The 114622-nt window shown below is 62.2% G+C and carries 100 protein-coding genes (2 of these 100 running past the window's edge); 40 read left to right on the top strand and 60 right to left on the bottom strand.

Features of this window, described 5'->3' with window-relative positions; translation table 11 throughout:
• From CCC_RS21980 to CCC_RS01145, 3 genes are all read left to right on the top strand, one after another.
• On the top strand, positions 1-11280 hold the 3' portion of the coding sequence (locus tag CCC_RS21980) for a LamG-like jellyroll fold domain-containing protein (RefSeq protein WP_041039270.1). Its footprint begins 25521 nt before the window's first position; 11280 of the gene's 36801 nt are visible here — the last part of the coding sequence; the start codon falls outside the window, past its left edge; it ends in the stop codon at positions 11278-11280.
• A gap of 296 nt (positions 11281-11576) precedes the next feature.
• The gene (locus tag CCC_RS01150) at positions 11577-13136 is read left to right on the top strand and encodes an alginate export family protein (RefSeq protein WP_009870352.1); all 1560 of its coding nucleotides are present in this window, start codon (positions 11577-11579) and stop codon (positions 13134-13136) included.
• A 131-nt stretch (positions 13137-13267) separates the two neighbouring features.
• Positions 13268-13690, top strand: coding sequence for a PilZ domain-containing protein (locus CCC_RS01145; RefSeq protein WP_052472854.1), 423 nt, complete (start codon positions 13268-13270; stop codon positions 13688-13690).
• Here the strand turns inward: CCC_RS01145 and CCC_RS01140 are convergent.
• Positions 13674-14102 carry a hemerythrin gene (locus CCC_RS01140; RefSeq protein ID WP_009870354.1) on the bottom strand — a complete coding sequence of 143 codons (429 nt, stop codon included), beginning with the start codon at positions 14100-14102 and terminating at the stop codon, positions 13674-13676. The two genes, CCC_RS01145 and CCC_RS01140, sit on opposite strands and share 17 nt — an antisense overlap.
• Before the next feature lie 256 nt (positions 14103-14358).
• On the opposite strand from CCC_RS01140, the gene CCC_RS01135 reads away from it, so the two are divergent.
• From CCC_RS01135 to CCC_RS01110, 6 genes are all read left to right on the top strand, one after another.
• Positions 14359-16713 (top strand): Tex family protein, encoded by a 2355-nt coding sequence (locus tag CCC_RS01135; RefSeq protein WP_009870355.1) that lies wholly within the window; start codon positions 14359-14361, stop codon positions 16711-16713.
• A gap of 132 nt (positions 16714-16845) precedes the next feature.
• Entirely contained in the window at positions 16846-17373 is a 528-nt protein-coding gene (locus CCC_RS01130; RefSeq protein ID WP_009870356.1) for a TetR/AcrR family transcriptional regulator, read from the top strand.
• A gap of 13 nt (positions 17374-17386) precedes the next feature.
• Positions 17387-18511: an efflux RND transporter periplasmic adaptor subunit gene (locus tag CCC_RS01125; protein ID WP_041039266.1), complete on the top strand. Its 1125-nt coding sequence runs from the start codon at positions 17387-17389 to the stop codon at positions 18509-18511.
• Positions 18511-21573: an efflux RND transporter permease subunit gene (locus tag CCC_RS01120; protein WP_041039263.1), complete on the top strand. Its 3063-nt coding sequence runs from the start codon at positions 18511-18513 to the stop codon at positions 21571-21573. The genes CCC_RS01125 and CCC_RS01120 overlap by 1 nt, the downstream gene beginning before the upstream one ends.
• Positions 21570-22253 carry an RluA family pseudouridine synthase gene (locus CCC_RS01115; RefSeq protein ID WP_009867225.1) on the top strand — a complete coding sequence of 228 codons (684 nt, stop codon included), beginning with the start codon at positions 21570-21572 and terminating at the stop codon, positions 22251-22253. Before CCC_RS01120 ends, CCC_RS01115 begins: the two co-directional genes overlap by 4 nt.
• Before the next feature lie 108 nt (positions 22254-22361).
• Positions 22362-23171, top strand: a complete 810-nt coding sequence (locus tag CCC_RS01110; RefSeq protein ID WP_009867224.1) for a universal stress protein — start codon at positions 22362-22364, stop codon at positions 23169-23171.
• 503 nt (positions 23172-23674) lie between these two features.
• On the opposite strand, the gene CCC_RS01105 is transcribed toward CCC_RS01110, so the two are convergent.
• The 4 genes from CCC_RS01105 to crcB form a co-directional block, all read right to left on the bottom strand.
• Positions 23675-24511 (bottom strand): OmpA family protein, encoded by an 837-nt coding sequence (locus CCC_RS01105; protein WP_009867223.1) that lies wholly within the window; start codon positions 24509-24511, stop codon positions 23675-23677.
• Between the two features lie 43 nt (positions 24512-24554).
• Positions 24555-26561 (bottom strand): AsmA family protein, encoded by a 2007-nt coding sequence (locus CCC_RS01100; protein WP_041039381.1) that lies wholly within the window; start codon positions 26559-26561, stop codon positions 24555-24557.
• Positions 26562-26721: 160 nt separating this feature from the next.
• Positions 26722-27066 carry a DUF190 domain-containing protein gene (locus CCC_RS01095; protein WP_009868410.1) on the bottom strand — a complete coding sequence of 115 codons (345 nt, stop codon included), beginning with the start codon at positions 27064-27066 and terminating at the stop codon, positions 26722-26724.
• A 10-nt stretch (positions 27067-27076) separates the two neighbouring features.
• Entirely contained in the window at positions 27077-27463 is a 387-nt protein-coding gene (gene crcB, locus CCC_RS01090; protein WP_009868411.1) for a fluoride efflux transporter CrcB, read from the bottom strand.
• Positions 27464-27691: 228 nt separating this feature from the next.
• On the opposite strand from crcB, the gene CCC_RS01085 reads away from it, so the two are divergent.
• Genes CCC_RS01085 through CCC_RS01070 form a run of 4 tightly spaced genes read left to right on the top strand, consistent with a single transcriptional unit; the run spans position 27692 to position 31317 of the window.
• On the top strand, positions 27692-28966 hold the full coding sequence (locus CCC_RS01085; RefSeq protein ID WP_041039260.1) for a diguanylate cyclase domain-containing protein: 1275 nt from the start codon (positions 27692-27694) through the stop codon (positions 28964-28966).
• 44 nt (positions 28967-29010) lie between these two features.
• Complete coding sequence (gene modB / locus CCC_RS01080) at positions 29011-29703, top strand: molybdate ABC transporter permease subunit (RefSeq protein ID WP_009868413.1); 693 nt, start codon at positions 29011-29013, stop codon at positions 29701-29703.
• A 7-nt stretch (positions 29704-29710) separates the two neighbouring features.
• A complete protein-coding gene (gene modC, locus CCC_RS01075) occupies positions 29711-30802 on the top strand; it encodes a molybdenum ABC transporter ATP-binding protein (RefSeq protein WP_009868414.1) in 1092 nt (363 codons plus the stop codon).
• Positions 30803-30807: 5 nt separating this feature from the next.
• A complete protein-coding gene (locus tag CCC_RS01070) occupies positions 30808-31317 on the top strand; it encodes a response regulator transcription factor (protein ID WP_052472852.1) in 510 nt (169 codons plus the stop codon).
• Here CCC_RS01070 and CCC_RS01065 read toward each other — a convergent pair.
• The 7 genes from CCC_RS01065 to CCC_RS01035 all read right to left on the bottom strand — a co-directional run bounded on the left by CCC_RS01065 (position 31305) and on the right by CCC_RS01035 (position 37414).
• Positions 31305-31610, bottom strand: a complete 306-nt coding sequence (locus CCC_RS01065) for a hypothetical protein (protein WP_009868416.1) — start codon at positions 31608-31610, stop codon at positions 31305-31307. The two genes, CCC_RS01070 and CCC_RS01065, sit on opposite strands and share 13 nt — an antisense overlap.
• Positions 31611-31635: 25 nt before the next feature.
• Positions 31636-32157: a hypothetical protein gene (locus CCC_RS01060; RefSeq protein ID WP_009868417.1), complete on the bottom strand. Its 522-nt coding sequence runs from the start codon at positions 32155-32157 to the stop codon at positions 31636-31638.
• Between the two features lie 96 nt (positions 32158-32253).
• Positions 32254-32721, bottom strand: a complete 468-nt coding sequence (locus tag CCC_RS01055) for a hydrogenase maturation protease (RefSeq protein ID WP_009868418.1) — start codon at positions 32719-32721, stop codon at positions 32254-32256.
• On the bottom strand, positions 32718-34205 hold the full coding sequence (locus tag CCC_RS01050) for a Ni/Fe hydrogenase subunit alpha (RefSeq protein ID WP_009868419.1): 1488 nt from the start codon (positions 34203-34205) through the stop codon (positions 32718-32720). The genes CCC_RS01055 and CCC_RS01050 overlap by 4 nt, the downstream gene beginning before the upstream one ends.
• A 31-nt stretch (positions 34206-34236) precedes the next feature.
• Positions 34237-34788 (bottom strand): NADH-quinone oxidoreductase subunit B family protein, encoded by a 552-nt coding sequence (locus CCC_RS01045; protein WP_009868420.1) that lies wholly within the window; start codon positions 34786-34788, stop codon positions 34237-34239.
• Positions 34788-35558: a 2Fe-2S iron-sulfur cluster-binding protein gene (locus tag CCC_RS01040; RefSeq protein ID WP_009868421.1), complete on the bottom strand. Its 771-nt coding sequence runs from the start codon at positions 35556-35558 to the stop codon at positions 34788-34790. Before CCC_RS01040 ends, CCC_RS01045 begins: the two co-directional genes overlap by 1 nt.
• Positions 35555-37414 carry an NAD(P)H-dependent oxidoreductase subunit E gene (locus CCC_RS01035; RefSeq protein WP_052472850.1) on the bottom strand — a complete coding sequence of 620 codons (1860 nt, stop codon included), beginning with the start codon at positions 37412-37414 and terminating at the stop codon, positions 35555-35557. The genes CCC_RS01040 and CCC_RS01035 overlap by 4 nt, the downstream gene beginning before the upstream one ends.
• 248 nt (positions 37415-37662) lie before the next feature.
• Here CCC_RS01035 and CCC_RS01030 point away from each other — a divergent pair, with 248 nt between their 5' ends.
• Both CCC_RS01030 and CCC_RS01025 read left to right on the top strand, forming a co-directional pair.
• Positions 37663-38166: a GNAT family N-acetyltransferase gene (locus CCC_RS01030; protein ID WP_041039255.1), complete on the top strand. Its 504-nt coding sequence runs from the start codon at positions 37663-37665 to the stop codon at positions 38164-38166.
• Complete coding sequence (locus CCC_RS01025) at positions 38166-38576, top strand: Rrf2 family transcriptional regulator (protein ID WP_008616912.1); 411 nt, start codon at positions 38166-38168, stop codon at positions 38574-38576. Before CCC_RS01030 ends, CCC_RS01025 begins: the two co-directional genes overlap by 1 nt.
• Before the next feature lie 384 nt (positions 38577-38960).
• Here the strand turns inward: CCC_RS01025 and CCC_RS01020 are convergent, their stop codons facing one another.
• Genes CCC_RS01020 through thrC form a run of 3 tightly spaced genes read right to left on the bottom strand, consistent with a single transcriptional unit; the run spans position 38961 to position 42957 of the window.
• Complete coding sequence (locus tag CCC_RS01020) at positions 38961-40292, bottom strand: ABC transporter substrate-binding protein (RefSeq protein WP_009869241.1); 1332 nt, start codon at positions 40290-40292, stop codon at positions 38961-38963.
• Positions 40292-41557, bottom strand: coding sequence for a M16 family metallopeptidase (locus tag CCC_RS01015; protein ID WP_009869242.1), 1266 nt, complete (start codon positions 41555-41557; stop codon positions 40292-40294). The genes CCC_RS01020 and CCC_RS01015 overlap by 1 nt, the downstream gene beginning before the upstream one ends.
• Positions 41554-42957 carry a threonine synthase gene (thrC, locus tag CCC_RS01010; RefSeq protein WP_041039252.1) on the bottom strand — a complete coding sequence of 468 codons (1404 nt, stop codon included), beginning with the start codon at positions 42955-42957 and terminating at the stop codon, positions 41554-41556. Before thrC ends, CCC_RS01015 begins: the two co-directional genes overlap by 4 nt.
• Before the next feature lie 283 nt (positions 42958-43240).
• Between thrC and CCC_RS01005 the strand changes: the two genes are divergently transcribed.
• Complete coding sequence (locus CCC_RS01005; RefSeq protein WP_236686259.1) at positions 43241-44608, top strand: sensor histidine kinase; 1368 nt, start codon at positions 43241-43243, stop codon at positions 44606-44608.
• A 142-nt stretch (positions 44609-44750) separates the two neighbouring features.
• Here the strand turns inward: CCC_RS01005 and CCC_RS01000 are convergent, their stop codons facing one another.
• Together CCC_RS01000 and CCC_RS00995 are read right to left on the bottom strand one after the other, a co-directional pair.
• Positions 44751-45050: a phasin family protein gene (locus CCC_RS01000; protein WP_041039250.1), complete on the bottom strand. Its 300-nt coding sequence runs from the start codon at positions 45048-45050 to the stop codon at positions 44751-44753.
• Positions 45051-45129: 79 nt separating this feature from the next.
• Complete coding sequence (locus CCC_RS00995) at positions 45130-46971, bottom strand: ABCB family ABC transporter ATP-binding protein/permease (RefSeq protein WP_041039248.1); 1842 nt, start codon at positions 46969-46971, stop codon at positions 45130-45132.
• A 113-nt stretch (positions 46972-47084) separates the two neighbouring features.
• On the opposite strand from CCC_RS00995, the gene CCC_RS00990 reads away from it, so the two are divergent.
• Positions 47085-48653: a pentapeptide repeat-containing protein gene (locus tag CCC_RS00990; RefSeq protein ID WP_009869247.1), complete on the top strand. Its 1569-nt coding sequence runs from the start codon at positions 47085-47087 to the stop codon at positions 48651-48653.
• 88 nt (positions 48654-48741) lie between these two features.
• Positions 48742-49164, top strand: a complete 423-nt coding sequence (locus CCC_RS00985) for a response regulator (RefSeq protein ID WP_052472849.1) — start codon at positions 48742-48744, stop codon at positions 49162-49164.
• A gap of 23 nt (positions 49165-49187) precedes the next feature.
• Here CCC_RS00985 and CCC_RS00980 read toward each other — a convergent pair whose 3' ends face one another.
• Entirely contained in the window at positions 49188-51272 is a 2085-nt protein-coding gene (locus CCC_RS00980) for a protein-disulfide reductase DsbD family protein (RefSeq protein ID WP_041039245.1), read from the bottom strand.
• A 150-nt stretch (positions 51273-51422) separates the two neighbouring features.
• Here CCC_RS00980 and CCC_RS00975 point away from each other — a divergent pair, with 150 nt between their 5' ends.
• A complete protein-coding gene (locus CCC_RS00975; protein ID WP_052472848.1) occupies positions 51423-53630 on the top strand; it encodes an SLC26A/SulP transporter family protein in 2208 nt (735 codons plus the stop codon).
• A 51-nt stretch (positions 53631-53681) separates the two neighbouring features.
• On the opposite strand, the gene CCC_RS00970 is transcribed toward CCC_RS00975, so the two are convergent.
• From CCC_RS00970 to dsrA, 13 genes are all read right to left on the bottom strand, one after another.
• Positions 53682-54962, bottom strand: a complete 1281-nt coding sequence (locus CCC_RS00970) for a hypothetical protein (RefSeq protein ID WP_041039243.1) — start codon at positions 54960-54962, stop codon at positions 53682-53684.
• Positions 54963-55088: 126 nt separating this feature from the next.
• Positions 55089-56306 carry an NrfD/PsrC family molybdoenzyme membrane anchor subunit gene (gene nrfD / locus CCC_RS00965; protein WP_041039241.1) on the bottom strand — a complete coding sequence of 406 codons (1218 nt, stop codon included), beginning with the start codon at positions 56304-56306 and terminating at the stop codon, positions 55089-55091.
• 3 nt (positions 56307-56309) lie between these two features.
• Positions 56310-57011: a sulfate reduction electron transfer complex DsrMKJOP subunit DsrO gene (dsrO, locus tag CCC_RS00960; RefSeq protein ID WP_009869254.1), complete on the bottom strand. Its 702-nt coding sequence runs from the start codon at positions 57009-57011 to the stop codon at positions 56310-56312.
• Positions 57008-57382, bottom strand: coding sequence for a cytochrome c3 family protein (locus tag CCC_RS00955; protein WP_009869255.1), 375 nt, complete (start codon positions 57380-57382; stop codon positions 57008-57010). The genes dsrO and CCC_RS00955 overlap by 4 nt, the downstream gene beginning before the upstream one ends.
• Positions 57383-57384: 2 nt before the next feature.
• Positions 57385-59340 (bottom strand): NAD(P)-binding protein, encoded by a 1956-nt coding sequence (locus CCC_RS00950; RefSeq protein WP_009869256.1) that lies wholly within the window; start codon positions 59338-59340, stop codon positions 57385-57387.
• Positions 59341-59362: 22 nt separating this feature from the next.
• Entirely contained in the window at positions 59363-60865 is a 1503-nt protein-coding gene (dsrK, locus tag CCC_RS00945) for a sulfate reduction electron transfer complex DsrMKJOP subunit DsrK (RefSeq protein ID WP_041039239.1), read from the bottom strand.
• A 4-nt stretch (positions 60866-60869) separates the two neighbouring features.
• Positions 60870-61595, bottom strand: a complete 726-nt coding sequence (locus CCC_RS00940) for a respiratory nitrate reductase subunit gamma (protein WP_041039237.1) — start codon at positions 61593-61595, stop codon at positions 60870-60872.
• Positions 61596-61685: 90 nt separating this feature from the next.
• Complete coding sequence (locus CCC_RS00935) at positions 61686-62018, bottom strand: TusE/DsrC/DsvC family sulfur relay protein (protein ID WP_009867034.1); 333 nt, start codon at positions 62016-62018, stop codon at positions 61686-61688.
• Positions 62019-62056: 38 nt separating this feature from the next.
• The gene (gene tusB / locus CCC_RS00930; RefSeq protein ID WP_009867033.1) at positions 62057-62365 is read right to left on the bottom strand and encodes a sulfurtransferase complex subunit TusB; all 309 of its coding nucleotides are present in this window, start codon (positions 62363-62365) and stop codon (positions 62057-62059) included.
• 15 nt (positions 62366-62380) lie between these two features.
• The gene (gene tusC, locus CCC_RS00925) at positions 62381-62761 is read right to left on the bottom strand and encodes a sulfurtransferase complex subunit TusC (RefSeq protein WP_041039234.1); all 381 of its coding nucleotides are present in this window, start codon (positions 62759-62761) and stop codon (positions 62381-62383) included.
• Between the two features lie 4 nt (positions 62762-62765).
• Positions 62766-63125, bottom strand: coding sequence for a sulfurtransferase complex subunit TusD (gene tusD, locus CCC_RS00920; RefSeq protein WP_009867538.1), 360 nt, complete (start codon positions 63123-63125; stop codon positions 62766-62768).
• Positions 63126-63136: 11 nt separating this feature from the next.
• Positions 63137-64207 carry a dissimilatory-type sulfite reductase subunit beta gene (dsrB, locus tag CCC_RS00915; RefSeq protein WP_009867537.1) on the bottom strand — a complete coding sequence of 357 codons (1071 nt, stop codon included), beginning with the start codon at positions 64205-64207 and terminating at the stop codon, positions 63137-63139.
• A gap of 12 nt (positions 64208-64219) precedes the next feature.
• The gene (dsrA, locus tag CCC_RS00910; protein WP_009867536.1) at positions 64220-65470 is read right to left on the bottom strand and encodes a dissimilatory-type sulfite reductase subunit alpha; all 1251 of its coding nucleotides are present in this window, start codon (positions 65468-65470) and stop codon (positions 64220-64222) included.
• Positions 65471-65708: 238 nt separating this feature from the next.
• On the opposite strand from dsrA, the gene CCC_RS00905 reads away from it, so the two are divergent.
• Positions 65709-66575 carry a TauD/TfdA family dioxygenase gene (locus CCC_RS00905; protein ID WP_009867535.1) on the top strand — a complete coding sequence of 289 codons (867 nt, stop codon included), beginning with the start codon at positions 65709-65711 and terminating at the stop codon, positions 66573-66575.
• Positions 66572-66805 (top strand): DUF6967 family protein, encoded by a 234-nt coding sequence (locus CCC_RS00900; RefSeq protein ID WP_009867534.1) that lies wholly within the window; start codon positions 66572-66574, stop codon positions 66803-66805. The genes CCC_RS00905 and CCC_RS00900 overlap by 4 nt, the downstream gene beginning before the upstream one ends.
• Here CCC_RS00900 and CCC_RS00895 read toward each other — a convergent pair.
• Entirely contained in the window at positions 66789-67547 is a 759-nt protein-coding gene (locus tag CCC_RS00895) for a CbiX/SirB N-terminal domain-containing protein (protein ID WP_009867533.1), read from the bottom strand. The genes CCC_RS00900 and CCC_RS00895 overlap by 17 nt on opposite strands.
• Positions 67540-68313: a uroporphyrinogen-III C-methyltransferase gene (cobA, locus tag CCC_RS00890; protein ID WP_041039232.1), complete on the bottom strand. Its 774-nt coding sequence runs from the start codon at positions 68311-68313 to the stop codon at positions 67540-67542. The genes CCC_RS00895 and cobA overlap by 8 nt, the downstream gene beginning before the upstream one ends.
• A 239-nt stretch (positions 68314-68552) precedes the next feature.
• Here cobA and CCC_RS00885 point away from each other — a divergent pair, with 239 nt between their 5' ends.
• The gene (locus CCC_RS00885) at positions 68553-69506 is read left to right on the top strand and encodes an ion transporter (RefSeq protein ID WP_236686258.1); all 954 of its coding nucleotides are present in this window, start codon (positions 68553-68555) and stop codon (positions 69504-69506) included.
• Positions 69507-69692: 186 nt separating this feature from the next.
• Here CCC_RS00885 and CCC_RS00880 read toward each other — a convergent pair whose 3' ends face one another.
• Positions 69693-71396 (bottom strand): hypothetical protein, encoded by a 1704-nt coding sequence (locus tag CCC_RS00880; RefSeq protein ID WP_009869615.1) that lies wholly within the window; start codon positions 71394-71396, stop codon positions 69693-69695.
• A 207-nt stretch (positions 71397-71603) separates the two neighbouring features.
• Here CCC_RS00880 and CCC_RS00875 point away from each other — a divergent pair, with 207 nt between their 5' ends.
• The 6 genes from CCC_RS00875 to CCC_RS00850 all read left to right on the top strand — a co-directional run bounded on the left by CCC_RS00875 (position 71604) and on the right by CCC_RS00850 (position 75526).
• Complete coding sequence (locus tag CCC_RS00875; protein ID WP_009869616.1) at positions 71604-71939, top strand: hypothetical protein; 336 nt, start codon at positions 71604-71606, stop codon at positions 71937-71939.
• 91 nt (positions 71940-72030) lie between these two features.
• On the top strand, positions 72031-73434 hold the full coding sequence (locus tag CCC_RS00870; protein ID WP_236686257.1) for a sensor domain-containing diguanylate cyclase: 1404 nt from the start codon (positions 72031-72033) through the stop codon (positions 73432-73434).
• A gap of 135 nt (positions 73435-73569) precedes the next feature.
• Entirely contained in the window at positions 73570-73929 is a 360-nt protein-coding gene (locus CCC_RS00865; protein WP_009869618.1) for a carboxymuconolactone decarboxylase family protein, read from the top strand.
• 17 nt (positions 73930-73946) lie between these two features.
• Complete coding sequence (locus CCC_RS00860) at positions 73947-74342, top strand: YeeE/YedE family protein (RefSeq protein ID WP_407668812.1); 396 nt, start codon at positions 73947-73949, stop codon at positions 74340-74342.
• Entirely contained in the window at positions 74342-74758 is a 417-nt protein-coding gene (locus CCC_RS00855; protein ID WP_009869620.1) for a DUF6691 family protein, read from the top strand. Before CCC_RS00860 ends, CCC_RS00855 begins: the two co-directional genes overlap by 1 nt.
• A gap of 72 nt (positions 74759-74830) precedes the next feature.
• Positions 74831-75526, top strand: coding sequence for a Crp/Fnr family transcriptional regulator (locus CCC_RS00850; RefSeq protein ID WP_009869621.1), 696 nt, complete (start codon positions 74831-74833; stop codon positions 75524-75526).
• On the opposite strand, the gene ccoG is transcribed toward CCC_RS00850, so the two are convergent.
• From ccoG to CCC_RS22530, 4 genes are all read right to left on the bottom strand, one after another.
• On the bottom strand, positions 75527-76972 hold the full coding sequence (gene ccoG / locus CCC_RS00845) for a cytochrome c oxidase accessory protein CcoG (RefSeq protein WP_009869622.1): 1446 nt from the start codon (positions 76970-76972) through the stop codon (positions 75527-75529). It abuts the gene before it with no gap.
• Positions 76973-77226: 254 nt separating this feature from the next.
• Entirely contained in the window at positions 77227-77415 is a 189-nt protein-coding gene (locus CCC_RS00840) for a YgaP family membrane protein (protein ID WP_041039227.1), read from the bottom strand.
• 80 nt (positions 77416-77495) lie between these two features.
• The gene (locus CCC_RS00835; RefSeq protein ID WP_009869624.1) at positions 77496-78167 is read right to left on the bottom strand and encodes a Crp/Fnr family transcriptional regulator; all 672 of its coding nucleotides are present in this window, start codon (positions 78165-78167) and stop codon (positions 77496-77498) included.
• A gap of 5 nt (positions 78168-78172) precedes the next feature.
• Positions 78173-78346: a hypothetical protein gene (locus CCC_RS22530; RefSeq protein WP_009869625.1), complete on the bottom strand. Its 174-nt coding sequence runs from the start codon at positions 78344-78346 to the stop codon at positions 78173-78175.
• A gap of 338 nt (positions 78347-78684) precedes the next feature.
• Here CCC_RS22530 and CCC_RS00830 point away from each other — a divergent pair, with 338 nt between their 5' ends.
• Entirely contained in the window at positions 78685-78969 is a 285-nt protein-coding gene (locus CCC_RS00830) for a hypothetical protein (RefSeq protein WP_009869626.1), read from the top strand.
• Between the two features lie 11 nt (positions 78970-78980).
• Positions 78981-79118, top strand: coding sequence for a hypothetical protein (locus tag CCC_RS22350; RefSeq protein WP_160295493.1), 138 nt, complete (start codon positions 78981-78983; stop codon positions 79116-79118).
• Between the two features lie 70 nt (positions 79119-79188).
• On the opposite strand, the gene CCC_RS00825 is transcribed toward CCC_RS22350, so the two are convergent.
• The 3 genes from CCC_RS00825 to CCC_RS00815 all read right to left on the bottom strand — a co-directional run bounded on the left by CCC_RS00825 (position 79189) and on the right by CCC_RS00815 (position 83290).
• On the bottom strand, positions 79189-80382 hold the full coding sequence (locus tag CCC_RS00825; protein WP_082036449.1) for a sensor histidine kinase: 1194 nt from the start codon (positions 80380-80382) through the stop codon (positions 79189-79191).
• Positions 80379-81443 (bottom strand): cobalamin B12-binding domain-containing protein, encoded by a 1065-nt coding sequence (locus tag CCC_RS20950; protein ID WP_009869629.1) that lies wholly within the window; start codon positions 81441-81443, stop codon positions 80379-80381. Before CCC_RS20950 ends, CCC_RS00825 begins: the two co-directional genes overlap by 4 nt.
• A gap of 134 nt (positions 81444-81577) precedes the next feature.
• Positions 81578-83290, bottom strand: a complete 1713-nt coding sequence (locus CCC_RS00815) for a putative bifunctional diguanylate cyclase/phosphodiesterase (protein ID WP_160295492.1) — start codon at positions 83288-83290, stop codon at positions 81578-81580.
• Positions 83291-83483: 193 nt separating this feature from the next.
• Here CCC_RS00815 and CCC_RS00810 point away from each other — a divergent pair, with 193 nt between their 5' ends.
• Positions 83484-84170, top strand: coding sequence for a response regulator transcription factor (locus tag CCC_RS00810; RefSeq protein ID WP_041039225.1), 687 nt, complete (start codon positions 83484-83486; stop codon positions 84168-84170).
• Here the strand turns inward: CCC_RS00810 and CCC_RS00805 are convergent.
• Both CCC_RS00805 and CCC_RS22345 read right to left on the bottom strand, forming a co-directional pair.
• A complete protein-coding gene (locus CCC_RS00805; RefSeq protein ID WP_041039223.1) occupies positions 84160-85545 on the bottom strand; it encodes a response regulator in 1386 nt (461 codons plus the stop codon). The two genes, CCC_RS00810 and CCC_RS00805, sit on opposite strands and share 11 nt — an antisense overlap.
• Complete coding sequence (locus tag CCC_RS22345; RefSeq protein ID WP_009869633.1) at positions 85538-85738, bottom strand: hypothetical protein; 201 nt, start codon at positions 85736-85738, stop codon at positions 85538-85540. The genes CCC_RS00805 and CCC_RS22345 overlap by 8 nt, the downstream gene beginning before the upstream one ends.
• 226 nt (positions 85739-85964) lie before the next feature.
• On the opposite strand from CCC_RS22345, the gene CCC_RS00795 reads away from it, so the two are divergent.
• On the top strand, positions 85965-86399 hold the full coding sequence (locus CCC_RS00795; RefSeq protein ID WP_041039221.1) for a bacteriohemerythrin: 435 nt from the start codon (positions 85965-85967) through the stop codon (positions 86397-86399).
• Positions 86400-86462: 63 nt separating this feature from the next.
• On the opposite strand, the gene CCC_RS00790 is transcribed toward CCC_RS00795, so the two are convergent.
• A complete protein-coding gene (locus tag CCC_RS00790; protein ID WP_009869635.1) occupies positions 86463-87395 on the bottom strand; it encodes a MerR family transcriptional regulator in 933 nt (310 codons plus the stop codon).
• 227 nt (positions 87396-87622) lie between these two features.
• The gene (locus CCC_RS22340) at positions 87623-87766 is read right to left on the bottom strand and encodes a hypothetical protein (protein WP_160295490.1); all 144 of its coding nucleotides are present in this window, start codon (positions 87764-87766) and stop codon (positions 87623-87625) included.
• Positions 87767-88089: 323 nt separating this feature from the next.
• Between CCC_RS22340 and CCC_RS00785 the strand changes: the two genes are divergently transcribed.
• The gene (locus tag CCC_RS00785; protein ID WP_160295489.1) at positions 88090-88662 is read left to right on the top strand and encodes a biliverdin-producing heme oxygenase; all 573 of its coding nucleotides are present in this window, start codon (positions 88090-88092) and stop codon (positions 88660-88662) included.
• Positions 88663-88997: 335 nt separating this feature from the next.
• On the opposite strand, the gene CCC_RS00780 is transcribed toward CCC_RS00785, so the two are convergent.
• The 3 genes from CCC_RS00780 to CCC_RS00770 are packed head-to-tail and all read right to left on the bottom strand — an operon-like array spanning position 88998 to position 92349.
• Positions 88998-89888: a plasmid partitioning protein RepB C-terminal domain-containing protein gene (locus tag CCC_RS00780; RefSeq protein WP_009869637.1), complete on the bottom strand. Its 891-nt coding sequence runs from the start codon at positions 89886-89888 to the stop codon at positions 88998-89000.
• 2 nt (positions 89889-89890) lie between these two features.
• On the bottom strand, positions 89891-90769 hold the full coding sequence (locus CCC_RS00775; RefSeq protein WP_041039362.1) for a plasmid partitioning protein RepB C-terminal domain-containing protein: 879 nt from the start codon (positions 90767-90769) through the stop codon (positions 89891-89893).
• Positions 90766-92349 carry a recombinase family protein gene (locus tag CCC_RS00770; protein WP_082036445.1) on the bottom strand — a complete coding sequence of 528 codons (1584 nt, stop codon included), beginning with the start codon at positions 92347-92349 and terminating at the stop codon, positions 90766-90768. The genes CCC_RS00775 and CCC_RS00770 overlap by 4 nt, the downstream gene beginning before the upstream one ends.
• A 79-nt stretch (positions 92350-92428) precedes the next feature.
• Here CCC_RS00770 and CCC_RS00765 point away from each other — a divergent pair, with 79 nt between their 5' ends.
• Positions 92429-92815, top strand: coding sequence for a hypothetical protein (locus tag CCC_RS00765; protein WP_041039218.1), 387 nt, complete (start codon positions 92429-92431; stop codon positions 92813-92815).
• A gap of 189 nt (positions 92816-93004) precedes the next feature.
• Positions 93005-93391: a hypothetical protein gene (locus CCC_RS21975; RefSeq protein WP_152619660.1), complete on the top strand. Its 387-nt coding sequence runs from the start codon at positions 93005-93007 to the stop codon at positions 93389-93391.
• A 199-nt stretch (positions 93392-93590) separates the two neighbouring features.
• Here the strand turns inward: CCC_RS21975 and CCC_RS00760 are convergent, their stop codons facing one another.
• From CCC_RS00760 to CCC_RS00735, 6 genes are read right to left on the bottom strand one after another with little or no spacing between them, the layout of a single operon-like run.
• A complete protein-coding gene (locus CCC_RS00760; RefSeq protein WP_009869640.1) occupies positions 93591-93824 on the bottom strand; it encodes a hypothetical protein in 234 nt (77 codons plus the stop codon).
• The gene (locus CCC_RS00755; protein ID WP_009869641.1) at positions 93817-94038 is read right to left on the bottom strand and encodes a hypothetical protein; all 222 of its coding nucleotides are present in this window, start codon (positions 94036-94038) and stop codon (positions 93817-93819) included. Before CCC_RS00755 ends, CCC_RS00760 begins: the two co-directional genes overlap by 8 nt.
• A gap of 13 nt (positions 94039-94051) precedes the next feature.
• Positions 94052-95956, bottom strand: coding sequence for a TniQ family protein (locus tag CCC_RS00750; RefSeq protein WP_082036444.1), 1905 nt, complete (start codon positions 95954-95956; stop codon positions 94052-94054).
• A 13-nt stretch (positions 95957-95969) separates the two neighbouring features.
• Entirely contained in the window at positions 95970-96980 is a 1011-nt protein-coding gene (locus tag CCC_RS20945; protein ID WP_052472844.1) for a TniB family NTP-binding protein, read from the bottom strand.
• Positions 96977-98950: a DDE-type integrase/transposase/recombinase gene (locus tag CCC_RS21490; RefSeq protein ID WP_082036443.1), complete on the bottom strand. Its 1974-nt coding sequence runs from the start codon at positions 98948-98950 to the stop codon at positions 96977-96979. Before CCC_RS21490 ends, CCC_RS20945 begins: the two co-directional genes overlap by 4 nt.
• On the bottom strand, positions 98947-99432 hold the full coding sequence (locus CCC_RS00735; RefSeq protein WP_160295488.1) for a TnsA endonuclease N-terminal domain-containing protein: 486 nt from the start codon (positions 99430-99432) through the stop codon (positions 98947-98949). The genes CCC_RS21490 and CCC_RS00735 overlap by 4 nt, the downstream gene beginning before the upstream one ends.
• 1032 nt (positions 99433-100464) lie before the next feature.
• Between CCC_RS00735 and CCC_RS00730 the strand changes: the two genes are divergently transcribed.
• The 3 genes from CCC_RS00730 to CCC_RS00720 are packed head-to-tail and all read left to right on the top strand — an operon-like array spanning position 100465 to position 104895.
• Entirely contained in the window at positions 100465-101424 is a 960-nt protein-coding gene (locus CCC_RS00730; RefSeq protein WP_160295487.1) for a DNA adenine methylase, read from the top strand.
• 21 nt (positions 101425-101445) lie between these two features.
• Positions 101446-103524 carry an ATP-binding protein gene (locus tag CCC_RS00725; protein ID WP_201773273.1) on the top strand — a complete coding sequence of 693 codons (2079 nt, stop codon included), beginning with the start codon at positions 101446-101448 and terminating at the stop codon, positions 103522-103524.
• A gap of 9 nt (positions 103525-103533) precedes the next feature.
• Positions 103534-104895 (top strand): DNA double-strand break repair nuclease NurA, encoded by a 1362-nt coding sequence (locus tag CCC_RS00720; protein WP_041039208.1) that lies wholly within the window; start codon positions 103534-103536, stop codon positions 104893-104895.
• Between the two features lie 348 nt (positions 104896-105243).
• On the opposite strand, the gene CCC_RS21970 is transcribed toward CCC_RS00720, so the two are convergent.
• The 3 genes from CCC_RS21970 to parE all read right to left on the bottom strand — a co-directional run bounded on the left by CCC_RS21970 (position 105244) and on the right by parE (position 109294).
• On the bottom strand, positions 105244-105888 hold the full coding sequence (locus CCC_RS21970) for a hypothetical protein (protein WP_152619658.1): 645 nt from the start codon (positions 105886-105888) through the stop codon (positions 105244-105246).
• Complete coding sequence (locus CCC_RS00715) at positions 105869-106756, bottom strand: DUF4747 family protein (protein ID WP_041039206.1); 888 nt, start codon at positions 106754-106756, stop codon at positions 105869-105871. The genes CCC_RS21970 and CCC_RS00715 overlap by 20 nt, the downstream gene beginning before the upstream one ends.
• Positions 106757-107302: 546 nt before the next feature.
• Positions 107303-109294 carry a DNA topoisomerase IV subunit B gene (gene parE, locus CCC_RS00710; protein WP_201773272.1) on the bottom strand — a complete coding sequence of 664 codons (1992 nt, stop codon included), beginning with the start codon at positions 109292-109294 and terminating at the stop codon, positions 107303-107305.
• 92 nt (positions 109295-109386) lie between these two features.
• On the opposite strand from parE, the gene CCC_RS00705 reads away from it, so the two are divergent.
• Entirely contained in the window at positions 109387-109806 is a 420-nt protein-coding gene (locus CCC_RS00705; protein WP_009868947.1) for an acyl-CoA thioesterase, read from the top strand.
• A gap of 223 nt (positions 109807-110029) precedes the next feature.
• Here the strand turns inward: CCC_RS00705 and ssb are convergent, their stop codons facing one another.
• From ssb to CCC_RS00690, 3 genes are all read right to left on the bottom strand, one after another.
• On the bottom strand, positions 110030-110533 hold the full coding sequence (ssb, locus tag CCC_RS00700; protein ID WP_009868948.1) for a single-stranded DNA-binding protein: 504 nt from the start codon (positions 110531-110533) through the stop codon (positions 110030-110032).
• 204 nt (positions 110534-110737) lie between these two features.
• A complete protein-coding gene (locus CCC_RS00695) occupies positions 110738-111142 on the bottom strand; it encodes a hypothetical protein (RefSeq protein ID WP_009868949.1) in 405 nt (134 codons plus the stop codon).
• A 162-nt stretch (positions 111143-111304) separates the two neighbouring features.
• Positions 111305-111505 (bottom strand): lipoprotein, encoded by a 201-nt coding sequence (locus tag CCC_RS00690; protein ID WP_009868950.1) that lies wholly within the window; start codon positions 111503-111505, stop codon positions 111305-111307.
• A 180-nt stretch (positions 111506-111685) separates the two neighbouring features.
• On the opposite strand from CCC_RS00690, the gene CCC_RS00685 reads away from it, so the two are divergent.
• Positions 111686-114622 carry the 5' portion of an adenylate/guanylate cyclase domain-containing protein gene (locus CCC_RS00685; RefSeq protein ID WP_009868951.1) on the top strand. 729 nt of this gene lie beyond the right edge of the window, so only the first 2937 of its 3666 coding nucleotides appear in the window; it begins with the start codon at positions 111686-111688; its stop codon lies off the right edge, out of view.

The raw sequence follows: 114622 nt of genomic DNA, 5'->3' as shown, positions 1-114622 counted from the left end.
AATACCGGGATGTCCCTCTATGTCGCCGCCAATGGCAAGCTGGGGGTCGGGCAGTCTCAGAACGGGGCCATCACCCTCAGCACCGCCAGTGTCGCCGATGGGCAGTGGCACCATGTGGCCGCGAGTGTAACCAGCGGCGGGGCCGTCGCCTATTATGTTGATGGACAGGCGGCGGGCACCGCCACCATCAACTCTTATGCGCTCAACGGCCCGGTCTATTTGGGCAATTCGGCGGCCCCTGGCACCGCCGCCCAGAACTTCGTCGGCGAGATCGCCGATGTGCGGGTGTGGAGCAGCGCGCGCAGTGCCGCGAGTGTCCAGGCCGATATGGCGCCCGCGTCCTACGGGACCCAGGCGGGTCTCCTGGGCGCCTGGACCATGAGCGGCGGCGAGGTGACCAATCTGGTCGGCCCGGCCGCCACGGCCACCGGCAACGTCACCGCCGTCGAAGGTCCCTATGGCTCCGCTCCGGTGGGCAGCGATCATATCAGCACCTATGCCGGGCATGAGGTTTCCGGCTTGGTCTCGGCGGTGGATCAGGATGGCGGCACCCTCGTCCTGTCCCAGACCGGCACCGCGCCCGCCCATGGCACGTTGAACTTTGGCGCCAACGGCGCCTTTACCTATACGCCGACCACCGGCTATGTGGGCTCCGACACCTTCACCCTGTCGCTGACCGACGGCACGGCGACCACCACCAAGTCCTATACCGTTGACGTGGCCAATCCGGTCGTGGTGGTGGGCGCCACCGAGCGCAGCGCCGTGCTGGTCACCAACGGCACGTCGAAGGCGGCGACCATCGGTCTGCCGGGCGCGGAATTCGCCACCAAGCAACTGAGTGTCGAGTTCGACGTCAACCTGACCACCGGCACCCTGGCCCAGACCCTGTTCAGCCTGGGCGTCGGCACCATGTCCATGTTGAAGGCCATGGTGAGCGCCACAGGACAAGTGGGCCTTTACGTGGACCAGGACGCCTCGGGCGCCAGTTTCTCCCAGTTCGCGGGGGTGTCCACCATAACCGCCTCGTCCTGGCATCATGTGGCGGTCAGCTATGACGGCAGCACGGCCAAGGTCTATCTGGACGGCTCGCTGTCGGCCTCGGTGACGGACACCACTGGCACGAACAGCATCATGTCCTCGCTGAACTCCCTGACCGTCGGCGCCGAGTTGAACAATACCAGCTTCACCAAGGGCATGTTCGATAACGTCAAGGTCTGGAACACCACGCTGAGCGCGGCCCAGATCGAGGCCGGAAGCGTTGACGGCATTGGGTCCGGGACCGGTACCGGGCTGATCGGCAACTGGACCTTCGACGGCAACAACGGAACCAACAACGACACCGATTACGACACCTGGATGAATATTGGCAGTGGCGCCCATGTGGCCACGCCGCCCATGTCGGCCGCCCATTTCAATGCGACCCAAAGGGTGAATCTTGGCAACGATTCCGCCCTTGCCGTCGCCGCCAGCCACGCCTTCACCTATGCGGCCTGGGTGAAGACCACCAGCACCTCGGATCTTACCCTGTTCAATGTCGGTGACAGCGGTAACACCATCGCCCTCTATATGCTGGGCGGTGGCGCGGTGCGGATGGATACCTCCACGCAGACGGGCGCCTCGGCGTCGTCCGGCCCGGTGGTGAATGACGGGCTTTGGCATCATGTGGCGGTAAGCTTCGACGGCGCAGGCACGGCCACTTATTACATCGACGGGACCTCGGCCGGGACCTCCACCGGCTACACCAACGTCCATACCAACGGAAACACCTCGTATCTCGGGGCGACCTCGGTCAATTCCGGCGACCTGGCCGAAGCCGCCATCTGGTCGAAGGCGCTGGGTGCATCCGACATCCAGGAGATGATGAACCAGGGACTGAGCGGCCACGAGGATGGGCTGGCCGGTTACTGGAAGCTGGACGAGGGTCAGGGAATTGTCGCCCACGATCTGACCGGCCATCATGATGGCAGCTATGCCATGACCGGTTCCGGCGTGGCCACCCTTGACGGATCGAATGGTCAGATCTCGGTGACCGGCATCGATGTGTCGAACCAGTCGTTCACGGTCGAGTTCTGGGCCAAGCGCAGTACGGATACCAGTGACGATTTCGTCTTCACGCAGACGGACAATCCCGCCAGCGTCGGCACGGATCACGGCCTGTTCTTCGCCTTCCTGCAAAATGGCGGGAGCAGCACCGGAAACCAGGTCCGATTCGGCTTCTGGGGCGGGGATGATCTCACGTACACCGATGCCAGCGGCTACAATCATACGGGCCAGTGGGTCCATTGGGCGGCCACCTACGACGCCACCACCAATGTCCAGACCCTGTACATGAACGGCCATGCGGTGGCTTCGCGCACCACGACCGGCGACTATGCCGCCACCGGCACTTTCGACATCGGGACGATCTTCGGCGCCGCCAACGATGCCGCCAATTTCGGCGGCAGCCTGGACGACTTCAAGATCTGGAGCGGAGCCCGCGACGCCACCCAGATCAGCGCCGATTACAACGGCATCACCACCTCCACCACCGGGCTGCTGGCCAGCTACAACTTCAACGGCGGCACGGCGGCGGATAGCAGTGGAAACGGCCATACCGGCACGCTGTCGGGCAGCGGTGTGACCATGTCCACGCAGACCTCCTCGTGGACCGCCACCGACCATGCCGATATCACGGCCAGTGTCCAGCAGACCCAGGCCTTCGCCTTCAACGGCACGTCCAAGTATCTGTCGGCGGGCGATGTTCTCGATCCGGGGGCGGGTGACTTCACCCTGGAAGCCTGGGTCAATGCCAGCGATCTCAGCGGCGACCATATGGTCCTGGCCAAGGAAGGGGCGAGTTCGACCGGTTCGGGTCTGGCGCTTTATCTCCATAACGGTGCGCTGACCCTGCGTCTCAACGGCGTGGACGTCATACAGGGCGGTACCGTCTCGCTGAACACCTGGAGCCATGTGGCGGTGACCCGTGGTGGTGATCACTACACCCTGTATGTGGACGGCGTGGCGATCAATAGCATCTCGGCCCTGGATGCTGGCGTGAACAATGCCTACGGCCTGACCATCGGCGCGCGCAGCAATCTGGCCGGAACCGGCATGGATTCCGCCACCGCCTTCGCCGGTCAGATCGCCGATGTGCGGGTCTGGGATGTCGAGCGCAGTGCCCAGGACGTCTATGACAGCATGCCCGGCAACAGCACCGACCATCACGGATTGTTGGCCTCCTGGCTGGGGACCAGCCTTGCCGATGCGACGGGCCACGGCTACACCCTGACCCTGCCCAGCGGCGTCACCAATGTGGTGCAAACCGCCACCGCCGGTCTGCAGGTCTATAACGACGGCATCAATGTGCCCTATGACGGCCAATATCACGGCGTGCTGGTGGCCCATGACCAGACCGGGGCCACGCTCAGCTATGGCGTGGGGACGGCACCGGCCAACGGAACCGTGGTGATCAGCGCGGATGGCAGCTTCGTCTACACTCCGAACACCGGCTTTGAGGGGCTGGACAGCTTCACCCTGACCGCCTCCGCCAACGGCGTGTCGTCCAGCAAGACCATCGCGGTGCGCATCGACGATCCCACCGAGATCCTGGGCGCCACCCAGCATATGGGCCAGTTGATCCTCGACGGCAGTTCCCATGCCGTGGTGACCAATGAGGGCTCGTTGTCCGGCCTGGGCGGCAATGACTTCACCATGGAAGCCTGGATCGATCCCACCGCCGCCGCCATCGCGGCCAACGAAGCGGTGATCCTGTCCAAGCAGTTCGGTCAGGGCGCGAACACCGCCCAGTTGCGGCTGGTGCTGAACAACGGCCATCTGGCCTTCATGATCACCGACAATACGGCCGATACCGGTCTGTGGACTGGCAACGCCTATGCCCTGAAGAATCCGGGCTTGTTGACGGCGGACCAGTGGGCCCATGTGGGGGTCACCCGGTCAGGTGACGTCTTCACCCTGTATGTGGATGGCGAGGCCGTTTCTTCGGTTACCCATCACTTTACAAGCTATCCCTCAAACAATGCCGATCTGTGGATCGGGCAGTCGCAGGTCTCGGGCTCCGCGACCAACGGCTTTACCGGCGCCATCAGCGATGTGCGGCTGTGGAGCTATGGCCGCAATGCCTCGGACATGGCGTCAAGCTATGATCAGGTGCTGGACGGCTCGGAAAACGGTCTGATCGCCTATTGGAACGGAATCGGCGGTACCAGTGATCTGACGGGCAACGGCCATGACATGGCTTTGCCGTCCAAGGGCGCGGTCATGGGCAATGTCCCCGAGACGGCCGTGCATTTCGATGGCAGTTCCTATGTATCGCTGGGAACCGGCATCACCCAGGGCACAAATCCCTTCACCGTCGAGGCGTGGATCAGGACCTCCATGCCTCCCGCCAGTACCTGGCCAGCCTTCTTCAGCCTGGGCGATGGTAGCGCAAGTGGGACCGGGCTGTTCTTCGGTCTCAGCCCCGATGGCAAGCTGACCGGCGGTATCGGCTATGTCCAAGGTTTTGACGGTGCGGCCTCTACCGTGGTCGCCGATGGACAGTGGCACCATGTGGCGCTCAGCATCGATAGCAGCAATCATGGCCAATTCTATGTAGATGGCGTTGCTGATGGCTCGACCTTCTCCGCCGCCTCCTACAATCTGCACAGCGGAGCCGTGATCGGTGCCGCCTATTACGATTCTCTCATCAACAAGTGGACTGGCGACATTGCCGAGGTAAAGCTCTGGCAGGGCGCGCTCAACGCCTCCCAGATCGCCCAGACCATGAATTCCGGGCAGACAGGCAGCGAAAGTGGGCTGACCGGATACTGGCGCCTGGACGACATCTCGGCCGGTTCCGTGGTGCAGGACGCCACGTCCGGCCACCATAACGGCACCCTGCACGGCGCCGATACGGTGACCGGCACGCTGACCTCGGTATCGACTGGTTTGGCGGCGGGCGAGCCGCAGACCGGCCTGCATTTCAGCGGATCGTCCTACGTCACCAGCGCCCATGCTATCGCGCTGACCAGCCATTCGGTCAGCGCCTGGGTCAAGGTTCCGTCGGGGGTGAACGATTGGACCGGCCTATTCTCAAACCAGAACGGTGGCGACAACAACGCGCCGTGGATCCAGATGGTGGTGACCAACGGCAAGCTGCATGTTCAGGCGGTGGCGACCGCCTGGGGTAATGGCGCCGCCACCGTCAAGGATTACGAGGGCAATACCACCATCGCCGACGGAAGCTGGCACAACGTGGCCTATACCCTGGACACGGCCAGCAATTCCCTGAAGCTTTACGTGGATGGCGTCTTACAAACGGTCACTGCCAATTCCGATGGGTCGCTCGCCAATTTCAGCATCAACACGCATATGGTGATCGGTAACAACCGCGAAAGCGGCAATGCCCTCAACAATGGCGACATCGCCGGGGTGCAGTTGTGGGGAACCGCTCTTACCGGCAGCCAGGTGAGCGCGGTGATGACCAGCCAGCCGAGCGGAGTCGAGCCCGACCTGCTGGCCCTGTGGCGGCTCGACGAAACCGGCACGTTCTCCACCGTCGTCAATTCGGCGGTGCTCGAGACCAACGACGCGCCCATCTATGACGGTGTGATCGATGCCGGTTTCGGCTCGCCCTATCACGGCACGTTAGGCGCCAGCGCGCCCGACAGCGCGGGCGGCGCGGTCACCTGGACCACGTCGGGCCTGACGTCCTCCACTTTGACGGCGCACGGTACTTTGCTGCTGAGTTCGGACGGCACCTTCACCTATACGCCCAATTCCGGCTGGCACGGCATCGACAGCTTCAACGTGGTCGCTACCGCGACCGACGGCAACACCACCACCAAGATGCTGTCCATCCGCACCGAAAGCCCGGTGGAAGTGGTTGGTTCCGGGGCAGCCGCCGGTGCCTTGCAGTTCGACGGCACCGGTTATGCCACCTCCACCAACCCCGTGATCCTGACCAACAAGTCGTTCACTTGGGAGTTCTGGGCCAACAAGACGGCGGGAATGACCAATGGCCAGACCATTCTGAGCCAGGGGACCAGCGGGGTCGGGGCAGGGGCGCTGTTCGTCGGCTTCGATGCGGGCGGCACCTTGCGCTTCTCGTTGGACGGCAGCAGCGGCGGCGTGGCGGTCAACGATCCCAGCGGGCCGAACCCGGGAACCTGGACCCATTGGGCGGGAACCTATGATGCGACCTCCAACACCCTGACGCTGTACCGTGATGGTCTGGCGGTCGGCACCGCCACGGCGCCCTACGACTACGCGGGAACCGGTACGTTTTATGTAGGCGGTACGCCGACGACAAGCACCTCGCCGACGGCGGGCGGTCGCTTCTCGGGTCAGTTGGATCAGGTCCGTCTATTTGATGACGCCCGCACGCCAGCCGAGATCTTTAGCGACCTGCACCGGACGGATTCCGTCTCCACCGATCATCTGATCGCCCAGTGGAGCATGGACCGGATTTATTCGGCCAATTCGTCCAGCGTGGTTCTGGACGATTCGGGCTTTGGCCACGACCTGACCCTGGCGACTGATACCTCACTGGTGGATGTCAGCGGCCACGGACACACCCTGACCCCGGTCTTGGGGGCGACCCTGACCGTGGCGGGAAGCCGGAACGCCGTTCATCTGAGCGGCACGAGCGGCGGAGGCCTCACGGTCGACAACCAATCCACTCTGGTCACCGGGACCGGGGCATTCACCTATGCGGCCTGGATTCGCACGACCAGTAGCGCGCGCGGCGAGATTTTCGACAACGGCGCCCTTTCCATTAGCCAGAGCGCGCTTTTCTTCGTCGAGAACGGCCAACTTCACATGGACGGTGAAAGCCGCGCTGGAGCGGTGCAGGCCACCGGCACGGTGAACGACGGCAACTGGCACTATGTGGCCGCCACTTATGACGGTGCTGGCCATATCGCCTTGTATGTGGACGGCACGGCCAATGGGACGGGCACCTTGGCCGACAATCTCAACATCACAAGCGGCATCGCTGAGATCGGCAATATCAACTATCAGTGGACCCAGCTTCCCTTCCTCGGCGACATCTCGGACATGGCGGTGTGGAAGACCGCGCTAAGTCAGTCCGAAATCCAGGCGGCGGCCAGCGGGGGTGCGGCCACGGTCAGTACGGCCAATCTGGCCGCTGAGTGGACCTTCGGCACCGGCACTCTTCCGGTGGGTGTCAACACCACCGGCAAGGTGGCCGATTTCAACGGCTCGACCAGCGCCATCCATGTGGGTACCACCACCAAGATGGACTATTCCGGCAACTTTACCCTGGAAGCCTGGATCCGTCCGGATACGGCCTCGGCCCATCAAACCATCATGTCGGCGACATCGTTGGTCGGCGCCAATCCCGCCAATCTATTCAATCTGGAAGTCGCCAATGGCCGTTTGACGTTCTCCATGCAGGGCGATAACGGATCCGGCGGACTTTCGGCGGGGCTCACCCTTACGGGGGCTGCGGTCAGCCTCGGCCAGTGGAGTCATGTGGCGGTCGCGGTGAACAACGGCGTGGCGACCCTTTACGTCAACGGCCAGAGCGTGGGCTCGTCCTCGGCCTTTGTCGGCACCCGTCTGTCTTCCATCAGTTCCTTTGATATCGGCCATGACGTCAATGTGGCGAACAGCGGTTTCGATGGCCTGATGTCCGATGTCCGGGTGTGGAACGATATGCGGACCTCGGGCGAGATCAGCTCGTATATGGGATCGAGGATAAGCGCCCAGGAAGACGGTCTGGTGGGCAATTGGCGCCTTGATAACCTCTCGGGGACCAGCGCCCCCGACACCACCAGCAATGGGAATGGCACCGCCACCGCGGTCGCCGCGGCCGGGGCCAAGGCCTCCCTGTACAACGACGCGGCCATTACCCGCGAGGATACGGAACTGCGGTCCGGGCTGTTCGATCCGGATTACGCCAGCACCACCGCCAGCGTCAATGTCAGGATCGTCCAGGGGCCGCAGCACGGCACCGTGCTCCTGACCAATGGAACCACCGTTCTTGGGGCCGGGGCGTCGACCACTTCCGGAACGGGGCAGACCCCCGGCTCCGCCGGTTACGTCTACACGCCCGATGCCAATTTCTTCGGCTCGGACTATTTCGTGGTCGGCGTCACCGATCCCGGCGGCAATCTGACCTATGGCACGATCGGCATCGGAGTGCGTTCGGTGCACGACGAACCGACCCTATCCGGCCTCTCCGATTTCAGTGTGGCCGAGAACGGCAGTCAGACGTTGAATGTCCAGGTGAGCGACGATATCGGCGCGCTGGGCGGCGATAGGTTCTCGGCGACCATCACCGCGTCCCATGGTGGCGTGACGCTGCACACTTTGGGTGGGGTCACCATCACGTCGGGAAGCAATGGCGGTCACAGCCTAGTGTTCACCGGCACCCTTGATCGCATCAACGCCGCCCTGAACGGAGCCGTCTACCAGTCGGATTCCATGTGGACTGGTGGCGACAGCGTTAATTTCCAGGTGACCGACATTTCCAATGGTTCCCTGACCGGTTCGGGCAGCATGGCGGTCAGCCTTTCGGGCGCCAACAATCTGGCGCCGGTGATCATGCCCGTACGCGGCTTTGCCGCCCTGGGCGGCGTCAGTGCCCACATTTCGACGTCGGGGGTTGTGACCAATTCGATTGCCAATGTCACCATGGAGGCGTGGATCCGCGAAACGTCCGCGTCCAGTGGCAATCAGGCGATCATGGCCAATGGCGATACCGGAACAAGTGGTTACGGCCTGTTCATCGAGGGCGGCACCAACAAGCTTATGATCGTGGTCGGCGGGCAGGCGTCCCATGCCTTTAATACCACCCTCACTCTTGGTGCCTGGCATCATGTGGCGGCAGTGATGCAGGGGAGCAGCACCTGGAATCTTTATGTGGACGGAACTCTGGCCGAGACGTGGAACAGTGCGCCGACTGCCACGGCTCCGGCCGGTAGCTTCTATATCGGCAGTGATGTCAGCACGACCAACGCCCTGCATGGGTTCATCTCCGATGTGCGGGTGTGGAACACGGCGCGCAGCGATTCTCAGATCTCTGGTTCCATGGGAACCTATCTCACCGGTGGCGAGAGCGGTCTGGCCGGATGGTGGAATTTCGAGAATGGCACGACCACTGCTCCCAATCTGGCCGCGCAAGTGATTACGGGCGGGGCGGCCCTGAGTAATGCGGTCATTGCGGTCGGTGCAAATCCGCAGGCCATCGCTGGCGCCGCCGCGACCTCGGGTACTGTGGCATCAGCCCTGGATCCTGAAGGGTCAAGCCTGACCTACCACCTGAGCGGTACCAAAACTGTGTCCGGCAATACCGAGACTCTGGTTACCTCCAGCGGAACCATCGCACTCGACACCACCACGGGCGTCTACGGCTATACCGCCACTGCGGGACAGGCGGCCCTGGATATCATCACCTACACGGTGACCGACACCACTGGACACGTCTCCACACGGACGATCCGGGCTGCTGAATACGACCACTCGCGGTCGTGGGGTGGCGGCATGGGCGCATGGGAGACCGCCGCCAATTGGACCGGATCGCTGGCCCCCGATTCCTTGGCGCTGGCGACGATTACCAACGGGACCGTCAGCCATGCCAGCGGCAGCGACACCATGGGTGGCCTGAAGCTGACCGGCTCCAGTTTGTCGTTGAGCGGTGGGACAGTCGCCTTGACCGTTACCGGTGGCGCCGATAATAATTCTGCAATAAATATAAACGGTGGCACCCTTGCCTTGAGCAATAGTTCCATGCTGTATAAGGATTTTGGCGCTCTAAACTTTACTTCCGGAGCCATGACTGGCGGCGGCACCTTCATTGCCTTTGGTACGACAAATTTGGCGGTCGCGAGCTCGACCGACCAATTGGATGCCAAGCTTATGCTGACCAAGGGCGGCAGCCTGTCCGGCGGCACCATGACAGGGGCGGGGACCCTGAATCTTGCTGGTGGCAACCTGTTCGTGACCGGTGCTGGCAACGATATCGGCGTCGCCTTCCAGAATGCGGCGGCGACCATGTTGTTGCTCGAAGGGACCAATGCAGGTGCCAATACCACCCTGACTCTTGAACATGCTTTTGACAATCTGGGGGTTGTCGACATGTTTGGGTTCAGTGGTGCTTCGGGGGCGCTTTCGCTGAACGTCCTTGGCGCGCTGACCAATGACGGCTCTATCGTCGCCGAGACAAGCGCTGGTTCGGCCTATCAGGTTTCTGCGACCAATTTTGATAATTACGGCGTGGTCCAGATAGCGCGCAACCTGGGATTGACGGTGGGAACCTTCGACAACCACGCTACGCTGACCCTGGCCGGTACCCAAATGCTGACTGTCAGCGACAATGTTGCCGCGACCCACGCTCATTTCTACAATCACGGCAAGATCGAAGGCGCTGGCACCCTGAACGTCACCGATGCCGATTTCGTCAATCACGGCTATCTCACCCCCGGCGATTCGTCGTCTGCGGGGACCCTGGCGGTCACCGGAAGTCTGACCTTGGCCAGTGATTCCCATCTGGTGCTGGATTACTGGAGCGGGACCGGCTTTGATCGCTTGAACGTCAGCGACAGCCTGACGCTTGATGGGACTCTGGATATCTACAGCCACGGCGCCCCGACCAATGGAGCCTCCGCCACCTTGCTGTCCTGGGGGGGCACCAGCGGCCTGTCGGGCTCCTTCGAGGTCATTCACGGTATCGACAGCAATACGGGCTATATCTGGGATCCCACGCTGAGCGGCACCAGTCTGTCGGTGACCGCCCATGCGGTGACCAGCACCATCTACAGCAACAGCGAATATAACGGCACTTCCGGTGCCGACTACGTGGTTGGCTATGGCGCCAACGAGGTGGTGCATCTGGGCGGCGGCGCGGACGTCTATGCCGGTCACGGCAATTACAACACCGTCGGCGTCTCGGACTTGAACTTCCACTTCCTGGACGGCGGTGCGGGCGGCGGCAATACCCTGCAGTGGGAGAACCAGACCAACCAGACCTTCGATCTGTCGGCGCTGTGGAACAACGCGGTGCAGAACTTCGATGTCCTGGACCTCGGCCATGCCAGCAACAACAATGCCGTTCTGGACCTTGCCCATCTCCATTCCATTGTCAACGGCACCAATGCCGTCACCGGCACGAGCAATGCCCTGGTGGTGATCGGCGGCAACAGCGTCACCCTGGCGGGAAGCGGTTGGCGGGCCGACGCCACGGCCGAACTGACCGTCAACGGCCAGCACGACAGCTATACGCAGTATTCCAACGGCGACACCCACGTCTACGTACAGAACCACACGCATGTGGGTTGAGGACATGCGCCGCCCGGCTTGAACTCCGGGCGGCGCATCCTTTTATCCCGGTATGGTCGCGAATCCGACAAGCGTTGCTTTTTGGCAACGGTGCTGCGTATTGCACACGGCCTTGGCTGGAATCGCTCGAAATGGGTTGCCTGCTCAATAATCACTCATGTATGACGGTGTTGCTTACGAATGCGGCACGGGGCTGGCGCGGAAATCGCGAATGTCGTTCGTTTCGAGCAAAAATGTTTTGGCATGGGGGTTGCTTTGTACCCGGCAACTCTGACAGATCACCAAGGGGGTCAAATATGTTTGGACACGATCTTCGCAGCCGTTCCCTGATTTCGGGCGCGATTCTCTCCGCGGTTCTGGGCCTGGCGGCCGCGCCGGCCTCCGCCGATGTCTCGCTGTATGAGCAGGGTGGCCTGAAGATTGACGGCGCTTTCACCGGCGGCGTTACCCTGTTCACCAGCCCGGGCGCCCAATTCGGCGCCGGTTCGTGGAACAATAATGTCGGTGTGCCGGGCAAGCGCGTCACCGGGCACAGCAACTGGTCCGAGACCTTCCTGCATCCCGAGTTGAAGGCCTCCTACGAGACCGAGGAATACGGCACTTTCTACGGTGACGTCAGCGGCCAGTTCACCATGACCGGCGGCCATGGCGATCCCTCGCTGATCTCCACCACCTACGGCCGTCCCTGGATGGTCGAGCTGGAAAATCTGTATGGCGGCTGGAAGTCGGGCAAGACCCTGGTGGGCCTGGGCCTGGACGAAAACGGCCTGGATCTGTCGGGTGGTCGTCAGAGCTTCCGCGTTGCCGACGGCTTCCTGATCAGCAATGGCACCGCCAACCAGGGCAAGCGCGGCATGTACTGGACCCAGTCCCGTACCGCCTTCGCCCAGACCGGCGTCGCCAAGCTGTCGTCGGACAATCTCCGCGGCGACCTGTTCTATCTGCAGAACAACTCCCAGAACAGCGTGATGCAGCCGGGTCTGTTCGATAACGCCAAGACCAGGGTCATCGGCGGCAATATCGAAATCTTCGGCAATGTGGACAAGGTCGAGGGCAAGCCCGCTCCCGATGGCGCGTCCAACTACGCTGACCGCAAGTGGTACGGCGGCATGACCGTCTTCCGGGTTGCCTCGGCCGACAGCAACGGCGTCTATGGCTATAACGGCACCCAGACCAACTATACCGTCACCAACACCCCGTCTTCGGCCCGTGACGGCATGACCGTGTTCTCGTTCCACATCGGCGGCAATCCGCTGCCCACGCTGCCGGACTTCTCCATCTACGGTAACGCCGTGAAGGAGAACAACAACACCCGCAACGCCAAGGTGGACGCCAACGCCTACTACATCGAGCCGGGCTATCAGCTGTCGGACGTGTTGTGGACGCCCAAGCTGTCCTACCGCTATGCCCACTTCTCGGGCGATAAGAACCCCAATGACGACAAGAAGGAGGCCTATGACCCCTTCTTCTACAACGCCATCACCCGCGGCTTCGGCACCTGGTTCATCGGCGAGATCGTCGGCAACTATGTGATCGGTAATTCGAACGTCAACATTCACCAGCTGACCTTCAGCGTGAATCCTCTCGATACCGTCAAGCTGAGCGTCCTGGCCTACAACTACCAGTACGCCGCCAAGACCCAGCTGACCGGCGTGCGGTCCGCCGATCTGGCCCGCGAAATCGACTTCGCCGCCGAGTGGACCATCAGCGACAACGTCGCCCTGTCGGCCGCTTTCGGTGCCGCCAAGGCCGGTCGCGGCTACAAGCAGAACGTCAGCACCAACTCGTCGCCGGCCGGTCTGCCCATGGACAAGACTTGGCTGCTGGGCGAGACCTCGCTGGTTGTGAAGTTCTAAATCTTATCTGACCAAACAGGCCCCCGGTTTCCTTCCCGAGCGGAAGGAGGCCGGGGGCTTTGTTTGTGGAAACTTCATCAAGCCTGCGCCATAATCTCCATACTCTATTAAGTATGGTCGGGAGGGACGCCATGGCCGCGGATGACAATCCAGCCGATGGCAATAACCGTCAGTTTCCAAGACAGCGTTGCGGTACGGACTGTACCTTCGTGCTCGACGGCATGGAGAGCCGCGCCCATTTGCTGGACGCGTCGCGTGGTGGCTTCAAGCTGAGATTCGATCAGGCCGAGGCCGCCATGGCCGCCATGGTGCCGTTGCCGCGCGACATGACGCTGGCCGATCAGTATTCAAAGATGCATGCGACCGTCATGTGGGCGAGCGGCGGTCTGGCCGGATGCCGCTTTTATCAGCACCTGTCCCTGGATGACGTGGTGCGCGTGATGACCGGCCATTTCCGGCTGCAACTTGTGCCACTGGTGGATCCGAATTCGGATTCGCCCCAGGGTGACCAGGACGAGCCGCAAGACGACGTGGCGATCAGCCCGCCTTCTTGATCTGAGCCCGCACCAGATCCCGGTAATTGCCCACTTCCTTGGTGATGTGGTGGAAGATGGCGTCGTCCACCAATTGATAAATCTCCAGGCAAACCTGCTGCGCTTGCTTGTGGTTCTTGATCTTGGGAATCAGCTTGCGGCACAGATCGATGAAGGCCGCCGATAAGGCGGCGTGGTTGGCCTGGTGCTTTTCCTGGTCGGGGGCTTCGCGCTCGGCAAGATAGGCGTTCTCGGCGGCGAAGGCCGTCTTCATGGCGTTGAAGATCGCGCCTGTCCGGGCCGCCAAAATCTGCTGGTTCAAGGCGGGGTCATCCATGCCCTGAAAGAAATCCGCCATGGCGGCCAGCACGCGCTTGCGGCCTTGATCCACGGTCTCGATGCCTGTTTCCATGGACATATTCCACAGGAACATGGGGCCCTCCTCACAAGACTCGGGGTTTCCTGACTAAGAGATAATGATAGGGCAGGCGTCTTTCAAAGGGTTGAAACAACTTGTCTTTTCTTTCTGCAATCAGTCGCGTTTACGTCAAGATCCGTTACCATAATCCTCTAAAACGCATCCGGTATAACCCGTATATCCCGTAGGGGTTGCCTGTGATCTGGCTTCGTGACAGCGGTCCGAAATTTGGCTACACCCCATCTTCCCGTCGTAACCGCGTGCGAGTGTCATGACCTCCTCTCTTCCCGTCGCCACCCTGGCCGCCATCACCAACCGCATTGCCCTTGAGCTGGGCGTCAAAGCCACGCAGGTGGCGGCGACGGTGCAGATGCTGGACGAGGGCGCCACGGTGCCCTTCATCGCTCGTTACCGTAAGGAAGCGACGGACGGACTGGACGACACCCAGTTGCGTAATCTGGAAGAGCGCCTGGGCTATCTGCGCGAATTGGAAGACCGCCGTGCCGCCATCCTGCGCTCCATCGAGGAGCAGGGGAAACTGACCCCGGACCTGGCGGGCCAGATCAATGAGGCCGACAGCAAGGCGCGGCTGGAAGACCTTTATCTTCCCTACAAGCCCAAGCGCCGCACCAAGGCCCAGATCGCCCGCGAGGCGGGGCTGGAACCCTTGGCCGATGCGCTGCTGGCTGATCCATCGCTGGTGCCCGAGGCGGCGGCCGAGCCCTATGTGGATGCCGAGAAGGGCGTGGCCGACGTCAAGGCAGCCCTGGACGGGGCGCGCCAGATCCTCATGGAACGCTTTGCCGAGGATGCCGAACTGCTGGGCAATCTGCGCGACGCCCTATGGGATGGCGGCGTTCTGGTTTCCACATTGGCCGAGGGCAAGGCCGAGGCGGGCGCCAAGTTCTCCGACTATTTCGACTACCGCGAGGCCATCAAGGCCATTCCGTCCCATCGGGCCTTGGCACTGTTCCGGGGGCGCAACGAAAACGTTTTGAACCTGAAACTTCTGACGCCCGACGAGGCGGCTCGGCCGGAAGGCACGGTTTTTCAAGGCCCTGGCGAATTCGAGGCGCGCATTGCACGGCGCTTTTCCATCCGTGACCTGAAGCGCGCCGCCGATTCCTGGCTGTCCGAGACGGTGCGCTGGGCCTGGCGCATCAAGATTCATCTGCATTTGGAGTTAGAGCTGATGAGCCGCCTGCGCGAGGCGGCCGAAGCCGAGGCCATCAACGTCTTCGCCCGCAACCTGCGCGCCCTTCTGCTGCAGGCGCCTGCCGGGGCCAGGAACTGTATCGGCCTTGATCCCGGCATCCGCACCGGCGTCAAGGTGGCGGTGACCGACGCCACCGGCAAGGTGGTGGAGACAGCCACCATCTATCCCCACCAGCCCCGGAACGACTGGCAGGGCTCGGTAGCCGCCATTGCCCATCTGGCGCGCAAGCACGGCATCAAGCTGGTGGCCATCGGCAACGGCACCGCATCGCGCGAAACCGACCGTCTGGTCATCGACGTGATGAAGCGCCATCCCGATCTGGGACTGGAAAAGCTGGTGGTCAGCGAGGCCGGAGCCTCGGTCTATTCGGCCTCCGAACTGGCGGCCAAGGAATTCCCCGACCTGGACGTCAGCTTGCGTGGTGCCGTCTCCATCGCCCGGCGCCTCCAGGATCCCCTGGCCGAATTGGTCAAGATCGACCCCAAGGCCATCGGCGTCGGCCAGTACCAGCATGATGTGGATCAGGTGCGCCTCGGCCGTTCCCTGGACGCCGTGGTGGAAGACTGCGTGAATGCCGTGGGCGTGGAGGTCAACACGGCCTCGGCCCCGCTATTGGCCCGCGTGGCCGGGCTGTCTCCCACCGTGGCCCGCAATGTGGTGGAATTCCGCGACCGCTTCGGCCCCTTCGCAAGCCGCGAGGCCTTGAAGCAGGTGGAACGCCTGGGCGCCAAGGCCTTCGAGCAGGCGGCGGGCTTCCTGCGCGTGGTGGGCGGCGTCAATCCCCTGGATGCCTCCGCCGTCCATCCCGAGGCCTATCCGGTGGTCGAACGCATCGTCAAGACCACGGGACGTCCGGTCAAGGCCCTGATCGGGGATGCCTCCTTCATCCGCTCCCTCGATCCCAAGGAGTTTACCGACGAGCGCTTTGGCGAGCCCACGGTGAAGGACATCCTGCGGGAACTGGAAAAGCCGGGCCGCGATCCGCGCCCCGAATTCAAGACCGCGTCCTTCAAGGAGGGCGTCGAGACCTTGAACGACCTCAAGCCCGGCATGATCCTGGAAGGCGTGGTGACCAATGTCACCAATTTCGGCGCCTTCGTGGATATCGGTGTGCACCAGGACGGTCTGGTCCATATCTCGGTCCTGGCCGACCGCTTCGTCAAAGACCCTCATGAGGTGGTCAAGCCCGGCGATCTGGTCAAGGTCAAGGTGTTGGAAGTGGACTTGAAGCGCCAACGCATCGCTCTGTCCATGCGCATGGACGCCCAGCCCGCTCCGGCCAGGAAGGACGAACCGCGTCGCGAGGATCGTCGCCCGGCGTCGCCGCCCCAGCGGCAGAGCGCTTCCAAGCCCGACGATAGCGGCGGAGCCTTCGCCGCCGCCTTCGCCAAGGCCAAGCAGAAGAAGTAGGCGGGCGGGGCGCCCGTATTTCCACAATTCCCAAACGGAATAATCGGGGCTGCATCCCCCCTATGCGTCCGTACAACTAGACTCACCGGTTCAGTTTGCTATACCGTCCAGTCGGTACAGTAAGAGGGCCGCATGAGCACCCGTGAGAAAATCATCGATTCCGCCATGGCCATCGTCCGCGATCAGGGCGTGGCCAAGCTGACGCTCGACGAGGCCGCCAAAGTGGCGGGTATCAGCAAGGGCGGCGTGCTCTATCATTTCAAGAGCAAGGACGACCTGATCCGCGGCATGGTCCAGCGCCTGATCGATCAGTGCGACCAGTTGAACCATGAATATTACGAGCGCGAGGTCGATGGGCCCTATCGCTGGGCGCGGGCCCATGTGCATGCCACCTTCGATGCCAGCGGCCCGGCTTTTGATCCGGTGGGTGGCGCGCTGCTGGCTGCCGTCACCGTCAATCCCGATCTGGTCGCCCCCATCCAGGTCATGTACGACCGCTGGATGGAGCGTATCAAGAGCGACAGCCCCGACCTGGAACGGGCCGGGCTGATCTGCACCGCCATGGACGGCGTCTTTTTCCAGCGCCTGATGGGAATCAATATCAGCAACGCCGAGGGGGCAGAGCGCCTCAAGCGGCACGCCCTCGACCTATTGCAGTAACGGAGCCTGCGTCATGAAAGCCAAACGGATGATCATCATGCTGGCGGGCTCGGCCCTCGTTTTCGGAGGCGTGTTCGGTTTCGTCGCCTTCAAGAACCACATGATCAAGCAGTTCTTCGCGACAATGCCAAAGCCGGTGATATCGGTGACCACCGCCAAGGCCCAGATGGCCGACTGGCGCGCCGTGGTCCCGGCGGTGGGCACACTTCAGGCGGTCAACGGCGTCGATATTTCCGGAGCCATGTCCGGTCTGGTCAAGGCCATTGCCTTTGAATCCGGCCACGACGTGAAGAAGGGTCAGGTGCTGGTGCAACTGGATTCCGACGTGGAAATGGGCGATCTGCGAAGCGCCCAGGCCGAACTGGTCCTGGCCCGGACCAGCTATGACCGCAGCGCGGCGCTTCTCAAGTCCAACACGGTCAGCGTTGCCGCCCTGGAAAAGGCCGAGGCCGAGTTGAAGGTCAAACAGGCCAAGGTGGCCGGGCTTCAGGCCACCATTGCCAAGAAGACCATTACCGCGCCCTTCGATGGCCGACTCGGCGTGCGCAAGGTCGATCTGGGCCAGTATCTGCAGCCCGGACAGGCAGTGGTCAACCTGCAGAATCTGTCCCTGATGCTGTGCGATTTCACCGTGTCGCAGAAAGACCTGTCCCTGGTCGCCATCGACCAGAAGGTCACCATGACCACCGATGCCTGGCCCGGCGTGGTCTTCGAGGGCTCCATCGCCGCCATCGAACCCCTGGTCGAAGCCAAGACCGGCATGGTCTCGGTCCAGGCCCGCTTTCCCAATGACGAAGGGCGCCTGCGCCCCGGTATGTTCGCCCGTATCGAGATCGAGCGCCCCGCAGGCGCTCCGGTGGTGACGGTTCCCGCCTCGGCGGTGGCCTATAACCTGCACGGCGACGCGGTCTTCGTGGTGCGCGAGGAGGCCGGGTCCGACGGCAAGACCGTGTCCAAGGCCGAACGCGCCGTGGTCAGCGTGGGCGACCGCAAGGACGGACTGGTGGTGATCAAGTCGGGCGTCACGGCTGGCGACGTGGTCGTCACTTCGGGTCAGGTGAAGCTGGAGCACGGCTCGCTGGTCCAGCCCGCTGCGGCCGATCCCTTGAAGACGGCCGATGCCGGGGCGGTGCGGTGATGTTTGACATCTTTATCAAGCGGCCGGTTCTGGCCGCGGTGGTCAGCCTGCTGATCCTGTTCATCGGCCTGCGTGCCCTGATGAGCCTGCCGGTGCGCCAATATCCCGAGATGACCAACACGGTCATCACCATCACCACCACCTTTCCCGGCGCCGATGCCGACATGATTCAGGGCTTCGTCACCCAGCCGCTGCAAAAGGCCGTGGCCACAGCGGAAGGCATCGACTATCTGACGTCGCGCTCGCTTCAGGGCGTCAGTGAGATCAAGGCCTTCATCCGGCTCAACGACGACCCGGAAACCGCCATGACCGGGGTGATGAGCAAGGTGGCCGAGGTCAAAAGCCTGCTGCCCAAGGGCATCAACGATTCCATCATCAAGAAGGAAACGGGGCAAAGCTTCGCCTCGGCCTATCTGGCCTTCTCGTCCGACCGCCTCTCCCAGCAGCAGATCACCGATTACGTCATGCGGGTGGTGCAGCCCAAGCTGGCCGCTGTGCCCGGCGTGGCCAACCCCGAGCTTTACGGCGGCCAGAAGTTCTCCATGCGCGTCTGGCTCGACCCGGAGAAGCTGGCCCAGCAGGGCATGGGGCCCGACGACCTTAAGGCGGCGCTCGTCAGCAACAACTTCACCTCGGCCTCGGGCTCCACCAAGGGGGCCTATGACGTGGTCAACACCCAGGCCTCCACCGACCTGAAAAGCGTCGAGGAGTTCCGCAATCTGGTGGTCAAGCATGACGGCGCCCGGCTGGTCCGCCTGGGCGAGGTGGCCGATGTGCAATTGGGGCCGGAAAATGACGATATGAGCGTCTTTGCCGGTGATGAGCGCGCCATATTCGTCGGCATCTACACCACGCCCGAGGCCAATCCCCTGTCGGTGATCCGCCAAGTGCGCGAAGAGGCGCTGCCCGCGCTGCAATCCCAGTTGCCGCCCGGCCTCACCGCCAAGATCGCCTATGATTCCACCTTGTTCATCGATGCCGCCATCCGCGAAGTGGCCAAGACCATCCTGGAGGCCGCCATCATCGTCATGGTGGTGATCTTCTTCTTCATGGGCTCGGTGCGCTCGGTGGTGATTCCGGTGGTCACCGTGCCGCTGTCGCTGATCGGCGTTGCGGTTCTGCTGCTGTCCTTGGGATTCTCCATCAATCTGCTGACCTTGCTGGCCATGGTTCTGGCCATCGGACTGGTGGTGGACGACGCCATCGTGGTGGTGGAAAACGTCCACCGTCATATCGAGGAGGGCTTGAGCCCCGTGCGCGCCGCCCTGGTTGGCACGCGCGAGATTTCGGGCCCCGTCATTTCCATGACCATTACCCTGGCCGCCGTCTATGCCCCCATCGCCTTCATGGGCGGCCTTACCGGGTCCCTGTTCAAGGAATTCGCCTTGACGCTGGCCGGTGCGGTGGTGGTGTCGGGTGTCATTGCCCTGACCCTGTCGCCCATGATGTGTTCCAAGATTTTGCGCCACGAGGATGACAAGAAGGGTCTTCCCGCCCTCATCGACCGCACCTTCGACCGGGTGCGGGCCAAATACGAGAAGTGGCTGGGCGCGTCGCTTGCCGACCGTCCCACCACCTTGGTGTTCGCCGCCATCGTTTTGGGCTCGCTGCCCTTCCTGTTTCTGGCGGTACCCACGGAACTGGCGCCGGAAGAGGATCAGGGCGTGATTTTCACTGCCTATAATGGCCCGGCCTCGGCCAATACCGACTTCATGGAGGCCTTCTCGCACCAGATCGCCACCAAGCTGAAGGGCTTTTCCGAGACCAACGAGACCTTCCTGATCAACGGCATGGGCGCCATCAGTCAGGGATTCGGCGGCGCGGTGCTGACCCCTTGGGAAAAGCGCGACCGCTCGGCCAAGACGCTGACCGCGGCCGTGCAACAGGCGCTCAACGAGGTGTCGGGGGTCAAGGCCTCGGTCTTCCCGCCGCCGCCCTTGCCGGGTGTGGACGGTTTGCCGGTGCAGTTCGTGCTGTCATCCATCACCGATTACAAGCAGCTCAACGAGATTATGGGCGAGGTCATGAAGCGGGCCCAAGGCTCGGGCATGTTCGCCTTCATCGATGCCGATCTGAAGATCGAAAGCCCCCAGACCCAGGTCATCATCGACCGCGACAAGGCGGCGGCCTACGGCATCTCCATGCAGCAGATCGGTGACGCCTTGGGGACCATGACGGGCGGCAATTACGTCAATCTGGTCAATCTTCAGGGCCGCTCCTATCAGGTGATCCCCCAGGTCCCGCGCGAGTTCCGCCTCGATCCCGCCCAGTTGGGCCGCTATCACGTCCGCTCGTCTTCGGGCGCGGCGGTACCGCTGTCGTCCCTGGTCAGCCTGGGGTCCTCGGTGCGTCCCGGCTCGCTAAACCAGTTCAACCAGTTGAACTCGGTGACCATCCAGGCCTTTCCCATGCCGGGTGTGACGCTGGGCCAGGCCTTGGACCTTTTGCGCGGTATCGCCGATGAGGTTCTGCCCCAGGGCACCACGGTGGATTACGCCGGTCAGTCGCGGCAATACGTGCAGGAAGGCAACGCCCTGGCGATGACCTTCGTCTTCGCCCTGATCATCATCTTCCTGGTTCTGTCGGCGCAGTTCGAAAGCTTCCGCGATCCCTTGGTCATCATGGTCTCGGTGCCGCTGTCCATCTGCGGCGCCCTGATCCCCCTGGCGCTGGGCGTGGCCAGCATGAACATCTATACCCAGGTGGGCCTGGTGACTCTGATCGGCTTGATCACCAAGCACGGAATCCTGATCTGCGAAGTGGCGCGCGAGCGCCAGGAGGCGGAGGGTCTTAGCCGCGCCCAAGCCGTGATGGTGGCGGCGGGGCTGCGGCTGCGGCCCATCCTGATGACCACGGCGGCCATGGTCACCGGCCTGATCCCACTGATCTTTGCCCATGGGGCGGGTGCGGCGTCGCGCTTTTCCATCGCCGTGGTGATCGTGGCGGGGATGAGCATCGGCACCTTGTTCACCCTGTTCGTCCTGCCGGTGATCTACACCTTCGTGGCCGCCGAGCGCCGCACCACGCCGCAAGCGGTGGCCGAGGGAGCGCCCGCCGAGTGAGTCTCGACCTCGTCGCCCGCGTGCTTTATCGCGACCCGGCCGTGCTGATCATCGACAAGCCGGCCGGGCTGATGGTCCATGCGGGTCCCAAGGGCGGCGAGCATCTGGGGCTCTTTCTCGACCAGCTGCGTTTCGGCCTTGCCCAATCGCCGGAACTGGCCCATCGCCTCGACCGCGAGACCTCGGGCTGTCTGGTGCTGGGCCGCACCCGCAAGGCCCTGGCCGGGCTGGGCGATCTTTTCGCCAAGGGCCTTGCCGACAAGACCTATTGGGCGGTGGTGGTGGGCAAGCCGCGCGAGGACCAGGGCGTCATCGACTACGCCCTGAAGAAGCGCGAAAAGAAGTTCGGCTGGCGCATGGAAGTGGACCGCAATGGGCTGGCCTCGGTGACCCAATGGCGGTTGCTGGGCACGGACGGGCGCCTGTCCTGGCTGGAATGCCGCCCGCTCACCGGGCGCACCCATCAAATCCGCGCCCATTGCGCCGCCATCGGCCATCCGCTGGTGGGCGACGCCATCTATGGGCGCGGTACCGGCACCTTGGCCGGGGACCGGCTGATGCTGCATTCGCGCAATATCGTCCTGCCTTTCCATGCGGGAAAACCGCCCATTGCCGCTAAGGCCCCGGTGCCGGAGCATATGCGGGCGGTGCTGGAAGGGTGTGGGTGGGATACGCTGTAAAGGCGCATTCCAATACCGATTTGCTTATTTCGCTTGACGCGCGCGCCTGCCGGGGGTGAACTATCCTGACCGGACATGACAACGAGACCGGACGAACAGGGTGGGGCCATGAACATCAAGGACATTCTCGTCCATCTGGACGGTGACAAGGTTGATAGCGGCACGCTGGCCGTTGCCGTGGATCAGGCCCGGCGTTTCGGCGCGCGGCTGACCGGCCTGTTCGCCCGCAAGGAGGTCAGCCCCACCGCCATGGTCGCCCGTCAGCCCAGCAATACCTTGCTGGCCCAGGCCGACAGCGCCCGCAAGGCCTTCGAGACCGCCACCGAAGGGCTCGAGACCCGCTGGTGGCAGATTGTGCACGGGGCCGAAACCGACCTGCTGGGCGAGGCGGTGTTTTGCAGCCATTATGTGGATCTGGTGGTCGTCTCTCAGCCCGCCGCCTATGGCAAGCATGTGCCCGAGACCATGGTGGAACAGATCATTCTGCATTCCGGCCGCCCCATCCTGGTGGTGCCGGTGGAATACACAAAGCGTCCCCTGGGCAAGAAGGTGGTGATCGGCTGGCGTTCGGGCAAGCAGGCGGCGCGCGCCTTGCACGACTGCCTGCCCCTGGTGGAAGGCGCCGAGGAGGTGCTGGTTGCCTCGGTCCGCGGCTTTACCCCCATGGAAAAGAGCACGCCGCCGGTGGACATCATCGACCATCTGCGCGTCCATGGTTTGCCGGTCACCGGAGAGCGGGTCAATACCGAGGGCCTGGGCGTCATGGATTCCCTGCTGTCGCGGGCCTATGACATCGACGCCGACCTGCTGGTCATCGGCGGTCATCCGGGCAAGACCTTCTCCTTCAGCGGCAAGGCCGGTGCCGGTACCCGCCACATCCTGGCCCATGCCAGCATCCCGGTCCTGTTCAGCTGCTGAACGCGCGCTGGGGGAAAGGGAAGTAGGCGAAGGGATTCATCCCTTCGCTCATCCCTGTTTCTTGCCTTACTCCGTGGATGGCCGGGACGAAGTTCACGGCTGTCCGGTTTAATTTGAGACGGCAGACGTGGAGTCATGAGTCACGGATGTCACGGATGCGGTGCTTCGCACCGCTCACGGATAAACACGGAAATGGTCTCGTTTCCGGCCAGTTCCCGACCTTGGCCCCAGGATGATCATATGGGATTTTTATAATCCGTGATCATCCGTGGCCGCGAAGCTTTATCCGAGTCCCTCCGTGTTTCATGACCAGATGAAACACGCATTAGCTCTGCCCGTCTTCGATTTAACGCACGCTTTCCGCAGGGTGTGGAGAAAAAGGATCGGGGATGCGCGAAGGGACGAGCCCCTTCGCCTCTGTCTCCTTAAAGCGCCCATCCAAAGAAAAAGCCCCCTTCCCGGTGGGGAAGGGGGCCTTGGACGCTTGAGCGCCTAAGTCGATCTTACTTCTCGAAGTAGATTTCGACGCGGCGGTTCTTGGCTTCCTTGGTGTTGGCCTTGGTCGGCACGGCCAGCTTGGCAAAGCCGAAAGCCTTGGCGTCGATGGACTTCACGCCCAGCTTGGCCAGCTGCTTTTCGACCGCGGCGGCGCGGGCCTTGGACAGCTTGTCATTGTAACCGGCCTTGCCGACGGTGTCGGTGTGACCAGCGACATAGATGCTGGAGGGCTTGATCTGACCGGCGGAGGCGACCACTTCCTTCAGGGTCTTCTGGGCTTCCTTGGTCAGGGTCGACTTGTTGAAGTCGAAGTAGACGATGAAGGTCTTGACGATCTTCGGGGCGGGAGCGGCGGCCTTGACCTGCAGCTCGGGCTCGATCTTCAGGAAGGCGGCGCGGCAATCGGAATTGGCGTCACCCTCATGCTCTTCCTCGACCCAGCAGTCGAACATCACCTGGGCCTTGGCGGCGGCGGCGGGAACGCGCTCGCGGGCGCCATTGCCGAAATAGCCGACCAGACGGGCGCGGGCGGCGGTGAGCTCGGCGGTACGGGCGGCGGGAACCTCCCAATCGGTCACTTCGGCGGGAGCGACGGACTCGCCGGTGGCGGCGCGCAGGCCCTTGCGGGCGAAGATGGCGGCGTCGTCCCACTCATACTCGACCTTGGCTTCCTGGATGGCATAGGCCTTGTACTCGGCGAACAGGGCCTTGGTGAAGGCCGAGCCAGCGGTCGGGGCTTCGGCGGCGGTGATTTCGTTGACGTCGGCCACTTCCCAGGGGGTGGCGCAAGCGCCCAGCAGGGCGGTCATGCCGATGGCGGCGGCGATATGCAGGAACTTCATCGTGTCAGTCTCCGTTTGCTCAATTTAAAGGTTCGAAAAAAGATCAGCGCCCGAAAAGCTTCATGGGGTTCAAGCCATCGGCGGGCGCCGAGCCCGACGACTTGCCGCCGCCGATTCCTGGTATCAGGCTTTCGACGGCTTTGCCGACGTTCTGGACATTCTGCTTGAGCAGGGCTTCCAGATCGGGGCGATAGGAGAGATTGTCCCAGGGGCCAGTGACCAGGATCGGCACGACGATTCCGGCCGCACTGCCGCCGCCCTGGCCTTCCAGACTGGCGACCAGCTTGGGATCGATGCGGTAATTGACGCTGCGCTGGGGCAGATCGACGGTGCCCTTGCCCTCGACGCGCAGCAGCGGCGATTTCATGGCCAGATCGTTATTGGTCAGGATACCCTTCACGATGGTGAAGGTTCCGCCCAATTCGGCGAAGTCGGTCTTCTCGGTCGATTGGGCGCCACCGGTAAAGGCGCTGGTGACATTGCGCGCCATGGCGGCCAGATTGATGCCCTTGATGGCGCCATTGAGGAAGGCCAGCGATCCCTTGCCGTTCAGCGAAGAGACGATCTGACGCTGGGTCTTGCCCTGTCCGGCGACAGTCACATCGAAATTGCCGGTGCCCGACAGACGGTCGCTGTCGGCGGCATCGGTGAGGAAGGGTTCGACCTGCAGGCCCTTCAACTGGAACGAGGCGTCAAGACCCACGCCCGGCTGCGCGCCGTCCAGGGCAACCCGTCCCCTGCCCGTCCCCTGATAGAGGGCCAGCTCGGTCAGATCGGCGGCCAGCTTTGCGTTGTGCAGCGCGAGGTTCAGCGCGCTCTTTCCCACCTTGATCTTTTTGACCAGGATACCGCCGCAGGTCAGGGCGAAATCCACATCGGCGGATTTGAGGCCCGAGGCATCGATGGGATCGTCGCTCCAGCCCGCAGGCTTGGCCTGGGTCTGCGCCGCCCCGCCGCCAGCAGGGGTGGCCTTGCCCTCGCCGCCCTTAGGCTGCGCGCCTTCCGGCGGCAGATAGGGGTTGAGGTCCAGCATGTCCACGTCAAGGCGGCCTTTGATGGCTGGCTTGGCGGCGCCGGTATTGACGGTGACGTCGCCCTTGGCCTTGATGGCGTCGATGGCGATGGCGGCCTGGGTAAAGGCGATCTGGGTCGGCCCGGCGGCCAGCTTGCCGGTGATGGAGAGCGGCCCCAATCCGTTGCCAGCCATGGTGATGGGCGAGCCCGCCCAGGCGGCCAGATTGCGGATGGAAGGCACATTGAGATCCAGTGCGCCGTCCAGGCCGGGTGAGGCACCGCCCTTGGCATTGCCCTTGAGCCCCAGCTTGACCGGTTCAGAGGCGACAACCAGGCCCAGGGTGCTGCTTTGGCCGTCCATCAGCGCCTTCAGGCTGCCCACGTCCAGGTCGAGTTCGACCTTCTTGGCGTTCCAAACCAGGCTGCCCTTGGCCGACAGCGGCTCGGACAGGCTTTTCAGCGCCACCCGGAGATTGATCTCGCTCACCTCCTGCCTGGCGCCGGTCTTGCCGTCGATCTGGGTCAGCTTGCCATTGGTGATGCGCACATCGCCCAGACGGATGTCGCTGACACCGGCGGAGGAGGGGGCGGACGCAGGCTTGTCGGTGGGCTTGGTCGTGACGGAAGGGGCCGGAGCGGCGGCAGCCGGGCCCTCGAACACCCAATTGCCCTTGCCCTGGCGGTCGGTTTCCAAGGTGATGATGGGGTCGACCAGGACGAAGCTGTCCACCTCGACCTTGCCGCCCAGGAGAGGCAGCAGCTTGAGCCGCACATCCACGGCGCCCAGACGGATCAGGTCCTTGCTGCTGTAGCCTGCGGGATTGGCCAGGGCGACATTGCCCACCTGCACGGAGAGCGACGGGAAGACCGACACCGAAATCTTGCCCTGGATGGACAGGTCGCGGCCGGTGGCGCTTTTCACCCCGGCGACGATTTCGCCTTGGATGCGTTCGGCGGGGATCATGGCCGGAATCATGGCAAGAGCGCCGATGATCACGACGATCACGACCCCCAACGCCATCAGGATTTTCTTCATGCGCATCCCCCGACGCCCAACGGGGCCGTCACAGCGCATTTCCGCGCGTCCCGTCCCCCGTATTAGACCTTCAGCTTATACTCACGGGTGAAATTGTCCAGTCGCTGTATGGAATCATTCGGAATCAAGGTGTGACGTCCTCGATTCTGGGGGGCTTCGCCTAGGTGGATGATTTGGAACCGGGAAGCAGGACCTGAATCCGCTCCAAGGTGGCCATGCCGCGATCGCCCATCATGACGTCCAGGATGGGGAGAAATGCCTCGATCTTTTCCCAAGAATCGACAATTTCGATCACCATGGGCAGATCTTCCGAGAGGGCGAGGATCTTGGTGCTGTGCAGCCGTGACGAATGGCCGAACCCCATGCGGCCGCGCAAGACGGTGGCTCCGGCCAGATTGGCCTTGCGCGCTTCGATGGCGATGGACTCGAACAAGGGCTTGCCGTCGCGGCGATCGGTCTCGCCCACGAAGATCCGCAACAAGGTGGCGTCCTTGGGTATACGCATGGCCGCTCTCCTATCTGTTGATAACCGCGGCGGCGGCATGGCCCAGCCAGACGGCCACCAGGCACAATGCCACCGATCCCAGGACGTTCAGTCCCGCGGCCAGCCAGTCGCCGTCCTGGGCCAGGGCCAGGGTCTGGAGGCTGAACGACGAGAAGGTGGTATAGCCGCCGCAGATGCCCACCATGAAGAAGGTGCGCCATTCGCTGGGGACAAAAAGGCGTCCGTCCACCGAGGTCAGGGTGGCGAACAGGCCGATGGCCGCAGAGCCGGTGACGTTGACCACCAAGGTTCCCCAGGGAAACGTCCCCGCTGTGGTCTCGGCGATCACGGCCGCCAGCCAGTAGCGAAAGGTGCCGCCGATGGCGCTTCCCAGGGCGACCAGGGCATAGGTGAACATGGATGGCGCTTTCTTGAAAGAATGTCCGAACATTCTCGACTATGCCCCCTCGATCGGGCGGGTCAACTGGAAAGACCCTTGCGCACAATGCGTATAGTCGGCTGAGGGATGTTCACTCTATATTGGCGTGAATTCGGGGCGACCCGTCCCAAAGGGCGAGCGTCCTTGGCTTTGGGAGAGGCCAGAAGAGGGGGAAAACATGGATTGTCGTGATTTCCGGTTGCCGCGATGACCGAACTTGATCCCGTCGGTTTGGCTGGTGTTCTCGAAGACAGTCCCGTGGGCGTGTCCATTTCGCGCCGTCGCGACGGAATAATTGTCTTCGCCAATCACACATTTTGCGAATTGATCGGTTTTCCGCGGGACAAGGTGCTGGGCTCCAAGGCCCGCGACTATTACGTGGACGACCATCAGCGCGCCACGGTGATCAAGCATATGAAGCGCCATGGCAGCGTCGATCATGCCGAGGTGCAGTTCCGCCGGTCCGACGGCACGCCGTTCTGGACGCTGCTCACCATCCGTGAATCCCTGTTCGGGATCGAGCCGGTCAACTTGGCCTGGGTCTACGACATCACCGAGCGCAAGACCTCGGAAGAGCGTCTGCAACTGGCCGCCAAGGTTGTGGAGACCGCCAATGAGGGGATCATGATCACCGGCCCCGACGGCACCATCGAGGCGGTCAACACAGCCTTCACGCGCATCACCGGCTTTTCCCTGGACGAGGCCATCGGCAAGAAGCCAAGCATCCTGAAATCTGGCCGCCACGACAACGACTTCTACCGCGACATGTGGCGCGCCATCCTCGATACCGGCCAATGGCAGGGCGAGGTGTGGAACCGGCGCCGCACCGGCGAGGTCTTCATCGAGTGGCTGTCCGTGGCCACGGTGCGCGATGCCTTTGGCGAAGTGTCGCACATGCTGGGCATCTTCAGCGACATCACGGCGCGCAAGGAAGACGAGGAGCAGGTCTGGCGCCAGGCTAATTTCGACGCTCTGACCGGCCTGCCCAACCGTTCGCTGTTCCTCGATCGCCTTGGGCAATCGGTCAAGGCGTCAAAACGCGACAGGACGCGCTTTGCCCTGATGTTCATCGATCTGGACGGCTTCAAGAAGATCAACGACACATTCGGCCATGCCTGCGGCGATCTGCTGTTGCAGGAAGCGGCGGCGCGGCTGCTTTTGTCCGTTCGCTCGTCGGACACGGTGGCGCGCCTGTCGGGTGACGAATTCACGGTCATTCTCCACGACGTGGAAGGCAAGGACGAGATCGGCAATGTGGCCGCCAAGGTGGTCTCGCGCATGGCCGAGCGCTTCGATCTGGACGGCAATGACGCCAATGTCCAGGCCAGCGTCGGCATCGCCATCTTCCCCGACGATGCCGATGACGCGGCCATGCTGATCCGTCTGGCGGACCGGGCCATGTACACGGTCAAGGGTGCGGGCAAGAACAATTTTGGCTTCCATGAACTGCCGGAACGTCTTGTCTATCCACTGGATGCGTGATTTTTTAGTCTCCGCCCCATGAGACATAAGGGACGGAGAAAGCCATGTTCACCCTGACGCCGCTTGAGATCGAGGCGCTGCGCCTGTCTCTGCTGGTGTCGTTCTGGGCGGTGGCGGCCTCGCTGCCGCTGGGGGTCGGCTGCGCCTGGATTTTGGCCCGTCTTGATTTCCCCGGAAAGTCCCTGGTGGACGGCATCATCCATCTGCCGCTGGTTCTGCCTCCGGTGGTGGTGGGCTACGGCCTGCTGGTGGTTCTGGGCCGCCGGGGCGTGGTGGGGGCCTGGCTGTACGACTGGTTCGGAATCACCCTGGCCTTCAACTGGAAGGGCGCGGCGGTGGCGTCGGCGGTGATCGCCTTTCCCCTGATGGTCCGCGCCATCCGTCTGGCCCTGGAAAGCGTCGACCGGGGCTTGGAACAGGCCGCCCGCACGCTGGGATGCGGCCCTATCCGCACCTTCTGTTCGGTGACCCTGCCTTTGATCCTGCCCGGCGTGCTGACCGGAGTGGTTCTGGGCTTCGCCCGCTCCCTGTCGGAATTCGGAGCGACCATCACCTTCGTCTCCAACATTCCCGGCGAAACCCGAACCCTGCCCATCGCCCTTTATGCCCTGACCCAGGTGCCGGGCGGCGACGAGGCGGCGCTTCGCCTGTGCATCATCTCTGTGGTGGTGGCTTTTTCCGCCTTGCTTACCGCGGAAGTGCTGGCGCGGCGCGTCCAGGCCAGGCTGAAGGGATAGGCCCGGCATGCTCGACCTTGATATCCGCCGCCGCCAAGGTGATTTCAGCCTGGATGTCCGCCTGTCCGCCGGGCCGGGGGTGACGGCGCTGTACGGCCGCTCGGGCTCGGGCAAGACCTCGGTGATCAACATGGTGGCCGGACTGTCGCGCCCCGACGAAGGCGTGATCAGCGTGGACGGGCGGGTTCTGTTCGACTCTCAGTCCGGCATCGACCTGCCGCCCGAGGCGCGGCGCCTGGGCTATGTCTTTCAGGAACACCGGCTGTTTCCCCACCTCTCGGTGCGGGGCAATCTGGAGTTCGGACGAAAGCTTCTGCCCGTGCCGGAGCGGACCCAGTCCCTGGACAAGGTGGTTCAACTGCTGGGGATCGAACATCTGCTGGACCGCCGCCCGGCCAAGCTGTCGGGGGGCGAGAAGCAGCGCGTCGCCATCGGCCGGGCCTTGCTGGCGTCCCCGCGCATCCTCTTGATGGACGAGCCGCTGGCGGCCCTGGACCCGGCGCGCAAATCCGAATTGCTGCCCTTCATCTCCCAGTTGGCCCGGCGCTTTTCCATTCCGATCCTCTATGTCAGCCATTCCATGGACGAAGTCATCCGCCTTGCCGATACCCTGGCCCTGATGGATGGGGGCAAGGTGGCGGCCTCGGGGCCGCTGGAAAGCCTGATGGGTGATCCGGGTCTGCGCCCGCTGACTGGCCGCTATGAGGCGGGCGCGGTGATCGGCGCCGTGGTGTCCAGCCACGATTCCGGTTTCGGCATCACCCGTCTGGCCTTCGACGGCGGCATGCTGATCGTCGGGCGGACCGAACTGGCGGTCGGTACTCCGGTCCGGCTGCGCATCCATGCCCGCGACGTGGCCATCGCCATCGAGCCGCCCGAGCGGGTCAGCATCCGCAATGTGCTGCCTGCCACGGTCGTGTCCGTGGCGGCGGCGGATTCCTTCCTGGTGGACGTGGTTCTGGCCTGTGGCGCCACCCGGCTGTGGGTGCAGATCACCTCCCTGGCCCAGGCCCAACTCAATTTGGTTCCCGGCATGCGGGTTCATGCCCTGATCAAGGCCCTCACCATCGCCAGGGGCGATGTGGCTAGCGTGGAATAGAGACGATGACGACACCCGCTCATATCCTGGTGGTGGATGACGACGCCACGGTCCGCTCAATTTTATCGGGCATCCTGACAGCCCATGGCTTCCGCGTGACCTCGTGCAGCGGGGGAGCTGAGATGTGGGCGGCCCTGGCAGCCGGTCCCGCCGATCTGGTTCTCCTCGACGTGGAAATGCCGGGCGAGGATGGCTATAGCCTGGTCCAGCAATTGCGGCAGCATTCGGCGCTGGGCATCATCTTGCTGACCGGCCATACCGAATTGGAGCACAAGCTGCACGGCCTGGAAATCGGGGCCGACGAGTTTCTGAGCAAGCCCTGCGAGCGCCGTGAACTGCTGGCGCGCATCAACTCGCTGCTGCGCCGTGCGCCTCGGGCCAAGCCCAAGACGGCGCCCGCGCGCCCCACCTCCTGCCCCCTTTGCGGCAGCCGGGTGCGCTATTCCCTGGAATCGGAGGCCGGAGCCATCGGCTCGTGCCCGGCCTGCAGTTGGTCCAGGTTCTACCCGTCCTGATGCTCCTCCGCCTCGTGACGGCAGTCGCAGCCCTTGCCGGCGGCGATCCAGCGCGCCACCAGCCGTGCCGCCCAGGCCGTGGGCAATAGCGCGATGAAGTCCTTCGGCCGGTCCAGCACGCCGCAGACATAGCGTCCGTCTTGCCAGACAAGGGCGGGGCAGGGGCCCTGGCGGCGGCGGAACAATACAAGCCCCAGGGGGCAGGTTTCCACCGCGCAGCACAGGCCGCAGCCATTGCATGGGGCGTCATAGGCTGGCTTGGGCGGCGCGTCGGTGCGCAGTTCGACCTTCATCCTCCGCACAGGCCCGTGGACGACGTCACAGCGTCACTTCGTGCTCGAAGTAATCCTTGTTACGGATATCGGCGCCCGACTTGGTGCGGTCGATATAGACCACCTTCCAGCCCGGCATCTCTTCCTTGATACGCCGCCCGATGTTCAGGGCGCGGGTCTGGAAGGCCTCGGTGACGGCAGGGGTGACCGCCTCGACCCGGTCGAGGGAATTCTTCCAGGCGACGATTTCCGATTTGAGGCCGGGAGAGAGCAGGACCGGCGCGGGCTCGGCCGTCTCGTCGTCGCTGTTCCACACGCCGTCGGAACCGTAATAGCACATCAGGCGGACCCAGACCTGACGCTCGGCCCCGCGGCCCGGCGCGCCGGTCACCGTCATGGAGGACAGCCGGGCGTTCTCGGCCCGAAGACGCCCGATCTCGGCCACCGATTCGGTCAGCAGGCCAGCCAGGCAATTGCGCTCGTGGTGCCCGGTTTCGGCGGCCGAGGCACAGCGGCAGGCGGGGGCGGGAAAGCCCTGAAGGCGGGAAATCAGGTCGGCGTCGGACATGATGGAATACCCCTGTTCACAAGCTTTGCAACACTAACGCGCTATGGAATGGCCCACATGCGCTCTCTCGGGCGGTCGGCCATGCTAAGAACGCTTTCAGGCGGGCCGGGCGGCAAGCCAGTCCTTGGTCCAGGCCAAGGCCGCCTTCAGATGGCTCTTTGCCGCGGGGCTTAAAGGTTCGCCCAACTCGAAGGTTTCGCCCGCGATGGCCAAAAGGGTGCAGGGCGGCGGCGCGCTGCCCTTGATTTCGGCATAGACATGCATGACGCCCTGGGGCGACAGGGCATGGCTGGTAAATGACGAGTCCTTGGCTGGCGCGATGGCCTCGGCGCGGAACGGCGCGTCGGCGACAGCGGCCGAGGCATCGACGAACAGCACCCTCTCGCGCCCCTCCAGATCCAGGGCATGTTCCACCTGAAGCTGGAAGTCGGTCAGGATATCCACCGGCCCCCATTGGGGATGGGCGTCCCGCAACGCCTCGACGGCGTCCAGCAGGGCCGGGCCCAGGGCGTCGTCACCCCGAGACGGATTGCCCCAGCCGAAGATCAGGGTCGGCGCGGTCACAAAGCTCCCTTTCCGATCCGCCCCTCGCCGTCCTTGGTCATGCGGTCGATCTCGGCCCCCGAGGCATCCACCAGGGACACTTCCAACGGCATCTTGCCCAGCGCATGGGTGGCGCAGGAGAGGCAGGGATCGAAACAGCGGATGGCCACCTCGATATGGTTCAGCAGCCCCTCGGTGATCTCGTGGCCGGTCAGGTAGTTCTTGGCCACGTCCCTGACCGCCACGTTCATGGCGGTGTTGTTGTTGGTGGTCGAGACGATCAGATTGGCATAGGTCACCAGATCGTCCTCGTTGACCCGGTAGTGATGGAACAGCGTGCCGCGCGGCGCCTCGATGACGCCGATGCCTTCCTCGCGCCGGGGTCCCTCCGCCATCAGATCGGCGCCCATGATGTCGGAATCGAGCAGCAGGTCCTTGATGGTCTCGGCGGCGCACAGCATCTCGATCATGCGCGCCCAGTGAAAGCCCAGCGAGCCATGCATGGGCTTGGCCCCGCCATAGGCGACGAACTCGGCCCGCTCGGCCTCGGCGTGGGGGGTGGGGATGCGGTCGCAGTTCTGGATGCGGGCCAGGGGGCCGACCTTGTACCAGCCCTTTTCGTCGCCCAATGCGGTGATATAGGGGAACTTCATATAGCTCCAGGACTTGACGCCCTCGGTCAGCAAGGTGTTGTAACCCTGATAGCTGACCTGATCGAAGATGACCTCACCGTCCTTGTCCCGCGCCCGAAGCGCGCCGTGGTAGAAGTCGAGATCGCCCTTGTCGTCCACCAGACTCATCATGGTGGAGGGCACCGCGCCGAATACGTCGTAGAGCGCGGGGTTGGATTTGTGCAGGCCCTTGATGATGCCGACCGCATCGCGGCTCCAGGCGATCATCTGGTCGATGTCCTTCAGGAGGTAGTCCCGCTCCTCGATGGTTAGCGACTTGTTGACCCCGCCCGGCACCGAGCCGGTGCCGTGCACGCGCTTGCCCGAGGTGACGCGAATCACCTCCTGGCCGAATTTCCGGAGCAGCACGCCCATCTTCGCCACATCCGGATTGGCGGCGGCGACGCCCACGATATTGCGTTTGGCGACATCGGAGTCGAAGCCGAACAGCAGGTCGGGCGAAGACAGATGGAAGAAGTGCAGAGCGTGGCTTTGCAGCATCTGGCCGTAATGCATCAGGCGGCGGATTTTCTCCGCCGTGGGGGTCAGAATCCCGCCATTGACGATCATGTCCATGGCCTTGGAGGCCGCCAGGTGGTGCGAGACCGGGCAGATGCCGCATAGGCGCTGGACCAGCACCGGCACTTCCCAGTAGGGGCGGCCCTCGATGAACTTTTCAAAGCCTCTGAACTCGACGATGTGCAGGCGCACCTGATGCACCTGATTGTCGTCGTCGAGCAGGATGGTGACCTTGCCGTGGCCCTCGACCCGCGAGACGGGCTCGATGACGATGCGCTTGAGCGCATCGGGGGTCTTGGCGGTTTCCAGTTCCATTTGGTGCCTCATTGCAGGCGTCCCTTCCGGGTCAGTCGTAATGGATCAGGCCAAAGCCCAAAGTGGGCGTACGGCCAGCCAGGAGATCGGTGAGAAACTTCCAGATGGCATCGCCGCTGGGCGGGCAGCCGGGCAGGAAGTAGTCGATCTTGACCACTTCGTGCAGGGGATGCACCTCGTTGAGCAGCAACGGAATCTCCGGATCGTTGGGAATGTGCACGCCGCGTCCCGGCTGGGCGTAGACGGCGGCCAGGATGTCCCTGATATCCAGCGAGTTGCGCTGGGCGGGCAGGCCGCCATTGATGGCGCAGGCCCCCATGGCGATCAGGATCTTGCAGTTCTTCCTGAACTCGTGGAGCACATGCACGTTCTCGGCATTGCACACGCCGCCCTCGATGATGCCGAGGTCGCAATCGGGGCTGCAATGCTTGATGTCGGTGATGGGCGAGCGGTCAAATTCCACCAGCTCAACCAGATCGAGGATGCGTTCGTCGATATCGAGGAACGACATGTGGCAGCCGAAACAGCCCGCCAGCGAGGTGGTGGCGACCTTGAGCTTGCGCTTTGGCAGGGGAGCGTTCATCACACCTGCTCCTTCACCGGGGCGTACTGCGCCGGATTATCGCTGATGGGGGCCTTGTCAAAGCGACGCTGGCCGTAGGGCACCTCGAAGCCGTGGCGCTTGTGCAAGATGACGCCCACGGGGCAGACATTGGCCGCCTTGTCGGTGGCCGCCAGATTGGTGTCGCCCAGTTCGCCGCTTTCCGAGTTGCAGATCAGATGCTTGGTGTGGCCCCGGCCCGAGATGGCGAAGACGTTCTTCTTGTCCACCTCGGCGCTGGCTCGGACGCACAGTTCGCACAGGATGCAGCGGTTGAAGTCCAGCAGCACGTCCGGGTGGCTGGCATCCACTTCGCGCTTGGAGAAGTATTGCGGGAAGTGGGGGTCCATGACGCCCAGATCATAGGCCAGGCCCTGCAGCAGGCATTTGCCGCTCTTTTCGCAAGACGGGCAGTAATGGTTGCCCTCGACGAGGAGCATCTGGATCAGGGTGCGGCGCAGGTCCTGGATTTCCGGCACCTCGCTTTCCACATGCTGGCCCGCCTGGGCCGGTGTGGTGCAGGACGCGGCGGCGCGGCCGGGAATCTTGACGCTCTGGCCGTCCTCGGTGGTCACCGTGCGTGAATCGATGCGCACCGTGCACAGCTTGCAGCTTCCGTGGGGCTTGAACTCCGGGTGGTAGCACAGATGGGGGATGTATTTGCCCGCCGAGAGCGCCGCCTGGATGATGGTCTGGCCTTCCTCGAAGGGAATCTCCTCCTCGTCGAGGAAGAAGGTTTTCGCGTCGCTCATGACGGTTCTCCCGCCTTGGTGCCTAAGCCAGATCTGGATTTCCGGTGATTGATGTGGAAGTGGGCGCCGGGATCGTCGCGGCCCGTCACCTCGCGCATCTTGGAAAGCGCCTTGTCCAGATCGAAGGCCGGTTCGAAGTCGCGCACATTGAGCCGCAATTCGTAAGAGGGCCGGAATTTCTGCAGCGTATCGGCCACCGCATTGCCCGCCGTCTGGCCCAGGCCGCAATGGCTGGCGGTCTTCAGCGTGCGGATGACCCGCCAGATGTCGCTGATGTCGTATTCGCCGCCATGGCCTTCGTCGATCTTGTCCATGGCATTGGCCAGCAGCGTGGTGCCCACCCGGCAGGGCGTACAGAAGCCGCAGCTTTCATGAACGAAGAAATGGGCGAAGTTGCGCGCCACCTGGAACATATCCCGGGTGTTGTCGAAGATCATGAAGGAACCGCCGGTGGGAATGTCCTCGAAGGCGATGCGGCGTCCGAATTCGTTGGGGGCGATGGCTAGGCCCGAGGCGCCCGCGATCTGGCAGGCCTGGGTATCCCTGGCCCCGCAATCGGCCAGGACCTGGCTGACCTTGACGCCATAGGGATATTCGTAGATGCCAGGGCGCTCGCAATCACCCGAGATGGACAAGATCTTGGTGCCCGCCGATTTGGGCGTGCCGATGGATTTGTACCAGGCGGCGCCCTTGGCGGCGATCAGCGCCGCCGAGGCCAAGGTCTCCACATTGTTGACGGCGGTGGGCTGGTTCAAATAACCCGAGGTGACGGGGAAGGGCGGACGTTTGCGCGGCACGCCCCTCTTGCCCTCCAGGCTTTCCAGCAGGGCGGTTTCCTCGCCGCAGATATAGGCACCGGCGCCCAGATGGATCTCGATGTCGAAGTCGAAGCCGGTGCGTCCCAGAATGGACTTGCCCAGCAGCTTGGCGGCGCGGCGTTTTTCCAGAACCGCGTTCAGCGGCTCCAGCAGATAGCGGTACTCGCCCCTGAGATAGACGAAGCCTTTTTTGGCGCCGATGACATAGCCCGAGATGGTCATGCCCTCGAAGACCAGATCGGCATAGGACGACAGCAGCACCCGGTCCTTGAAGGTGCCGGGCTCGCCCTCGTCGGCGTTGCACACAACGTAATGGGCCGCATGAGGGCCGGTGCCCACCGCAGCGCGGCAGAAATCCCACTTCTGGCCGGTGGAGAAGCCAGCACCGCCACGGCCGCGCAAGCCGGACTCCTTGATGGCGTCCAGCACTTCCTGCGGGCTTTTCAGTGCCTTCAGGGCGTCGCCCGGCTTGAAGTCGGCGCCCAGCAGGGCATCCTTGCGCCGGATATTGTCGTCGACATGGAAGAATTCGGCGGGCCACTGGGCCAGCGGGGTTTTGTGGCGGATCAGATCGACGATCTGATCCACACGCTCGGCCGTCATGCGGGTGACGGGCCGGTAATTGACCAGCAGGGCGGGGCCCTGATCACACAATCCGGTGCATGACGTGGTGTCGACGCTGACCAAGCCGTCCTCGGAAACCTTTCCGGGCTTCAGCCACAGCTTCTTGCACATGCGGGCCATCAGGTCGGCATTGCCAGCCATGCGGTCGGTGATGTTGTCACTCCACAGGACGCGGTAGCTGCCCAGCGGCTCGGTATGGAAGAAGTGGTAGAACCCCGCCACCCCCTCGACCTGGCCACGTGGCAGCTTGGCACCCTCGGCCACCCTGGTCAGGATGTCGGGCGACAGCCACTCGGTCTCTTCCTGAATCTCGCGCAGAATCTGCATCAGCCGGGTGCCGTCTGACCCGTGGCGGGCCAGGACGGCCGCCACAACGGCGCCGGTGTCGGAACCGTTGGAATTCCCATTGGGCATATGACCTCTCCCCCACCTCTCGCGCGGCGGCTGCCACGCTTTGTCGACGATGGCGTATTCCCCTGTTCATCGGGGATTGGAAAAAAGCCTACACCCGACACAGCCATTCGCCAACCCGCGCCTTACACCTATCGGTCATGGCGGCTACGATACTTTTGCGTGGTGTCAAAGGCGTCGGGTCAGAAACGGCATTGTAATCGCGGGCACCGTGCAGTAGAACGATTTTACTAGTACTGGAGACGGTCTCGATGGCAAATCCACAGACTCGGCAATCGGAAAGAAAATGCACCGTCCGCCTCGCGAAGGCGGCGGACATCCCGCAAGTGATTGCGATCGATACCGAGAATACTGGTTTGCCCAAGGCCGAGTATTGGGAAGATTTGTTGGAGCGTTACAATAACCGCTCAACTGATGTTGATGATGATACCCAGCCGAAATCCGTAAAACGGTACCGATTTTTCTTGGTGGCCTGTGACGGAGATGCGGTTCTTGGATTCATCATCGGTGAAGTCCGCGCCTGGGAGTTCGGTTCTCCGCCCTGCGGCTGGATTTTCGCCATTGGCGTGCGCAACAATACCCGCCAGGGCGGCGTGGGCCATGTGCTTCTGGAAGCGTTGAACGACCGCTTCCGCAAGGCGGGGGTTTCCAAGGTGCGCACCATGCTGGCACGCGACGACACCCTGATCATGAGCTTCTTCCGCAGCCAGGGCATGATGGCCGGTCCCTTCATCCAGTTCGAGAAGGATCTCTGATGAAGCTCCAGAAAGCCACGCGCTGCGCTTTGTTCGCCATCCTGGAACTGGCCTCGGGCCAGGACCGGCAACTCTCGGCCAACGAAATCGCCGAGAAATACGGCATCAGCACCAACCATCTGGCCAAGGTGCTGCGCTCGCTGGGCCGGGTCGGGCTGGTGGAGGCGGTCAGAGGAGCCGGTGGCGGCTATCGCTTTTCCGGCAACCGGCGGCGCACCACGCTGCTCGACATCATCCAGCTGTTCGAGACCATCGACCCCATCCGCAACGGCGAGCGTGAGGATGGCGACGACACCGCCGAGGGCAAGGGCCTGTGCCAGGTGCTGATGGAAATCGAGGACACGGCGCGCGCCACCTTCGCCTCCATCACGCTCGATACCATGATCAAGCTGGTGGAAAAGCACCGCTGAGGTCTTTTCCGTTTCGTCATCCCGGCCTTGAGCCACGTCTGTCCGGTTCAATTTGAGGCGGCAGACGTGGAGTCATGAGACACGGATGTCACGGATGCGGTGCTTCGCACCGCTCACGGATAAACACGGAAATGGTCTTGTTTCCGGCCATCGCCCCGACCTTGGCCAAGGATGACCTTATAATCCGTGATCATCCGCGGCCGCGAAGCGGCATCCGTGTCCTCCGTGTTCCATGACCAGATGAAACCCGCATTGGCTCTGCCGTTCGGGGCTCTCATGGAAATTTAACCGGACAGCCGTGGCCTTGAGCCGGGATCTTTGGGGAAACAGCACCATGGATCCCGGATAGCGCGATGCGCTTCCGGGATGACGTGACCTTCCTTGCTAGTTCTGCGTCGCCGTCGGCGGTTTGGGCTTGACCGTTAGCCCCGGGGCAGGTGGTTTCGGCTTTGCCGGTTGGGCGGGGGTGCCCGGCTTGGGCGGCGTGGTGCCGGGAGCATGGCCGGGGGCGGGTTCCTCGACCCAGCGCATGGGGCACAGGGCGATGTCGCGGCTGTGCCAGTCCTTGATCAGGGTGGTGCGCAGTTCCTCGGCGGGGCGGCCCTTGGTGTCGCGGGTGGTGCGGCGCAGATAGACGTTCACCGACGGGGAGTGGTTGGTGTCGAAGCGGAACGCTCCGCGCACCGAGGAGAATTCGGCGCGCCTGAGCGCATTGCGCACCGCGTCGCGGTCGCCGGCACGTCCACCGGTGGCGCGCAGCGCCGCGTCGAGCATCTGGGCGGTGTCATAGCCCTGGGCCACCCAGCCGGTCACCGGACGACCGTATTCCAGTTCGAAATCGGTGATCAGGCGCTTGCCCAGCGGAGTTTCCAGATCGGGGCTCCACGGCGCCACATTAAGCACATCCATGCCCGCTTCGGTCATGGCGGGCAACATGGGCCGTTCCCAACCCTGCCACACGCCGATCTGGGCAATATCGGCCTTTAATCCGGCGGCGGCATATTCACGGGCAAAGGCGGTGCCCATGCCGCCGGTCAGCAGATTGACCACCGCGTCGGGGCTCGCCTGACGGATGGCGGCGGCCTCATCGGCGAAGCGGGTGGTGCCATGGCGCGGCCGCAGCACCTCGATCACCTCGCCCTGCCAGGCGCGGCGGATGGAGGCCACCGCCTGATCGGTGGCGGGGGAATCGGTGCCGATGATCATCACGCGCCGCATCTTCTCGGCGGTGAGATGGGCGCCGATGGCGTCATAGACGGCCTGGACCGGCGTCGCCACCTGGAAGAACCAGGGCGAACAGGCGGCCCCGCCCATGGTCGCGGGCGCGGCATCCAGGTTCAGCACGAAAGCACGGGATTCGGTCAGTGTCTTGACCATGGCGGACATGGACGGCAGGGAGACGGCGGTCACCACGAAATCCACCTTCTCGCGCTCGATCATTCTTCGCGCCACGGCCAGGGCCGTATCGGGAGAGCCCTTGTCGTCTTGGACCACCACGCGCACTTCCTGGTTGGCGAAGCGGCCGCCCAGATGGCGCATGGCGGTGGTGAAGCCGTCGACGCTGTCCTGGCCCGCCATGGCGCCCGGTCCCGACAGGGTGGCGATGACCGCCACCACGATGGTGGGATTGGATACGCCGGTGGTGACCGGAAGCGCCAGGGCGGCGAAAGGGGCCAGGGCGGCGAGGGCGATAAAGGCGGCAAGAATACGGCGCATCACGGCCTCAGGCGTTCGGCCACCCGTTCGAAGCTCTCCACCTTGCCCAAGGGCCCGATGGCGGCGAAGGTCGGGGTTCCGGCGAAGAGGCGGCGCGCCACACGGGCGCAGTCCTCGGCGGTGATGGCTTCCACCTTCTCGACCACTTCGGCCACGGGCACGGGGCGGCCATAGATCACCACCTGACGGGCCAGTTGCTCGCAGCGCGACGTGGTGCTTTCCAGACTCATGAGGATGGAGGCCTTGAGCTGGGCGCGGGCGCGCTGGACTTCGGCGTCGTTGACGCCGCCGCAGACCTTGACGATTTCGTCGCACATGACCGGAATGAGTTCGGCCACCTCGTCCTCGCCGGTGCCCGCATAGACGCCGAACAGGCCGCCGTCGTTGTAGGACGAGGCGAAGGAATAGATGGAATAGACCAGCCCCCGCTTCTCGCGCACTTCCTGGAACAGGCGGCTGGACATGCCGCCGCCCAGCAGGGTGGACAGTACCGAGGCGGAGTAATAATCCGGGTCGTCATAGGCGACGCCGTCAAAGCCCACCACCACATGGACCTGTTCCAGCTCGCTGCGCTCCTCGCGGAAATCGCCGCCCACATAGCGGGCCTGGTCGGTTACCGCCGCGTGATGGGGGGGGAGCTGGGAAAAGGCGGCGCCCGCCGTGGCCACCAGATGGTCGTGATCGATGCGGCCCGAGGCCGACAGGACCATGCGCGGCGCCGAGTAATTGCCGCGCATATAGCCCATGACCTGATCGCGGCTCATGGCGCGCACCAATTCCTCGCTGCCCAGCACCGGACGGCCCAGGGGCTGGTCGGGATAGGCGGTGGCCTGGAAATGGTCGAAGATGATGTCATCGGGGGTGTCGATGGCCTGGTTGATCTCCTGGACCACCACCGCCTGCTCGCGGCCCAGTTCCTCGGCCTCCAGCGTCGAGTTCTGCAAGATGTCGGAGATGATGTCGAGCGCCAGGGCGGCGTCTTCCTTCAGCACCTTGGCGTAATAGGCGGTGTGGTCGCGCGCCGTATAGGCGTTCAGGTGACCGCCCACCGCGTCCATCTCCTCGGCGATGTCGAGAGCCGAGCGCCGCGCCGTGCCCTTGAAGGCCATGTGTTCAAGCAGATGGCTGACCCCGTTGATCTCGACGGGCTCGTGCCGGGTTCCGGCATCGACCCAGACGCCCAGGGACACGGTCTCCACCGTCTCCATGGGGTCGGTGACGATCTTGAGGCCGGAATTCAGCCGGGTCTCCCGGATCTCGCTCATGCGCGTGTCCGCGCGGCGAAGGTCCGGACATAAGCCTTCAAGGCTTCGGCATCGTTGCCCAGGCGGTCCATGCGCTCGGTGCGCGAGAACAGGTCGGCCATGTGAGGGGGCAGGCCGGGCCGCGTGCCCGTGGCCTTCTCCACCGCATCGGGGAACTTGGCCGGATGGGCGGTGGCCAGGGCGACCATGGTGCAATCCTTGGCCGCATGGCCTTTCAGCGCGGCGGCGACGCCGATCACCGAATGGGGGTCAAGCGTCTCGCCGGTAGAGCGCTTGAGAGAGCGCATGGCGGCCAGCGTCGCCTCGTCGTCGAAGCGATAGGCCTCGAAGACCTCGCGCATGGAATTCCATGCGCCCTGGGGCATGACCATGGCGCCGTTCTTGCGGAAATCGTCCATCAGCTTGGCCACGGCGGCGCCGTCACCATTCAGGCTGAGGAACATCAGGCGCTCGAAATTGCTCGAGACCTGGATATCCATGCTGGGCGACAGCGTGGGCACCACGCCATCGGTCTTCATCACGCCGCCTTCGAAGAAGCGGGTGAGAATGTCGTTGGTGTTGGAGCCGACGATCAGCTTGTCCACCGGAAGGCCCATCAGCTTGGCGGCGTAACCGGCGAAGACATTGCCGAAATTGCCGGTGGGCACCGAGAAGCTCATGGGCACGTCGGGCGCGCCCAGCGCCACCCCGGCGGCGAAGTAGTAGACGATCTGGGCCATGACCCGGGCCCAGTTGATGGAGTTCACCGCCGACAGATTCATCTCGTCCCTGAAAGCGCCATCGTTGAACAGCGCCTTCACCAGATCCTGGCAATCGTCGAAGGTGCCATCCACGGCCACATTGCGCACATTGGCCGACAGCACGGTGGTCATCTGGCGGCGCTGGACCTCGGAGACCCGGCCAAAGGGGTGCAGGATGACGATATCCACGGCCGCGCGGTCGCGGCAGGCCTCGATGGCGGCCGAGCCGGTGTCGCCCGAGGTGGCGCCGACGATGGTGACCTTTTGTCCCTTCTTCTTCAGCACATGGTCGAACAGACGGCCGACCAGTTGCAGGGCGTAATCCTTGAAGGCCAGCGTCGGGCCGTGGAACAGCTCCATGACCCATTGGTTGTGGCCAAGCTGCTTTAACGGCGCCACCGCAGGATGGGTGAAGGAGGCGTAGGACTCAGCGCACAGCTTGGACAGTTCGGCATCGCTGAGACAGCCCTCGACGAAGGGGCGCATGACGCGCGCCGCCAGTTCGGCATAGGACAGGCCTCGCATGGCGCGGATCTCGGCCGCCGAGAAGCTCGGCCAGCTTTCAGGCAGGTAGAGGCCGCCATCACGGGCCAGACCGGCCAGCAGGACGTCGTCGAAATCAAGGACCGGCGCAGCGCCGCGGGTGCTCACATACTTCAAGGGAATGCCTCTTCGAGGGCGAAATGCAAAAGTGAAACACACTAGCGATGCCGGGACGGCGGGGCAAGCGTGCCGCTGCTCCGAAGGCTAAGTCCCCGGGGCAAAGGGATAGTCCATAAATAAATTGTTGATACGGGATAGACCTGACCATACTCTTTAAATAGACATATTTCGCTACATTTCGATTCATTGAGCTTGGGGTTTGGCGGTGACAGGCGTAACGGCGGGAGACAGCAGGGCAGGCGCCAGCGAGGGCGGTGAAGGCCTTTTCCAAGATAGGGTGGTGCGGCTTTTGTCGCATATGCCGTTGAGCGTCTTGTTCGTCTTCGGGAGCTTGTTTGCCGTGGTGGTGGCGGAGTTGGTCGCCGCTTTGGTCGCCTGGGGCATGGTCGGTCATGTTCCTGCGGTGGTCTGGGCGGGGGCGTTTTTCGCCCCCCTGGCCGTGGCGCCCGTCGAACTGGCGGTGCTGGTGGCGGTGATCGGCCGCATGCGCGATGAGATGGGCCGCCGCCGCCGGGCGGAAATGGATCTGCGGGAGGATGTGGCGCGCCGCCGCGAGGTGGAGGCGGGGCTGCGCAGCAATGAAGAGAAACTGCGCGCCATGTTCGAGATGTCGCCGCTGGGCATGGCGCGCAGCACTCAGGACGGTGCCTTTCTCGAAGCCAATTCGGCCTTTCTCAGCATCGTCGGCTACGATCTGGAGGAATTGCGCACACTCAGCTTTTGGGATCTGACGCCCTTCCGTTTCGCCGAGAACGAGGCCTGCAACCTGGACAGTCTCGAGGCGGTCGGCCATTTCGGCCCCTATGAGAAGGAATATATCCATAAGGCTGGACGCCATGTTCCCGTCCGCCTCTCCGGCGTGTTGATCACGGGCAGCGATGGCGAAAGCTATCTTTGGTCCATCGTCGAGGACATCACCGAAGCCCATAGCGCGGAACAGGCGCTGATCGCAAAAACCGAGGAACTGGCCCGGTCCAATTCGGATCTGGAGCAATTCGCCTTCATCGCGTCGCACGACCTGCGCGAGCCGTTGCGCATGGTCAGCGCCTATATGGGCATGCTGGAGCGGCGTTTCGGCTCCATGATCGGGCCCGAAGGCGCCGATTACATCGCCTATGCCAAGGAAGGCGCCCAGCGCATGGACCGTCTGGTGCTGGACCTGCTGGAATATTCGCGGGTCGGCCGCATGGAGGAGGAATTGCAGCCGGTTCCCCTGGACGAGGTGCTGGACGGCGTCATCGCCAATCTGTCGCCCTCCATCGCCCAATGCGGTGCCCAGGTGGAGCGCGCCGCGCCGCTGCCGTCCATTCCCGTCATCCGCGGCGAGATGGTGCAGGTGCTTCAGAATCTGATCGGTAACGCCGTCAAATACCGCGAGCCGTCGCGTCCTTTACGGGTGCTGGTCTCGGCGGTTCGGGACGGGGGGCTGTGGCGGATTTCAGTGGCTGATAACGGTATCGGCATCGCGCCCGAATTCGGCGATCGAATCTTCCGCATCTTTCAGCGGTTGCACACCCGCGACCGCTTCGAGGGAACCGGGATCGGCCTGGCCATCTGCAAGCGCATCGTCGAGCGCCACGGCGGCCGCATCTGGGTGGATTCAGTCCAGGGAGACGGCGCGACCTTCAGCTTCACCCTGCCGGGGTAAGCGGCTGCCGACCAATAACGCGCGTCATTCCGACGACCTGCGGGAGGAGGAATCCCATTCTGGTACGGCTTTTCCTGGATGGAAGAGCCGTACCAAGCGGAGATCCCTCGCGGTCGCTCGGGATGACAAGAGGGTGACGGAGCTATTTCTTGCCCTTGCCCTTGGCGGCGGGGGGCGCCAACTCACCGCCCAGGGACTGCCACAACTGGGTGACGATCTCCATGTTGCGCTGGACCACCGCCTGAAGGATGGCGGGCTGGGCGGCGACGAATTGCTGCGGATCGCGGATGGCGGCCAGTTGCTGGAACGCCTTGGCGTTATTCTCGGTGATCTCGCGGGCGGCTTCGAAATTGGCGCGCTGGAACTCGGCGACCTTTCCCAGGAAGGATGCCGGATCGGCGGTGAAGGCCTCGAACATCTTGGGGTCGAACGTGGGGAACATCGGGCCATCCTCCGTGGACATTGGACTGATAGGAAGTCTGTCACGTTTCCGGCGCTTGGGCAACCGAGGGGGGCGCGCCTTATTCCGCGCCCACCAGCTCGGTGGCAAGACGCTGCTGCAGGCTCTGGGCTTCCTGCTGGCGGCGCCACATGGCGGCATAGCTGCCCTGGGCGTCCAGCAGCTGGGCGTGGCGGCCGCGCTCGACGATACGGCCCTGTTCCAGAACCACGATCTCGTCGGCATCGACCACGGTGGACAGACGGTGGGCGACGATCAGGGTGGTGCGGTTCTTGGACACTTCGCGCAAGCTTTCCTGAATTTCCTTCTCCGTCTGGGTATCCAGCGCGCTGGTGGCCTCGTCGAAGATCAGGATGGCGGGCTGCTTCAAAATAGTGCGCGCAATGGCGACGCGCTGCTTCTCGCCGCCCGACAGCTTCAGGCCCCGCTCGCCCACCTTGGTGTCGTAGCCCTGGGGCAGGCTTTGCACGAAATCGTGGATGCGGGCCAGCCGGGCGGCCTGTTCGATCTCGTCCTGGGAGGCGCCGGGGCGGCCATAGGCGATGTTGTAGCGGATGGAATCGTTGAACAGCACCGTGTCTTGGGGAACGATTCCGATGGCGGCGCGAAGCGAGCCCTGCGTCACGTCGCGGATATCGGTGCCGTCGATGACGATGCGCCCGCCATTGACGTCGTAGAAGCGGAACAGCAGGCGCGAGATGGTGCTCTTGCCCGCCCCCGACGGGCCGACGATGGCCAGGGTGTGGCCAGCGGGCACGGAGAAATCCACGCCGCCCAGGATTCCCCGGTCCGGGTTGTAGCCGAAGACCACATTCTCGAATCGCACCGCGCCGCCATTCAGCTCCAGGGGGCGGGCATGGGGGGCGTCCTCGATCTCGGCATTCTCGCGCAGCAGGCGGAACATGGATTCCATATCGGTCAGCGACTGCTTGATCTCGCGGTAGACGAAGCCCAGGAAATTCAGCGGCAGGTAAAGCTGGATCAGGTAGGAATTGACCAGCACGAAATCGCCCAGCGTCATGGTGCCGTCGGCGACTCCTTGGGCGGCGCGGATCATCACCAGGGTCAGCCCGATTGCGATGACGGCGCCCTGGCCCATATTGAGCATGGAGAGCGTCACCTTGCTCTTGCTGGCGGCCTGTTCGTAGCGGGCCAGGGCCTTGTCGTAGCGCCCGGCCTCGTGGGCCTCGTTGCAGAAGTATTTGACCGTCTCGAAATTGAGCAGGGAATCGATGGCCTTGGTGGAAGCCTCGGAATCCGTCTCGTTCATGGCGCGGCGGAATTTGGTCCGCCACTCGGTGATGCCTAAGGTGAAGGCGATGTAGACGGCGATGGTGCAGACGGTGATCAGGGCGAAGATCCCGTCATACAGGCCCCACAATATGGCGGTGACCAGGCCGATTTCCAGCAAGGTGGGCAGAATGTTGAACAGCATGAACTGCAACAGGAACTCGATGCCCTTGGTGCCGCGCTCGATGGCGCGCGACACGCCGCCGGTCTGGCGGTCCAGGTGAAAGCGCAGACCTAGGCGGTGCAGATGGGTAAAGACGCCCAGGCCCACCTTGCGGATGGCGCGCTGGGCCACCTTGACGAAGACGATGTCGCGCAACTCGGCAAAGCTTCCGGCCATGACACGCGCCGCGCCATAGGCCGCCAGCAAGGCCAGGGGCACCAGGATGGGCTGGACCGACAAGGCGTCCACCGCCTGCTTGTAGAGCAGGGGAATGCCGACGCCCACACCTTTGGCGGCCACCAGCAGAATCATGGCCACCACCACGCGCAGGCGCAACCGTGGCTCGCCCGGCGGCCAGAGATAGGGGAACAGGGTGCGCAACGTGGACCAGTCGGCGCTTGCGCCCTGGCCGCGCCCCTTGTCCCAGGAAGAAGGATCACGTCGTCTCATGCCGTTAAGATGGAGGTGTGTGTCGTCACAAGCAACCACGCTTCGACGATTGCTCCTTAAGGGGGGCTATGACTATTGTAGCGGTGCGGGGAAAAATGAGGGCTTGTTCCTAGATGCGTCATCCCACGGTGACCCAGTCGGTAGCCGATGCCGATTGGAAGAAGGCCAGGGTGTTGGTGTTCGGCCTGGACGATCAGTTCCGGTTCCTGGCCCGCCAGACCTTTCGGAAGCTGAACGTGCGCGAAGTGGCGTCCTTCGACCAGATCGGCGATTTGGGCAAGCTGCTGGCCCAGGGATTCGACATCCTGCTTATCGATTTCGCCTCCAAGCCCGAGGATGGGTTGAAGGTGCTTGAAGGCGTGCGCCGGCCCCTGGGCAATCCCCACGAATCCATGCCCGTTCTGGCGGTGGCGCCGCCCTCGTCGAAGGATATGGTCGACCGGGCCAGGGTCCTGGGCATCGAAGGCGTGATTCCCAAGCCCATTTCCGGTCACGAACTTGGCCATCGGGTGGGCGAGACCCTGGCCAAGCCCACCCGGATGGCTCCGCCCGCCGTACTCAGCGAAGGGCCGAAGCGCAACTTCATCAAGGAGGCCGATCCGCTGCCCGAATTGGGCGGCGGCGAGGCGGCGGAGGCTCCGGCCCAGGCCAAGGCGACGGCCACTGAAACCATTCCCGAGGTGGCGGCGCTGATGGCCCGGCTGGAAGTGCGGGCCGGTGCGGCCGCGTCCCTTTCCGAACCGCGCCCATCGCGCAGCGGTCCGGTCGAGGTGCTGGGCAGTAACGCGAAGCCTGTGGCGTCTCCGTCATCTTCGGCGAAGCAAGCTCCTGCTCCTCCTCCTGCTCCTCCTCCTCCTCCGGCTCCTCCTCCATCTCCGGCAGCGGCCCCGGCCGCCAAGACGGCCGCGGCCGTTTCCACCCGCGGTTTTGCGTCGGTCTCCGAGGACCGGCCCACGCGCAGGGTTTCCACTGGCACGCTATCCGACGAGGATCTGGCGCCTGTCCGCAAGCTATCAGACGATCCCATCGAGGTGGCGGGCATCCGTCCCGACCCCGATGCCGAGGCCGCCAAACGCCGGGCTGCCAAGCGCCGCAAGGAATGGGACGAGGCCATGGCCACGGCCGGGCACAAGGCGCGCAAGGGCAATGACGTGGCGGCGCTCGACGTTTCCGCCGTGGTGGCCGAGCATGGCGTCTGGCTGCAAAGCAAGGGGGCGGAAGGCAAGCGCGCCACTTTTACCGGCATGGATCTGGCCGGTGTGGATCTTTCCGGGGCCATTCTCGCCAATGCCACCTTCCGCGAGGTGGATCTATCCGATGCCTGTCTGGCCGAGGCGCGGCTTGATGGCTCGGATTTCCGCTATGCGACCTTGTCGGCGGCCAATCTGGGTGGGGCCAATCTCGGCGTGGCGGCGCTTCGGCACGCCAAGCTTGACCTCAGCAATCTCGAAGGCGCCGTCTTGCGCGGCACCGATCTGTCCGGGGCCTCGCTGAGGGGCGCGCGGACGGCGGGCGCCGATTTCAAGGGCGCCAATATGATGGGCGCCGATCTTTGCAAGGCCGATCTGTCCCAGGCCGAGAACCTGACGCAAACCCAGATCGACAAGGCCGTCTGCGACAAGTCCACCAGGCTGCCGCCCGGCGTATTCCGGCGCCTCGACGACGCCGAGCGGGCGATCTGATCCGGGTGCGGTCAGGATGGCATACGAAAGCATTGATCCAAACTGGATGAGAGTGGAAACTGGAGGCCCATGAAAGGGCGATACCGGCATGTTTCCCGACTTTACTCCTTCTCGAAATTTAACCGACTTCTCCGTCCTGCTGGTCGAGGATAACGGTCCATCCCGGCTGTTGATCGCCGGGCTGCTCAAGTCCTTGGGGTTCAGCAATATCACCGTGGCCGATGGCGGCGAAGCGGCGGTCGAGCTGCTGGCCGCATCGGGCTGTGCGCCCGACATCATCTTGTGCGACTGGCAGATGCCCGTGGTCGATGGCCTCGATCTCCTGAGCATCGTGCGCGAGGGCTTCAAGGAGTCCATCTTCATCATGGTGACCGCCACCAATTCCATCGAGGCGGCCATGCTGGCCAAGGCGCATGGTGTTGACGGCTATCTGTTGAAGCCCGTCACCAAGACCAATCTGCACAAGGCCATTTCGGAAACGGTCAATCGGGTCCGCTCTCTCCACGAGTGAACCGTTTGCGCGCGTGATTCGGTCTATCTGGCCTTGTCCATGGCCGCCAGGATATCGGCCTCGCCGGGCAGTTCGGGCAGGGCGATGCCGTCGGGGGCGCTGGGGCCGTAGACGGCATTGAAGGGAATGCCATAGCGCCCGAACGACGCCAGATAGCGCGAAATGCCTTCATCGGGCTTGGTCCAGTCGGCGCGCAAGGCCACCACGCCGGGCGAGGACAGGCGTTTGGCCACCTCGCCCCGCTCGATCACCGCCGCCTTGTTGACCTTGCAGGTGATGCACCAATCGGCGGTCACGTCCACGAAGACGACCTTGCCATCCGAGATCAGCCGGGCCAGGGTCATCGGGTCGAACGGTTCCCAATTCACGGCGCCGCCCGATACTTGGCCTTGGGGGTTACCCTCCGCCGTTCCGTGGAACGGCGCGGCCAGGGCGAGACCGGCCAGGGCCACCACGCAGGCGCCGACCGCTGGCCGGGCCGCCGATGGCAGGAGGTGGCGCAGAGCCAGAATGCCCACCGCACCAGCCATGGCGCCGCCGGTGATCAGGGCGGCGAGGACACCCGCCTGCACCATGAGGACGGAAAGCAGCCACAGACCGGTTCCCGCCAGGGCAAGACCCAGCGCTTTGCGCACACCGATCATCCAGCGTCCCGGCTTGGGCATCTTCAGGGCGGCGTCGGGCCATACGGCCACCGCCAGGAAGGGGGCGGCCATCCCCAGGCCCAGGGCGGAAAAGATGGAGACGATCTCCCAGGGGCCGCGCGCCAGGGCGAATCCGATGGCGGTGCCCAAAAACGGCGCCGAGCATGGCGTGGCCAGCAAGGTGGCGAAGGCGCCCGACAGGAAATGGCCCAGCACGGTGTGATGCGCCGTGCCGCCGCCCCGGCTGAACAGGAAGGCGGGCATGGGGATTTCGAACACTCCCCACAGATTGGCGGCGAACAGGGCCAGCACCACAACCATCAGGGCCAGAAAAACGGGTTGCTGGAACTGGATGCCCCAGCCGACAGCCGCGCCCGCCTGGCGCAGTCCGATGGCCAAAATGGCCAGGGCCAGGAAAGAGGCGATGATCCCGGTGGCCGAGGCGATGAAACTGGCCCGCACATGGGCGCGCTCGCCGCCGCCATGGCCCAGCACGCCCAGCACCTTGATGGACAGGACAGGCAGAACGCAGGGCATCAGATTGAGGATCAGCCCACCCAGCAGGGCCACCAGCAGCATGGCGCCCAGGCCGGGCGAGGTGTCGATCGCCGCTGCGGCGACCGCGACCGGCACCATGGTGGTCTCGAAGGCTCGCAGCCCGTCGGTGACGGTGACGCTCATGGGGGCGCCCGCCAGGGGCTTTTGCAGCGAGCCGGGCGAAATGGGAATCTCGAACACCGCCCGGCGCCCGCCATCGGACAGGCTGATGCGGGGCTGGCCGAAGGCGGCCACGTCCTCGGCCTCCACGAAGGCGTCGGGGGTATCGAAGGGGGCCTGGGAAGATACGGACAGCCGCAGCACCGAGCCGTCGCCGCCGCCCATGGCCTGTGCGGAGTCCAGGGTCAGGCCGTGGCGGCGGCCGTCGCCGGGGACCAGGGCGGCAAAGCGCCCGATATCATGGGCGAAGGCAGTGGGTTGGGCCGGGCCGGGCGACAGGTCCAGGCGCAACTCCACCTTCTGCGGCACGCAAATCTGGGAACAGGCCAGGAAGTCCACCACCAGATGGGCGGCCACCGGTCTTGCGGCATCGGGGGCCTTGGCGTCCAGGGGCAGGATCACCTCGCCCACATAGCCGTAATTCTGCAATCCCGAAAGCACGAAGCGGTGCGGCGCAGGCCAATGTGTTTGCGGATTTGCCAGATTGTCCGACCCGCCCCAGTCCAGTTTGGGGGGATAGCCCGCATCGCCGGGCGTGCGCCAATAAATCTTCCAGCCCGGTTCCAGCTTGAATTGCAGGCCCAGGCGCAACTGGCCGGTCTCGCCAGGGGTCGTGGCGGCGGAAATCAGACGGACCTTGCCGGATTCGCCCGTGCCCCAGTCGGAAGCACCCGTCTCGGCGGCCGAAGCCGCCGCTCCGGCCAGCATAAACGCCGCCGCAATTCCCAACGTCCTGATCCACGCCATGGTGTCGTCCTAAAGAATCCCGGACGGAACAACAGCACTGCTGTTCGGGCAGTGTCAATGACGGCGCGCCGTTTCGTCCGTCACAGCCGGTTGACCCCCGTGCCGTCGAGGCCGATACTTAGCCGAGATAGGCCAGCCGGTGGGGGTGGAATGGCGCTTGATGCAGCCTATGGCCGGATGAAATTCGCAGGAGATGCCTGGGGCGGGCTGGCGGCCATGCTGGTCGCGCTTCCGTCGGCCATCGCTTTTGGCGTGACCATCTTCGCGCCGCTGGGCGGATCGCTGGCGGCACAGGGCGCCCTGGCCGGGATTTTGGGGGCCACGGCGCTGGGTCTGTTGGCTCCGGCCTTCGGCAGCAGCGCCCGGTTGATCAGTTCACCCTGCGCCCCGGCGGCGGCCATGCTGTCGGCCTTGGCCGTCACCTTCACCAAACAGGGCCTGCCTGCGGGCAGCGTCGTGCTGCTGCTGGGACTGACCGCCTTTCTGGCGGGCGTGTTCCAGATCGTCCTGGGGCTGCTGCGCGTGGGCCGCCTGATCAAGTTCATTCCCTATCCGGTGGTCTGCGGCTATCTCAGCGGTGTCGGCCTGATCATCATCGGCAGCCAGATCCCGAAGCTCCTGGGCGTGCCGGGCGGTGTCAATCTGTGGGCGGCGCTCAGCCTGCCATCCCTGTGGGCCTGGCAGAGCATTACGGTGGGAGCCGTGGTTATGGTGGTGATGGTGCTGACGCCGCGCCTGACCCGTGCCGTGCCGCCCGCCATCCTGGCCCTGGTGGCGGGCCTTTGCGCCTATTTCATCCTGGCCGCTTTCGATGCCGATCTGCTGACCATCGACGGCAATCCATTACTGGTGGGGCGGATCACGGCGGGGGGCTTTGGCGTGGGCGCCACCATCGGCCAGCAATGGCGGTCCCTGGGGGCCCTGGAGCCCGAAATCCTGCTCGAAGTCATCGTTCCGGCCCTGACTTTGGCGGCGCTGCTGTCCATCGATACCTTAAAGACCTGCGTCGTTCTCGACGCCATGACCAATTCCGACAGCAATCCCAACCGCGACCTGCTGGGCCAGGGAATCGGCAATGTGGCCTCGGCCCTGGTGGGCGGCGTTCCCGGAGCCGGAACCATGGGAGCCTCGCTGATCAATGTGAACAGCGGCGCCAACAGCCGGGTGTCCGGTCTGCTGGCCGGTGCGCTGTGCTTCGTGGCGTTTCTGGTGCTGTCGCCGGTCATCGCCTGGGTGCCGGTCTCGGCCCTGGCCTCCATCCTGATCGTCATCGGCTTTCGCATGATCGACCGGCATTCCCTGGCTTTCTTCTACACTCCGGCGACGCGGCTGGATTTCCTGGTGATCACCGCGGTGATCGTGGTGGCTCTGTTCGTCAATCTGATCGCCGCCTCGGGCGTGGGCGTGGCCTTCGCCATTCTGCTGTTCATCCGCGAACAGACCCGCAGCACCGTGGTGCGCAACCGCATCGACGGCAATCACCTCTTTTCCAAGCGTCAGCGTGCAGCCGGGGAGGCCGAGGTGGCGGCGGAAGGGCCGAGCGACACCGTCGTCTTCGAATTGCAGGGCAGCCTGTTCTTCGGGACGGCCAGCCAGTTGCACGCCGCGCTCGAACCCGAGACCCGAAGCCGCAAATTCGTCATTCTCAGCATGCGTCGCGTCCAGTCCCTGGATCTTACCGCCACCCATGTTCTTGAACAGATCAAGGACAGGCTGGAGGAGAACGACGCCTATCTGGTGTTCTGCGACATCCCCAAGGGCTTGCCCAGCGGTCTCAAGATGAAGCGCTTCCTCAAGGAGACCGGGGTTGTGCGGCCCACCAACAAGGCCTTCGCCTTCCGCCAGTTGGACGAGGCTTTGGAATGGGTGGAGGGCCAGCGCAACGCCGCCCATGGCGCCTCCCAGGGGGAGGAGGTGATCCTTGATCTCGCCGACATGCCCATGCTCGATGGATTGCCTGCCAAGGCGGTCAAGGATCTCAACCTGGCCGTGACATTGCGCCCGGTCCATGCTGGCAAGAAGGTGTTCAAGGCGGGGAGTTCCGGCGACGAACTGTTCCTGATCCGGCGCGGCACGGTCAAGATCACTCTGCCCATTCACAAGAAAGAGCACTACCACCTGGCTACTTGCGGCCCCGGCGAAATCATCGGAGGAATCGGCTTTCTCGACGGTGCCGATCATGCCGCCGACGCCCTGGCCATGACAGAGGTGGAGGTCTATGTGCTGAGCCGGGACGGGTTCCTGGCCCTGGCCGAGGGGCAGCCGGCCCTTGCCTTCCGCCTGATCGAGACCGTCGCCCTCAACCTGGCGGGCAGGTTACGGGCGACCGTGTCGGAAATTCATGCTCTGAGAGGGTAGGAGAGGCCAAGCCCCGACGAGGTCCGGTCATCGAGGCTTGGCCGGAAAACCTCAGCGCGCTCCGGCCGAGGTCAGGGGTTTGGCCCGGCGCGAAGCCCGTTCCAGATCGGCCTTGGATGGCGGCGCGGCGGGCTTCTTCAACGAAGGGGGCGCAGGCGGCGGGGCCGAAGCCATGGAGGGAACGGCGGCGTTGCTGGGCACGCCGGTCACCGATTTCGGCGCCGCGCGGACCGGGGCGCTGGCGGGCATGCCGCTGTCCAGATCGATGGCGTGGGCGAGGGCGGCCAGGGTGGCGGATTTCATGCCGGGCATGGAGCGAGGCCAAGGACGCTGGGTCTCCAGATGCTTGGACAGCTTCTGAACGGCCCACAGGGCGCAATGGGAGCCAAAGGCCTGACGGAAGCCCTTGAGCTCCAGCTTGTAATAGGCCGCGAACAGGAACACCGTTACCGGCTTCAAGGCATATTCCAGGGCGGGGAAGATCATATCCACGGCCTTGGTTTCCATCACGGCGATCTGCGACACGGCCTTGCGCAGCGCCACATCGTCCAGATCGGGGAAGATGGCGTCCAGGCCCTGCTTGGTGAACGCCTCCATCAGGGCGTTGGAATCGATGCTGCCGTCCACGGCGCGCAGGCGCCGGGCGTCTTCGAGAAGCAAGGGAAGACGCCCGTCGGGGCCCAGACCCTCGTTGGCCAGGATATCGATCTGGGTGGGTTCGCGCAGCTTCAGGATGCGCGGTCCCAGGACCCGCACGATGCTGGGGGTCAGCGACGAATAGCTGGGAATTAGCGGCACCTGCCACTCGAACCGCAGATTGTCGCGAAAGACGGTGTAGAGCTTATCGCCAGGGCCCTGGGGGGCCACATAGGGTGCGCGGTGGATGGGCTTCTTGATGCCCAGCTTGATGGCGGTCTTGTGCAAAATGGAAGGAGGGGGCTCGACCACCATGGGCGGCGGCGGCGGGGCGGGCAGAGCCTCACGGAAATAGCGTCTGGCCGAAGCCCGCACCACCAGGGCCACCACATGGTCAAGGGTGCGGCCGCACCACAGCTCGTCATCGCCTTGCGTGGCTGGGCGCTTGTCCTTGCGGAAAACCACCTTGCGGAACAGGTCCGGCTGATTGCGGAAGGTCTGAAAACATTCGTGCAACAGGTCGGGCGTATCGAGCACATGGTCGTAGACCAGATGCTGAGGAATCTCCGAGAGCTTTCCGATATTGACGCGAAGGATTTCCGAAACCTGGGTGCGCAATGTCTCGCGCACGCTGTCCAGCCCATCATCCTGCTGTGGTGCTACTGGCCCCTTACGGGCTTTGCTGCCTGCGCTCACACTGTCCCCCCCGGGAAGTGATTAACCCTGCCCATTACCCTAAAGGATAGACTGAGGTCAATTTGACGCAAACTTCAACAAATTGTTAACAAAGGCATACTTCAGTCGATATGTATCGACGGGAAACTAATTATGACGGCAGCACTGTTCGCCAGGCTCGCCTAGGCCGGAAGGCAGAAGGCGCAGGGCCGTCATGCCCAGGACCGTGATGACCAGGGCGATGGCGATTCCGCCCAGGCCCAGCATGGTCTCCCAGGCGCTGGGGGCGTAGTCGTGGATGTGCCCGTCGGCGAAGGTGGACGACACCTCCATGCCGGGGAACAGGTCCAGCGGCCAGGCCTGACCGCCAATGATGATGACCCAAACCTGGGCCAGCCCGCCCAACACCACCAGGACGGACGCCATCATGGCCCGCCTGCGCGGCGCATGGCCACAGCCGCCATAGGCGATGACCAGGGGCAGGATTCCGCCCAGACCCACCTGACCCGCCCAGAACAGGGTGGTGTGCAGTCCGCCGTTCCACAAGATGAAGGCTTCCACCCCGCCACGCCCGGCGAAATACATCTGGGTGACGTGGAGCAATGCGGTGAAATAGAGGTTGGCGGCGACGAACAGGCCCAGTAGCCGCACCAGCCGCGCCGGGACTTCGTCGCCCAGGGGGCGGCGCGTCATCTTGAACGACACCGAAAGGACCAGGATGAACACCGCCAGTCCATAGGCGAAGGACATGGCGATAAACAAGGGCGCCATCACCGCCGCGCCATAGGCCTCGCGCGCCGCCAGGAAGCCGAAGATGCAGCCCGTGCCGGTGGTCAGAATCAGGCGCCAGCTAAAAGCCACCAGGGCGGCGGGCTTGTAGAAGCGCTTGGCCGTCCAGTCCATCTGAGTCCACAGATAGACCGCCACCACACCCACGAAGCCGGAATAGAGGATGACGTTCCAGGCGAAGATGGACTTGAAGTTGAAGTGCGTCATGGCCACGAACAGGCGGTCGGGCCGCCCCAGATCGAGAACCAGAACCGCCAGGCCTCCGGCCAGCAAAGCCACGGCCAGCAGGGAGGACAGACGGCCCAGCGGCTGATACTCGACCCGCCCGAAGACCGAACCGATGGAGGCGATGTTAAGCGCGCCTGAGGCGGCGACGATCAGGAACACGGCGAAGACATGGGGCAGGCCCCAGACCACTTGATTGGTCATCCCGGTGACCCAATGGCCTTGATGCTCCATATGAAAGACTGCGCCCAGAGCAACGGCGATGACCGCGCCCAAGCCAGCCATCAGGGCCAGCCAGCCCCGCGTATAGGGGCGCAGCTGGGTATAAGTGGTGGTGGTGCTGCTGCTCATGGCTCAGATCCCCTGATAACGCACGGCGGGTTCCAGCCCCAGATCGGCGCGGATGCGGGTGGTGGCTTCGCGCGCCACCCGTTGCGCGATCTCCGAAGATTGATCGTTCAAATCGCCGAACAGCATGGCGCCCTTGGCCCTTGAGGCGCAGGCTTCGACACAGGCGGGCATCTTGCCCTCGTCGATGCGGTGGACGCACAGCGTGCAGCCCTCCACCGTGCCCTTGCCGCGCGGCAGATGGGGCTGCTGGCCGGTCTGTTCCTCATGGGCGAAGGAGCGGGCCTTGTAGGGGCAGGCCATCATGCAATAGCGGCAGCCGATGCAGATGTGGCGATCCACCAGGACGATGCCGTCGGCCCGCTTCATGGAGGCCCCGGTGGGGCAGACATCGACGCAAGCAGGCTTGGCGCAGTGCTGGCACATCACCGGCACGGAATGAGCCGCGCCGGAGGCCGGGTCGCGCACATTGACCTTGCGGATATACTGGGCGTCGGTGCGCGGCCGGTCGTGGCCGCCAAGGCCCATCTCGGCCTTGCAGGCATCGACGCAGATTGTGCATTCGGCACCGCATTTCGCGGTGTCGATCAGCAGGCCCCAGCGCTGGGAGCTGGTGGCGGGCTGTCCTGCTTGACGCGCGGCGGCGGGGGTGGCGATGAGGATAGCGCCGGAGGCCAGGATCACCTGACGGCGGGACAGATCGGTCATCGGGCGGCCTCCTTCATGGGGGCCTTCGGCGTGGTGGCGTGGCATTCGAAGCAATCGGGCTTCACCGCCGCATAGGCGTGGCAGGACTGGCAAAACTGGCCGGGATCATTGACCGGCACCGCATGCCCGTCGGCCGCCTGGGTGGAATGGCAGGAAACGCATTCCTTCAGCGACGCCTTGGCGCCTCTGATACCGAGGCGCAGTGTATCGTCACGCTGATGCTTCAGCATGTCCGGGTGGTCGCGGCGCATGGTGGCGGGCGAATCGATGCAGGCCTCTCCCCTGGCCTTGGGCAATTGGGGCAGCTCGGCGGCGATAGCCGCCGCCGCGCTCACCATCAACAGCAATCCCAGGAGCAGCCGAGCCAGCATGCCTATTCCCCCAACCCCATCTGGATATAGCCGGTGGGGCAGACATCCTTGCAGATATGGCAGCCGATGCACTTGGAGTAATCGGTTTCCACATAGCGCCCGGTGGTGCGCTCGGATTTCTTGACCCGGTCGACCGCGTGCTGGGGGCAGAACACCACGCAATTGTCGCATTCGAAGCACAGGCCGCAGGACATGCAACGCTTGGCCTCGTCCACCACTTCGGCGTCGGTGAGCAGGAGCAGACGCTCATCGAAATTACCGATCACCTTGTCGGCGTCGATATGCACTTCGTGGCGGTGATGGCGCGCCGTGCGGGTGAAGTGGCCGAGGAACAGGTCGTCATGGGGAATGATCTGTTCCGCCGAGCGGTTCTCGAAATTATGCACGGCGAACTTGGCCTCGAAGGTGCCGCGCACCGGGCCGGGCTGGTAAGGAGCCGGGTCCAGGTTGCTTTCATGCAGCTTGGCCAGCAGGTTGAAGTGATGCACATCCACCTTTGGCCGCTTGGCCACGTCGCCGTGATCAAGGAATTCGGCAATCCCGGCCGAGGCCACCCTTCCATGGCCGATGGCCGTGGTCAGCAGATGCGGCTTGACCACGTCGCCGCCGACGAAATGCTTAGGTCTCCCCGGCACGCGATAGGCCTTGTCGGCGTTGATGAAGCCCTTGCCATTGTCCATCTCGGGCAGGTCGGCCAGATCGCCGCTCTGGCCGATGGCCGAAACCACCAGATCGGCGTCCAGGATGAACTCGGTGCCGGGGATGGGCTTGGGCGTCATGCCCTCCATGGTGCACTGGCAAAGCTTGAGGCCGGTGGCGCGGCCATCCGAGCCCAGGATCACCTCCAGCGGCATGATGCCGCCCCGGATGTCCACGCCTTCGCGCTTGGCGTCGTCGATCTCGCGCTGGGCGGCGAACATCTTTTCCACCGGGAACAGCGAGGTCAGCGTCACTTGTGAGCCCTCTCGGCGCGCCGTGGCCGCCACGTCATGGGCGACATGGCCCAAGATGACATTGTCGGCGCGGTCCTGCTCGGACACGGTGTCGATATGGCCGAGGCGGCGGGCCACCGACGCCACGTCGATGGAGGTGTCGCCACCGCCGACGACGATGATGCGCCCCGGAACGTGCTGCAACCGGCCTTCGTTGAAGGCCTTGAGGAAGGCGACGCCCGACACGCAGTTGACGGTGTCCTTCCAGCCGGGAATGGGCAGACCGCGGCCGGCATGGGTGCCGATGCCCCAGAAGATGGCGTCGTATTTCTCTTCCAGTTCCGACACGGTGATGTCGGTGCCGATGCGGCACTTGGTGCGCACCGTGATGCCCATGTCGATGATGCGGTTGATCTCGGCGTCCAGCACGTCGCGCGGCGTGCGGTAGCCGGGAATGCCATAGCGCACATAGCCGCCCAGTTCGGCCTTTTCCTCGAACAGGGTGACCGCGTGACCCTGGCGGCGCAGCTGATAGGCCGCCGACAGACCCGCCGGGCCGCCGCCCACCACCGCCACTTGGCGGCCGGTCTCGATCTCGGGCTTGGGGAAGGTCAGTTTGTTGGCGATGGCCCAGTCACCGATATGGTGCTCGACCGAATTGATGCCCACATGTTCCTCGACCATGTTGCGGTTGCAGCCGCTTTCGCACGGAGCGGGGCAGACGCGGCCCATGATGGCGGGGAAGGGATTGGCTTCGACCATGCGGCGGAAGGCGTATTCCTGCCAGGCCATGCCCGCCGGGGGCTTTTCCACGCCGCGCACGATGTCCAGCCAGCCGCGGATGTCATGGCCCGAGGGGCACGAGCCCGAGCAAGGCGGCGTGCGCAGCACATAGGTCGGGCACTTATGCGACCAGCCAGCCTTGAAGATTTCTTCCTGCCAATGGCTCGGCTTGAAGTCTCCGTCTGCGTAGCGGCGGAAATTCCGCCCCTCGGTGATGGTCTCGGCGCTGGTCTTGGCGGCCATGCGGGCTCTCCCTTGATATTTTTTAGTCGTTGTCGCCGAGGACGATGGCGTTGCTCACCAACTGGTGAACGCTGACCACCATTTCCCGGTCGAAGTCGTAATAGGGCAGGATCTTGGTGAACTGCGCCTTGCAGATGGCGCACATGGCGGCCATGTGGGTGACGCCCTCCTTGTCCACCACATCCTTCAGGGCTTCCATGCGGGGGCTTGCCCCCTTGACGCGCAATTCGATCAATTCGTCGGTGAGCAAACCGCCGCCGCCGCCGCAACAGAAGGTCTTGTCGCAGATGGTGTCGGGGTGCATGTCCACGAATTTAGGCACGCTGGCCTGGATCACCGCGCGCGGAATGGTGAACTGTCCACCAGGCTTATCGCCCATGCGGGCACCCCTGGCCACGTTGCAGGAATCGTGGACGGTGAGAACCATGCCGTCATTGCCCGATTTGTCGAGCTTGATGCCCTTGCGGGTGATCAGGTCGTTGGTGAATTCCAGGATATGCTGGGGCACCGGATAGCGGGGATCGAGGAAGTCCCAGGGACCCGCCAGGGTGTTGAGGAAGGAGTACGCCACGCGCCAGGCATGGCCGCATTCGCCGAAGATAATGCGCTTGACGCCCAGTTCCCGCGCCGCCTCGCGGATGCGCATGGAGATCTTCTTCATCTGGTCGTAATTGCCGATGAACATGCCGAAATTTCCGGCTTCGGACGCCTTGGTCGAAAGCGTCCACGACACGCCCGCGGCATGGAAGACCTTGGCATATCCCATCAGGCCCAGCACATGGGGCTCGGCGAAGAAATCGGCGGACGGAGTGACCAGGAGAACCTCGGCCCCTTCCACGTCGATGGGCATCTTCACCGCCACGCCGGTCTCGTCCAACATATCCTCTTCGAGACCCTCCAGGGTGTCGATCAGGGCGGGGGCGGGCAGGCCGAGATTGTTGCCGATCTTGTGGACCTTGCCGATGATCTCGTTGCAGTACTTCTGGCCCTGGCCGATGGAATCCATGATGTCGCGGGCCGCCATGGAAATCTCGGCGGTGTCGATGCCATAGGGGCAGAACACCGAGCAGCGGCGGCACTGGGAACACTGGTGGAAGTAGTTGAACCACTCGTCCAGCACGTCCTTGGTCATGTCGCGCGCGCCCACCAGACCGGGCGCCATCTTGCCCGCCGGCGTGAAGTAGCGGCGATAGACGCTGCGGAACAGATCGGCGCGGGCCACCGGCATGTTCTTGGGGTCATGGGTGCCGAGGAAATAGTGGCACTTGTCGGTACAGGCGCCGCATTTGACGCAGATGTCCATGTACACCTGGAGCGAGCGGTACTTGGACACCAAGGAGCCCATATGCTCCACGGCGCGCTTTTCCCAGCCCTCGGTCAGCTCGCCGGGAAAGCCCAGGGGCTGCTGGTGCGCCTCGGCGGCCAGATAGGGCTTGGAGGCGGCCATGGCGTCCGGCTTCAGGGCCGGAATGGGATGCTCGGCGGGGTCGCCCAGGATGGGGATATCGAAGGGAGCGGCAGCCATGTCTTCAGCCCTTCTCTTCCAGCTTGGCGGCCCAGGGCGCCAGATGGCGCACTTCGCGCGGATTGTCGGTCTGGTTGCGGGTCGGGCTGAAGAACAGGCCGGGCGCATGCAGCAGCTTGGAGAACGGGAAGACGATCATCAGCAGGCAAACCAGCAGAAGGTGAAGACCCAGCAGCGGATCACCGGGCAGGGGGCGCAGTTCCAGGCTCGTCAGGCCGGTGAAGAAGGCCTTCACCGCGACGATGTCGGTATGGACCAGGCACTTCATGGCCATGCCGCTGATGCCGATGCCCAGCAACAGCACCAGCATCAGAATGTCCGACGGGCCGGTGACATAGCGCACCCGAGGGATCAAAAAGCGCCGCGCCAGCAGCAGGGCCAGACCGGCCACCATGGCCAGACCGGCTGGAATGGCCAGGGGCTGGACCAGGGCGACCAGCGGCCCCACCTGGGTCTCGAAATACCGGGCGTGGCGGATCAGAACCACGGCGAGGCCCAGGTGGAAGATCATGGCAAACAGCCAAAGCAGCTTGTTTCCGCGAAACAGGCTTTCGAACAGCAGGGCCTCGCGGCCCAGGCGAAGCGCCACGCCGCCCTTGGTCAAGGGCGCGGGCGTGGTGGGAATCTTCAAGGGCGCCGGAGTGCGGGCGTATTGGGCGACCTTCATGGCCAGCCCGGCCACGAAGACCAGGGTCGAGACGCTGAAGAGAATGGCGAAAAAGATCGTCACGACGGCACCCTTCCTCGTCACCCCCGGACGTGGTCCGGGGGTCCATGGATGGCCGGGTCAAACCCGGCCATGACGACAGCAAATAGTGTGTTACACGCAGCCGGTGGGCTTGGGCAGACCGGCGATCTTGCACGCCTGCTTGCCGGGGCCGTAGGGGAACAGCTCGTAGAGATACTTGTTGTTGCCCTTGTCGGCGCCGAACTTCTTGGCGATGGCCTTGGTCAGCACGCGCACCGCCGGGGCGATCTGGTACTCGGCATAATACTCGCGCAGAAAGTTGACCACTTCCCAATGCTCGGGGCTGAGCGTGATGCCTTCGTCCTTGGCGATCTGCCCGGCGAGGTCCTCGTTCCACTGGTTGATGTCGGTGAGGTAGCCCTCTTCATCGGCCTCGATGGTGGCGCCGTTGCTGGTATAAGCCATGTGTTCCTCTCCTTGATTCTTCTTTATGCGGTTTGTTGTTACAGCCAGGCGTTGGTCGCCTTGGTCTCGGCCGCCAGATCGACGAATCCGGCGTAATCCACGACACTGATACCGCTCACCACCTTGGTGGGGTCCAGCCCACGGGCCGCCAGATCGGGGCCCAGGACGGCGAGCCGCAGGGTCTTGGCGGCGTCGGCCATCTTGCCTTCGAAGGCGGTGCCGGAAAGGGCGGCGATGACCGCGTCCTCCATCAGCAGGACGGCATCACCCGGCTGGGCATGGCCCAGGCAGGCCTCCAGGCAGGACCGCTCGAAGGGGGATTTGTTGACGGTGTGCAGAGCGCTCATTGCTTCCATTCCCCCTTAAGCCGTCAGAACCACGTCCATGTCGGCCATCAGCTTGCCCATTTCGGCGCGGCTGATGACTTCCACGTCGACCAGCAGGTCGTCCTCGGTGAGGCCGCGTTCGGCCAGGCTTTCGGCTTCCACATACAGCTTCTCGATGTCGTAGCCCTCCAACGCCCGGTAGGTGGGCGAGAAGTTCTTGGTGCCGATGCCCGCCGGGGTCTGGCCCTTCTTGATCTGCAGCACGCCGTCGTCCAGGAAGGCCAGATGGACGTCCTGGTCGAAGGCGGCCGAGATCAGAACCATCTCGAGGACTTCCAACGCATAGACGGTGCCATAGGGCGCCTTGCGGTTGACGAACATGAACTTCTTGACGATGCCGCTTTCCATATCGTCCATGGCTTTAGTCTCCAAAAGTCACGAGACGGTCGGCATGGATGCCGGCCTCGATCAACTGGCCCAGGCCCGAGATGCGAAAGCCCGAGGCAAGGTTGGATTCGGTGATGCCGCGGCGCAGGCCCGCGGCGACGCAGACCACCAGATCGACCTTGTTCTCCTCGGCCAACTTCTGCCAATTCTTGGTCACATTGCGGTCGTCGCTGGGCGGCTGGCCCAGGCTGGTCGCGTTGTTGACGCCGTCGTAATAAAAGAACACGCGGAAGATCTCGTGGCCCTTGTCCAGGGCCGCCTTACAGAACTGAAAAGCGCTGTCGGCGGCTTGATGGTTGTAGGGGCCTTCATTGACCAGAACGGCGAACTTCATGGTTCGTCCCCCTAGAAGTGCAGATGCGCTGAGGCGTTGAGATTGGCCCGGCCGCCGCGCCAGTTATCGACGTGATACTTGGTGAACGGCAGTTCGGTCAGTTCGAAGAAGCGGGGCCAGCCGATGCGCTCGATCCATTCGCCCATGCGCTCCCAGGCCCGCGCATCGGCCTTGTAGACGGCCAGGATCTTCTTGACCACCTCGGCCACTTCCGGCCAGCGCGGCGCGTTGTTGGGCAGGCCCGCCGCCACCAGCTTGTGGAACATGGGCTTGGACCGGGTAGAGGAATGCTTGCCGCCCACCCAGATGGCGATCTTGGAATGGATGGGATCGTTGATCTGCATGGGCGGGCAGGGCGGATAGCAGGCGCCGCAGCACACGCATTTCTTCTCGTCCACTTCCAGCGAGGGCTTGCCGTCCACCAAAGCGGGACGGATGGCCGCGACGGGGCACCGCGCAATCACCGCCGGACGTTCGCAGACGCCAGCCACCAAAGCGTGGTTGATCACCGGAGGCTTGGTGTGCTGGACGTTGATTGCGATGTCACCTTGGCCGCCGCAGTTGATCTGGCAGCACGACGTGGTGATCTTGACGCGGTTGGGCATTTCCTCGGACTTGAACTCATGGACCAGTTCGTCCATCAGCGCCTTGACCACGCCGGACGCGTCGGTGCCGGGGATGTCGCAGTGCAGCCAGCCCTGGGTATGGCTGATGAAGCCCACCGAGTTGCCGGTGCCGCCCACGGGGAAGCCCTCGGCCTCCAGGCGCTTGACCAGCGCTTCCACCTTGGACTCGTCGGTGGTCATGAACTCCACCGAGGAGCGCACGGTGAAGCGCACATGGCCGTCGCAGAAGGTGTCGGCGATGTCGCACAGCTTGCGGATGGTGTGGACATCCATCTGACGCTGGGTACCGGCCTTGACGGTGAACACCGCCTCGCCCGAATCCGAGACATGGCGCAGAACGCCGGGGCGGGGACGGTCGTGGAAGGCCCACTTGCCGTAATTCCTCACCAGGGCCGGGTGCATGAACTGCTTGGAATCCGGAACACCGCATTCGACGGGACGACGAAGTTCGCTCATATCCTGGGTCTCCTACTCGGCGGCCGAAGTCTTGCGCTCGGCCCATTTGCGGGCCTCCTCGTCCCATCCGTCCGTGCGGACGTAGGAATTGGTGCGCGGCTGATTGATCATGTTGACGTCGAGTTCGAGACCCAGGCCTTCCAGGTAATTGACCAGGCCGATACGCTCGATCATTTCGCCGGTGCGCTCGTGCTCCAGGGCGTTGTCGGCGAAGAAGTCGAGCATGTTGTGGGCCAGCTCCACCAACTTTTCGAAATCTTCTTCCGTCTCCAGCTTCATGAAGGGGATCAGCACGGTGCCCATCAGATCGCCGATCTTCAGGGTGCGCTTGCCGCCCACCAGGACGCAGATGCCCTTTTCCTTGCCGGGCTTTAAGGCCTTGGTGCAGACATTGATGCAGTGCATGCAGCGCACGCAGGACTTGTTGTCCACGTCCAGCGTGTCGTCGTCGTTGAGCCCCAGAGCCTGGGTCGGGCACATGCGGATCACCTGATTGATGAATTCCTTGCGGCCCAATTGCTTGACCTTGGCCTGCACCTCCTTCTGGTCGACCTGCATGTCGTCCTTCCAGGTGCCTAAGATGGCCACGTCGGCGCGCTGGGTGGCATTGGCGCAGTCATTGGCGCAACCCGAGAACTTGAACTTCATCTTGTAGGGCAGCGAGGGCCGGTGAATATCGTCGGTGAAGTCGTTGATGATGGCGCGGTGCGCGGCCAGGGTGTCGTAGCAGGCCTGCTCGCACCGGGCCGGTCCGACGCAGCTTGCGGCGGTCCGCACACCGGCACCGGCGCCGCCCATGTCGAAGCCCATTGCGTTCAGCTTGTCCCAGGCGGGCTGCACCTGCTCGGTGCGGCAGCCCTGGAACATGATGTCGCCCGATTGGCCGTGCAGCGCGATCAGGCCTGAACCGTGTTCCTCCCAGATGTCGCACATCTGGCGCAGGGTCTTGGTGTCGTAGAAGAAGCCCGGCGCGGGCATGATGCGCAGCGTGTGGAATTCAGCGCTTTCGGGGAACTGGGCCGCCTGCTCGGAGAAGCGGGCGATGACGCCAGCGCCATAGCCGAACACGCCCACCGTGCCGCCCTTCCAATAGCCCTTGCGGGTCTGGTAGCTGTGCTCCAACTGGCCCAGCAGGCCCTGCATGATCTTGGCGCTGGGCTTGTCCCCGTCCTCGGCCAGACGCTTCAAGCCGGTCACGAAGCTGGGCCAGGGACCGCTTTCCAACTGGTCGAGCATGGGGGTCGGCGGCATCTTCTTCGACATTGCGTTTTCGCTCCCTCACCGTCGTCACTACGCGTTCGCACGCACGCCAGAACGGCGCGGCAATACGCTGGATAATTCCGTCGATCCGTTGGGAAGCGTTGCTCCCGGACCTCTCCTGATTCGTTGGGCCGTTCTGTGCAGCCCATTACATTCGATGATCATAATATTTCGAATGCCGTCGATCCAAGTGGATTCTTTAGAGAATTCGCATGAAAATAATGGGGGAGGGAAATTTCCAATGATTCCAAGCTATTTCCAACTCGACGATGGGCTGGACTATCAACGTTGGCGGGCTGAAAAGATGGCCGGTGCGCCCCAATGCGTGGCCGATCTGGTGGTCGAGGTGGGCGATATCGCAGCCCTGACCGAGGCCGAGCATGCTGCACTTCTGGCCCGGCTGGGGCGTTGCAACATGGCGGTCTATGCCGAGCGGCAAAGGCGCCAGCGCGATGACAAGCAGGCGCTTAAAGCCCTGGCCACGCGGCTGGGGCTGGCATCCCTGGATGCCAATGCCTTGGCCGATGATGACGGCATCACGCCGCTATCGGTCCATCGGGAGGGAACGCGGTCGCGCTATATCCCCTATACCGAGCGCCCCATCACCTGGCACACCGACGGCTATTACAATCCGCCGGAACGCACCGTGCGGGCCTTGCTGCTCCATTGTGCCGGACGTGCCGCCGAGGGCGGGGCCAACCGGCTGATGGATCACGAGATGCTCTATATCCAGCTCCGGGACGAGAGCCCCGACATGATCCGGGCGCTAATGGAACCCGACGCCATGACCATTCCCGGCAATGACGAGGAGGGGCTTGCCCGCCCGGCCACGGTGGGGCCGGTCTTCTCGATCAATGCCGATGGGACCTTGCACATGCGCTATACGGCGCGCGCCCGCAACGTCATCTGGTCCGAGGCCGCAGCCCCGGCCGCCGATGCCATCCGGCGCCTGCTGGACGGCCCCTCGCCCCATATCTTCAAACATGTGCTGGAGCCCGGCCAGGGGCTGGTCTCCAACAACCCGCTGCACACCCGCGAGCCCTTCAAGGACGATCCCGCCCTTCCTCGTCTGCTCTACCGCGCGCGCTACCATGAGAGGATTTCATGACCACCGACGATCCCCAATTCGCCAAGGAAACCGTGACTCCGCTGGCCAGCCTGGCCGCCCCCTGGAGCCGCGAGATCAGCTTTTCCGCCGTGGATCACGAAAGTGGCCTGCGGATCTTACGCATGCGCATCAAGGAAGGCCGCGCCCGCTTCACCATCGTCGATCTGGACGAGAAGACGGTAGGCGAGATGATGGCGGTGATGGAGGTGTGGGTTAAGGCGAGCCCCTGACCAGATCGAGAATAATCTCTTCCAGTTCAGGCTCGGCGCCCAGTCCGGTGGCGAGCGTCACCTGGCGGCCACGGCTTTCCACCGGGCCGGTCTCGCCCTGTTTCAGTCCGAACAGGGGCGGGATGTCGCGCCCGGCATGCATGCCCTGGGCGACCAGCAGGGGCAGGGCGACCACGCGGTCTCCCTTGATCATCTCCGGCCAGGTTTGGGCGAAGGGCTCCTGCTCGAGAAAGCCCAGTTCCACCTCGGCGAAATGGTTCATGGCGCCCAGCGCGGCGGCGATGGCGCGCGGAGTCTCGCCCGCGCCCCCCGGCCGGGCCGAGCCATGGGCGATAAGCAGCAGGCTGCTCTTGGTCGGCGCCCAGCCGCAGGCGCGCGCCACCCCATCGGCGCGGCAGGCCAGCAGACCGGGCAGGCGGGGATGGGTTCCCGCCGGTTCGTTATAGATCACCCGGCGGTTGCCGATCTGCGTTACCTGACCGGTCAGTCCTATTTCGCGCGGGATCAGGGTACCGGTGTAATAGCCGCGTCCGGCGAAGACCGGGATCACATAGACCGTTTGGGCGCTCACCAGGGACAGGGCCGCCGAGAGGGGTGGGTTCTGCTTCATAAAGACCGCCGCAACTTCGGCGAACAGCCCGCGCCCACGGATGGACTCCGCCAGCACCTGGATGGGCTTGGCTGCATCGGGGTAGTTGCCCGAACCGTGTCCCACCAGGATCAGGGCGGAGCTTTCAAGCATGTTTGCTGAACCAGTCCAACTCGTCGGCCAGACTGACCACCCGCCCGATGATCAGCAGGGTGGGGGCCTGTAATCCGGCGGCGCGGGTCAGGTCCAGCAGGGTGGTCAGCGTGCCGATCACCCGGCGCTGGCGGGGCGTGGTGCCTCTTTCGACCGCCGCGGCGGGGGTGTCGCCCGGCAGACCGGCGGCGATCAGGCGCGACGAAATCTCGGGCAGGGCCTGCAGTCCCATATAGACGGCCAGGGTGATGTCGGGGTCGGCCAGTTTGGGCCAATCCAGGTCCAGGCTGCGGTCCTCGCGCAGATGCCCGGTGACGAAACGCACCCCGGTGGCCAGCCCGCGATGGGTGAGCGGAATACCGGCATAGGTGGAACAGCCCGCGGCGGCGCTGATGCCAGGCACCACTTCGAAGCCGATGCCGTGGCGGGCCAGGAACAGGGCTTCCTCGCTGCCGCGTCCGAAGACGAAGGGATCGCCGCCCTTGAGGCGCACCACGTCGCGGCCCGAAAGCGCCAGACCGAGCAGCAGATCGTTGATCTCGTCTTGGACCAGATGATGATTGCCCAGGGCCTTGCCCGCATAGATGCGCTCGGCCGAAGCCGGAATCAGGTCCATGATCTCTTGACTGACCAGTCGGTCATAGACCACCAGCCCCGCCCCTTGAATCATACGTAGCGCCTTGACGGTCAGCAGGTCGGGATCTCCCGGTCCCGCCCCGATCAGAAACACCCGTCCTGGCTTCGTATCCGACTTGGCCGTGCTCATGGCCTCTCCCGCTCAATTATATTATTATACACTAAAGTAATGCCCGTGATGGGCGCTACCGAATTCAGGTGCCGTCCGCCCCTTCCCCTGACCGGGGCCGGTCGGATATGGTGGCGCAAATTAACGTCTTTGACATCGGCCGATTTGTGACCCCAAGCCATTCCGCCCATCCGCAGCCGCCCCGCCCGCATCCGGTGCATCCGCATCCGGGCCACCGGCATGTGCGGCGCAGGCGGACCTTGCGGCGCACGGTCTACCACATGCTGGGCGGCGAGGGCCATTCCGACCTGCTGGTCAAGGTGGTGGATGCCTTTCTCATCGCTCTGATCGTTCTGAATGTGGCGGCGGTGGTTCTGGAATCCATCGAGCATCTGTCCATCGCCCACGGGCCGGTCTTCCATGTCTTCGATCTGGCCTCGGTGGCCATTTTCAGCCTGGAATACGCGCTGCGTCTGTGGACGGCGGTGGAACTGGACGATTCCCGGTTCCACCACCCGGTCTGGGGGCGGCTGCGCTGGGCGGTGTCGCCCATGGCCATCGTCGATCTTCTGTCGGTCCTGCCGTTCTTTCTGGGCATCGTCGTCGAGATCGACCTGCGCGCCATCCGGGTTCTGCGCGTGCTGCGGGTCTTCAAGCTGGGCCGCTATTCCATGGCCATGAACGTCATGGGCGCCGTGGCGCGGCAGGAGGCCCGCTCCATCGGCGCCGTGCTGTTCGTCATGATGGTGATTCTGGTCCTGACGTCGAGCCTGATCTATTTGTTCGAGCATCGCGCTCAGCCCCATGTGTTCAGCGATATTCCGACCTCCATGTGGTGGGCGGTGGTGACGCTGACCACGCTTGGATACGGCGACATGGTGCCCATCACGCCCCTGGGCCGCATGCTGGGCGCTTTGACCGCTATTTTGGGCGTGGGCATGATCGCCTTGCCTGCCGGTGTTCTGGCGTCCGGTTTTTCCGAGCAGATGCGCATCCGGCGCGAGGAGTACCGCGAGGCGGTGGAAAAGGCGCTGGAGGACGGCGGCGGCATCAACCGAACGGAGCGCCGCCTGCTGGAGCGCACCCGGCGCGGCTTGCAGCTCTCCGAGGAAGAGGCTTCGCTGATCCTGCGCCAATCGGTGGAGACGGGCCATCTCTGCCCGCATTGCGCCAAACCGCTACATGGCCCTCATTCCGGTCCGGAAGAGGATTGATCCGCCCGCCCGGCCTGGAAACGGCATCAGCCGGATTCACCACGAAGGCACGAAGATACGAAGGCAGGCGAAGAATCCTTCGTGGTCCTTTACGCCTTCGTGCCTTCGTGGTGACCTCGGCGCCAGTGGATACTGGAAAACCACAGCGTCTGGGCGTGGCCCTTACAGCCGAGGAAGCTGAACGCTCTAACCGCCGAAACCGGCCTTGACCAGCAGGATGTGGAAGTCGCGCAGTGCCTTCTGGGCCCGCTCGGCATCGGTGAAGCCGTCGATGAAATGGGCGTCGAAATTGGGCTGGCGCAACAGGGCCAGGATGCGCTGGCGGGCGCGGTTCATGGCCTTGCCCTCGGGCAGGACGCCAGCGGCGCAGAACTGCACCAGGCGAACGGCGCGGTCGCGCAGATGGGAATCCTGGTGGTCCAGCTTCTCGACGATCTGCTCGGTGACCAGATAGGCCTCCAGCATGGTGTCGATGAAGGCGCAGATTTTCTCGCGCACCGCAGGCGGCAGGGCCGTTGTGGCGGCGGCTGTCTTGTGGGCCAGGGTGGCGCGCAGCATCTTTTCCTTAGGCGGAAGAGAGCGGACGCAGAAATCGCCCAGATGGCGGGCCGAGAGGCAGTAATCCACCAGTTCGGCGATGTCGGCGATGGCCTCGGCCCCCCAGGGGGTGGCGGCCAGATTGCAGATATAGACCAGGCCCAGACCGCGATCGGGCAACATGCGGAACAGGCCGTTGACGGTGGCCTTGCGCCCCGGCGCGCCGCCCTGCTCGATCTGGCGGGAATAGCGGATGGTCAGCGCCTCGGCGGTCTCGGGACCCGAGATGAAGCCGGTGGGCGTCATGGTGCGTTCCACCAGCTTCTTCAGTTCCTCCAGTTCCTTGCCGCTTTCGCTGCGCATCAGCGGGTTGGGCGACTTGATCTGGCGATGGGCCCGGTCCAGCAGACAGGCGCGGCTGATGGGCAGTTTCTTTTCGGCGAACAGGCGGTTGAGGATCTCGGCGGATTCGCCAGCCTCGCTCTTTTCGGTGGGGAACTTGCCATCGGCCAGATCGAACATGCGGCAGATGGCGGCGCCTAAGCCCGGCTGCCAGCCCAGGATCTCCTGGACCACATTGGAGCCCAGGACATCGGCGATGACACCGTCGAGCATTTCCACCGCGTGGGGGTCGCTGTCGTCGATGGCCAGCTTGCAAAGAAACTCCAGCTTGCCCACCCAGGACCGCGCATTGATCAGGTCGCGCGACAGCAGCACCATGGCCAGATAATCGACGTCCTCGCCGCTGGCTTTGGTCCGGATGGCGCGGATGGCGTCGGAAAAGCGGCCTTCCAGCTTTGGAAGTTCGATATTCTCGACCCGCTTGGCGCGCGCCGAAATGTCGTCGATGGATTTGAAGATTTCCTGGCTGCGCGACTTGGAATCCTGGTCGGTATCCTTGGTCTGTAACAGGGATACGCGATCGACGGCCGACGGCACCAGGGAGTCCTTTTCCTGAAGCCGCTTCAATTCCTTGTAATTGTGCATCAACTCGGTGGGCGTCAGGATCGCCTTGTCGAGATAGCTGCGGAAGATGCGGTTGACCGTGCTGCGCCCTGCGGTTCCCATGAACTCGTCCGGGGTCTCGCATTTCTCCGGGACGTCGTCGATCTGGGAGATGCGCACCGGGCCGTCATCGTTGACCGAGCGGGTCTGGGCGAAGATCTCGGTCTCGTCCATGGTGCCGTCGGAGCGCATCCAGTTGCGGACGATCCGAGCCCCCTCGCACTTCTTGTCGGCGAGGAATTTCTTGGCGAGCGCCCGCGCCTCCACTTCCTTGGGCACGACCGTTTCGGTCGCCCAGCGGCCGCCCTTGCTGACCTGGACTTCAAAATTTTCCCGACTGGAGACCATTCTGGTCCTCGTCCGCAACGAAATTCAGAAATGTCAGCCAGACTGGCTGAACACGGAAAAAATAGCTGTTGCCGACACACTATGTCACGGGATTATTCGAATAATCACGGGATTCCTCTTCACAAGGCGGGTTGCGGATCTTTCGGGGAACGTCCAGAATCACCCACGCATCCCATGGGGTATGGGCCGGGGGAGGAGCGTAAGGCGATGTCGACCTATAGAATTTCTTATATTCGTTCCACGGGCTGGACCCGTCTGGGGCTGGCCGGGGCGGTGGCCGTATTGTTCGCTTCCCCCATGATGTGGGCCATGGGCACATTCGGCGCCGGTGACGACGCCTTGCACCGGGCGGTGATCTTCGCCCTGTCGGGGCTGTGGTTCTTCGTGGGAACCTTCTACGTAATCGGCTGGGCCCTTCAGGGCTTCGTGATCCGCCAGAAAGTGCCCGACGAAGAGGCCGACGAAGGTCCCGCCCGCCGCCCGCCGACTGGTGCTCCGCCTCCACCCGCCGCCCGTCCTCCGGCCCGTCCGTCCGGGCATTGAAGCGGCGGTGAAGCACGCGAGCGGAACACGCCTCCCCAGGAGCGCGCTGGGGATTTGCTGCGCCGGGATACTTGCGTTTGCGGTGGTCGCCGTGGTGCTGGCGCTTGACCTTGCCGATGGGCGAAACGGCATCATCGCCGACAGGGCCAGTCTCGCCGTCCAGAAAAGCCAGTTCATGAGTCAGTGGTTTGGCACCACCATCTTGTCCACCGATTATGTTTTGCGCGACATCAACGGCAAAGTGGGGGAGGCGGAGGTGGCGGCTGCCGCCCGCAGTTCCGAGCATGCCACCCGCCTTTCGGTCTGGCTGGCGCAAAAGACGGCGACCGTTCCCGGTATCGCCGGCATCTCGGTTTACGGAGCCGATTGCGTCTTTCTTGCTGCGGCGGACACCCGTTTGATCGGGTTCAAGAGCAAGCAGAAGGCTTGCGAGGAGCGCAATGCGCAGGTCGAGGACAAGGCCTATGTCCAATATGTGCCTGCCGAGAAATCGGCCAGTCACAGGCCGGTGATCTTGGTCTCCCGTCACCGCGTTTCCCCGGAAGGGCGCCTGCTTGGCGGCGCGCTGGCGGCCATCGATCTCGACTTCGCCCAGAAATGGATCGGCAGCTTTGACATCGCCGAGCATGACGTCCTGGCCGTGGTGGACACAGAGGCGACCCTGCTGGCCCGCAACCCGCCCCTACCCGAAGCCATCGGCAAGCCCGCGCCGCCTCCGGCCGATCAGCCCAACTTCGGCGAGACGCGCTCCAGCGCCACCTTCATAGCCGTTTCCCCCCTGGACGGGCGCGAACGCATCTTCGGCATCAGCAAGATCGAAGATATTCCGGTGCTGATCATCGTCGGCTTCGACAAGCAGGGCGTGCTGCGGGAATGGAGGCGGCGGGCATGGCAGCTGGGCGGCGGCTTCGCGCTCCTGGTCGCGCTGTCTTTGCTGGTGTTGCGCGCCCATCTGACCGCGCTGCATCAGCGTGAGGAAATGCGCAAACTGGCGACCACCGACATGTTGACGGGGGTCGCCAACCGGCGGCAACTGGTGGAGACCGGGCTGCACGAGTTTTCCCGTGCCCGGCGCTACGGCGCTCATCTCGCCTTGTTGATGGTGGATATCGACCGGTTCAAGGCGATCAACGACACCTGGGGCCATCCCACCGGCGACCGGGCCATCCAGGCTCTGACCACAGCCATAACCGGGATCATCCGGGATCAGGATAAGGTCGGCCGCTTTGGAGGCGAGGAATTCGCCGTGATTTTGCCGGAAACGGAAATGGCCGGAGCGCTGGTCATTGCCGAGCGTCTGAGGGCCGCCGTCCAGGACACCGCCAAGGCTGTCAGCGATTGCTCGGAAATGGTCGGCTTTACGGTCAGCATCGGGGTTGCGACACTCGATCCCAAGGACAAGTCCTTCGAGGATCTGATCGGGCGGGCCGATAAAATGCTCTACGCCGCCAAGGATGGCGGACGCAATCAGGTGGTAGGCGCCACGCCGTCCTGATTCAATTCACTTCGAGCATGCCCGCATGCGCTCCACGCGGGGGAAACTGCGCGGGCTGGCCTTGAATCCTGGCGGCATCACGATATATTAGAGCAATCTAACATATTGTGATGATTCCAAAGGACGAGGTGCGTGATGCTCAAGGATTGGAACGAACTGGCCAACGGCTTGTCCAAGATGGTGGGCCAGGTGCGTGGCGGGGTGCCCGAGGTGATGAAGGGCTTTTCCGCCATGGCCAAGGCGGCCACCGCCGACGGGGCGCTGGACGGCAAGACCAAGGAGCTGATCGCCCTGTCCCTGGGCATCGCGGCGCGCTGCGACGGCTGTCTTGCCTTCCACGCCAAGGCGGTGGTCGATCTGGGCGGCACCCGCGACGAGGTGATGGAGACCATCGCCATGTCGGTCTATATGGGCGGCGGACCGTCGCTGATGTACGGCGCCCTGGCGTTGGAGGCCTATGACCAGTTTGCCGCCAAGAAGCAGGCCGCCGAGTAATGGTGGCGCTCTCGCCCATGGATTGGGGCCTTGCCCTGGCGGGCGGGCTGCTGATCGGGCTGGCGGCGGCCGGGCTGATGCTGACCTATGGCCGGGTGGCCGGGGTCAGCGGTCTGGTGCGCAATGCCCTGGCCGGGAAGATGGAGGCGGTGGCCTTCGTGATCGGGTTGCCCCTGGGGGCCTTGTTGGTCCAGGTCTTGACCGGGGGCGGTGCCCCTGTCTCCTTCGCCTCGGCCCCCAGGCTGGCCTTGGCCGGTCTTCTGGTGGGAGTGGGCGCTGGCCTGGCCAATGGCTGCACCAGTGGCCATTCGGTCTGCGGCATCGCGCGACTGTCGCCCCGTTCCCTGGTCGCCACCATTTTGTTCATCGCGGTCGGCGCCGTCATGGTCACCCTGGTGGGAGTCCCCGCGTGATGAGCCGCGTCCTTGTCTTTCTGCTGATCGGCGTGGTGTTCGGCGCCGGTCTGGCCCTGTCGGGCATGACGGACCCGGCCAAGGTCGTGGGCTTTCTGGATTTCTTCGGGCATTGGGACCCTCGGCTGACTGCTACCATGGGCGGGGCGGTGGCCATGGCCTTTGTGGGGCAGTGGCTGCTGCGCCATCGCGGCCGGACCCTGACCGGCGCGGAGATGCCCGCTTTCCCTCCGTCGCGCATCGATCCCCGCCTGCTGGCGGGGGCCACCCTCTTTGGCGCGGGCTGGGGCCTGGCCGGATTGTGTCCGGCGCCCGCCCTGGCGGTCTCGGTGCAATATCCGGTGGCGCTGCTGTTCGTCGCGGGATTCATCGCGGGATTGCTGGGCGTGGCCCGATTGGGTGCGAAGAACGGATAATAAGGCCTATTCCTCCGGGAGGCCGTGCAGGGCTATCCTGCCCGCCTTTCTCGGATTGGGGCCAGACCCTTCATGCGTGACCACGAGATCGAGGCGGCCTGGCGCGGGCTGGCCTCGTGCGAGCAATGCTCCATCCGCGACCTGGTGTTGTTCGCCGACCTCAAGAACGAGGATTTCGGCGTCGTTCATCTGCCCATCGAGGATATCCGCCTGCCAGCCGGGGCCGCCCTATACCAGCCGGGCCAGGAGGCCGGGCATGTTTTCACGGTCAGGGAGGGACTGTTCAAGCTGGAACAGTATCTTCCCGACGGCAATCACCGCATCGTCAGCCTGCTGGGCCAGGGCGACGTGGCCGGGCTGGAAGCCACGGTGGCCGACAGCTACGAGCATGCGGCGGTGGCCCTGTCTCCGGCCAAGGTTTGCCGCATTCCGCGCGACGTGGTGAGTCGCCTTTCGCCAAAGCTGCACCGCCAGTTGATGAAGAAGTGGCACGACGCGGTCCAGCGGTCCCACGAATGCACCCGCGAGCTTTCCACTGGCAGCGCGCGCCAGCGCGTGGCGCGGCTGTTCCGTCTGCTGGCCCCCGAGGCGGCGCCCCAGTGCCGCCTGTTCGGGCGCGAGGATCTGGGCGCCCTGTTGGGCATCACCCCGGAAACCGCCAGCCGGGTGGTGGCCGAGTTCAAGAGATTGGGCGTGGTCACCGAGATCGCGCAGAACCTGTTTCAGCGCGATCTCGCCGCCCTTGATGCCATCGCGGGCGAGGGATGATTACTTCTCGGGCCCGGCGAACAGGGTTTCCGTCTTCACTTCACGGTCGGGCGCGGTCAGTTGGAAGCTCACCGGCATGCTCTTGGACACGATCTTGTCGGCGGGAATGGTGACGTAGAGGCGGAACGAGCCCACGGAATCGCGTGGCACCTGCATTTCGGCCTCGGCCACGGAATCTTCACCGCCCACCACCGAAATGGTGGCGCCTTCGACCCCCGCGAGGCGCAGTTTGAATGTGCGGTCTTGCGCCTTCATGTTGAGGATCTTGTAAACATAGCCATTGCGGATGGAGCCGTCGGACATCTGCACGAAAAGCGGTGCGCGCTCGTGCAAGACGTTGACGTCCACATCGGGCCGCGTCACCAGCCGGAACAGCATGACCGAAGCCACCAGGGTCAGGATACCGCCATAGGCCAAGGTACGCGGCCGGATCAGGCGCAGGCCGCCTTCACGTCCTTCGCCGCGCGCCGCCAGATTGGCCGAGGAATCATAGGAAACCAGGCCGTGGGGCAGCTTGAAACGGTCCATGACCTGATTGCAGGCGTCGATGCACAGCCCGCAGCCGATACAGGCCAACTGATTGCCGTTGCGAATGTCGATGCCTGTGGGGCAGGCCTGAACGCAGGCCAGGCAGTCGACGCAATGGCCGCGCCCGGTGAAGTCGCGGCTGGCCGGAGCCGGTCCGCGCGTCTCGCCCCGCCAGGCCTCGTAGGAAATGATCAGCGAATGCTCATCGAACATGGCCGACTGGAAGCGGGCATAGGGGCACATATAGATGCACACCTGCTCGCGGGCATATCCGGCCAGCAGGAAGCACATCCCGCCCACCACGGCGATGGCCCCATAAGTGGCGGTGCTGGCTTCTCCGCTGAAGATGTCGCGCAACATCTCGAAGGCGTCGCCGAAATACAAGGTGAAGCCGATGCCGCAGGCCGCCGCGATGGACAGCCAGATGGCGTTGACCAGGGCCTTTCGGGCCAGCTTTCCGGCGCTAAGCGGGGCGCGGTCGAAGGCGATTCGCTGGTTGCGCTCGCCGATCACCAGCCGTTCCACCGCCACGAACAGATCGGTGTAGACGGTCTGCCAGCACAGGAAGCCGCACCAGACACGCCCCACCAGGGAGGTCATCATGAACAGCGCGATGGCGGCGAAGAACAGCAGGCCGGTCAGGAAATAGACTTCCTGCGGCCAGATCTCGATGAAGAAGAAATAGCCGCGCCGCCCGGCCATATCGGCCAGAATGGCCTGACCGGGCGCGCCGGGGCCGCGATCCCAGCGGATGAGCGGGGCCAGATGCCAATAGGCCAGCAGCAAGACGCTGGCCCACCATTTGATGCTGCGGTAACGCCCCTTGACCCCTCTGGGGTGGATCTTGGCCGAGGCGGCATAGGCGGGAGTGGCGGGGCAGGCCGGGGACGGCTGTGGCGTCTTGCCGAGCATGGACATGGAGGCTCTTTCGCTGTGATTAGCGCACAAAGCCTATGGGGCGGCGGACCCTGCCCGCATTGACAATTCTCAGACGCGGTCTGGAATATTTATGAAAAGCCGACAATGCCGCCGACGGGAGCCGAAGGGCGGAAGTTGCATATGTCCTTCCGGTCCGTCATCCCGGCACGGCCTTTCAGAACCTGCGCCAAATGTGCTGGCGCAGTTCCTTCTCTCCGCGCGGGGTGACAGACCGAGTCGATTCAAGAAGCGCTTCAGCCCATCTTGCAGGTCTTGATGCCGAACGGCAGATAGGCCGGGCACCAGCCGATGGCGGCGGTGGCCAACGGCACGACGCCGATCCAGCCCCACAGGCCGATGATGCCGGTCAGGGTGAGGCCGATCAGGGCCAGACCGACAACGATGCGCAGGATGCGGTCGATACCGCCGACATTCTTGTTCATGATTTCCACTCCGTGCTGGTTCGGTGATCCGAAGATGGGCCGAACATAGGCGTGGAGGGGGCGGTCTGTCGGTGACCTAGTCACACAGTTTGCTGGATTTCGGCCAAGGCGGCGCAATCGGTGAGCGCCACGCTGCCCCGCGACAGGACGACCCAGCCCCGGCGCTCGAAATCCTTGAGCAGGCGGCTGACCACTTCGCGGGCGCTGCCCAGTTCCAGGGCCAGATCCTGATGGGTGGCGGCGACCTGACCGCTGCCCTTGGCCCGCGCCAGCAGGCAGGCGGCGAGGCGGCGGTCCATGCGTCCGAACGCCACCTCGTCGATCAGCATCAACAGGCCGGAAATGCGCGAGCCATAAGCGCGGAACACGAAATCGCGGAAGGGCTCGGACCGGCCCAGCAATTCCCGAAAGCCCGAGGCCGGAAGGATCTGGGCCGTGATGTCGCTGTCGGCGATGCCCTCGGCATCGTAATCCACGCCGCTCATCAGGCAGGCGGTGGTGACGATGCAGGTTTCCCCCGCCGCCACCCGGTACAGCACGATCTCGCGCCCTGATTCCGCCACCTTCTGCACGCGGACCTCGCCCGACAGCAAGATCAGATAGGCCTGGCAGGGGCTGCCCTCGCCGAACACCCTGGTCCCGGCGGGGAGGCTGGCGGTACGGCACAGCGCGCGCAGCCGGTCGCGGGCCGCCTGGTCCAGGCCAGCCAGATCCGGGACCGAGCGGGTCCAGTCGGCGGCGGAAGGCGTCACGGGGCTCAAGCCCCCACGGCCGCCTTGATCTTGGCCACCTGATCGGGGGCGTAGAAGCTACAAACGCCGCGCTTGGCGGCGGGTTCCAGGCCCAGATCCTTGATGGCCTTTTTCACCTTGCCGTCAGATACGCCCAGGGCCTTGGCGATGTTGCCGGGACTCAAATTTTCATCGGCCATGATCTCTTCCCCCCAAGGGATGGTTGCGGCGGACCGATGATGCGGAAAATCGCTGTCGGAGTCGAGCCCCGGGGAACCGGATCCGCCATACGGCCCGCCAATGCGCGCCATCAATAATATTTGAATTGTCAGGAAACCAACATTAATTGTGAATGAATAAAAATATTGTAGAGTAAATGACAAAATGAATGAAACGCATCAATCGGCGCGATTTTTTATTATTGTTTGGCGCGCTGAGTATATTGCGGTGTAGTTTGATTCCTGGCGGTATCACAATCACGTTGTGCCGTATGCGGGTGCCGTCTGAACTGGACGGAGACGCCCCCTAGGAGACAGACATGAGCAAAGCCGAAACCCTTCTCAACTATCTCCTCAAGGCGGGCAAGGGCGCCAATAGCGCCGAACGTCAGGCCCAGGCCCGGGTCCGGACCAACGGCTTTTTCGATCTCGACAAGCACGAGCTGAAGGCCGCGGGTCTGATGGCCGAAGTCAAGCAGATGGAAGACGATGTGGAGGCCCTGCGCGCCGCCGCCGTGGCGGCCGGAGATGTGGTCATGGCCGAAGTCTATGCGGCTTCGCTCACGGTCTTCGTCAAATGGACCAGCGCCAAGGACGCGGCCTGATCACAAGGGGCATGGCAGTCGCCGGTCTGGGCCGGTGGCTGCCATCAAACCTCAATTCCGGGCAGTTCTACAGCCCGCCCGCCGTCATCGCCAATTTCATCGAGAAGATGTTCGCCAAGACGCGGGCAAAACTTCTTGGGGCGGCTTAATGCCGGATCCCCATGAGCGCAACCTCTCCTCGGTCGCGTTGCTGGCGGAATAGGCGGTAGAGGCCTGGACTTAGGCCAATTTCGGACGGCGCGAGGCCGGTAGCTCGAAAACAAATGCCGCCCCGTCGGTGACCGTGCCGTCCAGTCCGATCTTTCCTCCGTGAGCGTCGATCACCGACTTGCATATGGCCAGACCAAGGCCGGTCCCAGGTTCGCCGGTGACCGACTGTGCCGATGTGCGCGAAAACGGTCTGAAAAGCTTGTCCCGCTCAAGGGCCGGAATTCCCGGGCCCTGGTCCTGCACGCGCACCGACACAGTATCGCTGGGCTCATGGAAGACGATGCTCACCGTTACAATGCTGCCATTGGGTGCGAATTTGACGGCATTGCCGATCAGATTGGAGAGTACCTGGGCCAGCCGGTTTCTATCCGCCGGAACAATGGGGATGGGCGCGGGAGCTTTGACCTGGACGGAAACGGCATGTTCATCCGCGAAAGAGGTGATCCGTTCCGCCACCTCGATCGCCAAGGACAAAATGTCCACGGGCTCGGATTCCAAGGTGAAGTGGCCGGTTTCAATGCGCGAGAAATCCAAAAAGTCCTCGATGATGCGCAGCATGTAGCCGCTTGCCTGGCGGATATGGTCGAGGGCGCGGGCTTCCATGACGGGAAGGGTCTCGCCAATCCGCTCTTGCAGAAGCTCGGCGAACCCCCCGATGGTGTTCAAAGGATTGCGCAGATCATGCGCCGCCATGCCGAGGATCAGGTTTCGCCATTCGACGGAACGGGCCAATTCGGCATTCTTGCTGGCGAGATCCCGCTGGGCGTTGGTGAGGTCATTGTTCAGGCGAATGAAGTCATCCAGGCCGACCGCCGTGGGTGTTGCGGCTGTCTTGCGGGTGGCGTACAGGTCGCGGATGATGGATGCCTGCTCGGCATTGATGCGTTCCAGGTCGGAGACGAAGCGGCCCACGTCATCCTGGGTCGCGCAGGCGGCGATCAGCACGCCTTCTTCGGTGCGGGCGCCCAAGAACACCATGGTGGCGGCGGCCGGAGTGACGGGGATCTCCCACAGATACTGCGCGCCATCGCGCATGACGCCCGAGAAGAAGTCCAGGGCCTTGGGGACGCCAGCCGAGTGCACGACCGCCGTGAAAGGCAAGCCGACGATGGCGGCATCGAGACCCATCCCGTCGTGGAGGATGGAGTGAACCCTGCCGTTATCGGCGCAGCGGAGGAGAAAGCCCGTCGCCGGTGGGCTCATGAAACCGGCTCAGCGGTCGCTTCGAAGAGCCTGTTTCCGGTCCGAAGGGCCTCGCGGCCGCCGCCCGCCCAGCCGTCCGCTCCCGTCCGCCGCCACAGGTCTGGCGACTGGTTGAAGGCGCGGCCGCCAACCATCACTTTGACGTGGCTGCATTGCGGGTCCAGGCGTAGGGCGCTCACCAGCCGGGTTACGGCGGGCACGTTGATGGCTAGGCTGGCGGAGATGGCCAGCAGATCGCATCCCCTGTCTCGAATCGTCCGGATCACCGCCGTGTCGGGGACACCAGCCCCCAGGAAGGTCGTGTCCCATCCGCCGATGTCGAACAGGTCGGCGACCATTCGCATACCGATCTCGTGCAACTCGCCTTCAGCACAGACCGCGACCAGGCGGCGGCCGATGCGCGAGGCCTGGAAGACCAGAGGGTAGAGGCGCGCCATGACCACCTGGATGGAGGCCGTCATGAAATGCTCTTCCGCGACATTCAGCTGGTTGTCATGCCAGCGGCGGCCGATTTCCTGCAGGCAGGGCTCGATCACGTCGAGGTAGACCCCCTCGACGCCCAATGTCTCGGCCCAGTTCAGCACCGAGGTGGTGGCGGTGCCGCGATCGCCCCGATGGAGGAGAGAGAACAGCTCGCTGGCCAGATCGGCCCTGTGGGTTTCGGCAAAAGGCAGGCTTCCCGTCTCGGCCCCCAGCGAGGCCAGATCCGATATGCCGTCATCAAGGAAAGTCAGTTCCGGCGAATCCGGGTTCATCCCGCGCCCAGCCAGGGCGTCGCGCATGGCGACCAGCATGTCGGCCAGATGTCGGGGGGCGATGTTAATCTGGGCCAGCAGTCTTCTCAGCCAGGACAGATACTCCCGGAACAGGTCGTATCGTTCGGTCGCGGTGGCGGTCGCAAGATAGAGCAGCGTGTTGTAGACGTCGTCCGCACAGGCCTTCCGCCCCTTGGGGCCGAACTTGACGTCCCATTCAGGATGCCTGGAATACAAAAGGGCGGTGACTTCCTCGGCAGTCTGATGATCAGCTACCCCGAAACCGTCATGGAACAGCAGTCCCATGAGATACCCTCCCTCGTCTTGGATTCAGCGCGACGCTGCGCCGAACCTGCCTGGGGGTGGGATTCTCCGCCAATGCTGGTGAATATGCAATCGTCAATTCCGGCGCACATGCTTTCGCAGGCAGAGCGGGGCCATCATGCCGCGGCGGCCAGGCGATGGGCGATGGAGCCGGGTGGGCAGGGCTTTCCGAACAGGAAACCCTGCATTTCTCTGCAGCCGAGGCTCATCAGGGCCCGATGTTGCTCCATGGATTCCACCCCCTCGGCAAGCGTCTTGATGGACAGGGCTTCGGCCACCCGGACGATGGCGGATGTGATGGCGTCGGCTTCGTGGACAACGCCGATATCCTGGATGAAGCTGCGGTCGATCTTGAGTTTGCGCAGCGGAAGGTACCGCAGATAGGCCATGTTCGAGTAGCCGGTGCCGAAATCGTCGATGGCGAAGCGAAATCCGGCGGCGACCAGTCGGTCGATGCTGCGCCCGGCCTCCGAGCCGATATCCGAGATCAGCACTGACTCGGTCAGTTCCAGTTCGATGGAAGCCGGATTCAGGCCGAAACCGGCGACGGTGCGGGCGACGTTGGCGCCGAAGTCGGAAACATGCAGATCGCAGCCGGATATGTTGACGGCGACGGGAACGGTCTTCATGCCAATATCTTGCCAGTGAACGATCTGGCGGCAGGCCGTCTCAAGCACCCACTGCCCCAGGTCACTCACCAATCCGCTCGCTTCGGCGATCGGGATGAATTCCGAGGGAGGGACCAAACCCAGTTCCGGGTGATGCCACCGTAACAGCGCTTCGACCCCTGTCAGGCGCCCGCTCTTGCCATCCACCTGGGGCTGGTAGGCCAGGCTAAGCTGCTTCCTGGCAATGGTGTGATGAAGTTCCGCTTCCACCTTGTTTCTGCGCTGTGCCCGGCGGGCCATGTCGCTGTCGTAGAGTGCGATTGGACTTTGCCCCACCCGGGCCTCGCCAAGGGCAAGATCGGCCCGGTCGAGCAAGTCATCGAAGTCCCAGGCGGTTTCACTGCCGATGGCCATTCCGCAGCTTACCTTGGTGCGCAGCAGTCGGGAGTGAAGCATGGCCGGCTTGCTCAATTCTTCGGTCAATGTCCGGGCCCAGGGGAGGGGCTGGCCTGACAGCGAGGAGACGGGCAACAAAATGGCGAGGTCCCGACCGCCGATATGGCTGATGGCCCCCTCCGCCGGGGAGAGTGACTTCAGGCGGGCGGCGAGGTGATGGAGAAATTCGTTGGCCAGACGCCGGCCGCACTGGGTGGCGAGCCTTGGCAGGTCCTCCAGCGACACCACCGCCAGCAGAGGCGGGGCTGTGTCGAAGCGGGACAACTGCGCTGCGAACCGCGTCATGCCGCGGCGCGACAATACGCCCGTCGCCTCGTCGCACAGCGCCGCCTCAAGCTCCAGATCCGCTTCAATCTTGATGGCGCTGACATTGGCATGGGCCGCCACCACCAGATCGTGGCCGGGGATGCGGCTCAGGTGCAGTTTGAACCATCGCCGCTCCTGGGAGGAGTGGCACGGATAGACAATCGTCTGTTCGGCCGATTGCCCCGAGGCCACCTGATCGATCATGCGGGCGATGGTGATCGATTCCGAGGTTCCCGAGGATGCGCAGATTTGCCGGTAGTTCCGGCCCATACCGGCCTGGCCGTCCGCCGCGTAGCCGTTGGCCTCGGCAAACCGCTTCCATGCCGCATTGACGAAGACGATCAGCCCTTCGGGTTCCATCACGCAAATATGGGCGTCCAGGGCGTCCAGGGCGCTCATCCACGCACAGTGGCCCATGGCCGATGAAATCGGCTCCTTCGCGTCAGGAGGAAATTTCATGGCGCAAGTTTCCTGCTTGGGCCGGTCTGTCGCGGGTGTCGTCACCGCTGTCTGTTGGTCGGTCATGTATCCCCACGGGCTTGGCGTTCAAAGGCGTTGAATTCGGATGGGTCCTATACCTTGGTAAGGTTATGCCCGTTGCGTTCCGCGACCTTTTCGGTAATGTATCGACCATGTAACTGGGAGACGGGCGATGGGAAGTCCAAGGCGTTTATTGGTCATCGAAGATGACCTCGCCCTGGGACAGTTGATGAGCGACTACCTCGAACTCGGTGGTTTCGCGGTAACGCACGTCACCTCGGCTGGCCAAGCCTTCGATTTTCTGGCCCGCCAGATGCCAGCCATGGTTCTCCTCGACCTGTCATTGCCCGATGAGGACGGACTGGTCGTTCTGCGGCGGCTTCGCGCGGTGGGCTCGCTTCCCATCGCCATCGTTTCGGGTCGTGACGACAGCGAAAACCGTATCGTCGGGTTGGAGATGGGCGCCGACGACTTCATCACCAAGCCGTTCGTTGGCCGCGAGTTGGTGGCCCGGGTCCAGAATATCCTGAGGCGCTCTCAGGGCGGCGAGGCCAAGCCCGCGCTGGAGATCGACGGCCTAGTCATGCGGACCGAGGATCATTTCGTGGTCGGGCGCCAGGGCGAGCGCATCGCGCTGACACCGGCGGAATCCAGCGTTCTCAGGGCGTTGATCGCTGCAAACGGCCGGACTCTGAGCCGCGAACAGCTTATGGATGCCCACGGCAACCTTGACCTGGCAGAAACCACCCGCAGCATCGATATCGTGATCAGCCGCCTGCGGGGGAAGCTGGAACGCTCGCGCAAGACACCGACCCTGATCCTGACGGTGCAAGGGGTCGGATACCGGATTAACCTCTGAACGTCGACGGCTCGGCCCGCGCCTCGGATTGTCTGGCCCAACTGGCCAGATGGTCGATGCCGTCCTCGATCAAATGATTCAGGAGGGCGCTGCACTCTCGGCTGGCGGGGTCGCGGGCGCCGGACTCGATGTCCTCGGCGAGCCTGCGCAGCGTGGTCAGTCCGCAGGTCGCCGCGAGGCTCTTGAGGCGGTGGGCATGCATTCGAGGGCTATTGGCGTTCTGGGCCAGAGCGATGGCGCATTGCCGAAGGCCATCCAGGGAGTGTTCGAGAAACTTGTGGGCGCGAACCGCGCCCAGGTCCCCGACGATGTTGCTCAGCAAACCGGCGTCGAACCGGTCTTCCGCTTTGCTCATGCCGCTCTGCTGCGGCCGGTTCAGGACCGCCCGCATCTGATCCATGAGTACCGGTTTGGTCATCACACCGTCGAAGCCGTGCCCGGCGTAGACCGAACTGTCTTCGAGAGCGCAATTGGCCGTGTATGCGAATATGGGAAGATCGGGCCAGATGTGGCGAAACAGCCTCAGGCCAGCGATCCCGTCGATCTTTGGCATGTTGATGTCCATCAGCACAATGTCCGGCTGGCGGGCCAGGGCCAGTTCCAGCCCTTCCTCGACGCCCCGGGCGCATCGGCTCGAATGGCCCAGGCACTGGATCTGCGAGGCGGCAAGGAATTGATTAGATTCATCGTCGTCGATGACCAGCACGTCCAGGGTGCCTATGGCGGGTGACGTCCGAGGGGGAGACGGCGGCAGGGCCACATGCGCATTCGGGTCCAAGGGAGCGCCATCGTCGATCAGCAGCCGGATGGCCGCAGCGGCGTCCGACGCCCTTTTCAAGGCGACGAGACCGTCAGCGGAAATATCGTGTAAAGCGAGATCGCCAAGACTGCGCTGCAACGATCTGATCGGCTGACGGGCCGCCGCGAAAAGCAGATGGAACAGCTTTATCTCGGCATCGCCAGCCTGTTGCTGCACGGTTTCGAACCCGGCCGTCTCCACCCAGACCAAGGCGCCATGTTCGGCAAGACGGGCTGTGCGCCAGTGGTTCCAAACGCCGAATTCGTCCCGATAAAGGTGCCGGAACGTCGGAGACTGTCCGGCCAGCACCTGCCGCAGTCCCTCGCTGATGGTCACGGCGTCGAGACTTTCGCTGGCCTGGCAAAGATGCCGCCAGCTCAGAAGCACCCGGTCGGGATACTGGGCCCGCCACTGGCGGCTGACCATAAGGATGCGCCCGTCCAAGTCCACCAGGGCGGTCCGGAGGGGAAGTTCGTCGAGCAGGTTGGCGACCATATCCCGCGATTGCAGCGGAATCTGGTCCGACCAGAGCGGCGAACAGGTCTTGGTGCTTAGGGCGGGGGAATCGCTATTCACGCGCGGGCCGCCGGTTGATCCGCGCGGCCACGGACTGGATGAAGGTGGCGTTCTCCAGGCGGTCCAGGCCGTCTCTGCGCATGACCATGTGGACGATCTCATCGGCCAGCACGTCATCAATGGAGGGCTCGCCGATAACCCAGTCATTGCGGCTCTGTCTGCTTTCCGCCCGCACCATCGTCTTGGCCGTCATGATCGTTCTCCCCAAATGGATCGCGGCCCGTTCTTGTGTGCACCGCCAGTCAACACGTTAGGACCCATGTGTTGCAGACGTTCGACGCTGGTGTTTCGGTGGTGTTTCGAAGGGCTGGCTCCAGTCTTCCTGCTGAGCTTTCATGGAAGCAGCGTCGAAATACCTGTGAAAAATTGTCGAAACATCCAGGCGTTAGGGTCAGGGGGAAACGTACCGGGGGGGTGACATGATCAGGGTCGTCGAAGAAATGATCCTGGGGAGGGCGGAACAGCTAGCCCCGGTCGGATGTCACGTGATCGACGAGCAGCATCGTCGCCTGTTCGCCCTGGCTGGGCGCCTCACCTTGGATGCTTCGGCCAACGACAAGGACGAAGCCGGTGGTGAGGCGGTGCTGGCCGATCTTCTGGATTACACCCATTCCCATTTTCGGGACGAGGAGGAGTTCATGCGGCTCATCCAATATCCCGGTTTGCGGGTCCACCAGCAGGCGCATGCCTCGATTTTCGCCGGAGTCGACCAACTGCTCGCCCGCATGCGGACGGTGGATCGCCAGATCATGCGGCGGGAGATCGGCTACTTCATCTCCGAATGGCTGGTTCGCCACGTCCTGCACGATGATCTGCAATACACCCGTTACATCCGCGATCAGGTCATGCCGTAGGGGCTTTTCGCGCTGGACGAAAAGGGGCATATCGCTCTGACCGCAAGATCAGGATGGGATTGGTCAAGGCCCCGCGGCGAGCCCTGACCTTAGGCCAGTGAGTGCGGCGGGCACCGAGCGCAGGTCGCCGAACAGCCGAACGCCTGCCATGGGGGGTAGGCGACTGACCCCGGTCCCACCGGCCCAGATTTCGCAAGAACCATCCATGGCGGCGGCCAGTCGACGCAGAAAGGCGTTGGCGTCGCGACCGGGAAAGGCGGCGCTGAACGACAAGGCAACGATATCGGCCGAGCAACGCGTGGCGGCCATGGCGATCTCATCGACTGGAATTTGCGGACCGAGCCACAGGCAATGAACGCCCTCGAGCGCCAGCACGGCGTTCGCCATCATCAGGCCGAGAGAATGGATTTCACCCGGCGCGGTGGTCAGGAGCGCCGTCTGGCTGCTGGTCTGGGTGTCCAGATCGATAATGGCCTCGGTCAGCACACTGGTGGCAACGCCGGTGTATAGATGCTCTTCAAAAACCTGGATAGATCCCTGAAGCCATAAGTCCCCCACTCTCTTATTGAGATTGGCCATGGTGGTGTTCACGAAATCGGCCAGGCCTTGGCGGTTGAGCATGCGGCGCAGGATCTGTCGAAGCCTGTACTGATCATGGGTTTGCAGCGCGTCAAAGACCGTCAGGACGTCCGGGCTGTCGATGCAGATATCCGCTGGTTGCGCCTCCTGAACCATCGACGCCAATTCGGCCTGAGGGCGCCCGACGACCTGATGGGGGCGCATCCCCGAACTGATCAGGCTGCGAATGAGGCGAAGCTGGAACACCTGATCGTTCGGATACAGGCGGTCGCCGTTTTCGTCGCGAAGCGGACGCGGGAAGCCGTAGCGGGTTTCCCACTTCCGGATGACCTCCTTGGAGAGACCAGTTTCACGTTCAATGGCGTCAACCGGTGTCGCGGGCGAGGCCGCTAGAACCGGTAGGGCGGTCAGAACCACATCAACCTCCGCATTCTCCTGGACGCAATGGAGCGCGTCTTTTTCCGCTTTCACGACCCGATGCGGATTTGCATAGGGGATTCAGCGTAATATGTCCTGGACAAAAGCATATCCGATTGGCACACTTCAATCCACAGTTGATTTCGATTGCGACCAATTCAGGGCTGCAAGTGCGGACGCGCGGGAGACGGGCTATGCCTCGAATTCGGATGTTATCGGCTGTCAACTCATTGGAATTGGCTGTTATTCTTGGCTTTTTCGCTGTCGTTGGAGAAAGCCAACTCGCCTTCAGTCAACTGAAGGTCAAGGGTCTGGTGTACGAGCATATTGTCCTGGACATGCGCAAGCCCGAACATCTGGGCGGAGGTCATGGCCTTTCTGCGCGATTGGCTCATTGATCACGTTTTCAACACCGGCAAGGTGGCGGTGGCGGCCATCTCAAAGCTGCGGCAGGCCGTCTGATGGCCGGAAGGTGAAATGAAGCGGGGATGGGCTGTGCGTCCCATTCCTGCATTATCGTCCTAATGGATGTCGATTTTCCGGCTGACTAGGATTGAAAGCTCGGCCGGGACCTTCCAGATCACATCCTGACGCCTCGCTGAGGGGGCGGTGAGGCCATGTTCACCATGACGGCTCTCGCGGGGGGATTTCGGAGTTCAGCCCGTGAACAGCCAAGCTATGAAGAGGTCGGATCTTGGACACCAAACCGATTCTTCGTGAGAAACTGCGGGATGCCACTCGGGCGTCCCACCGGCGTGTCGACCATCATGAGGTCATGGCCTGCCTGGTGCGCGGCCCCATTACGGCCGAGCTCTATGCCCGGTCATTGTCGGCGCTCTATGCACTGCATGCCCCACTGGAGGATGTGTTTTCCGCCCATCTGGGCGGTGACGATTTCGTCCCCGCCAGACGCAGCCTGGACCTTGCCCATGACCTGGAAGTGCTGGGCCATGATGCCGCCAAAGTGGCCCCGGTCTGGAATGGCCGCCGTCCCGATGGGCTGGCGGCCTATGTGGGCATGCGTTACGTCATCGAGGGGTCGGCGCTTGGCGGGGCCATGATTGCGCCTCAGCTGATCCGGCGCCTGCCACCGGAAGCCCTCGACGCCTGCCGTTTTTTCACCTTCCAGATGGAGGGGCAGCAATGGCCCCGATTCTGGAGGCTGGTCGATGGTCTGGGGCCCATCGACGTCCACCAGGCCTGCGATGCGGCGGTCGGGCTCTTTACCGAGATCGAGGATCTATGGGCCGCCTTCCGCCAACGATGACGCCTGCCGACAAAACGGTATAGGTTTGCCCATAAGCTGAGAATCGCCAAGTCGTGATTCCAATGGCTTAGCATTTTCTGATTCCAGCATAAGCCGAGAAAATTTACCCATAAGCTGGGAAAAGCCTACAAAATTAGGGTATAAGCTGAGAAAAACCTACGACACGCAATATATGGTGCCTATGTTGCTGCTGTCGTGCCGCATAGTGTGTTTTTTACGGGGGGCATTTTTGGGTTTTTTGGGATTTCTGATGCGGTCCTCGGGCCGGCGGGCCTGAACCACTCGCTCTACGCTCCAAAGATGGGATGGGGCTCCTTCATTGATCTGAAATGCGCTTAATTCGAGTCGTCGAGCGATGCGGCATTGATGATGACCCGGAACTTGTCCAGGAAATCTGGATGGCGGCTTTCTAGAAAACGTGCAATTTCCGGATTGGCCACCAGTTTTGAAAGGTATCCGGTGGCGATAACGAGATTAAGGACATCGTCGCCGTATGACGCCTCCACCGCTTTGAAGTCACGTTGCAACGTTTCCATTTCACGTTCCATACGAGCCATTTGTTCGGCGGTGATACCACCGATCTTCTTGGGGCGGTCGGGGTGGACGAGGTCGTGCTGGCGTGTCGCGGCGAGCAGCGCCTTTGCATAGGCTGAGGAAAAATTCCCCGCCGCCGTCATCAACTCGGCAGCCTCAATCTGACGCGGAGGCTTCATCTTTCTCAACACCTCGAAGGAGGTGGGATTGACTGACTTGTCCTTTAGTAGATCTACGACCTCAGGACAGATTCCGTCAAGCAAGGCGCGTCTGCGCCAGATCAGTGAGACATCGACGTTGAGTGCTTTGGCGAGCTTCTCCTCGGGTACGCCGCGTTCCAGGGCGCGCACGATCATGTAGTGTTCCTGAATGGTGGCAAGACGGGCGACCCGTTTGTTGTAGGTAAATGCTTCATCGTCGTCGGAGACGAGGCAGCGGACCATCGTTTCGCCCCTATCAACCAGTGCGGCGAGGCGAAGATGCCCATCGAGGAGCAGGTAGTGCCCAGCGGGTTCCTTTGGTCGCGCCACTACCGGCGGTTCGATGATACCGCACTCCGCGATTGAGCTTGCGATCCGGCGGTACTTTGTGGAATTTCGCTGCACGACGCTCACCTGCCGAAGCAGCAGAATGCCCTCGATCGGAAGCATGATCAGGGCCTGCTCAAAGGCGGTCTTGACCGGATCCGTCATCTTCAGGTCCGTGCTCCGCCGAGACGCTCAACCAGGGGCTTTGGCATGGTGTGCATCGCCTCCGCCCGCAGCAATGTCACGAAGTGTTCGTCGTCGAGCAGACGCCGTAGCGCGTTGACCACGAAAAGGAGGCGGCTTTGGGCGAGCGTTGCCTTCTTGACCAGTAGTTTTTGACGCTCGGTTTCGATGCGGTAGGCACGCACAAGTGCATCGGCCGTGACCGGCTTCCTGGATCGGATGCTGCCAACACTTTGTATGTTTTTTCCATTCCGTCTACGCTCTTCGATGATTCTCCGTATGGCAAGCACCTGATTGCCAGGCAGGGTCTTGTTCTCATAGGCATCAGCCAGAGCTTCCTGGACCTCGGCGTCCTGAGATCGAGCGATTTCCATGGCGATGGTGTGTGGCATGATGCCGCGTTCGACGGCGGCCAGAAGCCGCTTCTCGGCATGTTCCAGCAGATAGCAGATGGCGTAAATGTATTCGGCGCTGAAGTCGGTCTTCACCGCGATCTCGGTCGTCGAGTAGCCCCGGTCTTTGAGTGCGCCGATTTCTCGGATCAGCTCCAGGGGGGTATGCTGCCGTCGGGCCAGATTTTCGACCAGGCTCATGACAAAGCAATCGTCCTCTGCCGCTTGGATGACCACTGCCGGTATCTTGGTTTGGCCGAGCGCGACGAAGGCCTCCAACCGTCCCTGGCCGCAGACAAGGTCATAACCGGATCCATCCCCTCGTAGGCTGACAGTGATCGGTTTCTTCAAACCGAGATGCGCGATACTGGTTACCAACTCGTTGAAGACGCGCTTGTTGCGAGCCCGTGGATTCAGCACAGTGATGGAGTCGATCGGCACCATGTGAATTTGCGGGGAAGGTTCGGTCATGCTGCCCTCCAGATGCTGCATCGGGCAGTCAACTTGAAGAACCGATCCAGCGTGTCGAAGCGGAAGGCGTCCAAGAAGATGCCGTTATCCTCTTTCAGTCGAAGATCGGCCCCCATCATTTCCGTGCGGGGCAAGAGGTAGTAATCGAGAATCTCCTGGTTACCAGCAGCCATGCGGATCGCCACGGTGATGTCGGGTCGAAGCCCTGCATCGAAGCGAATCTTCCACCGCAGCGCACCGGCCTGGGTCTCTTGGCAGCGGACGATCACGATGGAGGCTGTAAACTCTCCATTGATGGCAAGGAGATCTGTTTCGAGATCGCGTCGAACAGTCCCGCCAAGATCTTCGATGGCGGTGATCGCGCGCTCGACGATGTCAGGATGCATCCGCCGCAGAAAGCGGTTGATCTCGACATAGCGGTAATCCCTGCCTGGCGCATAGCCGACAAGCTGGTAGGCCCGTAACAGGCTGCCGAAACGGCTCCGGTAGGCAGAGCTGGAAGGCATACCATCCATCTCGTCAATGATAAGCCCGGATAATTCCCCGCGATCCGCCAAGAGGCCTGCCAGGCGGTCAAGCATTTCTCCATCGGAATAGCGAACGCTGCGTGCGACGATGATGTCTCCGGCTGTTCGGAACATCTCAATCGGCACGATGGCGGGGAAGGCTCCATCTCGGCGGATCCATATGTCGGCTCCGTTGTGGACGCGCTTCTTCTTGAGTTTGAACGACATGCGGTTGAAGACGTTGTTGCCGACGTATTTCTCGTTGGACAGTACCTGGTGGATGGTGCCTCGCGTCCACGGACGTCCGTAGTCTGTCGATAGGCCTTCGGCGTTTAAGATTGCGGCGATTTCACCCTCAGTTTTCTTCCCATCAACGAACATGCTGTAGATCCGTTGGACAATCTCGACCTCGTCGGGCGGTCCAGGAACCAGAACCACGCGATCGGTCTGCAGGCTCTTGTGTTCGCCTCGGGTTAGAATGCCTTTTGGTGAGCCGCGTTCGTCCAGCAGCATGCGCCGCAATCCGAATCCGGCGGCACCTCCTTGCCGGTAGCCCAGTTCGATCAGGCGGCACTGGCCAGTGAAGACCTTGACCGAAAGCTCGCGGCTGTATTCGCCCGCCATCGCACGCTTCATCCCTTTGATGATGGTGGCGCTCAGGCTGCCGTCGTTTTCAAATTGCTCAGCACAGAACTGGACGGTGATTCCCGCTCGTTTGCAGACATGTTCGTAGTAGGCGCTTTCGTCGGCGTCCTGGAAGCGGCCCCAGCGGCTGATGTCGTAAACCAGGATGGTGGTAAAGTCGGTATTTCCCGCCTCGACATCATGGATCAGAAGTTTGAGGGCATCGCGGCCATCGATGCTCAGGCCGCTCTTTCCCTCATCAGCGTAGGTCCGAACGATGGCAATGCCTCGTCGGGCCGCATACTGGGCGATGATGTCAGCCTGATTTTCGGTGGAGTAGCGCTGGTGCTCGGTCGACATCCGGACGTACTGGGCGGCGCGAACGCCTGTGGATGCGTCGATGCCGCCTTCGCGCTTCTCCCTGTCACGGAATTCGCCCAAGTCATCCATCCGTTCTCGTGACCACAACTGGCCAGACTTTGCTTCGGCGAGTCCTCCAGAACATGAAGTTACGAGAAAGGATCTGTGAATGTCGCTTTCCAAGAATCACCGAAAGATTCGGCCCCATTTGGGAAAAGCTTTTCCTGAAAATGATGAGCCGTTGCCGGGAGCCGGTGGATTCGCTTTGACCATTGGAGATGCATTGCGGCGTCAATTCGGCGGGACAACGGCCGCCGTAAAGATGGTTGTGGCGTTGACGGGTGCCAATGCGCGTGCCGTCAGGAACTGGTTTGCAGCGAAGAATGGTCCCAGCGGAGAGAACCTCATCGACCTGATGCGCCATTCAGACGAAGTGCTTGAAGCGGTACTGGTGATGGCGGGGCGTGTTGACTTGGCCAAGGTCAAGAAGTTGGGAGATGCCAGGAAGCAGCTCCAGCAGATGCTTGCGCTCATTGACGAAATCGAGGCTCGGTGAAAGTCGTCCGGCACGCTGGCTGCCCCGGCGTGCCGGACAGAAGCAGGAGTTGGAGCGGCGAAGGTTGAAGGGTGGTGCTGGGGGTGGTCAGCAGAAATATTCGGGTGTTCTTGCTCGGAATTTGGGGTTGTCGACTTATTCCTGGTCGATCAGAATTGCCCAATTGCATCGAGAAGGAGTTGGGCGGGCATGAGTGGTCGTGACAATAAGAAGCTGAATGCGCCAATTGAGCCTGATGGCGGCCATTCGGAAAATCCGGTTGCTCCAGAAGAAGTCTATATGCGGCCAAGACTGCCTGCGTATATGGATGAGGTGCTGGCCACTATACATAGCGTTAAGATATTTGAAATTGCGTCACATAGGGAGGTGGCTGTTGTTGATGCTGAATTGAGAAATGGAGAATGGTATGTAAATTATTTTATGTGCGATCGAGATGATGGATTGGTTCATCGTGATCTTGTGCGTGCCGATGACTATCTAACAAAGTCTGGAGCCGCATGTAGTTTATACGAACTTTTGGAGAAAGCCGCCAAAGGGACACTTGCCGAGTCCGACATTGTGACATTACGAGAGTAGGGCATATCCGGGAAGACATTCAGCCGGATGGGGCGGTGGTGGCGTTCATAAGGCCCGTTATGCGACAGAGTTCGAGGCGTTTCACGGAACTCGCATAGTCCTGACTCTGGTCCCGTAATCCAGGCCCAATCAAACCGCCGTGAAACAGGGGTGTCAGCCCGCCAGGGAGGACGGCGAAGACTTTGACGCCGCCCACGCCCTATCCCCGCCGGAACGGGTGGCGGCCCATCCGCCCCAGCTGCTGCAGAACCTCTCCAAAACCCGAGGGGACCGATACCGTCCCCTGGCGGGTGACGATCAAGGTGCCATCCTCGCCCGCACCAGCCTCGCGCAGTCCAGCGATACAGGTGTCGCGAATGGCATGGCGCACCCCATCCACATCCCGGACCACCAGGAACGGGCCGACGCATTCCACCGGATCGTTCTCACTCATCGCCGGAGGTCTTGCGGTTCGGCGAGATTGAATAGACCGCATCGTCCGGCGCGGTGTTCCCGGTAGCGATGGCCGCCGAGAAGGCAGCAGTGGTCTCCGGTGAGATGGTTTCGAGCTGAGCCTGCACCATGGCATCCACCGCCGCCCCAGAGCGCCGCCGGGGCCGTTTCGCTTTCGCCATCTTGCCCTCCTCCTTGCCGATCAACCCGGCCATCGCGCCCGCCCCATCAGGTCCGACCCCGTTTGAGCCGATCCGCCACCAATCCCACCAGGTCGATTCCCTCCAAATCGGATTTGGCGAAGATATACTGGCGGCTGCCATCCATCTCCGGGCCGCAGATCGGCACGATCCCATGCTTCCCCAGCAGAGTGATCAGGCTGCTTGCCGAGGTGCCGAGGCTTTTGGCGATTCGTGACGCCACCAGGTGATCGTGGTGAAAGGCCGACACGCTGGCCGGATCGATCACATAGAAGCCCCGTTGCAGCTCCTTGGGTACCCGTTTGATCCGCCCCAAATCCAGCAGGTGGCTGACGACGCCTTTCTTGAGTCCGAGCATGGCCGCCGCTTCCAAGATGGTGATCGCCGCAGAGTGGGTTTTGCGGGTGCGATCGCACCAGGCCAACACCTGAGAATGGTCGAAGACAAAGGCTTTGAGGCCCTTGTCCGAGGTCTCATCGATGGGCGTCAGCGCGCCTTCGGCCATGGCTCGCACCAGATCCGCCAGGGCAATGTTGTGCCGCCCGGCCAGGGCGCATATCCCGTGGAAGCTGATCTGTCTGGTTCCGGGCGGAGCAGGTTGCCGTCTGTTTTGAATCGTTTCGAGCAGGTGTTCGATCGCCCCGAACCGGAGCATCCAATAGCCTTTGCCCTCGGCAGAAGGGCGGTGTGGGGCATTGATGATCTTCGCCTCGACCAATTCGTGCACGGTGGCGCGTTTGATCCCCAGCAGGGTGGCGGCATCGGTCAGGCCGATCAGATCGGCCCTCGCCGCCATCAGCCGGTCCAGGCTGGCTGGATTGATGCGGGTGAAGGCGCGACTGCCACTCACCACCTCATCGGCCATTAAGTCTCCGCTCTCGATCAACTGGCGCAGGCGGCTTTCGCCGATGCCACTGCGCGATGACGCCTCCTTCAAGGTGAGAAAGCTTTGCTCGGCCTGGAGGACATAGCGATTGCGGCCATCGACGAAGCCGCTCCAGGTTTGGCCGAGATAGCTCTTGAACGCCTCGCGCACGAAACTCAGTGGCCCCTCGGGAATCTGCTTCAGCACCACTTCGTAGAACGGACCAAACTGCGAGATGACGTTGGTGGGGCGGGACTCCAGCTTATGGACGGATTCCAGGTAGCGCCGGAAGTTGGTCGGCCAATCCTCCAGCAGGGTGGCTCCCTTAGCGACGGCGTCGTGTAATGCGTCGATGGCGATGTCGTCCGCCACGGTATCGCCGGTGGAATACGGGCGGTTGGAAAAGCGTGCCGCCATCAGCATGACCACCTGGACGAAGTCGTTGAGGGTCAGCGTCGCCAGGGGACCGGTAAACGGGCTTGGCCCCGGATCCGTGGTTTCTCCGACCAGCTGATGAATGTGACGCGCGGTGGCAATTGCATGGGGTGTGGCGCGCGCCGGGCGCTTCATGTCGCACAGGCTTTCTTGGCATTTACGGCAGCGTTCGACCGGACCGGAGCTAAAGGTGGTTGATTCCTGGCAATGGGGACATTCTTCGCGCAGCACCAGTTCATGTTGGGGGCAGACGGTCACCGCCACCACATCCCAGATGCCGCGATGATACTGACTTTTCTTCAGACATAACGGGCAGTGCCGCCGCTTGGCGAGGCGAAGAAAGCGGCGCTTAAGCGGATGTCCGCGAAATGAGTGCAATCCCTCACCGTGGTCACCGTCTGCAGGGAGGTAGGCCAGATTGCGCAGGGTTGCCACCGGAAGCCCGACCAGAACCGCTAGGCTGGCATAGTTACGCTCGGCCAGAGCGACGGTGGGGCAGGTGGCCCCGACATGCTCGGTGATCCAATTAGGGCTGTCATAATGGTTCATCATCGCTAGCCGCATCAGCAGGCCCGGAAGACTCTCTCCCGGCCTTGGGGCGCTTCGTAGCGCCAATGGATAGGGGGCTGCCATCGCTGCCAATCTCCTATCGGGTGGTCAGAACGTCGTGGGGACGGAGGTGTTTGGTGTCCACGCTATCGTTAATCAGTGACAGCGCACCGGGCTGCAGCGGTGTGCGCTCCAACACCTTCTCGTCCAGGAAGGGGTTGTTCCTAGGTGCCGCATAGCCCCGAGGGAGGAGATTGACGATGACCTGGTCATAGGCCTCGGCCAGGCGAGTTGGAGACAGCACTGTTTCATCCGCCAGAATGGCCGCCTCGGAAGCCTTGCGAATGACGTGGATGGCATGACCGATCAGGCCGGAACTCGCCTGGTAGAGGGCGAAGGCCGCACTGTGGTTCCACAGATCCGGGGCTTGATCAAAGGGAAGCCGGGAGGCGATGGCCTTGATCACCCCGCGAAAATCCTTGCGATGCGCCTCAATGCCCCAGTCATAGGGGTGTAATTCGATGATGCGGGAGAAGCGCCGCCGCAACTGCTCATTGTAGTCCAAGATCCGCTGGGACTTGTGGATTCCAAGCAATAGAACCGGAACCTTCGTCATATTAATCAGTGACTTCAGCCAGTCGGCAGATGTTTGGATTATCTTCCGCTTATCCTCATCGATCAGATGCTGGAACTCGTCGAGGATCAAAAGACGGACTTCGCATTCTCGGATAAGCCGGTAGATCCGCTCCGTCTGAGACGCGACCGAGCCCCTTGCGTAATTGTTGTCCTTCATGGCGGCGAGCAGACTGGTGGCCAAGCCCTTGGCCGTCGCCGCCGCTGGAACGTCGATCATCAGCACCGGCATGGTCCGGCGGAACTCGGTCTCGATGGCGGGGTGGCCATGCACCAAGGCTTTGGCGATGGTCGACTTGCCGCTGCCGGATAATCCAGTAGCCAACAGGCAGGACGGTTCCGCCGCAATACCGCTCATCTGCATCGCCCGCTCGGCCGCGTCATAGACAGAGCGAAACTGGGGTGTTTCCACGAGGATACTGTGCAACACGCTGAGGCGAGCGATTTGGCGGGAGGTGAGGCCTTTGGACATCATTTTTGGCGAGGTCCGGTCGGCATAGTGCTGGTGGTTAAGTCTGGGATGTCGAGATCGTCATCCAGACCATTGGTGGGGGCGTTTCTACTCTTGGGCAACTCGGCCACCTGGGACGGTGTGGGGCTGAGCCCGTGGTGCGATGCCGCATCATGATTGCCGAAACGAACTATCTTCTTGCGGGAGCGGATGCTCTTCTTATTTGTATCTCTGTCAATAATCCTTGATATGTCGTGTCTTGCTGCTAGTAAGTTTGAATTATTCATTTCATTCTTAAAATTCTTTCTAACATAATTTAGGCATATCCTGTGTGCGTACTCCGATAAGTTATTTGTATATTCTTGATCGGTGCAAGGCACTTCCAAGGGCTCTGCCAACTGTCGGTGTGTTACGAATATAGAGCGAAGAGCTGATGGATCATATGTTACACTGACGACGTGCTTTTTATGGTGCAGCGACCTGATAGCCTCAAGACCATTACAGGAGTAAGTAAGGCCCTTAAAACTAATCCCATAATGATGAACTTTCCTTGTTCCTGCTGGTTTGTTTAGGTGAAACCTCAATGAGTCGATTTTTGTTGCGGGCCTGATTGGATGAGTTTCTGTGCCATTCAGCCATCGACTTAAGGGTGTTTCCATCGTTGTTCTGTGTGGCTCGTTAAGCTCTATATCAACGACGAACTTATGGAAAACGCTGACGAACTCATCGTAGCCAATGACCGCCGCATCGGCGGCATTGTAGTCGCCCCGATCAATGTAGTTGCTAAACGTTGTGCCGTATAGCTTGTGAGAAAAGCTGTGATTAACAAGTTTCATTACATTTTCAATAATTCCCTTCGTCCATGGCGATCGTACCCCCGCATAATCAATATGGATGCCGAGTGCTGAGCAGGATTGTTCGAAGGCGATGCTATGAAATTCGCGGCCATTGTCGCACATTATGCGCTCTGGAATTCCGAAAACAGGCCATTTGCACTTAACGTCAATGTATTTATTTTCAATGTAATCTTTTGGCCTTATCGCATGCTCCAGACATCTCGCAACAGAATGATAGCTTGGCGGTTCAAAGCCAATGTAGAATCCAGTAATAGCTTTTGAATATACATCGACAGATACTGTAATGGTTGGCTGGCCAATAAACTGACATTTCTCATTAACAAGTAGTATGTTTATTGGCGTATGGTCAATTTGCCATATTTCATTTGTTCTAGTCGCCGTTATTCCGGGGCCAAAAATGCCGTGATGTTGTCGTGCCTTTGCTCTGCCAAAACGAGATTTTTGTAGGTCGTATTGGTTCATATTGTTTATTGCCGTTTTTACGGATGAATATGAAGGTAGGGGCTGTTTCGTTTCGTGTAATGGGTCTTCATTGTATTTGCTAATAAGGTATAGTACTTCTCGGTGAACATCCTGGATGGTCAGGCGATTCATTGTTTTGTACTTCTCTTTAATAGCGTCATCTATGATCTTTTTTACCTCTGGAGAGAGTTTTGGAATTCTGTTTCCCTTTCGATGAGTATTTGGGGCGAGGGCAAGAGATGCTCCGTCAGACTTCCGTGCCTGACTGGCGAGGCGATAAAGAGAGGATTGGCTCGGGACGGGATCATGCCAGCCATTTTGGCTTATAACTGCGGCGGCCAACTGTTTCATTGTTTGTGGATTAAGTTTGCCTAACTCTTCAGCTGCCAGAATTGCCTGCCCGATTTTCCAATTTCTAAACATTTTATGCTTGTCGTTTTCGGACAGATGTTCAAAGCGAAGCGGGGAGGTGGCCTGGCCTCCGGCATGCTCATCCGAAGGATTGAGGTCCAATTGCTCTTCGTACAGGGCTTTAAGCAGGCTTTCGTCGGACACATATTCGATGCGCCCCGTCGGATTGCGGAGTTCGATCTCCACATCAAGCCTGCGCTCAACGGTATACAAAACCCCTCTGTACTTTAGCCGCTTGCCGAGTTTCATCTTGGGGGAAGTCATGGCCGCCAAACCTTTGTTTCAGCAGAGAGCGGGTGGTCGAGATCGGCCAGGAGGCGGCCGTCAATAAGATACGGCAGGGCACTCTGCCACCGGTGAGGGGTGGTGAGGGCCTGAAGGGTGATGGCCGTATCTACTACGGGCAGGCGCTGGTCCAAGTCGGGGCGTTCTGCTTCATCCCAGTCTCGATAGCGCAGGGCCAGGCCAATGTTGCGGAGCCTGGGCTGCCTGCGAATTTCCACTTCAGTGACGGTCTTGAAGATATAGCCCTGGCTTTCGATACAAAGCTTTGCAGCGGCCAGCCTGGCGGCCACATCAGGCCCCTTCAAGTATTCGAGCTTCTTGACCTCATGGATTTCTATACGTAGCGGATCGCAAAACGTAACCTGAAAATCCGGAGTGTAGGTCCGCATTCTTCCGTCATGGAAGAATGTAAATCGCATTGGCTGTTCGTTAAATGAGCCTATTCCGTAATCGAACTCCATAATGTAGGCGTAATCACGCTCAAGAGTCGATTCGCAATATATTGTTCTGCCATTTTTTTTGCTTTGGAATTTTGACCGTATAGCAGTCTTATTTCCATTGAGCGGGTTCCGAACTGGTTTCATTGTGTTGCATGCCGCCTACAAGTAAACAGTCGCTATACACTAAGGCTCAACTTGCGTAGAGCCCTTTGATTCGGTGCGTGTGACAGTATTCAGAGTCTTTGCGGCCAGAGTCAAGCGTATTTTGCTAGGTTTCTGACGGCGTGTTGCTACAGATATTTATGAGATAAAAATTATGATAAATTTTTAATTCGCATTAAAGTGTTACATCTAGATTCGTGGGATGTGTTGTATGATTCTTAGTAAGATTGCTATTGCCGGTTCGGAAAATTTTTCTCAATGAGATGTCCGAAATTTTTAAATCATATAAATTTGATGGGCGAAAATTTCTTAGAAAGCCATCCTGTTTTGACAAAGAGATAAGTTTGAAAAAGAATCTGAAGACTATTCGGATTAAATGCGGCCATGGTGGTTTTCTGACGAGAAATAGGAAGTCTGAATACGCACTCCCTTTGCAAAAACGGCACGCGCGGGCATCGAGGCCATGGTTGGTTACCTTTGCATCGAAGGCCCCACAGTTGCTGGGCATGAGGCACCCTGGCTCTCAATGGGGCGGTGCCATTTTGACGGCTTTGCGCCCATGGCGGTCCTCCAATTGTCTTAGCAAAGTGCTCGAAAACGGCCATTGGGGCGACTGTTGGGCATGTCGCGGTTGAGCCAGCTCCCGCCGTCTTCGGCCGTCACGATATAGTGACTGATCGCTGGCGCGGCATTCTCCTGCAGCGTAACGTGGTGCCGTCAATAGCGGCTATGGCACTCCCGTTTCTTGCCCACTCTTCGCAATGTACGGGTGCTATCTTGCAGATATATCACTATTGGAATATGGTCGCGCGATGGCTTTTCCGGTTTGCTGGTATTCCTGCCGGTCCGATATTAAGGATGTGTGGAGCGTGTCGATAGGGGCGGCAAAGAGTGTCAACTAATACAAGAAGTATATTGAGGTATCCAGGGAGCAAAGCTCGCTTTCGTGACTTCATCGAGAAGACGATGGAGCTCAATACGACTCGGCCACGGACTTTCATTGAGCCTTTTTGTGGCGGGGCCAGTGTGTCAATAGCTCTGCTCGAAGATGGTGTGATTGATCGCGTAGCCCTTAATGACGCTGATCCGTTGATCGCGTCCCTTTGGAGTACTGTTTTCTCGAAGAATGGCTCGGAGTGGCTGGCAGAGAAGGTCATGTCAATCCCGCTGACCATTGCCGAGTGGAAATCGCAAAAAGAACTTGTTCCAGGAAGGATGTACGACGCTGCCTTGAAGTGTCTTTACCTCAACAGAACCTCATTTAACGGAATCATTCACCAATCGGGGCCGATCGGCGGATGGGGGCAAGCCAAGAATACCCTTGACTGCCGATTTAACCGCGAGCGTTTAGCAAGCAAGATCCTCTCCCTTGGTAAGCTGTATGAGCAGGTTTCTGTCTCGAACTCTAACTGGTACCAATTCTTTGAGTCTATGACTGGAGGAAATAGTGCATTTTTCTACATTGATCCTCCGTACTATTACAAGGCTGAGCAGCTATATGGCTTCGTATTTTCGGCTGACGAGCATGTTGCATTGCGCGATTACCTGAAGTATCTCAAGGATCCTTGGCTCCTGTCTTATGACGATGCCGCAGATGTGCGCGCCTTGTACGCCGACATGTCTACCAACGCCCGAGTGATCGACAACACCTACTCGACCCACCCACTTGGAGGTGCGTCCTTCGTGGGACGAGAACTCATCTACACCAATCTCAAGAAACTTCCGCCACCTGACCATAGTGAACGGACCCATATCGGGATCAGCGTCCGCTCCGCGAATATCGAGCAGGCGGAGAAGCATCCACTGCGAATTCCGATCTCGACCACCGCCATCAGTTTGGTCACTGCATAGCCGTTTGGCAGACAGGGGGGAATGATGTCCACGACGCTTAACAGCAAGGTTGCCGGCGGCCCACTCCTCGGACTGATCGGCGGCTCGGCAAACGATCACGTCGGCTATGTCTATTCTATGAGCTTCAACGAGGCGTGCGTTCTCACCAACGATAAATGGAAGGAACGCGTCGCAGGGATCCCCCACAACAGCTTCCTCGTCGCTGCAGCGTTTGATCCTACGAACATGTCGAACATCTCCGAGTTCGACCGAGAGGTTGTGCTTCTGCGTGTGCTCGGTCCGGCTGCACTCCCGTCAGACACAGATCTACTCAAGACGAGAATTGAGCACAACCAGCGGCGAGTCGAGGGCGAACAGTTTGCCAAGGACAAGCTCGATGGCATGGATCCTCTGACGCACGCTGAACTCCAATTTGGAGCTCTGAGATGTCGGATACTCGGCACGTTCTATGTGGATGACAAGGAGATGCGGCTCGGTAGCGATCTTGAGAACTACTTCTGCTCGACCCGCCTCCGCGTTTTCAAGCCTCGTGGACAGGCGTTGGAGACGATTGTCAACCACATCAATCCGGAGATCCGTCGCAAGTCCATCGCGGAAGCGGAAGCTGCAGGATTCAAGAAGACTCCTTCTCCGATTCGCATTGGCACAGTCCGATACACGTCGACGGCCAGGCTTCACCGCGGTCCCACGGAACCACTGGTCAAGGTGATGATCCAGCCGTCGGATTTCTTGGGCCGTAGGACCGCAGTGCTCGGCATGACGAGGACGGGCAAGTCCAACACCGTAAAAACCGCCGTTGCTTCGGTCCATCTCGCGGCGTTGAGGGATGACGTCAAGGTTGGCCAGATCATCTTCGACCTGAACGGGGAATACGCCAACGCCAACCATCAAGACGACGGTAGCTCCATTGCGGAGGTCTTTGCACAGGATTGCGTCCGCTACAGGGCCATCAACACGCAAGGTTTTGAGGACCTTCGGACAAACTTCTATCTCGAATGCGGTGACGCCCTGAACCTTCTGTCCAGGCTTACCAAGGACGACGCGTACCGCAACCAGACGGACCTTGAGCAATTTCTCGATAGCGGGTTGGAAGAACCAGACGTCACGGACCAGTCAAATCACAAGCGATGGGAAGTTCGGAAGGCTGTATTCCAGTGCATTCTTCGCGCTGCTGGGTTCAAGCCAGCACCGAACCTGACCGTTCGCTTTCCGGTCAATCAGGCAGTTCTGACGGCCGTCGCCGCTGTGGCGGGGACGCCAAGTCCGATACCGGCGGGCAAGGGCTATGTTTCCCTGCCGATCGATGCCGCCAGTGCATGGTTCGAGGCGGTACGACAGGAGAATTATAATCTTCGGCGGCTGCAAAAGGACAATGGTCAGGCCATAACTGGGTTCACGAGCTCATCGGGGAAGCCATGGGTCAATCCGATGTTGGAGTCCTACCTCAACGTGCTTGCCAGGGAGAATCAGACAGGCACACCGATCCGTGGATTCCGAGCGATCGTTCCTTATATCGAATATCACTCTCCAATAAGGCAGGCCGACGTCATTGTTGAGATCATCGGCCACCTCGTAAAAGGGAAGATCGTTATTCTCGATCTGTCGGCTGGCCCAGACCAAGTGCGAACTGTCCTCTCCGAGCGTATTGCCAGGCACATATTCAAGCACTCTTTCGCCGAGCTAAACGCCGGGAAGAAGCCGCAGAACATGGTTATCTACGTGGAGGAGGCCCACAATTTGATCGGCAAGAAGGACGATCTTACCTCTACGTGGCCGCGTATCGCGAAGGAAGGGGCCAAGGCGCGGATATCCTTTGTCTATGCCACACAGGAGCCGTCCTCCATCCATCCAAACATCTTGTCCAACACGGAGAATTGGTTCGTCACCCATCTGAACAACGAGGACGAGTTGAGAGCTCTGGGCAAGTTTTACGACTTTTCTGATTTCCACGATTCGCTCAAGTCTGCCCAGGATGTTGGCTTCGCGCGGATCAAAACCCTGTCGTCGCCTTTCGTCGTGCCCACCCAGATCGAGCGGTTTACACCGGCAGAACTGAAGAAAGAGGTTGCCGCCATCGCGGCAGGCAATTCGCAAGGTTGAGGTCGTGCCATGCCTTACCAGGGACAGAAAGCCTCCAAAGGCGGCCACGCCGACCTGATCAGGAATCCAGATGTTGAGGCGTTCCTCAATGACTGCGTTTACATGCGTGAGCCCAGCGACGACGAAGGTGCTGCCATTGCCAGTCAGTTCCTGTCAGCTCCGAAGGGTTCCGGTCTTCCTAACTGTGTAGTGGCCTCCGATGCCAGTCCATATTCGGATCCGATCAGCAACCGCTTTCCGAGCACCCAGGTCGGCTACGTGAAGGTCAGCTTGATAGCCTTCGACATGAACAACTTCAAAGGGTTGATCGAAGCGGGAAGCTCCCTGATCGATCCGTTCAAGGTGGCAGCATTCCACCGCGACGCCGAAGCGGTCTCATTCACGCTGCCAGGGAGCAATGTGAGATACAAGGGGGCGAAGACCGTAAAGGATGGGTTTAGGCTCGCCGTCTACGAGCAACTTTCACACGATCGCACCTCATTCGGCGCGCAAGGCATCACCGCAAAGGACACACTCCTCTCTATTGAGGATGGAAAGATCGAGATAGACAAGTGCCCCGCATGCGGGGCGAAACACGCATTTGAATTCGATCCGAAGCATGAGCAGATCCAGTGCCCAGCATGCAGCCAAATAGCTTACGTCACCGACTATATGCGAATCCACGAGCAGATCAGCGACTACGGCGACAACTCAGCGGCAATCACCAGGTTCATGAATGCGGCAGAGCACTTGCTCGTAGCAACACTCGTAAAGACGCTTGCCGACAGCAACTTAACGCAGCTGTCCAGCATGGCGTTCATCATCGATGGCCCGCTTGCCCTGTTTGGCCAGCCCGCAAAAGTCCATTCACCTTTGATGAGATTCTATCACACCGTATCCGATATTCTCTCAAAGAAGGGCTATGAACCTCCATTGCTGATTGGACTTCAGAAAGAAGGCCAGGTCATGGAACATGCTAGATCTTTGGACAGGTTTTTGAAGCCAAACACATTCCGTGTCATTGACGATGATTACCGTGCTCGATACATCAATGGCGGCCCAACACAACTCGACAATTTCGGTCACGAGACGTACTATGGGCAGGACTTCATTCTAAAGACTGAATCTGGCCGTATCTTTACTGTTGGAATACCTTATCCGTTTCCAGACAAGACGAACCGCTCTGTTTTCGCCAAGCAGAAGAGCGATATCTCGCGTTACGCGCCTTGGCTGGGCAGGGCCTTCGATCTGGTGCGGCACCTGGAATTCGATCTCTACGAGAGTGCGGTAGTACCGGTCGCGCTGGCTCATCGCCACGCTTCAATCAGCCTTGTACCTGGCGGAAAGATGCTGGATCTGCTCACGAAAAAGCACGTGGGCAACCAAACTTGAGCGTAGGAAGCAGAATTCTGCTTTGGACCGGCTCCGGTTCCAACCTTTGATGATTCGCGATAGGGGAAGATGGGGCTCGTAATAGGGGCCTGTTGACCGTCGAATGGCCTAGTTGGGTTAAAATCTGCTGATGCGCTTTTTCCACGGCAGTGTCCGATTTGCCTAAATTGCATCAGAAACCCGCAATTCCGCTCCCGGCCCAATTTCGCTCAGCCCATAACGGGCGTTCCAAGGGTGGGTGCCAGTCGCCAACAGTGGACGGGCTGCAACTGGCTTTATCTGAAGCATCTGGAACAGCATATGGCTCTGCCCAGAATACGCCGTTACCAAAAACTCGAACGGTTCTGGTTACCGCCTCTCCCGCCGATGAGCCAATCGCTCCCGAACCTTCAAACTGACACTTACATCTTTGCTCCGTAGGTCGTTTTGCCGTTTCCGGGTTTGGTCTTTATCAAACCAACCCGCGACCCGAAATATGCCCGCAGTAGCTGCCACTACAGAGACAATTGCGTAAAGAAAAGACCAATACGATACAAAGCTAAATGGCGCGGACCATGAAATGACATGCATGTCATCGATGCTAAGTGTGTCTTTCCAGATTGAAACTGGCATCTTATCCTGATAGGTAGATCCTATAAGCGCAAGAATGATCGAAGTTATTTGCACCAATGCGAAGTGTTTGAAGGTGCTGTTTATCTTCATATATGGACTATTCTTGTCGCGAGTTGTTTTGCCAGATATCCTGCGCCGAAAATCATCATCGCCAAATGCCATTAATATTGCGTATGCACCAATGGTGAATCCGACAATATTCGGCATAATAGAAATGGTGTGCTCCCACCATGCCTGATATAACCACCTCTTCCAAAGGAGTATATTTAAAAACAGCGCGCAATGAAAATATGGCGACGTAACTACGGCGAACGTCCCGCCGTAGTTACTCCAGTATTCTGAAAACAGCGAAATTACGCTATTATATTGGCGCAGAGACATTTCTACCCATCATCCTCGCAATAAAGCCGCGAACCGCGCTGCTAAATGCGGTCGTCTCAGGTGTTTCAGTCGGATCATAGGCTACGCGATAGATTAGAGGGTGCTCGCTCGTTGACTGCTCCACATTGTTTCCATTTTGGTCAATGCCTACAGCCTCAACGCGACCATTGGAAAGAGCAACTGTCGCCAGTTTCTCGGTCAGTTTATCTGGGACAAAGGTCATGCCGGGAATTGCTTCAAACTCTAATTTTAACGCACTTGCATTCTGCTTAGTCAAACGATCCTCGACATCTTCATCTAGGTCACCAAAATCGTCCGGGTTTGGTCGTTTTATCAGAATAGAGAGGCGCTTCAATTTTGATAAATTGAATATCTCTTCTAGTTTCTGGGCATCAGCCACAACGTCGGCATTGACTTGCCCAAATATTTTTACTATTTCCTCGTTAGAAAATATGCTCGCCAAATATCGCAGCGCTATAGATGGGCTAAGCCCGCCATCGACACCCTGGACCTCAAATGTAAATAGGTGCCTTTTTAAATCAAACTCAAACATAAATGAGCGAAAGTTGGGTTTAAGGCCGGGTGGAATGTTGATGTGCTTGACCTCATCATCCTTTGCGGCCTCAAACTTAGCCGCATTGAACCAAGGCAAATTCAGGTCGATCTCGGTAAAGCGCGCGAGCGTGCCCTTCACGACGAATTCATCTCTTTCATCGATCGAACTCATCAAGAGGTGCCGATCGCCGTGAACACGAACGGGTTGCTTGAGATTATAGACCGACCGGAGCAGCCCGCGATATTTATCCGCCGTGTGCGGATGTATCCTTAAATTGATCGCCCCAACCGACAACGTTCTATCCCTCGCCATATCCCCCTCCTGATTCTCCTAACTTGAAGGGTTATCCCACAACCATGGGGCGCGCGGCAACAGGCTATTTCCCCGCACGCGCCCATCGCATGCATGCTAACTTGACTGCTTCCGATTGCACCTCTTGCGGGTAGAGTGCGTATCTTCCCACTGCTTCTCCTGAGACATGGATGGTTGGGATGTCCATTGGACGGACACCCCAACCAACCGGTATCACGCTTTGATTCCGGTGATACTGTACTTAATTCCAAGTCCGCTTCATGCCATTTCCTACCCAAGAACCCGTCCATCCACTTACGGACCCATACCGCCATTCTATTTTGCATATGCATGAGTTAGGCGTAGGCGCACAGATACCAGCTGGCAAGGACAAAGCATGGGGTGGCATTGCCTATCCGCATGCATCGCCAAAATGATTCCAGTGAGACATTTCCTGAACACCGTCACGTGAGCCTGCGCAGGCCGTGTTTTGCGGAAATTCTCAGCTTATGGCTATGATTCTCAGCTTATGCCCAAAATTCTCAGCTTATGGGTAAACCTACACGGCTACACGTCCAGATCGGTGGCGAATTTGGCCCGTTCCTGGATGAAGGCGAAGCGCAGTTCCGGCTTCTTGCCCATCAGGCTTTCCACCAGCCGCGCCACGTCCTTGGCCTCTTCGTGGTCCTCCTCGGTGCGGCCCGAGGGTATGGTGACCCGCAAAAGCGTGCGCTTTGCCGGGTCCATGGTGGTTTCCTTGAGCTGGGCGGGCGGCATTTCGCCCAGGCCCTTGAAGCGGCTGATCTCCACGTTCTTCTTGCCCGCGAACAGGGTCTTCAGCAGCTCTTCCTTATGGGCGTCGTCGCGGCCATAGATGACGGTCTGGCCATGGGCCAAGCGGTAAAGCGGCGGCAGGGCAAGGTAGAGATGGCCGTTCCTGATCAGATCGGGCATTTCCTGATAGAAGAAGGTCATCAGCAGTGAGGCGATATGGGCGCCGTCCACGTCGGCGTCGGTCATGATGATGATCTTCTCGTAGCGCAGCTTCTCGTCGTCGTAACTGTCGCGCGCGCCGCAGCCCAGGGCCTCCATCAGGTCCTTGAGTTCCTGGTTCTGGCGCAGCTTGTCGGTCGACGCCGAGGCCACGTTGAGGATCTTGCCTCGAAGCGGCAAGATGGCCTGGGTCTCGCGGTTGCGGCCCGACTTGGCGGAACCGCCCGCCGAATCGCCCTCCACCAGGAACAGTTCGGTGCCGACGTTCACCGAGCGCGAGCAGTCGGCCAGCTTGCCGGGCAGGCGCAGACGCTTGGTGGGCGTCTTGCGGTTCATTTCCTTGGCCTGACGGCGGCGCGCCCGGTCTTCGGCTTTCTCGATCAGGCGGGTGAGCAGGGCGGCGGCCGAGGCCTTGTCGCCCGACAGCCAGTGGTCGAAATGGTCCTTGACCGCGTTTTCCACCAGACGGGTGGCCTCGGGGCTGGCCAGCTTTTCCTTGGTCTGGCCCTGGAACTGCGGGTCGCGGATGAACAGGCTGACCATGACGCAGGCGCCGACCATCACATCCTCGGCGGTGATCTGCCCCGCCTTCTTGTTGCCCGCCATCTCGCCATAGGCGCGCAGGCCCTTGGTCAGGGCGTTCCTGAAGCCCGCCTCGTGGGTGCCGCCCTCAGGCGTCGGCACGGTATTGCAGTAGGTGTTGACGAAGCCTTCCTCGTCATCATCGGGCCAGGCCACCGCCCATTCCAACTGCCCCATGTCGTCGGACAGGGGCGCGGTGCCGTTGAACACGTCCTTGGTGACCAGCGGGCGTTCCTTCAGCACCGCCTTCAGAAAGTCGGTGAGGCCGCCGGGAAAGTGCAGGGTGTCCTCGGCCGGAATCTCGTCGCCGTCCTTGATCAGCAGCGGATCGCATTTCCAGCGGATCTGCACGCCTCTGAACAGATAGGCCTTGGATCGCGCCATGCGGTAGAGCGGGCCGGGGCGCAACTGGGCGCGCTCGCCGAAGATCTGGGCGTCGGGGTGGAAGATGACGGTGGTGCCGCGCCGGTTCTGAACCGGGCCCACCTTCTCCAGCGGTCCCAGCGGCAGCCCGCGCGAGAAGCGCTGGCTCCACAGCACGCGGTCGCGGGCGACCTCCACCGTCATCGCATCGGACAGCGCATTGACCACCGAGACGCCCACGCCGTGCAGGCCGCCCGACACCTTATAGGCGTCGCCGCCGAACTTGCCGCCCGAATGCAGCGTGGTGAGGATCACCTCCAGCGCGCTCTTGTCCGGGTATTTGGGATGGGGGTCGACGGGAATGCCGCGGCCGTTGTCCCTGACCGTGCAGGTGCCGTCCACGGCCAGTTCCAGCTCGATCCAGCCGGCATGGCCCGCCACCGCCTCGTCCATGGAGTTGTCGAGCACCTCGGCCACCAGATGGTGGAGCGCGCGGTCATCCGTGCCGCCGATATACATGCCGGGACGGCGGCGGACGGGCTCTAACCCCTCAAGGACCTCGATGTCCTTGGCGGAGTATTCGGTCGCCTTGGGGGCGAGTTGCTGGAACAGGTCGGACATGGGTGGCATTATAGAAATGCGCGACCGATGCGCAAGCGCATGCTGTGGCGTTATCAAAGTTAACCACAAGATATTGTGAGAGCAAGATCCCCATGAGCGAGAGCCCCAGGCCGGAAAGCATTGAGATCAGCGGGGCGCCGCGCGGCCGCCTGTCCACCCGGGCCATTGCCATGCCCGCCGACACCAATCCGTTCGGCCATGTGTTCGGCGGCTGGCTGATGAGCCAGATGGATCTGGCGGGCGGCACCCATTCCTATCGCCGGGCGCGCGGCCACACGCCCACCGTGGCGGTGGAGGGCATGGAATTCCATCAGCCGGTTTATGTGGGCGACGAGGTCAGCTGCTACACCGAGGTCATCCGGGTGGGACGGACCTCCATCTCCATCCGGGTGGAGGCCTGGGTGCGCCGCCATGGCGGCAGCGACGCCCTGGTCCGGGTGACCAGCGCCGTCTTCACCTATGTGGCGGTGGACGATCAGGGAAAGAAGCGGCCGGTCCCGCCCGAGGAGTGAGGCAAAGCAGGCGACACCCGAGATCAGACCTTCAGGATCGTCATCCCGGCCTTGAGCCGGGATCCAGGAACCGTGGGCAAGGATGTCGGGATTTCCCCTGGACCCCGGATCAAGGCCGGGGTGACGAGTCCGATTGCCAGGCATCCTGTAAATCGTCGAAGACCCAAAAAGTTAGGCCCGCCAAAATCGGCGGGCCTTTTTTTCGCTGTCGGATGCGGCTGTTTTAGAAGGGGATTTCGTCGTCCAGATCGGCCGGAGGCTCCCAGGACTGGCCGCCGCCACCGCCGCCGCCCTGGCGCGAGCCGCCGCCGCCGCCGCCGCCCTGGCGCGGGCCGCCATCGTCATAGCCGCCACCGCCGCCGCCACCGCCGCCATCACGGCCGCCCAGCAGGGTCAGCTCACCCTTGAAGCGTCCGATCACAACTTCGGTGGTGTACTTCTCCTGGCCGGACTGGTCGGTCCATTTGCGGGTCTGCAACGCGCCTTCGATATAGACGCTGGAGCCCTTGCGCAGATAACGCTCGGCCACGTCGGCCAGGTTGGGATTGAAGATCACCACCCGGTGCCACTCGGTCTTTTCCTTGCGCTCGCCGGTGCCGCGATCCTTCCAGGTCTCGGAGGTGGCGATATTCAGGTTGACGATCTTGTCGCCGTTCTGGGCGGTCCTGACTTCGGGATCGCGCCCCAGATTGCCGACGAGAATGACCTTATTGACGCTGCCAGCCATGGCGATAGGGCTCCCCTGGTAAAAACGTGGCGCGGATCATATTGCATGGAGGCGGCCCGAGAAAGGGTTAGATCATCGAGCGTCAAATATGACGCACGATGATCTCTCCTTATGTTTACCCCTCGCCGGGCGCGCGCATCTGCGCTCTTGGCCGCCGCCTCAATGGCGGCTGATCGCGGCGCGCCCCAGATTTGGCGCTCGCCGCTAATGCTTGGCCTTGGTCGGCGGGGCGGGGACCAGGCGCCCCAGCATGGAGGTCAGGGCCTTGGCGAAGACGGCGACGCCGCTGCGGTGCATGCGCAGGGCCATTTCAGCGCCCTTGGCCAGTTTGAAGCCCAGCACGATATGTTCGTCATCGGCCTCCGGCTGGATGGTCCAGCGCTCCACCGACTGGGCGGGGGCGGTTGGACCGGCGGCGGGATGGGCCGGATCTTCGGACGGCGCGCGGCCCGCCTGTTCCAGCCAGGCCGACAGCAGGGCCAGCTGATCCAGGGGCAGCACCACCACATGCTCCTCGCCCGACTGGTCGGCCAGCACGACGCGGACCGCATCGCCGGTATCGGACGCGCGGGCCGAAACCACCTGGGCCGCTGATATTTCGTGCTTCATGCTTCGTCCTGGGGCAGGAGGAGCGGGCGGGCATTATGCCAGAGCGTCGCCTCCAGACCCAAGGGCGATGATGGCAAATCCCGTATGGTGGCCCCAGGTCTGTCCCATGGAATCAAAAGGGCCCCGAAACGGGGCCCTTTATCGAAACTTGCACCGGAAGGCTTACTTGGCCTTGTTCCAGGCGCAGTTTTCCTTGGTGGCGCGCGGCGTGCCCAGCTGACCCTTGTCGTCGGGCTGCTGATAGAAGGACACGGAACCGTCGGGCATGCACACCGGATCGGAGAAGCCGCCGAAGGGCTCCCAGCGGCCGGAACAGCCAGCCAGCAGAAGAACGGTGCCCGCGACCAGAATAAGCTTCTTCATTATCCTTCTCCTTTAACCATACGAAAAGCAAACTGGGCGCAGGATACAAGCGGTTGGAAACCGAGTCCATCCGTCTTGTGAGAGGGGGGCGGCCGGATGCCGCCATCCCGCCGCCTCTTTCGGGGCGCGGCGGGGCATGGTACACAGGTATTGAGACCCATTGGAAAGGCTTGGCCCACCTTGGCGGATTCGACGCCCATCAGTGCCGGTGCTAACACGCTCCGCAGCCTGTCCGAGTGGGAGCGGATCACCCGTGAATTGCTGGAAGAGGGCCAGAACTTCCTGGCCCATGACACGGCGCGCGACGGCCTCAAGCAATATCCCGACAGCTTCAAGCTTGCCATCTTCGGCGCGGTCGCCCTGTCCCAGACCGGTGCGGTGGACGAAGCGCGCCGCCTGTTGCAGCCGGTCCTTGACGTCATCTTAATCGACGAAGGGCCCTTTCACCGCCTGCATAATTCCTTGCGCCGCGCCGTCGAGGGTTTGGAGGAGGCCGACAGCCAGGATACCCTGGCCTCCATGGCCGAACTGGCCGAGGCGCTGGAACTGGTGCGCGGCAAGAAGTTGGTGGCCAGCGCCGATGCCGAGACCTACACCTCCCTGGCCGGTGTGTTCCGCGAGGCCTGGCTGGCCTCGGGCTTGCGCGGCGATCTCGAACATTGCCGCGAACTGTTCTTGCGGGCCTTCCATATCAGCAATGCCCCCAGGGACGGCATCGACGCGGCGGTGACCTCCTGGCTGCTGGGCGATCACGACGGAGCGCGTGATCTGGCGCGCCGGGTGCGCGATCGGGTTTCCCATGCCGAGACCGACCTGACCCTGTCGCCGGAAGAGCGCTATCAGATGCTGGCCACCGTGGCCGAGGCGCATCTGCTGCTGGGCGAGGTCCAGGATGCCCTGGCCTCCTTCGCCTGGGCCAGCACCCTGGAAGGCATCCATTACGGCAGCACCGTCTCGGCCCTGAAGCAACTGGCCCTGTTGCAGGAAGGCGGATTGGCCGTTCCGCCCGCCGTCTTCGATATTATCAAGCCGCCCACCGTGGTGGTGTTCACCGGCCATGCCCTGGACCGACCGGGCGAGGGGCCGCATTTCCCGCCGGAGCTGGAAAGCGCGGTCCGCGCCGAGATCGCCAAATCCCTGGACGAACTCGGCGCCCAGGTGGGCTATTCCACCGCCGCCTGCGGTTCCGACCTGCTGTTCATCGAAGCCATGCTTGAACGTGGCGCCGAGGTGAACGTGGTGATGCCCTACGCCATCGACGACTTCATCGCCGAGAATGTGCGCTATGGCGGCTCTCGTTGGGAAATGCGGTTCCGCAACGCGCTGAAGCTGGCCAATACGGTGACCTATGCCACCGAGGAACGCTATCTCGGCCACGGCATGCTGTACCGCTTTGCCAATCAGTGCCTGCACGGTCTGGCGACGTTGCGGGCCAATTTCCTGCGCACTGCGCCCTATCTGCTGGCGGTTTGGGACATGATGCCCGGCTCGCTGGTGGGCGGAGCCGCCGAATTCATCGACCAGTGGGAAGATATCTCCCTGCTGCGCATCATCGATCTGGACGGCCTGCTACAGCAGTACCCCAATCTGGCTGGCGACTATGTTCCGGCCATTCCCGATCTGGACGGCGGCGACGACGAACAGGGCGAGGGCCGCGTCATCCGCTCCATGATGTTTTGCGACATCGCCGGATATTCCAGGCTGAAGGAGGAACACACGCCGGTATTCCTCGACTTCCTCCGCATCATCTCCGAGGGCATGGCCGGACTGGAACATCAGCCGCTGGCCATCAATACCTGGGGCGACGCCATCTTCGCGGTGATGGACAAGGCCAGCCCCATGGCCGAATACGCTCAAACCCTGCAGGAAATGGTGCTGAAGGCGGACGAGGAACTGGCCGACCGTCTGCCCCATCCTTTGTCCTTGCGCATCTCCTTGCATGCCGGGCCGGTGTTTCAGGCCATCGACCCCATCTGCGGGCGTCAGAACTTCTACGGCAGCCACATCAACCGCGCGGCGCGGCTGGAGCCGGTAACGGTGATCGGCCACGTCTACGCCACCCAGCAATTCGTCGCCGTGCTGACCGCCGAGCAGAGCGCCATGCGTTCGGAAGCCCTGAACCGGGGCGAAGATTTCGTCGAACGCTTTGCCTGCGAATATGTGGGCGTGCTGTCGCTGGCCAAGGATTTCGGCCGACAGACGGTCTACCACCTGCGCCGCCGGGTGCCGTCCGAGATCCTCGATCCGTCCGAGGAGGAAGAACCGCCGCCCGAGCCCAATCCTCTGGCGATACTGTCGACGGAATTGCTGGCCGTCATGCGCGATATTCCCATCGAGGAAGAGCCAGCCCCGATCGAGGAGGAGCCCGCTCCCATCGAGGAAGAGTCCGTCCTGGTCGAGGAAGAGCCCGCCCCCGTCGAGGAGGAGCCCGCTCCCATCGAGGAAGAGTCCGTCCCGGTCGAGGAAGAGCCCGCTCCCATCGAGGAAGAGTCCGTCCCGGTCGAGGAAGAGCCCGCTCCCATCGAGGAAGAGTCCGTTCCGGTCGAGGAGGAGCCCGCTCCCATCGAGGAAGAGTCCGTCCTGGTCGAGGAGGAGCCCGCTCCCATCGAGGAAGAGGATGAACCCGCTCCGCCGGTATTGGAGGGTGCCCTGTCCGATGACGACATGGCCGCCATTCTGGCCATGGGCGAGGTGGAAGATCTGGCCGAGGACGAGGAACCGGCGCCTCATGATCACATCGATCTGGGGGAACTGGGCTCTCCCATACTATCCGATGATGACATGGCCACCTTGTTGGAGGATGCGTCGCCGCTGGTGTCGGAAGGCACCCTGTCCGACGATGATCTGGCGGCTATCCTGGCCATGGGCGAGGTGGAGGAACTGGCCGAGGACGAGGAACCGGCGCCCTGCGCTCCCGCCGATCTTGGGGATCTTGGCTCGACGATCTTGTCCGATGCCGATCTGGCCGCCTTGCTGGAAGAGGCCGGTCCAGAGGAGGAGGTCGTTGCCCCGGACGAGTCTCAGGAGCCGGTTTCGGAAGGCACTCTGTCCGACGAGGATCTGGCCGCCATCCTGGCCATGGGCGATCCCGAGGACGAAGCCGAGGACCAGCCGTTC

The organism is Paramagnetospirillum magnetotacticum MS-1, assembly GCF_000829825.1.
GTDB classification, from domain to species: domain Bacteria; phylum Pseudomonadota; class Alphaproteobacteria; order Rhodospirillales; family Magnetospirillaceae; genus Phaeospirillum; species Phaeospirillum magnetotacticum.
This window is presented reverse-complemented; position numbering and strand designations above follow the sequence as displayed.

Excerpts from the sequence above, each read along its gene's own strand:
- CCC_RS00950 (WP_009869256.1), bottom strand. The coding sequence starts at position 59,340 with ATGGCCGCCAAGACCAGCGCCGAGACCATCACCGAGGGGCGGAATTTC.
- CCC_RS00985 (WP_052472849.1), top strand. The coding sequence starts at position 48,742 with ATGTTTCCCGACTTTACTCCTTCTCGAAATTTAACCGACTTCTCCGTC.
- CCC_RS00750 (WP_082036444.1), bottom strand. The coding sequence starts at position 95,956 with ATGGCAGCCCCCTATCCATTGGCGCTACGAAGCGCCCCAAGGCCGGGA.
- CCC_RS01040 (WP_009868421.1), bottom strand. The coding sequence starts at position 35,558 with ATGAGCGACGCGAAAACCTTCTTCCTCGACGAGGAGGAGATTCCCTTC.
- CCC_RS00765 (WP_041039218.1), top strand. The coding sequence starts at position 92,429 with ATGTCGCTTTCCAAGAATCACCGAAAGATTCGGCCCCATTTGGGAAAA.
- CCC_RS01130 (WP_009870356.1), top strand. The coding sequence starts at position 16,846 with ATGAGCACCCGTGAGAAAATCATCGATTCCGCCATGGCCATCGTCCGC.
- CCC_RS00695 (WP_009868949.1), bottom strand. The coding sequence starts at position 111,142 with ATGAAGCACGAAATATCAGCGGCCCAGGTGGTTTCGGCCCGCGCGTCC.
- tusB (WP_009867033.1), bottom strand. The coding sequence starts at position 62,365 with ATGAGCGCTCTGCACACCGTCAACAAATCCCCCTTCGAGCGGTCCTGC.
- CCC_RS01015 (WP_009869242.1), bottom strand. The coding sequence starts at position 41,557 with ATGAGCGAGATCCGGGAGACCCGGCTGAATTCCGGCCTCAAGATCGTC.
- CCC_RS01120 (WP_041039263.1), top strand. The coding sequence starts at position 18,511 with ATGTTTGACATCTTTATCAAGCGGCCGGTTCTGGCCGCGGTGGTCAGC.
- modB (WP_009868413.1), top strand. The coding sequence starts at position 29,011 with ATGTTCACCCTGACGCCGCTTGAGATCGAGGCGCTGCGCCTGTCTCTG.
- ssb (WP_009868948.1), bottom strand. The coding sequence starts at position 110,533 with ATGGCTGGCAGCGTCAATAAGGTCATTCTCGTCGGCAATCTGGGGCGC.
- CCC_RS01125 (WP_041039266.1), top strand. The coding sequence starts at position 17,387 with ATGAAAGCCAAACGGATGATCATCATGCTGGCGGGCTCGGCCCTCGTT.
- CCC_RS22345 (WP_009869633.1), bottom strand. The coding sequence starts at position 85,738 with ATGACGGCCAAGACGATGGTGCGGGCGGAAAGCAGACAGAGCCGCAAT.
- CCC_RS00855 (WP_009869620.1), top strand. The coding sequence starts at position 74,342 with ATGAGCCGCGTCCTTGTCTTTCTGCTGATCGGCGTGGTGTTCGGCGCC.
- CCC_RS01110 (WP_009867224.1), top strand. The coding sequence starts at position 22,362 with ATGAACATCAAGGACATTCTCGTCCATCTGGACGGTGACAAGGTTGAT.
- parE (WP_201773272.1), bottom strand. The coding sequence starts at position 109,294 with ATGTCCGACCTGTTCCAGCAACTCGCCCCCAAGGCGACCGAATACTCC.
- tusD (WP_009867538.1), bottom strand. The coding sequence starts at position 63,125 with ATGAAGTTCGCCGTTCTGGTCAATGAAGGCCCCTACAACCATCAAGCC.
- CCC_RS00690 (WP_009868950.1), bottom strand. The coding sequence starts at position 111,505 with ATGAAGAAGCTTATTCTGGTCGCGGGCACCGTTCTTCTGCTGGCTGGC.
- dsrB (WP_009867537.1), bottom strand. The coding sequence starts at position 64,207 with ATGAGCGAACTTCGTCGTCCCGTCGAATGCGGTGTTCCGGATTCCAAG.
- CCC_RS01065 (WP_009868416.1), bottom strand. The coding sequence starts at position 31,610 with ATGAAGGTCGAACTGCGCACCGACGCGCCGCCCAAGCCAGCCTATGAC.
- CCC_RS00850 (WP_009869621.1), top strand. The coding sequence starts at position 74,831 with ATGCGTGACCACGAGATCGAGGCGGCCTGGCGCGGGCTGGCCTCGTGC.
- CCC_RS21970 (WP_152619658.1), bottom strand. The coding sequence starts at position 105,888 with ATGTCTCTGCGCCAATATAATAGCGTAATTTCGCTGTTTTCAGAATAC.
- CCC_RS00780 (WP_009869637.1), bottom strand. The coding sequence starts at position 89,888 with ATGACGGATCCGGTCAAGACCGCCTTTGAGCAGGCCCTGATCATGCTT.
- ccoG (WP_009869622.1), bottom strand. The coding sequence starts at position 76,972 with ATGTCCATGCTCGGCAAGACGCCACAGCCGTCCCCGGCCTGCCCCGCC.
- CCC_RS01095 (WP_009868410.1), bottom strand. The coding sequence starts at position 27,066 with ATGCGTATACCCAAGGACGCCACCTTGTTGCGGATCTTCGTGGGCGAG.
- CCC_RS01140 (WP_009870354.1), bottom strand. The coding sequence starts at position 14,102 with ATGTTCCTGTGGAATATGTCCATGGAAACAGGCATCGAGACCGTGGAT.
- CCC_RS00880 (WP_009869615.1), bottom strand. The coding sequence starts at position 71,396 with ATGGTCTCCAGTCGGGAAAATTTTGAAGTCCAGGTCAGCAAGGGCGGC.
- dsrK (WP_041039239.1), bottom strand. The coding sequence starts at position 60,865 with ATGGCTGCCGCTCCCTTCGATATCCCCATCCTGGGCGACCCCGCCGAG.
- cobA (WP_041039232.1), bottom strand. The coding sequence starts at position 68,313 with ATGAGCACGGCCAAGTCGGATACGAAGCCAGGACGGGTGTTTCTGATC.
- CCC_RS22350 (WP_160295493.1), top strand. The coding sequence starts at position 78,981 with ATGGCAGTCGCCGGTCTGGGCCGGTGGCTGCCATCAAACCTCAATTCC.
- CCC_RS01070 (WP_052472852.1), top strand. The coding sequence starts at position 30,808 with ATGACGACACCCGCTCATATCCTGGTGGTGGATGACGACGCCACGGTC.
- CCC_RS01135 (WP_009870355.1), top strand. The coding sequence starts at position 14,359 with ATGACCTCCTCTCTTCCCGTCGCCACCCTGGCCGCCATCACCAACCGC.
- CCC_RS01085 (WP_041039260.1), top strand. The coding sequence starts at position 27,692 with ATGACCGAACTTGATCCCGTCGGTTTGGCTGGTGTTCTCGAAGACAGT.
- CCC_RS21975 (WP_152619660.1), top strand. The coding sequence starts at position 93,005 with ATGAGTGGTCGTGACAATAAGAAGCTGAATGCGCCAATTGAGCCTGAT.
- CCC_RS00840 (WP_041039227.1), bottom strand. The coding sequence starts at position 77,415 with ATGAACAAGAATGTCGGCGGTATCGACCGCATCCTGCGCATCGTTGTC.
- CCC_RS01050 (WP_009868419.1), bottom strand. The coding sequence starts at position 34,205 with ATGGAACTGGAAACCGCCAAGACCCCCGATGCGCTCAAGCGCATCGTC.
- CCC_RS01045 (WP_009868420.1), bottom strand. The coding sequence starts at position 34,788 with ATGAACGCTCCCCTGCCAAAGCGCAAGCTCAAGGTCGCCACCACCTCG.
- CCC_RS22340 (WP_160295490.1), bottom strand. The coding sequence starts at position 87,766 with ATGACCTCCGCCCAGATGTTCGGGCTTGCGCATGTCCAGGACAATATG.
- CCC_RS00980 (WP_041039245.1), bottom strand. The coding sequence starts at position 51,272 with ATGGCGTGGATCAGGACGTTGGGAATTGCGGCGGCGTTTATGCTGGCC.
- CCC_RS00830 (WP_009869626.1), top strand. The coding sequence starts at position 78,685 with ATGAGCAAAGCCGAAACCCTTCTCAACTATCTCCTCAAGGCGGGCAAG.
- CCC_RS00815 (WP_160295492.1), bottom strand. The coding sequence starts at position 83,290 with ATGAAATTTCCTCCTGACGCGAAGGAGCCGATTTCATCGGCCATGGGC.
- CCC_RS01105 (WP_009867223.1), bottom strand. The coding sequence starts at position 24,511 with ATGAAGTTCCTGCATATCGCCGCCGCCATCGGCATGACCGCCCTGCTG.
- CCC_RS21490 (WP_082036443.1), bottom strand. The coding sequence starts at position 98,950 with ATGACTTCCCCCAAGATGAAACTCGGCAAGCGGCTAAAGTACAGAGGG.
- CCC_RS00875 (WP_009869616.1), top strand. The coding sequence starts at position 71,604 with ATGTCGACCTATAGAATTTCTTATATTCGTTCCACGGGCTGGACCCGT.
- CCC_RS00975 (WP_052472848.1), top strand. The coding sequence starts at position 51,423 with ATGGCGCTTGATGCAGCCTATGGCCGGATGAAATTCGCAGGAGATGCC.
- CCC_RS00720 (WP_041039208.1), top strand. The coding sequence starts at position 103,534 with ATGCCTTACCAGGGACAGAAAGCCTCCAAAGGCGGCCACGCCGACCTG.
- dsrO (WP_009869254.1), bottom strand. The coding sequence starts at position 57,011 with ATGACCGATCTGTCCCGCCGTCAGGTGATCCTGGCCTCCGGCGCTATC.
- CCC_RS00825 (WP_082036449.1), bottom strand. The coding sequence starts at position 80,382 with ATGAGCCCACCGGCGACGGGCTTTCTCCTCCGCTGCGCCGATAACGGC.
- CCC_RS00955 (WP_009869255.1), bottom strand. The coding sequence starts at position 57,382 with ATGCTGGCTCGGCTGCTCCTGGGATTGCTGTTGATGGTGAGCGCGGCG.
- CCC_RS00900 (WP_009867534.1), top strand. The coding sequence starts at position 66,572 with ATGACCACCGACGATCCCCAATTCGCCAAGGAAACCGTGACTCCGCTG.
- CCC_RS01150 (WP_009870352.1), top strand. The coding sequence starts at position 11,577 with ATGTTTGGACACGATCTTCGCAGCCGTTCCCTGATTTCGGGCGCGATT.
- modC (WP_009868414.1), top strand. The coding sequence starts at position 29,711 with ATGCTCGACCTTGATATCCGCCGCCGCCAAGGTGATTTCAGCCTGGAT.
- CCC_RS00775 (WP_041039362.1), bottom strand. The coding sequence starts at position 90,769 with ATGACCGAACCTTCCCCGCAAATTCACATGGTGCCGATCGACTCCATC.
- CCC_RS00725 (WP_201773273.1), top strand. The coding sequence starts at position 101,446 with ATGATGTCCACGACGCTTAACAGCAAGGTTGCCGGCGGCCCACTCCTC.
- CCC_RS01100 (WP_041039381.1), bottom strand. The coding sequence starts at position 26,561 with ATGAAGAAAATCCTGATGGCGTTGGGGGTCGTGATCGTCGTGATCATC.
- CCC_RS00810 (WP_041039225.1), top strand. The coding sequence starts at position 83,484 with ATGGGAAGTCCAAGGCGTTTATTGGTCATCGAAGATGACCTCGCCCTG.
- CCC_RS20945 (WP_052472844.1), bottom strand. The coding sequence starts at position 96,980 with ATGATGTCCAAAGGCCTCACCTCCCGCCAAATCGCTCGCCTCAGCGTG.
- CCC_RS00735 (WP_160295488.1), bottom strand. The coding sequence starts at position 99,432 with ATGGAGTTCGATTACGGAATAGGCTCATTTAACGAACAGCCAATGCGA.
- CCC_RS01025 (WP_008616912.1), top strand. The coding sequence starts at position 38,166 with ATGAAGCTCCAGAAAGCCACGCGCTGCGCTTTGTTCGCCATCCTGGAA.
- CCC_RS00865 (WP_009869618.1), top strand. The coding sequence starts at position 73,570 with ATGCTCAAGGATTGGAACGAACTGGCCAACGGCTTGTCCAAGATGGTG.
- CCC_RS00705 (WP_009868947.1), top strand. The coding sequence starts at position 109,387 with ATGAGCGAGAGCCCCAGGCCGGAAAGCATTGAGATCAGCGGGGCGCCG.
- crcB (WP_009868411.1), bottom strand. The coding sequence starts at position 27,463 with ATGTTCACCTATGCCCTGGTCGCCCTGGGAAGCGCCATCGGCGGCACC.
- CCC_RS00715 (WP_041039206.1), bottom strand. The coding sequence starts at position 106,756 with ATGGCGAGGGATAGAACGTTGTCGGTTGGGGCGATCAATTTAAGGATA.
- CCC_RS01000 (WP_041039250.1), bottom strand. The coding sequence starts at position 45,050 with ATGTTCCCCACGTTCGACCCCAAGATGTTCGAGGCCTTCACCGCCGAT.
- CCC_RS00995 (WP_041039248.1), bottom strand. The coding sequence starts at position 46,971 with ATGAGACGACGTGATCCTTCTTCCTGGGACAAGGGGCGCGGCCAGGGC.
- CCC_RS00905 (WP_009867535.1), top strand. The coding sequence starts at position 65,709 with ATGATTCCAAGCTATTTCCAACTCGACGATGGGCTGGACTATCAACGT.
- CCC_RS00860 (WP_407668812.1), top strand. The coding sequence starts at position 73,947 with ATGGATTGGGGCCTTGCCCTGGCGGGCGGGCTGCTGATCGGGCTGGCG.
- CCC_RS01030 (WP_041039255.1), top strand. The coding sequence starts at position 37,663 with ATGGCAAATCCACAGACTCGGCAATCGGAAAGAAAATGCACCGTCCGC.
- CCC_RS01060 (WP_009868417.1), bottom strand. The coding sequence starts at position 32,157 with ATGTCCGACGCCGACCTGATTTCCCGCCTTCAGGGCTTTCCCGCCCCC.
- CCC_RS01145 (WP_052472854.1), top strand. The coding sequence starts at position 13,268 with ATGGCCGCGGATGACAATCCAGCCGATGGCAATAACCGTCAGTTTCCA.
- CCC_RS01035 (WP_052472850.1), bottom strand. The coding sequence starts at position 37,414 with ATGCCCAATGGGAATTCCAACGGTTCCGACACCGGCGCCGTTGTGGCG.
- CCC_RS22530 (WP_009869625.1), bottom strand. The coding sequence starts at position 78,346 with ATGGCCGATGAAAATTTGAGTCCCGGCAACATCGCCAAGGCCCTGGGC.
- CCC_RS00795 (WP_041039221.1), top strand. The coding sequence starts at position 85,965 with ATGATCAGGGTCGTCGAAGAAATGATCCTGGGGAGGGCGGAACAGCTA.
- CCC_RS00990 (WP_009869247.1), top strand. The coding sequence starts at position 47,085 with ATGCGTCATCCCACGGTGACCCAGTCGGTAGCCGATGCCGATTGGAAG.
- CCC_RS00770 (WP_082036445.1), bottom strand. The coding sequence starts at position 92,349 with ATGGATGACTTGGGCGAATTCCGTGACAGGGAGAAGCGCGAAGGCGGC.
- CCC_RS00760 (WP_009869640.1), bottom strand. The coding sequence starts at position 93,824 with ATGAGTGAGAACGATCCGGTGGAATGCGTCGGCCCGTTCCTGGTGGTC.
- CCC_RS01020 (WP_009869241.1), bottom strand. The coding sequence starts at position 40,292 with ATGCGCCGTATTCTTGCCGCCTTTATCGCCCTCGCCGCCCTGGCCCCT.
- nrfD (WP_041039241.1), bottom strand. The coding sequence starts at position 56,306 with ATGAGCAGCAGCACCACCACCACTTATACCCAGCTGCGCCCCTATACG.
- CCC_RS20950 (WP_009869629.1), bottom strand. The coding sequence starts at position 81,443 with ATGGGACTGCTGTTCCATGACGGTTTCGGGGTAGCTGATCATCAGACT.
- CCC_RS00895 (WP_009867533.1), bottom strand. The coding sequence starts at position 67,547 with ATGCTTGAAAGCTCCGCCCTGATCCTGGTGGGACACGGTTCGGGCAAC.
- tusC (WP_041039234.1), bottom strand. The coding sequence starts at position 62,761 with ATGGACGATATGGAAAGCGGCATCGTCAAGAAGTTCATGTTCGTCAAC.
- CCC_RS00755 (WP_009869641.1), bottom strand. The coding sequence starts at position 94,038 with ATGGCCGGGTTGATCGGCAAGGAGGAGGGCAAGATGGCGAAAGCGAAA.
- dsrA (WP_009867536.1), bottom strand. The coding sequence starts at position 65,470 with ATGTCGAAGAAGATGCCGCCGACCCCCATGCTCGACCAGTTGGAAAGC.
- CCC_RS00935 (WP_009867034.1), bottom strand. The coding sequence starts at position 62,018 with ATGGCTTATACCAGCAACGGCGCCACCATCGAGGCCGATGAAGAGGGC.